Below are 94,702 nucleotides of genomic sequence, written 5' to 3'. Positions count from 1 at the left end.
TTCAACCAACTACCGGAGACCTCGCCACATCACCAACTTCTCAACCCGGACAACGGGTTCCATCCCACACCATCGGGCTTATGAAACGCGGCCTAACTTGAGAGGCGTTCAGCCGCTGGTTCCTCGCGTGCACCTTCTGCCCGCGATCATCGCCCGGATCCATGCCGGAGAGAACGTCGACATCGACTCGGGGCTACCGGGCCTCGACTTCGGCGACGACGAGATCGGGCAGGTCGCAAACGCTTTCGAGACCGCACAGCGAACCGCCGTAGCAGCCGCGGTGACCGAGCCAAGACCAGGGATGCGGTCAACGCGGTATTCCTCAACCTCGCTCACCGCAGTCAGCTGATGGCGCATCGGCAACTCGAAGTGCTGGACGCCGCGGAATCCCGCGAAGAGAATCCAGCGTTGCTGAACTTGCTGTTCAAACTCGACCACCTCGCGACCCGCGAGCGGCGCAATGCGGAAAAACTCATCATCCTAAGCGGCGAGCGACCCGGTCGACAATGGCGCAATCCGGTGCCGCTTCGTGACATCGTTCGCAGTGCCATCGCCGAAACCGAGGACTATGCCCGGGTCCGGGCAGCGCGATTGCCCGATGTCCGGATCAAGAGTGTCGTCGTCGCCGACATCATCCACCTGCTCGCCGAACTGATCGACAACTCGCTGTCCTACTCGCCGCCTGCTTCCCGGGTCGAGGTCTCCGGCAATCCGGTCGGAAAGGGAGCGGTGGTCGAGATCATCGACCAAGGGCTGGGGATGCCCGCCGATGAACTGGCGCGGGTCAACACCCTCTTGGCCGACAGCCCCGACTTCGGCGTGCTGCAGCTCTCCAGCGATTCCCGCCTGTGTCGGTGGCCGAGGTCTCCGCGCAACTGCGACTTCCGTTGATCGTCACCAAAATCCTCATCTGCGATCTGATCGACGCCGGCTACCTCACCTACCGGGCATCCGCCCCGGCCGACTCTCCCCGAGACCCACTCCTTCTCCAGGCGGTACTGAACGGGATCCGGAACCTCTGAGGAACAACTGCACCGATTCTGGATCTCCACCCTCGGCGCTGCGGATGGTGGCCGAGCAGGCGGGTGCGAACGTCGAGGACTCCTCGGTCGGTGCGCGGGTCGGCATCGGGGCGCTCGACGGCGGCGCTTTCGGGCTCGAGGTCACCCTGGAGGTGACGTTGCCGCATCTGGACCACGCCACGGCGCAGAGCCTGGCCGACAAAACCCACCAGGTGTGCCCGTACTCGAACGCCACCCGCGGCAATATCGAGGTCACGATCACCGTCTCCGACGACTGATCCCCCCTGCTTGTGAGGTCTCCGGCAACTCGGCCGACTCCCGGTCGCCGAACCGCCGGAGACCTCGTCGCGTCCCGGCGTCCTCCGTACACACCCGCCCCGCCTATAGCCCCCTGGACCGCCCCGACGGCCGGCTGCACCACACCTGGAACCGAACACTTCCACCACCACCGCGGATCGGCACGAATCCCGGCGGGATTACCGGGCGCCGTGGCGGTCCGCCCGGCCCGGGTCCAGGAAGAGGCGTTCGTTCGGCAGCCGCGGCACCCGGTCCGGGCCGCTCTCCGCCACCCGGACCTCGTCTGCTAGGCGATGCCTGCGCAGGTCGCGGACGAAGACCCGCGCCGCGGTGCCCGCCGACCATGAGCGTGAGCCAGCGGTCGGGTTCCCCCGGGTGCGGTGATTCGGGCAGTTCGACGGCGGACGTCGGCACGGTGGACATCATGTGACCGGCGGGCTCACTCGTCCGAGTCGGATCGTTCGCGACCCAGCGTGAGCAGCAGATCCTCGTGCAACTCCATCCATACGTCGTGGTACGAGCCGGACATCGGCCGGGCGAGCGCGGTGGTCTCGCCGGCCGCGAAGGATTCGAGCGCGGCGTCGAACCGCTGTTCGTAGGTCGTCATCCGGGGCACCGCCTCCACCGCGGTGGTCAGCACGGCGAGCACGCTGCGGTGGACATCGCGGAGGTCGGGCAGGACCACCTCGATGCGTCCGTTCGCCTCGGTCTGCCACCGGGTGGTCAGGGTCTTGAAGGCCCGGTTGGGCTCCAGGAACGCCCGGTAGGCGGTGTCGAGCCGCTCGCTGTCGGCGGGGGCGCGGGCGGCGGTGAGCTCGCCGTGCCGGTCCCGGCCCGCCGAGGTCAGCAGGTAGCCCTGCAGCTGCCCGCCGGTGCGGAGCCTGGCGTGCTCGCGCGCCACCGCGTCGTCGAGCACCTCCTGCGCGAGCGCCGGGTCGATACCCATCGCCGTGGCGATCTCCGCCGGCGCGGTCATTCCCTTGATCCGCAGACCGTGCAGGACCGCGTATTCGTCGTCCGGTGTGTAGCTCATGGTGGTCAACCTCCTTCAGGAGCGGGGGGAGAGCAGGATGCGCAGGGCGGCGCCGCTCTGCTGCGCGGCGACCACCTCGTTGATTCGGCTCAGATCAGCCGTGGAATCGATGAGGTGCTCGATGGGCAAGCGGCCGGTGCGCCACAGCCCGACCAGGATCGGCAGATCCCGGTGCATGCTGATGCCGCCGTGGAAGCTGCCGGTGAGGCGCTTGTCGTCGTGGAACAGCTCGTAGGCGTTGATCTCCACGACCTGGTCCGGCCTGCCCGCGCCCACCACGGTCACGGTGCCGCCGCGGCGGACGGCCTTCCAGGCCCCGGTCACCGTGGCGGGTGCGCCGACGGCATCGATCACGATGTCGAGGTCGCGCAGCTCGGCGAGGTGCTCGGGCGCCGCCGACTCGGTCGCGCCGACGGTCTCGGCCAGCGCGCGCCGCTCGGGCAGCGGATCGATGGCGACGACCCGCGCCGCCCCGGCCACCACCGCGCCCATCACGGCGTTGAGCCCGACGGCGCCGCAGCCGATCACGGCCACGTTGTCGCCGGGGCGGACCCGCGCGCTGCGCAGCGCGGCCCCGACGCCGGTGGGGACGGCGCAGCCCATCATGGCCGCGACCGGGAACGGGACGTCGTCGTCGATGCGGACCACGGCGTTGGCGGGGACGACGGTGCGCTCGGCGAAGGTCGAGGTCGCCATGCCCTGGTGGATGGCGGTGCCGTCGACGCTCAGCGGCGAGGGGCGGGCGGCCTTGCCCGCGCGGGCATCCGCTGAGGAGCGGCGATTGGCGCACAGGTAGTCGTCGCCGCGGCGGCACGGCGCGCACCGGCCGCAGGGCGGAACCCAGACCAGCACGACGTGCTCGCCCACCCCGACCGTGGTCACGCCCGCGCCGACCGCGGCGACGACGCCCGCGCCCTCGTGGCCGAGCACCACCGGCGTCGGCTGCCCGAACGCGGTGGTGAGCGAGAGGTCCGAGGCGCAGACCCCGCAGCTGTGCAGGTCGACCGCCACCTCGCCGGGGCCGGGGGCGGCGATCTCGATCTCCTGGACCTCGAAGGGCTTTCCCGGCCCCCACATCACGGCTGCTCTCATCTGAATCGTCTTCTCCGGTCGTCAGGACTGATAGTGGATGGAGGTGAACTGCAGGTAGGCGTGCAGCCCCTCGGCGGCGAACTCAGTGCCGAGACCGCTGTCCCGGTGACCCCCGAAGGGTGCCGCCGCGTTGGAGCCGTAGTGGTTGATGCCGACATTGCCGGTGGCCAGCCGCTCGGCGACCGCGGTGGCGCGCTGCTCGTCGGCGCCGAAGACCGTCGCCGCCAGGCCGTAGGGCGAGTCGTTGGCGATGGCGATCGCCTCGTCGAGCCCGCGGTAGGGGAGCACCGCGAGCACCGGCCCGAAGATCTCCTCCCTTGCGATCCGCATCTCCGGTGTGACGCGCGCGAAGACGGTGGGCTCCACGTAGTAGCCCCGCCGGAACCGGGTGGCGACGCCGCCACCGGTCAGCGCCTCGGCGCCTGCGGCGTGGCCTGCCGCCAGGTAGCCGGCCACCCGGTCCCGCTGCCGGGCCGAGACCACCGGTCCGAAGAAGGTGGCCGGATCGCGGGGATCGCCCAGCGGCGCCGCCGCTACCACTGCGGCCGCGAGTTCGGCCAGCTCGTCGTGGCGCTCCGCGGGCACCAGCAGCCGGGTGCAGGCCTTGCAGGTCTGGCCGGTGTTGCGCATGGTCACCTTGAGCAGATTCGCGGCCAGCACGGCGGTGTCGACGTCGTCGAGCACGATCGCGGGCGACTTGCCGCCGAGTTCCAGCGTCACCGGCCGGAGCCGTTCGCCGCAGCTGCGTGCGATGGCGCGCCCGACCTCGGTGGAGCCGGTGAAGGAGATCTTGTCCACCCCGGGATGCTCGACCAGCGCGCGCCCGGCGACGGTGCCGCCGGTGACGAGATTGACGACTCCGGCGGGGATTCCGGCCGCCGCGACCGCCGCCATCAGCAGCCGGGTCGCCATCGGCGTCTCGGGCGCCGGCTTGATGACCACGGTGCACCCGGCCAGCAGCGCCGGGCCGAGTTTGACGACGATCAGCCCGAGCGGGAAGTTCCAGGGGGTGATCAGCGCCGCCACCCCGACCGGAACGCGGCGCACGACGGTGTGCCCCGGGGCCATGGGGTTCGGCCGGTCGTCGGGGTCGGAGAGCACCGGCGCGAGCTCGGCGGTGAGCCGCAGATGGGCCGCGCTGTGCTCGGGTGCGGCGCCGCTCTCGGCCACCGGGGTGCCGTTCTCGGCGGTGATGATCGCGCTTGATTCCGCTGCGCGGGCGTCGATCTCGTCGGCGAGCCGGCGCAGCAGCGCGGCCCGGTGCCCGGCGCTCGTCTCCGCCCAGCCGGGCAGGGCGGAGCGCGCCGCGCGGACCGCGTCGTCGATGTCGCGCTCGTCGCCGTCGGGAACTCGGGCCCAGATCTCCTCGGTCGCCGGGTTCACCACCTCGGTGCGGCGGCCGCTGTGGGCGGAGACCCAGCGGCCGCCGATGAATACGTCGTCGTGATCGTGCACGGTGCGCCTCCGGAGGCGGTCAGGCCCGCGCCGGCGCCGTGGCGGCGGTGCGCTGGGCGGCGAGATCCAAAGCGGCGGACCAGGTTCCGCGGCGCGCGATCCGCGCCCGGTACTTCATGATGTCGCCGCGGCGGTTGACGGTGAGCGCCCCGGCGAGCCGCTCGCCGTCGCGGTAGAGCGCGACGAGATCATCACGGTCCCAGCCGCCCGCGACCACGGTCGGCTCTCCGACCGGCTGGCCGGCGAACTGGATCCGCTGGCCGTACCAGTCCGACCAGAAGTAGGGAACGTGCCGGTAGGGGGTCGCGGAGCCGGGCGCGAGCAGGTTCTCCATGGCGTGCGCGGCCTGCTCGCCGGCGTTCGTCCAGTGCTCGAGCCGGATGGTGCGGTCGAACAGGGGGTTGGCCCAGCGGGCGACGTCACCGGCCGCCCACACGTCCGGCGCCGCGCGCAGGTGCTGATCGCAGACCACGCCGTCCTCGAGCCGCAGCCCGGAGCCCTCGAGCCAGCCGGTGGCCGGGGTGGCGCCGATGCCGACGACCACCAGGTCTGCGGGGAGCTCCGAGCCGTCGGCCAGCCGGACCGCCTCGACCCGGCGCTCGCCGACGAGCTCGGTGACGGCCACCCCGCACCGAAGCTCGACGCCGTGGCGTTCGTGCATCCGGGCCAGCCCGGCGCCCGCCGCCGCGCCCACCGCCCGGACGAGCGGGGTCGGGGCGGCCTCGACGACGACCGGCGCCAGCCCGCGGCGCACGGCGGCGGAGGCGACCTCCGCCCCGATGAAGCCCGCGCCGATCACCACGACCCGGGGCCCGGCGTCGAGCGCCGCGCGGATCGCGACGGCATCGTCCAGATCCCGCAGCACCCGCACGCCGGCCAGGTGCTCGGTGCCCGGGAGCCGCCTGGCCCGGACTCCGGTGGTCAGAAGCACTGCGTCGTAGCCGATGTCACCGTGGGTGGTCGTCACGGTGTGGGTGCCGGGGTCGAGCCGCAGCGCGCGGACACCGAGCCGCAGGTCGAGGTCGAGCGCCGCGGCCAGCCCGGCCGCCTCCGGGAACTCGTGAGCCGTGGTCGGCGGCCCCGCGGCCAGGTACTCCTTGGACAGCGGCGGCCGATCGTAGGGGAGGTGCCGCTCCTCGCCGAGGAGGGTGAGGCGCCCGGTGTACCCGACCTCGCGGGCGGCCTGCACCGCCCGCATCCCGGCCAGGGAGGCGCCGACGACCACGACGTGTTCCGGTGCGGTCGAGCCGGTCATGCCGGTGACACCTCCCGCCGGCCCGCCCACTGCTCGATGCGGAGCAGGTGCGGCAGCCGTTCCGCCACGGTGCTCGCGCCGCCGGTCGCGCCGGGGGCTACCGCGCCGACCCAGACCCGGCCGCTGCCGCCGTCGATGGTGATCGTGTCGCCGGCCCAGACGGTGCGGCCGTCCTCGGCGCGCACCTCCTGCCCGTCGATGGTCAGCCGCTCGGCGCCGACCACCGCGGGCACGCCCCAGCCCCGCGCGACCACCGCGGCGTGGCTGGCCAGACCGCCGCGGGTGGTGAGGATGCCGACCGCGGCCGACATGCCCGCGACGTCCTCGGGGCTGGTGCTGGTCCGCACCAGCACCACATCGTCGTCGGCGGTGAGGGCGTCTTCCGCGGTGAGCACCACCCGCCCGCTGACCCGGCCCGGCGAGGCGCCGAGCCCGGTGGCCAGCAGCGCGGCATCGTCGTCGGCGGCCCCGGCCGCGGCGTCGATCTCGGCCCTGGCACGGGCCAGGAGTTCCTCGGGCACCCGGTCGAGCACCTCGGCGGGGGAGAGCGCGATCTCCGGGTCGTCGGCCATCTCGACTGCGATCCGCACGGCGGCCACGGCGCCGCGCTTGCCGATCCGGGTCTGCAGCAGCCAGAGCCTGCCGTCCTCGACGGTGAACTCGACATCGCAGATGTCCCGGTAGTGCAGCTCCAGCCTGCGCAGCGTGGCCGTCAGCTCGGCGTAGGCGCCGGGCAGGTGCTCGGCGAGGTGCGCGATGGGCGTGGTGCGGCTGGTGCCCGCCACCACGTCCTCGCCCTGGGCGCACGGTAGGTAGTCGCCGTAGGGCGCGGCCTCGCCGGTGGCCGGGTCGCGGGTGAAGACGACCCCGGTGCCGGAGTTCGGGCCCCGGTTGCCGAAGACCATCGCCTGGACGTTGCATCCGGTGCCGAGGGTTTCGTCGATCGCCTCGCGGGCGCGGTACGCGCGGGCGCGCCGAGACCCCCACGACCGGAAGACCGCCTCGATCGCCTCGCGAAGCTGGTCGAAGGGGTCGGCCGGGACGGGACGCCCGGCTCGGTCGGCGATGGTCGCGCGCAGGGCGCCGACGTGGGCCCGCAACCCGTCGACCGACGCGTCGTCGGGGAGCGCGTCGATGGCGTGCTCCTCGACGCCCATCACCGTGGTCGCGAACATGACCAGGAACCGGCGGTAGCTGTCCCAGGCGAAGCGCTCGTCGCCGGAGCTGCGGGCCAGGCCGAGCACGGTGTCGTCGTTGAGCCCGAGGTTGAGCACCGTGTCGAGCATCCCCGGCATCGAGACCGGGGCGCCGCTGCGCACCGCGACCAGCAGCGGATCGTCCGGGTCGCCGAGCCTGCGGCCGAGCGCCCGCTCCAGGCGGCCGACGTGCGCGCGGAGTTCGTCGTCGAGCGAACCGGGCCAGCCGGTGCTCAGGTACTCGCGGCAGACCGGCACGGCGATGGTGAACCCGGGCGGCACGGCGAGGCCGAGCGCGCCGGTCATCTCGGCCAGCCCCGCCCCCTTGCCGCCGAGCAGATGCCCCAGCTCCCGGGCGGGCAGGCCGTGGTCGTGGTCGAAGGAATAGACGCCAGTCACTTGTCTTCCCGTCCTTTGGTCAGACCCTTTATCTGTTAGCTGGAATGTACGGGACGGCCGAGGTCGCGGGAACGGAAAGAAGTGACTCGGGGCACACTTCCCCCTTTCGGGGGAGTGCCGGTGACGGGCGCCCTACCTCGAACGAGGGAAATGCGGGCGGGTCCGCCGGGCGACCTTGACGCCGCTGTGACGGCGGTTACATGCTTCCGGCAATGGTCCGACAGTTTGCACGACCACGACATCAGGAGATTCCATGACCGCCGCAGACATCGTGTCCGAGAAGCAGATCGGCACCGGCATCAAAGCCTTCACCTCCGAGACCGGCGCCGTCGGCACGATCCGCTTCCTCGATTCGCCGGACGAGGTGCTCGAGTTCGTCGACGGCCCGGACGTGGCGACGACCATCGTCATCTCGCGCGGCGGTACGACCACCTTCATGTCGCCCGCCCTGATGGCGGGCGTCGCCGGGCTGATCACCCTGCAGGGCGCGCCCGAGAGCCACCTCGGCATCCTCTCCAGAGAGTTCGGAATCCCTTGCGTGATGTCGACCGAGTTCACCGAGGGCATCCAGACCGCCCGCGGCGAGACCATCCCGGCCGACGGCACCACGGTCCGGCTCGACACCTCGGGGGAGCGCGGCCAGGTGTTCCTGGTCGCGGGGGAGTGAACGCGCCATGACCACGACGGAAGACACCACACCGGACGCCGAGGCGTTCGACCCCACCCCCTTCCTCCAGGCCTTCCGCGCCGAGGTGCCCCAGGGCGTCGAGGGCGACCGGCGCATGCGCGAGCGGGTCGAGCTGCCTTTCATGGACACCACCGCCGCGGACGTGCGGCTGGAGATCCTGGAGGACGCCCAGATCGACAGCTGGCTCGACTACGCCGCCTGGAACCTCTGGGACTTCATCCTCGGCCGTGCCTCGGAGGGCGAGTCCGGGCTGATCCCGCGCCAGGAGTACGAGACGATCTCCTTCGTCCAGCAGTGGAACACCTACCCGCGGTTCATCCGGGCGCTCACCGCGGAGATCGGCGTCGACGGTGTGCTCGACCTGGCCGGGACCTCCAGCCGCGAGGTCGGCACCAAGATCAACGTCACCCGTAACTGGGCGGCCTCGGTCTGCCCGATCCTGGGCCGGGGAATCGGGATCGAACTCGGCCAGGACACCCCCGACAGCCGCCGCGAGGATCTGGAGACCCTGATCCAGTTCGGCAGGCGGCTGCAGCACGGCACCTGGGGCGCGGGCCCCGGCTTCGTCTCCGGCCGCGGCTACACCGTTCCGGTGCTGGCCCCGGAGGTGCTGCGACCGCTGGTCGACCAGGTGCGGCCGCTCGACGACCCGGCCGAGCTGCAGGCGTTCCGGCAGTTCAACGCCCGCACCGAGCTCTTCGGCTTCATGCTGCACTACGACTGCCGGGCCGGGATGGCCGACACCGGCCCGTACCCGCTGCCGGGCGGCAAGTTCGCGATCGTGCGGGACCACTTCCTGAACGAGACCGCGTACCCGTGGGCCGGGGTGGCCGAGGGGCTGCCGTACTGCGTCACCGAGGTCATGGTGTTCTCCGCGGACAAGGTGTCGGCGACGGTCAACGAGATCCAGACGACCTTCAGCGAGCCGTCGAACTACCTCGAGTACCTGGAGAGCGGCGTCGTCTTCGCCCGCGACACCATGACCACCCCGATGAGCGAGCTGCGCGTGCTCGACGCCGCGGAGATGCGGCGCATCACCGAGCGCTGCCAGCAGGGCACGATGCAGATGTACCGGACCTTGGCGAAGAAGTCGACCGAGGAGAAGATCCGGGACGGCGTGCTGGTGTACACCCGGGAGTTCCTGCTGCCGCACGCCTCCCGGGTGGGGCTGTGGGACAGGTTCGTCGCCGAGGGCTTCGACACCATGCACGCGAATGCCGAGCGCGCCTGGCCCACCCTGACCAGTTCCCGCGCGGCGGAGATCCTGACCCCGGTGCTGTTGTTCGGCAAGGGATTCCCGCACGTGGCAGCGAGTTGACCGGTGAGGAAGCAATGACTGTGGATCAGCGGTCCATCGATCTGATGGACCTCACGCCGTTCATCGACGGTACGGAGAACGCGGTGCTGGCGCGGCTGCGCGAGCACGAGCCGCTGCACTGGAACGAGGAGGCGGCGGGGCCCGGCTTCTGGTCGGTCACCCGGTACGCGGACGTGCTGCGGGTGGTGAACGACCCGGTGACCTTCGTCAACGGCGAGGGCACGCAGATCCTGAGCCGCAAGGTCGAGGGCGGCACCAGCACGGTGCACAACACCGATCCGCCCCGGCACGGCAAGCTCCGCAGGCTCGCGGCTCCGCACCTGCGGGCGGTGCGGATCAGGGAGTGGCAGGAGGTCATCGATCGGTCGGTGACGGCCATTCTCGACGACATCGAGGCCAGGGGCGAGGTCGAGTTCGTGCACTCGGCCTCGGCGCTGCTGCCCATCCAGGCGCTGGGTCAGGTGCTCGGCGTGCCGCTGGCGGACTGCGGGCTGCTGCTCGACTGGACCAACCGCGTCGTCTCCGACGACCCGGAGTACATGCGCGGGCCGGACGAGAAGGAACGCGCCCGGGCCGAGATGTTCGCCTACTTCCGTGAGCTCAGCGAGCAGCGCCGCCGCGAGCCGCGCAACGACATCGTCTCCAAGCTGGTGCACGCGCAGCTCGACGGCGAGCCGCTGCCGTGGGACGACCTGGCCGCCTACTACTTCGTGCTGGTCGGCGCGGGCAACGAGACGACCAGAAATCTGCTCACCGGCACCGTGCTCGCCTTCGACGAATTCCCCGACCAGTGGCGCAGGCTGACCGAGGACCGCACGCTGCTGAAACCGGCGATCGAGGAGATGCTGCGCTACATCACGCCGATCCGCGCCATGCGGCGCACGGCCACCGCCGACATCGACTGGTACGACCGCACGATCAAGGCCGGCGACAAGGTGGTCTGCTGGTTCCAGGCGGCCAACCGCGATCCCGCGGTGTTCGCCGATCCGGACGCGGTGCGGATCGACCGCGAGGACAACGAGCACGTCGGCTTCGGCTGGGGCATCCACGCCTGCATGGGCTCGCACCTGGCGCGCGCGGAGGCGACGGCGTTCCTCACCCAGGTACTCGACCGCGGTCTGCGCATCCGCCCGCTCGGCGAGCCGGATCGGTTGCACACCAACCAGTTCCACGCCTTCAAGCGGCTGCGGGTGCGGGTCGAGAAGGAGACGGCACGATGAAGATCCAGGTCGACTGGGACCTCTGCGAGGGGCACGGGCAGTGCGAGTACGCCGCCCCCGAGGTGTTCACCATCGACGACGACGGCCAGCTCGAGGTGCTCGACGAGACCCCGGGCGAGGACCAGCGCAAAGCGGTCGAGCTCGCCGTCCGGCGCTGCCCGGTCCGCGCGCTTGCCGTCGAGAACTGACCAGCCCGGCCCCCGGCCGCGCGCCGGGGGCCGGCTCGATCCGGAAGGACCCATGAACAACGACGCGCCGGCCACGATCCGCCGCATCCCGATCCAGGGAACCTCGAATCTTCGTGACGCCGGCGGGTATCCGGCGCGCGACGGCCGGACGGTGGCGACCGGACGGCTGTTCCGCTCCGAGGCACTGGTGGTGCGCGGCGACGAGGCACTGCACTCGATCTACGACGAATCCGCCGGTGCGCGGTACCGCGACCTCGGCGTGCGCACCGTCGTCGACCTGCGGGCCGACCTCGAGACCGAACGGGCGCCGTCGGCCTGGGCGCGGGCCTGCGGCGCGGAGCTGGTGCGGCTCCCCGTTGCCGAGGGCGGCGAGGGCGCGGACACGAACTACCTCCGCATGCTGCTCGACGGTGAGCTGGACAGCTTCGACGTGGCGGACATGGCGACATTCTATGCCGACATGCTGCTCCGCCGGGCCGAGCAGCTCGGCGCCGCCTACCGGATACTTGCCGATCCGCACCGCCTGCCGGTCCTGGTGCACTGCGCCGCGGGCAAGGACCGCACCGGCGTCTTCGTTGCGCTGGTGCTCTCCTCGCTCGGCGTGCCCGACGAGCACATCGTGCGCGACTACGCCATGACCGAGGTGCTGCGGCCGAACCGGATCGACGCCTACGCCGGGCGGTTCGCCGCCGCCGGCCGCGACGTCGAGGCCGCGCGGGCGCTGTTCGGGTCGCCGGCCGCCGCGATGGAGGCGACCCTGCGCTACCTGGACGAGCGATTCGGTGGCGCCGCGGGCTACCTGGCCGAGATGGCCGGAGTGCCCGCCGGCGTCGTCGACGCCGTGCGGGCGAACCTGCTGGTGTCGGTCAGTCCCGGTCGAGGGTGAGTTCGTTGCGCCCGCCGGGCCGCACCCCGTCGGTGCGGTGGTGCGCGATGTACTCCGGTGGCCAGGCGCACTCGAGGTAGGCGACGGCCGGGCGACCGTCGACGGTGGCGTGCATCGACGCTTCGTGCAGCCACAGCCGCGGGCTCACCGGCCACTGCAGGTCGGCACCCCGACGGCAGGTGATCTCGGTGACCCGGCCGCTCTCGTCGGTCACGGTGGCGGTGACGGCGGTGTGCACGAAGCGCTCGTCGAAGGTCATCTCGGCATCCAGCCCGGTGGCGGTGGCGATGATGCCGTCCTTCTGCACGTAGCCGTGCAGCGTCGTCCGGCCGAAGTACTGCAGCTCCATCACATGGATCGCGGTGCCGCCATCGGCCATCACGTTCCACCACTTCCAGTGCGTGGCCCCGCCCCAGTCGCGCATGCCCCAGGAGTGGTCGCGGTGGCCGAAACCGTCGACGCGGTGGTCGGTTCCGTCGATGTGCAGCGTGCCGGTGACCCGCGCGCCCTGCTCGGTCCGGTCCGCCGCCAGCCACTCCGGGCAGCCGTTACGGTTGGCGCGGTAGCCGAACGCGGGGTTCGACCCGGCCCAGTCGAGATCGAGGCGGACGCGCTCGCCGGCGAAGGTGATCCGGGAATCCATCATGTCGTCGGTGAGCGTCATCGTCGCGGGGCCGACCCGCCAGTCGTCGAAGGACAGCGAGTCGGGCACGCCGATGCCGTCGGTGACCTCGAAGACGGTCTCCGCGACGCCGGGGCCGTAGACGATGCCCGCCGCCCCCGCCCTGGCGAGCCCGTCCGGGCCGAGCGCGTGCACCCACGTGTAGAAGATGACGCCGAGGCCGAGCTCGGGCAGGGGCAGCAGGTAGGCGAGCGATTCCCGGACGTCCGGATGGCTCTCTGGATCGTAGAAGATGTGGCGCCGTTCGGCTCCGCGTTCGAGACGGTGGATCACGAGGGGCCTCCAAAGGACTGATCTTTCGAATGGCCTGAAATTATCAGCAGATCCGGGCCCGGGACAGCCGCACGAGTGACCCGGGACACACTTCACCCCTTCGGGGGATGGGCGTTCCGGCGCCGGAGGAGCAGGGTGAAGACCAGGACGCATGGTCTGCGCAATCGAAAGATCATGCCTTTGCGGGAAATTGGAGGCCAGTCATGACCGACGCGATCGACTTCGCCGTCTTCGTCGAGAAATTCCTGGGGGAGGTGCCCCGGGGGATACCCGGTGACGCGGAGATGCGCCGCCGCGATCCGCACCCCTTCGTCGACACCACCGCCGCCGACATCCGGCCCGATCACCTCGACGACGATCAGATCGACAGCTGGTTCTCCTACATGGCGTGGAACCTGTGGGAGCTCATCGCCTCCCGGTCGACCGAGGGCGAATCCGGGCTGATCCCGCGCCAGGAGTACGAGACCCTCTCTTTCGTCCAGCAGTGGGACGTCTACCCGGAGGCGATGCGGACCATCACCGCCGCGGTCGGCGTCGACGGGCTGGTGGAGCTGGGAAAGGTGTCCAAGCGCGAGGTCGGGACGAAGGTCAACCACCTGCGCAACTACGCGTGCGCGCTGATGGCCATTCTCGGGCGCGGGGTCGGGATCAAGCTCGATCTGGTGGACCCGGTGCGCTCGCGCGCCGACGTGCAGACGTGCATTCAGTTCGGCAGGCGGCTGTGGCACGGCACCTGGGGCGACGGGCCGGGGCTCGCCTCCGGGCGCGGCTTCGCCCTGCCGCACCTGGACGCCGACGTGCGCGAGCCGCTGATCGCCGCGGCGGCGCCGCTGACCGACCCGGCCGAGCGGACGCTGTTCCGCCGCTTCAACGCGTCGACCGAGCTGTTCGGCTTCATGGTGCACTACGACAATCGGCTCGGCATGGGCGACACCGGGCCCTACCCGCTGCCCGGCGGCGGGTTCGCGCTGGTGCGCGACCACTTCCTCAACGAACCGTCCTACGGCTGGGCGGCGGAGGTCGGGCAGGGCATGCCGTACGCGGTGACCGAGGTGATGGTCTTCCGCAACCCGGATATCGCGGTCACGATCAACGACATCGGCACCACCTTCACCACGCCGTCGACCTACCTGGACCACCTGGACAGCGTGGTCGTCTTCGCCCGCGACACGATCGACACCCCCATGTCGGAGCTGCGCGTGCTCGGCGCCGACGAGATGCGGGCGATCTCGGCGAAGGCCGAGAAGGGCGTCCTCGATCTGTACCGGCTCTACGCCAGGATGAGCGTGGACGACAAGATCTGGGACGGCATCACCGTCTACTCCCACGACTTCATGCGGCCGCTCGCTCAGCGCGCCGGCGTCTGGGACGAAGTGCGCCAGGGCGGCTTCGACGCTCCGACGGAGCTGACCGAGCGCGCGTGGCCCACCCTGGCCAGTGGCCGCGCCGGGGAGATCCTCGCCCCGGTCTTCCTGCTCGGCGACGGCTTCCCCACGGTCCGCCCGCAGCGGTGACCCCGGCCCGATCGCAGATCGACAGAACGGAGAACGATGTGAACCCGGCAACCGCACTGACCCCCGCCGACGACCGCAGGCACCGCCTCGCGGGGAGTCCGCTCGACCGCGAGAGCTTGATCTTCCTGACGTTCCTGCCCGAGGAGGACCTCGGCGTGATCGCCTACACCTGGGTGAACGGCGCGCACGAGGCAGGCGCGATGGGGCTGGTCTTCGGCCGGGACAACGAGCGCCACGGCCAGTTCCACGTGGAGGGGCAGCCGGTCTCCCCGGACGCCGACTTCGACGACTGGACGGTGGGGCCGATGACGGTCAGGCACGGTGAGCCGCACCGGGACGCGCATGTGACCTTCGAATCCGGCGGCATCGCGCTCGACTACCGCTTCGAGGCGACGACACCGGCCTTCACTTACCACGACAACCGGGGCGGGTGCCCGGCGTGGCTGGCGGACAACCGGCTCGAGCAGAGCGGCCTGGTGCGCGGCACGCTGACGATCGGCGACCGGGTGGTGCCGTTCGACACCACCGGCCACCGCGATCACTCCTGGGGGCGCAGGGACTGGACCGCCATCCACCAGTACCGTTGGGTGAACGTCCAGTCCGGCCCGGACATCGCGATCAACTTCATGCACGGGTCCGCGCTGGACCAGAACCTCGTGCTCGGGTACGTCGACCGGGACGGCGAGCAGTCCCCGGTGGTGTCGGTGAGCGTGGACATCTCCCGGGACCGGGAGCACTTCTCCTACACCGCGGCGCGTTTCGTGCTCGTCGACGAACTCGGCCGCCGGACCGAGATCACCGCGGACGGCCGCTCGGCGCTGGCGGTGTGGCCGGCCGGCGGACTGGAATCGCACGATGCGGGCGGGCCGTGCACAGTCGCGGGGCGGCCCGGGCTCATCCACATCGAGGAGGGCTGGCACCCGGAGTTCGTGAACCGCAGGCGCGCCATGATGGCCGAGAGTTTCGGCACCGCGGAGGAGCGCGCGGTGCTGGCCGTCAACCGCGACGTGGGCTCGGTGGGGGCGACGGTCTGAAACTTCCGGTCCGGTGGGCCCGCGCCCGCCGGACCGGGCTCAGGACTCGATCGCCTGTGCGCCCGCAGCGCGGTGGTAGAGCGCGGCGGCCTGCGCCCGGTTGGCGACCCCGAGCTTGCGCATCAGCTTCTTCACGTGGGTCTTCACCGTCTCCTCGCTGAGGAACAGCCGCGCGGCGATCCCGGCATTGGGCAGCCCGTCGCTCAGCAGTTCCAGCACCTCGCGTTCCCTGGCGGTCAGTGCGTCGGCCCACTCGCTCACCGGGCCGCCGGGGGTGTCGCGGCGGGTGGCCAGCAGGCGGTCGAGCACGACACCGAGGCTGTCGCAGAAGTAGCTCAGCAGATCGCGGTCGAATTCGTCGTTCGCGCCGGTGCTGACGCTGCGGTCGAGATGCACGAACGCGGCGACGTGGTTGCGCGCGACGACGGGGGCCGCGACGTAGGTCGTGGAGCGGGAGACGGGGGTGATCGTCGGATGCACCCGGGGGTTGCGGTCGGCGTCGAGCACCAGGATCGCCCGGCGCCTGCGCACCACGTCGACCTCGAGCAGGTCGCGCACGTGGCGGTAGGGCCCGGCGCCGGCGGCGAGGATCGCCCGCGCCTCCTGCGGGCCGCTCAGGGTGTGCATGGCGCGCGGCACCCAGCGCTCCCGGTCGACCCAGGAGAACATGGCCCGCTCGTAGCCGAGCGAGGTGACCTGGATCGGCACCGCCTCGACCAGATCGTCCACCGTCGTCGCGGTGCGCATACCGGCCAGCGCCTTCGCCAGCAGGTCGAGCATCGAGCGCTGCCGCCCGAGTTCGTAGGCCAGCAGCTCCGCGCGGGCCGCCCTGAGCTCGAGCACGGCCCCCGGGGCCTGCTCCGGCGCTTTCGCCAGCACTCGTTCGAGAGCGTCGAGCGCGGCGAGCGCCGTGCCGGTGTCGCGGATTCCGTGGGTCGCGCTGCGGACCGGAACGCCGAACCGCGCGGCGGCATCGGCGATCGTGCGCACCGCGTCGTGCACCGCCGAGTCCATGTCGTTGCCCTCCTCGGGGAAGCCGGATGGGACGGGATGTCATCCAGAGCAGCCGGTCGATTGTGACATCGGTTACATTCTACGTCAATGGTTCGACCTTTTTCGGACTCGGAGAGGTCGGCTCCTGCCCCGCTGCTCGTATTGACCAGTCCTGTTCATTGGTCGTACCATTTATGCAACCGCAAACAGGAGGCGAGGCGACGTGGCCGGAGTGTGGTTCGACGAACTGAGCGTCGGGCAGAAATTCGAGCATCCGATCAGGCGCACGGTCACCGAGACCGACAATGTGCTGTTCACCGCCATGACGCACAACCCGGCGCTGCTCCACCTGGACGAGGAGTACATGAAGGGCACCGAATTCGGGCAGCGGGTGGTCAACAGCGCGTTCACTCTCGGGCTCATGGTCGGCATCTCGGTGGGCGACACCACCCTCGGGACGGCGGTGGCGAATCTCGGCTGGGACGAGGTGCGCTTCCCCAAACCGCTCTTCCACGGCGACACCATCCACGTCGAGACCGAGGTGCTGGAGCTGCGCGAGTCCAAGTCGCGCCCCGAGCAGGGCGTGGTGGTGTTCGCGCACCGCGCCTTCAACCAGCACGGTGACCTGGTCGCCTCCTGCAAGCGCGCGGGGCTGCAGCGGAAGAAGCCGCGGTGACCGCGGTACTGCGCTCGCTGCTGTTCGTGCCGGGGGACAGCGAGAAGAAGCTGGGCAAGGTCGCCGCCTCGCCCGCGGACGCGGTCATCCTCGACCTCGAGGACGCCGTGGGGGAGGCCCGCAAGCCGGTGGCGCGCGAGCTGGTGGCGGAGTTCGTCGCCGCGCACCGGGCCGCGAGCGGGCCGCAGCTGTGGGTGCGGATCAACCCGCTCGGCACCGAACACGCCCTGACGGACCTGGCCGCCGTTGTCGCCTCGGGGCCGGCCGGGATCGTGCTCCCGAAGATCGACGGCCCCGCCGATGTGCTGCGCGTGCACCACTACCTCGAGGTGCTCGAGGCCGCGCACGGTCTCGAACCGGGCGGCGTGCGGTTGCTGCCGGTGGCCACCGAGACCCCGCTCGCCCCCTTCCGGCTCGGTGACTTCGCGGGCGCGGACATCGCCCGGCTCTACGGGCTGACCTGGGGCGCGGAGGATCTCAGCGCCGCGCTGGGGGCATCGGGCAATACCGGCCCGGACGGCGGCTGGGCGATGACGTATCAGCTGGTCCGCTCGCTGACCCTGCTCGGCGCGCGCGCCGCGGGGGTCGAGGCGGTGGAGACGCTGTACGTCGACATCCGGGACGACGCGGGGTTGGCCGAATCCTCGCGCCGCGCCCGCGCGGAAGGGTTCAGCGGCCGGATCGCAGTCCATCCGGGGCAGGTCGAGACGATCAATGCCGCCTTCACCCCCTCGGCCGACGAGGTCGAGTTCGCCGAGCGGGTGGTCGCGGCGTTCGCCCACGACGCCGGAACCGTCGCCCTCGACGGCCGGATGCTCGACCTGCCGCACCTGCGGCAGGCGCAGCGGGTGCTCGCCCTTGCCGGGCGCTGACGGGCCGGGCTACTCCTCGGAGAGTCGAAGGGGCTCGGTGAGCATCGGCGAGGATCGCAGCCACTCCGGCAGCAGCTTCTCGAAGGTCAGGGACAGGGCGCCGGCGGAGCAATCCGGCTGGTGCAGCCACTCGACCAGCAGTGCCATCAACCCGCCGACCAGGAATTTCGAAGTCTTCGATACATCGATGGGAATGGTGGCTTCGGCGGAGGCCAGCGCGCCGGCGAAGTGCTCGACGAGGATCGCGTGCAGTTCCGAGTAGGCGGGGTGCCGATCTCCGGTGACCGTGAGCAGGGCTGCACACAGAGCGCGGTGTGCGGCCAGATGCTCGAAGAGTTCGACCAGGCTCGCGGTGGACGGCTCGCTCGCCGCGGGTCGGAATTCGTCCCGCGGGCCGTGGAAATCGTTCAGGATCTCGCGCATGGCGGCGACGCCGACCTCCTCGATGGAGGTGAAGTGCGAATAGAACGAACTGCGGCTGACTCCCGCGGCGCGCACCAGGCTCGCGACAGTGCAGTTGGCCCGACCGGCCGCCAATTCGGCCTCGAAGGTCGCCAGCAGCAGACCGCGCGTGCGGCGTGCGCGCGGGTCGTCCGCATTGCCGCCGCGCATGAACACGGCCGGGGGGACTCCGGTGAGGGCCATGAGCGTGATAGTAGAGCGCGACGCCGTCCGTCCGCGCAACTAATGGACACCTGTCCGTTAAGTTGCTACGGTGTGGCTGTGACCGGCCGCACGCACTGCTCGGATTGCGGTAGGGGTCACACTCGTTCCCCGCTCGACCGTCCCCCGTGGACCGTGACGTCGAAGGATTCCCATGCCGATCGCTTACGACCCCGAGATCGCCGCAGTGCTCGTCGCCGCCGCGCAGAGCCCTCAGCCGATTCCGCCGACGCCGCGGGGGGACGCGGAGGCACTCCGTGCGGTCACTACGGCCACGATGACAGGCATCTACGGAGCCATCGCCCACAGTGACTCGGTCACGAGCCGGGACGTCGAGCTCGAGGCCGATGACGGTGCGACGGTCGCGGCGCGCCGGTACACCCCCGCCGAACCCGGATCGGGCTCGGCGGTCGTGTACGCCCACGGCGGCGGCATGATCTGTGGATCGGTGGAGATCTACGACTCGATGGTCCGCTACTACGTGGAGCACACCGGAGTTCCGTTCCTGTCCGTGGACTACCGGCTGGCACCCGAACATACCGGCGAGCGTCTCGCGCGAGACGTCTTCGCCGGGCTGCGATGGCTGCACAGCCATACGGGCGACCTCGGTCTCGACCCGAACCGGATCGCCCTGATGGGTGACAGCGGAGGCGGCGGTGTGGCGGCAGGCGCGGCGATTCTCGCCCGGGACCACGCGGTGGCGGTGAGTCGTCAGATTCTGATCTACCCGATGCTCGATGATCGCAACGTCGAGTCCGATCCGCGGCTCGCGGACACCGCCACCTGGACCTACGACAACAACTACACCGGATGGCACGCCCTGCTCGGAGAACGATGCGGCGCGGATACGGTCTCACCGGTCGCTGCGCCGGCGCGGCTGACCGATCCGGCGGGCCTGGCTCCCGCCTATCTCGAGGTGGGTGATCTCGACATCTTCCGGGATGAGACCATCGCCTACGGCTCCGCCCTCCTGCGTGCGGGTGTCTCCTGTGAACTGCACGTCGTGCCCGGTGCTCCGCACGCTTACGAATGGCTCGCTCCCGACGCGACCGTCTCCGAGCGAGCGATGCGAACGCGACTGGAGTCGATCTCGGCCGGATAGCCCGCACGTCCCGACCGTTCGCGACGAGCGGGACGACACTCGGCCCCGCGATCGAACGGATCGCGGGGCCGATTGTCGTGCCGGTGATTCAGCTCGCGGTGTCGAACACGAGCACCGGCTTGACCACCTCGCCGGCGTGCTGGGCGGCGACGGCGTCGTTGATCCGCTCGAACTCGAAGGTCGTCACCAGCTTCTCCAGCGGCAGCTTGCCCTCGCGGTAGAGCCCGACCAGCTCCGGGATGAACTCGTCCGGCACGCTGTCGCCCTCGATGATGCCGGTGACGGTCAGCCCGAGGGTCAGCGTGGCGATGATGTTGAGCCGCACCGCGGCGGCGGGGTCGCCGGGGACGCCGATCAGCCCCACGCTGCCGCGCACCCGCACCGCGCCGATCAGCGCCTCGACCACGGCCGGGATGCCGGTGGTGTCCAGGACGTGGTCGACGCCCTCTGGCACGATCGCGCGGACTTGCTCGGTGAGGTCACCGGCGGCGGGGTCGACCACATGGGAAGCGCCGAGTTCGAGGGCCAGCTCGCGGCGGGCGGGGGTGGGCTCCACCACGACGATGGTGCCGCAGCCCGCGATCACCGCGCCGATCGCCGCCGACAGCCCCACCGACCCGCCACCGGCGATGACGATCGCGGAGCCCTTCTCGGCCCGCAGCGAGCGGGTCACCGCGCCGACGCCGGTCTGCACCCCGCAGCCGAGCGGCGCGAGCAGCGCGAAGGGGATGTCGTCGTCGATCCGGACCACATTGCGTTCGTTGGCGAGCGCGACCCGGGCGAAGGAGGACTGCCCGAAGAACATGCCGCCGATCGGACTGCCGTCCCGGCTGAGCGGCTTGCTGCCGTCGCGGCGGGTGCCGCCGTAGTTGAACTCGGTGAAGTTCTCCCAGTAGGACTGCCGCCCGGTGGTGCAGGTCGCGCACTCGCCGCAGCTGTTGAAGGTGATGCCGACCTTGTCGCCCGCCGCCACCTTCGTCACTCCGGCGCCGACGGCGAGCACGGTGCCCGCGCCCTCGTGCCCGGCCACCCCGGGGAATTCCAGCGGCAGCACACCGTCGCGGGCCGCGAGATCGGTGTGGCAGATGCCGACCGCTTCGATCCGGACGAGCACCTCGCCGGGGTGCGGATCGTCGACGTCGATCTCGGCGAGGGTGAAATCGCTGCCCGCTTCGGTGAGCAGCGCGGCCTGTGCTTGCATGGTTTCTCCGTAAGTTGTTAGGCGGCCCAGGAGGGCCGGATGTGGCTGATGGTTTCTTGCCTCGAGTGGCTCCGCAGGAGTGGCCGTCCGACCCTCCGGGGCGCCCTGGCTGCTGATTGAGATATGCGCGCGAGACGTGCACCCGCAAGCCGAGGTCATCGAGTCGATGCCTGGGATCGGTCCGATTCTGGGGGCGGATTTGGTTGTCGCCGCGGGTGATCTGGCGTCTTACGCTGATGCCGGGCACCTGGCGTCGGCGGCGGGGTTGGTGCCGGTCCCGCGTGATTCGGGTCGACGGACCGGGAACCTGCATCGCCCGAAACGGTATAGCCGGCGGTTGCGTCGGGTGTTCTATCTGTCGGCGCAGACCAGCATCATCCGTGATGGGCCGAACCGGGACTTCTACCTGAAGAAGCGGAGTGAGGGATGCAAACACGTGCAAGCGGTGATCGCGTTGGCTCGGCGGCGGGTCGGGGTGTTGTGGGCGTTGCTGCGCGACGATCGGGTATTCACCCCCGTCCCGCCGGTCGCGCTCGCGGCTTGACAACTTCATTGAGACTCCTGGGGGTCTTCGGGTGGATCTAGACGCCGGCGGCGGTGGCCGCGACATCGCGCAGCGAGACCGCCGGATCGGCGAGCCGGACCGGGTCGACGGGGGTGCGGTCGCCGACGAACTTCTTTCCCGCGACGAAATCGCCAGGAGCATTGGCGGTTTCGACCGCTGCCACGGTGTTGCCGTCGGTGAGGTGGAACAGGGCGTAGGAGCCGGGCTTGCGGCCCTCGCGGGCGACGACCCGGTGGCCGGGCCCGACCAGCCCGGCGATCTTGAGCTTCAGATCGAACTGGTCGGACCAGAACCAGGGCACCTCGGGCGCCGGGTGCGTGGCGCCGAGCAGTGCCGCGGTGACCTGCCTGGCCTGCTCGGTGACGTTCGGGATCGATTCCAGTCGCACCAGGCCGTCCGTGCCGGGGAGCGGGCGTCGGGCCACGTCCCCGATCGCGAACACCGCGGGGTCGCTGGTGCGGCCCTGCTCGTCCACCAGAACCCCGCCGTCGCAGGCCAATCCGGAACGGTGCGCCAGCCCGTCGTCGGGAGCGGCACCGATGCCGACGAGCACGGTGTCGGCGGCGACGAAGGTGCCGTCGGCCAGCTCGATGCCGCGAGCTCGGCCGTCGCCGGTGCGGATCGCGCGAACCTGTGCGCCGGCGCGGATCTCGGTGCCCTGCAACCGGTGCGCGGCGGTGAGCCGCCGGGACAGCTCGGCGCTCGCCACCCGGGCCAGCACCCGTTGCTCGCGTTCGACGACGGTGACCGCGATACCGCAGGACCGGGCGACCGCGGCCACCTCCATCCCGACGTAACCGCCGCCGACGATGGCCAGCCGATCGCCGCGGTCGAGCGCGGCGCCCAGCGCGCGGGCATCGTCGAGGGTGCGCAGGGTGAGCACCCCGGCTGCGTCGGCGCCGGGCACCGGCAGCGGGCGCGGGGTGGAGCCGGTGGCCAGCACCAGGGCGCGGTAGCCGAGTTCGGTGCCGTCGGCGAGCCGCAGCCGCATCGCTGCCCGGTCGATCGCTGTCACCGCGGTCCCGAGCCGGAGCCGGATGTCGTTGTCGGCGTAGAACTCCGCCGGGCGCAGCAGCTGGTGCGCGCCGGGCCCGGAGAACTTCTTCGACAGCGGCGGACGGTGGTAGGGAAGGTGTACTTCGCTGCCGACCAGGACGATGCCGCCGGTGTGCCCGGACTGGCGCAGCAGCGCCGCCAGCGTCGCCCCGCCGTGCCCGGCGCCGACGATGACGATCGGGTCGCCGGTGCCGGTCATCGTCCGGTGAACTCCAGCTCGACCGGCATGTTCTTCAGCCCGCCGACGAAGTTGGTCTGGATGAACTTCGTCTCCCCGGCCAGGTGCACCGCCTTCAGCCGCGGCAGCAAAGTCTCGAACATGATCTTCAGCTCGAGCTTGGCCAGGTGCTGGCCGATGCACATGTGCGGGCCGTAGCCGAAAGCGATGTGCTTGTTCGGGCGGCGGTCGATGTCGAACTCGTCCGGACGGTCGAAGACGTCGGTGTCGCGGTTGCCGGACTGGTAGAGCAGCATGAACCGGTCGCCGGGCGCGATCTCGCGGCCGCGCAGCTCGTAGGGGCGCAGCGCGGTGCGCATGAAGTGCTTGACCGGGGAGGCCCAGCGCAGCGCTTCGTTGACCAGGTTCGGCACCAGCGACAGGTCGCCCTGTAGCCGCTCGAGCAGCCCTGGGTTCTGGGCGAGGGCGTGCACGGCGCCCGCCATGGTCGAGGAGGTGGTGTCGTGTCCGGCGGTGGCGATGGCGATGAAATAGCCGTAGGCCACTTCCTTGGCGAAGTACTCGCCCTGCTCGGTCCTGGCGTTCGCGATGATGGAGGCGAGGTCGCCGGTCGGGTTCGCGCGGCGGTCCATGAGCAGATTGTCGAAGTAGGCGTAGAAGTCCTGGATCGTCGCCACCCACTGCTTGGCGGCGGCGTCGGGGGTGAGCGGCTCGACGTCGGCGCGGGCGGCATCCGGATCGGCGGTGCCGAAGAACTCCTGGGTCAGGGTCATCATCCGGGGTTCGTCGGATTCCGGCACGCCGAACAGGCTCATGATGACGTGCAGCGGGTACTGCAGCGCGAAATCCTTGACGAAGTCGATCTTCCCGTCGGTGGCGAGCAGCCGGTCCACCGACTCCTGCGCCAGGGTGCGGATCGTGTCCTCCCAGCGCTTGAGGTTGTTCGGCCGGAACCAGTCGGCGGCGATGTCCTTGACGACCGTGTGCTCGGGCGGATCGAGGTAGGTCAGCGTCTCCAGAATGCGCAGGCTGCCGTTGTTGATCGATTTGGTGAAGGCGTCGCCGGCCTGGTTGGCGAGAATCGGGTTGAAGCGGCCCTTGTCCTCCCCGCCCGCGCTGGTGAAGATGTCGGGCTGCCGCTCGATCTCCATGATGTCGGCGTGCTTGCTCACCAGGTAGATCGGGTCGTACCCGTCCACCTCCGCCAGGCCGAGCGGATTGTGCTCACGCAGCCACCGGTATGCCTCGAACAGCCGCGCGTCGTCGCGATGTCCTTCGGGCAGGACGATCTGCTGGGCCACATCATCGGGGATTCGCAGGTCGCTGGGGGAATGCGTCGTCGACGTCATGGAGTGTCCTATCGCTCAGGGCTGGAACTCTCCCAGTCTGTGCCGTGGGTCACGTGACTCTCATCACCCCGAGGAGGTAATCACGGACTCCGGAGAGGGAATTGTGATCCAGCTCCCTCCGGCGGCTCGCCGAATAGGTCCCCGTGGTGATGATCCGGGCGCCCTCCCGGATTCACGATGAATGCCGAGGCGATGTCGCCTCGACGAATCGGACGAGGAGAAGCAATGGCGCGAGTCGTTTACCATCTGCCCGACGGCACCGTGCAGACCGTCGATGTTCCCGCGGGCCAGAGTGTGATGGACGGTTCGGTCCGGAACAATCTTCCGGGCATCGTCGCCGAGTGTGGCGGCAGCTGCTCCTGCGCGACCTGCCACGTCTACCTGCCCGGCTCCTCGGCCGAGCTGTTCGATCCGCCGACCGACGAGGAATCCGAACTCGTGGAATTCCTCGAGGGCGCGCAGCCGAATTCCCGGTTGTCGTGTCAGCTGATCATCGGCGCGCAGGCCGAGGTGCACGTCGAGGTGGTCGATTCCTCGCTTTAGGGGTCGGGTCAGCCGGACCGGGCGATGAGTTCGGCCCGGTTGGCCGCACCCATTTTGCGGAGGATGTGTTTGACGTGTGTTTTCACCGTCTCGATCGAGAGGGTGTGTATATCGGCGATCACCGCATTGGACGCGCCCTGCAGAATGTTCTCCAGAATGTCGCGCTCGCGCTCGGTGAGTCCCGACGCCGCGACGGCGAATTCGGCGGCGGCATCGGTTGCCGGGAAGGCCGGGGTGGATTCCAGAGTGCGGATCTCCGTGCTCAGCGTGCGCAGCCGGGTCTGCTGCACCCGCAGCTGTTCGGCGCTGTGGAGCCGGCCCGCGGTGGCGACGGCGAGCTCGACGAGCAACTGCACGGCCTCGCGCTCCGGCTCGGCGAGGCGGCCGTCGACGAGCAGCACCGTGCCGGAGTGGCCGACCTCGAAAGCGGTGACGGCGCGGCCGTCGGCCGTGGCTGCGGGGGAGGTGGCGTCGGTGGCGCTCAGCCGTGCGGTCGGCGCGTCCCGGTCGAAGCGCACGAGTTCGCGCGCGGTGCCGCCGTCGACGGTGGCGAGCAGCGCCGACGCGGACCCGGCGACCCCGGCGGCGGCCGCGCACAGCGCACCGGCCAGAGTGGCGCGGTCGGTGGCCTCCGTGACAGCGGCAAGGGCCTCGTCCAGCCGGGCGTGCCCGGCGTTCACGGCAGGGTGGCCGCGCCCGCGCCGCCCTGCCGGAAGCGGGCGGCGGCCTGGGCCCGCGAGTCCACGTCGAGCTTGCGGAAGATCCGGCGCACGTGTGCCTTGACCGTGCCGTCGGAGATGAACAGCCGCGCTGCGATCTCCCGATTGCTCGCGCCCGCGGCCAGCAGCCGCAGCACCTCGTCCTCGCGTTCGCTCAGCACCGGGGGCGCGGCCGCGAGGGCGGGCGGCGGGGCCGCGGCCGGATCCGGGCCGAAGAGCGGCGTGGCCGCGCCCACCTCGGCGCCCACGACCCGCTGCACCATGGCGTGCAGCGCGCTGCGCTGCCGGGCCAGCTGGTCGCCGTTCTCCCGCGTGGCCGCGACCAGGCCGGTGATGCGGGCTGCCATCAGCAGCAGCCGCATGTCCTGCTCACTGACGGTGTCGCGGTTGCGGTCCACATGCAGGATCGCCACGGTGCGGCCGTTGGCGACGATCGGGGCGGCGGCGTACGCGGCCGGGTCGGACAGATCGATGAGCGGCCGGTAGGCCTCCCGATGGTAGGCGCGCCTGCCCAGCAGGTACGGACGCCGCAGCCGCACGAGATCGGCTTCGCGCGGCGCCCGCAGCAGCGGCACCGCGGTGCCGTCCACGGCGCGCCGGAGCTCCCCGAAAGTGTCCTCGAGTTCCGAGGACACGTGGACGTACTCGGGGGCCCACGACGCGCCGCCGACCCGGGAGAACATGGACTTGGCGAAGCCGAGTGATTCGCACGCCTCCCGCGCCACGGCCGCACCGAAGGCGTCGTCACCGGCGACCTGCAGCCGGTCGAGGAATCGCCGCAGCCCGCGGACGGGGAAGTCCGGGGCCGTCCGTTCGATCACCGCCATCGCTCCGACCCTCGACTTACGTGATGTGTAACACAAAGCTACCAGCTGGTCCTGTTGTCGTGGATCAGCTCGCTGGCGGCAGGTAAACGGTGCGGGTGTGCTGAAAGGCATGCAGCCCCTCCGGCCCGAGCTCGCGGCCCATGCCGCTGCTCTTGATCCCGCCGAACGGCGCGACCGGGTCGTTCGTGTAGTGGTTGACCCCGATGGTGCCGGACTGCACCCGGGCGGCCACCCCGGCCGCGCGCTCGACATCGGCCGACCACACCGACCCGCCCAGGCCGTACTCGCTGTCGTTGGCGATGGCCAGCGCCTCGTCCTCGTCGGCGAACGGGAGCACGCTGAGCACCGGGCCGAAGATCTCCTCGCGGGCGACGGTGGCGGTGTTGTCCAGGTCGGCGAAGACCGTCGGCTCGACGAAGTAGCCGGTGTCCAGCCCCTCGGGGCGGCGGCCGCCGGTGGTCAGCCGCGCGCCCTCGGCGCGGCCGGTGGCGATGTAGCCCTCCACGCGCTCGCGCTGCCTGGCCGAGACCAGCGGCCCGATCCTGGTCGCGGGGTCGAGCGGATCGCCGATGGTCAGGGAGCGTGCCAGCTCGGTGAGCGCGTCGACCACCTCGTCGTAGCGCGACCGCGGGGCGAGCACGCGGGTGTTCAGCCAGCAGATCTGGCCGTTGTTGAGGAAGGTGACCCCGAACAGCGACTCCAGCGAGGCATTCAGATCGACATCGTCGAGCAGGATGGCCGCGGACTTGCCGCCGAGCTCCAGCGTCACCGGGCGCAGCAGTCGGCCGCACACCTCCGCGATCGTGCGGCCCGCCGCGGTCGAGCCGGTGAACGACACCTTGTCCACGCCGGGGTGCTGCACCAGGTAGGCGCCGATATCGCGGCCGCCGGGCACCACGTTGAGCACACCGGGGGGAAGGCCGGCGGCCGCGGCGGCCTCGGCCATGAGGAAGGCGTCGAGCACGGTCTCCTCGGCCGGTTTGAGCACGACGGTGCACCCGGCGGCCAGCGCGGGGGCCAGCTTCAGGAACGAGATGGCCTGCGGCACGTTCCACGGCACCACCGCGCCGACCACGCCCACCGGGTGCCTGGTGACGCGGGCGGTGCCGCCCAGCATCCCCGCGCGCTCGTCCACCTCGGGGGCATCCACCATGAGCTGGGCGAAGTACCGCAGCAGTACCGCGGGGAACCCGCCTTCGAACTGCTCGGCCAGCCAGATCGGCATGCCGTTCTGCTGCGAGACCCGGCGCGCGGTCTCGCCCGCGCGGGACTCGAGCTCGATCGCGAAGCGCTCGAGCACCGCCTCGCGCTCCTTGGGGTGCCAGGTGGACCAGCCCTGCGGGTCGTCGAAGGCGCGCCGGGCGGCGGCGACGGCGCGGTCGATGTCCGCGGTCGCGGCGGCGGGCACGCTGCCGATGACCTGCTCGGTGGTCGGCGAGTGCACGGTGAGGGTGCCGCTGGTGGCCGGGCTCTGCCAGCCCCCATCGATGTAGAACTCGCGGTAGTCGATGGACGTCATCTCGCTCCTCGCTGTGTGAACGGCGTCACTCCAGTGTGGCTATCGCTCGCCGAGTGTCAATGGTTTGTTTGGTACGACCAAAAATATCACTCCGTCGAACCGCGGCATCCCCCATTCGGGTGACTTCCGGACGAATGCCCCGCTCGGGCGGGGTGCCCGGGCGTTCACTGGACTCGGGAGTTGTTGCGCTATTCGGTCCAACCATTCTAATGTTTAGACAGAGCGCGCGACGGAGCAACGGAGGACGGCACCATGACCAGCGAGCGAAACCTCGGCCGCTACACCCCGGCTCAGATCGATGAGTTCTACGCGAGCGGCCAGTGGACCGACGAGAACTTCACCGACCTGCTGCGCTCGCGTGCCGCCGCGAACCCGGACAAGGTCTTCGTCACCGACGGCACCTACGCCCTGACCTTCGCCGAGCTCTACGAGTCCGCGCAGCGGCTGGCGCTCGGGCTGCACCGGCGCGGGCTGCGCCCCGGGGATCGGGTTGCCGTGCAGTTGCCGAACTGGGCCGCCTTCGTGCTGGTCGCCGCGGCGCTCTCCCGGCTCGGCGCGGTCACCGTGCCGATCATGCCGATCTACCGCAGGGACGAGGTGTCGCACGTGGTGGCCGACGCGGCGGTGCGGATGGCCGTCGCACCGGTCGAGTTCAAGGGCTTCGACTATGCGGCCATGTACGAGGAGATCCGCCGCGACGCCCCCACCCTGGAGACGGTCGTGGCGGTGCGCGCGCCCGCGGAGGCGCGGGAACCACTGGCACAGCGCGGGATCGACGTCCTCGAGGAGCTGATCGTCGCCGACGTCACCCCGGAGCAGGTCGACGCCGAGCTCGGCTTCCGGGTGCATCCGGACGACCCGTTCGTCATCGTCTACACCTCGGGCACCACCTCGCGGCCCAAGGGCTGCGTGCACACCTTCAACACCTACGCCTCCGGCGCGCGGGCGCTGACCGTGGCGTTCGGCCACACCGAGAACGACGTGCAGTTCGGCCCCTCCCCGATCACGCACACCACCGGCCTGGTCACCAGCGTGCTGATTCCGCTGCTGGCCGGTGCCGCCACCCACATCATGGCGGAGTGGCAGCCCGCGCAGGCGCTGGTCGAGATCCAGCGCTACGGCTGCACCGCCGCGGTGACCGCGACGACCTTCCTGCAGACGCTGCTCGCCGCCGCCGAGGAGCAGCCCGGTGCGGACCTGTCCTCGCTGCGGGTCTGGACCTGCGCGGGCTCGCCGATCCCGGCGTCCGTGGTCGAGCATGCCAAGGCCGCGCTGCCCACCACCAGCGTGCTCTCGCTCTACGGGCGCAGCGAGAACCTCTCCACCACCACCTGCACGCTCGCCGACGACCCGCGCCGCGCGATCACCTCCGACGGCGCCGCGCTGCCCGGCGCCGAGGTGCGGGTGGTCGGCGACGACGGCGCCGAGCTGCCCCGCGGGGCGGAGGGCGACATCGCCTACCGCGGTCCCTCGCACATGATCGAGTACCTGAACCGCCCCGCCGACACCGACGAGCTGTTCACCCCGGACGGGTTCTCCCGCTCCGGTGATCTCGGGGTGATGGACGCCGACGGGTTCGTGCGGGTCACCGGCCGCACCAAGGACATCGTCATCCGCGGTGGCATGAACATCAGCGTGCGCGAGGTCGAGGACAAACTCGCCGACCACCCGGACCTGGTGGCGCTGGCCGTGGTCGGCATGCCCGACGAGCGGCTCGGCGAGAAGGTCTGCTGCTACGTCGTGGCCAAGCCCGGCCACGCCGCCCCCACGGTGGAAGAACTGCGCGGCTATCTCGTCGATCGCGGGGTGGCGATCCAGAAAACCCCGGAACGGGTGGTCGCCGTGCGCGAGCTGCCGATGACCGCGACCGGCAAGATCCAGAAGCACATCCTGCGCAAGCGCATCGCCGAGGAGCTGGACGCACCCGCCGCGGCGGGCGCGCGCTGAGCGGCATGCCGACCTCGACCCCGCAACTCGTCCTCGGCGGCGCGGAGGCGCTGGTGCGCGTCGGCCCCGTCACTGTGACGCCGACGGGCGCGCAGCTCACCGTGGAGTCCGGTCCTTGGCTGCGCGATCCGGTCACCGGATGCAGCCGGGGCGCGCTCGGGGTGCCGCTCGACGACGTCACCGGCTTCCTGGTCGCCGCGGCGGCGCCGCCGGGCCGGTGGCCGGTGAGCCTCGGCATCCGGCTCGATCTGCTCGCGGACCCGCCGCTGGACGGCTCGCCCCTGACGGTGCGCGGGGAGCTGGCCGGACTCGACGAGCGCGGCGGCACCACCCGCGGCACCGTCACCGACGCCCGCGGCGGCCTGCTCGCACTGGTGGTGCAGCGCTCGCACTTGGTGACGGTGGACGAGGCGCCGTCCGGCGCAACCCCGGCCCCGCCGCCGCCCGACGCGGGGATTCCGCTGCGGGAGGCGCTCGGCTTCCGCGCCGCCGAACCCGGCGTGCTGGAGCTGCCGCCCTCGGTGTTCACTGCCAACGGCATGGGCAATGTACACGGCGGGATCCTGATCTGCGGCACCGAGTTCGCCGCCGCGAGCGCGCTCGACGCCGCTGGCGAGCTGCGCACCACCAGCATCGACATCACCTATGTCCGGCCCGCGGACGCGCACGGCGCCACCACCTTCCGCAGCCGGGTGCTGCACCGGGGGCGGTCCCTCGCGGTCGTCCAGGTCACGGCGCTGAACTCCGCGAACAAGCCGTGCGCCATCGCGACGGCGTTGCTGCAGGACCGGATGCGATGAGGGCGATCGCGCTGGACGCCTTCGGGGCCGCCGAGAATCTGGTGCCGCGCACCGTCGCCGATCCGGCGGAGCGCTGCGGCTGGGTCACCGTCGAGCTGCGCGCGAGCGCGCTCAACTGGCACGACGTGCTGGTGCGACAGGGGAGGTATGGCTCTCCGCTGCCGCACGTGCCCGGCGCGGACGGGGCCGGGGTCCGCACCGACACCGGCGCGGAGGTGGTGATCCTGCCCTCGCTGTTCTGGGGTGACCGGGTCGAGGCGCCGGGGCCCGGCTTCGAGATCCTCGGCGACCGCGTCCCCGGCACCTACGCGCAGTACGTCTCGGTGCCGGGGGAGTGCCTGGCACCGAAGCCGGCGCACTACTCCTGGGCGCAGGCCGCGGCGCTCCCGCTCGTCGGCGTCACCACCTATCGCGCGCTGGTGACCAGGGCCGGGCTGCGCGCGGGGGAGTCGCTGCTGATCATCGGCGCGGGCGGGGGCATCGCGACCACCGCGCTCGCGCTCGGAAACGCCCTGGACGCCGAGGTCTTCGTCACCGGCTCGACCCCGGAGAAGCTGGAACGGGCGCGGGCGGCGGGCGCGGCGGGCGGGGTGGTGCACACCGGCGACGACTGGCCCGACCGGATCGCCCGGCTCGCTCCCGGCGGCGCCGGCTTCGACGTCGTGCTCGACCCGGTGGGGGTGTGGGACCGGTCGGTGCGGGCGCTGCGCCCCGGCGGCAGGCTGGTCGTGCTCGGCGCCAATGTCGCCGAGCAGGTGCGGATGGACGTGCGCGCCTTCTTCTTCGGCCAGTACACCCTGCTCGGCACCACCATGGGCGGCCCGGCGGACCTCCGCGGGCTGCTCGAACTCGTCGCCGTCGGCGGCGTCGCGCCGCCCGCCATCGCTGAGGTCTTCCCGCTCGACGAGGCCGCGGCGGCGCATCGGCTGTTGGAGGCCGGTACCGCGTTCGGGAAGATCGTCCTGCGGCCGTGAGGGTTCGCGGTGCCGGCCCGCCCGGCCGGCACCGCGCAGTCACCGCTCGGCGGCGACCCGCACCCGGGCGGTGGCCGTGATCACGACCCGGTCCCCGACCCGGGCGGTGAGCGCGGCCTCGGCGACGTCGCCGCGCACCGCCTCGACCTGCCCGGACAGCTCCAGCGTTTCGCCGAGCGCGAGCGGCGAGGCGAACCGCACCGTGTAGCCGAGCAGATGCTCGACGTGCACCAGGTCGGTGAGCCAGGCGGCGAGCAGCCCCGCCTGCAGCTGCCCCATCGCGATGACATCGGGCAACCCGGCCTGCCTGGCATAGCCGGAGTCGTGGTGCAGTGGGTTGAAATCGCCACCGGCACCGGCGAATCGAACGATATTCGTCTGCGTGATCGGGCCGATGGTCCGGCTGCCGAGCTGCTGTCCCGCGGTGAGCGGGAGCGGCGGGCGTGCCATCACCGGCCCCGCTCGATCAGCACCTCGCGCTGCACCACCGCGGTCACGCCGGTGGCGTCGGCCCAGGTCGTCTCCAGGGTCACCAGCCGCATGCTGCCCCCGCGCCTGCCCTCCTTGACGGTGTCGGAGACCACGCGGCGGGTGCCGGTGAGCGCGTCCCCGGCGAGCAGGGGCCTGCGGTACTCCCACTCGACCGAGCCGACCACCACCCGCTCGATCGTCAGCCCGAGATCGCGCACGAAGCGCTGCTGGTCGCGGTGGTGCCCGGCGACGACCACGTGGGTCGCGGTGGCCGGAACGGCGGCCAGCCCCGCCGCCGCGGCGGCTACCGGGTCGGTGTGCACCGGATCGGCGGCGTGGGTGGCGCGGGCGAACTCCCGGATCTTGCCCGCCTCCACCTCGAAGGACACCGCATCCAGGACCGTCGAGGTTTCCATTCATCCTCCTAGTCATTTGGTCTGACCTATTGTAACGTTGGTCCGCAACGAGTGGGAGGTGCTGATGGAGCTGAGCGATTCGCCGCAGGAGGCGGAGTTCCGGGCGCGGGTGCGCGCCTGGCTGGCGGAGGCCATGCCGACGCTGCCCGGGTCGGAACCGGCCCGCCTCGAGGACCGGCGCACCTGGTGGTCGCAGTGGCAGCGCAGGCTCTTCGAGGCCGGGTTCGCCGGGCTCTCCTGGCCCGCCGAGTACGGCGGCGCGGGCGCCGACGCCAAGACCAAGGCGATCTTCACCGAGGAGCTCGACCGCGCCGGAGCGCCGGAGCGGCTGAACATCATCGGCGAGGACTTCGCCGGCCCGACCATCGTGGCCTTCGGCAGCGACGAGCAGAAGCAGCGCTACCTGCGGCCCATCCTGGACGGCACCGAGATCTGGTGCCAGCTGTTCTCCGAACCGGAGTCCGGCTCCGACCTCGCCTCGCTGCGCACCAAGGCGACCAAGGCCGAGGGCGGGTGGCGGATCCAGGGTCAGAAGATCTGGACCTCGCGCGCGCAGATCGCCGACAACGCCATCCTGCTGGCCCGCACCGGCGGCGGCGAGCGGCACCGCGGCATCACCTACTTCCTGCTGCCGATGTCGGCGCCGGGGGTCTCGGTGCGGCCGCTGGCCCACATGCTCGGCGAGGCCGAGTTCAACGAGGTCTTCCTCGACGACGTCTTCGTACCGGATTCGGCGGTGGTCGGGGAGGTGGACGGCGGCTGGCGGGTCGCCATGGGCACGCTGGCCTTCGAGCGGGTCGGCATCGCGACCGGCCGGGTCAACACCACCCGCGCCGTGCGCGACCTCGTCGCGCAGATCGAGCGCGGCGCCGACGACGAGGGGCACCCCCTCGCGGCGAAACCCGAGGTGCGGCAGCGGATCGCCGATCTCTACGGCCGTGCGCTCACGCACTACCTGATCGGGCAGCGGGTGATCACCGGCGCCGCTTCGGGTGAGCCGCCGGGCCCGGTCACCTCGATCGGCAAGCTGTACTTCTGCCCGCTGGTGGAGGACATCGCCGATTTCGGGCTGGCGTTGAGCGAGCTCGGCGGTCAGTTCGGCCTCGCGGCCGAGGGCGAGCCCGCCGACGCCGACCAGCAGCGCTGGCTGCGCCTGGCCTACCAGGCCCGCGGCACCGCCATCGCGGGCGGCTCGACCTTCATCCAACGCAATATCGCAGCCGAGCGGGTGCTCGGCATGCCACGGAACTGAGAGGCGGCGCGATGAGCAGCTATGTGTGGAATCCGACCCCGGAGCGGATCGCGGCGGCCAACGTCACCCGCCTGGCCCGGAAGCACGGCATCGAGTCGATCGCGGAGCTGCGGCGCCGCTCGACCGCCGATGTCGCCTGGTACTGGGACGCCGCCGTGCAGGATCTCGGCATCCCGTTCGCGACCCCGTACGAGCAGGTGCTCGACCTCGCCGCGGGCATCCAGTTCCCGGAGTGGTTCACCGGGGGCACCTTCAACGCCGTCGACGCCTGCCTGACCCGCTGGCTCGCCACCGACGCCGACCGGCCCGCGATCGTGCACGAGGCCGAGGACGGCGCGGTCCGCACCCTGAGCTACGGCGAGCTGGCCGCGCAGGTGGGCCGGGTCGCGGCCGGGCTGGTCGAGCTCGGCATCGGCGCGGGCGACGCGGTCGCGATCTACCTGCCGATGATCCCGGAGGCGGTGGTGGCCTGCTACGCCGCGGCCGGCATCGGCGCGATCCTGGTGCCGCTCTTCTCCGGGTTCGCCGCCCCCGCCATCGCCGCCCGGCTCGCCGACGCGGAGGTGCAGGCGGTGGTGGTCGCCGACGGCACGATCCGGCGCGGCCGCGCGGTGCCGATGGCCGCCGAGCTGGCCGCGGCGCTGCCGCACTGCCCCTCGGTCCGCGCGGTGATAACCGTCGAGAACATCGGCGGCGGAGCCGAACTCGGCGACACCGAGGCCACTGTGACCACCTGGGACGCGCTCGCGGACCCGGGCCGGGAGCCGTACGCGTTCCGGCCGTTCCCGGCCATGCAGACGCTCATGCTCGGCTACACCTCCGGTACCACCGGCAAGCCCAAGGGGGCGGTGCACACGCACGCCGGATTCACCGTCAAGGTTGCCACCGAGGTGGCGTACTCGTTCGACATCTCCCGCGGTGACGTCTTCTGCTGGATCACCGACATGGGCTGGGTGATGGGGCCGCTCTCGGCCTTCGGCGCGCACGCCAACGGCGCCACCCTGCTGCTCTACGAGGGCTCGCCGGATGTGCCCGACGGCGCCCGGCTGTGGGAGCTGGTGCAACGGCACCGGATCACCATGCTCGGCGTCTCGCCGACCCTGATCCGCGCGCTCGCCGCCACCCCGGTCGCCGAGATCACCGCCCGCGACCTGTCCTCGGTCCTGGTGCTCGGCTCCACCGGCGAGCCGTGGGATCCGCACCACTACGACTGGCTGGCCCGCGACGTCTTCGGCGGCCGGGTGCCGGTGATCAACTTCTCCGGCGGCACCGAGGTCGGCGGCTCCTTCCTGGCGCCCTACCCGGTGGAGCCGATCCCGAGCTGCTCGCTCGGCGGCCCCTCGCTCGGCATGGATGTCGACGTCGTCGACGACACCGGGGCGCCGCTGCGCGGCGCGATCGGCGAGCTGGTCTGCCGCCAACCGTGGCCCGCTATGACCCGCGGGGTGTGGCGCGACCGCGAGCGCTACCTGGAGTCCTACTGGTCCACCTTCGACGGGGTCTGGTGCCACGGCGATTTCGCGCTCGTCGACGAGGACGGGCAGTGGTACATCCTCGGCCGCTCCGACGACGTCATGAACATCGCGGGCAAGCGGCTCGCCCCGGCCGAGGTGGAGTCGGTGCTCACCACCCACCCGGCGGTCGCCGAGGCGGCCGCGGTGGGGGTGCCCGACCCGAAGAAGGGCGAGTCGGTGTGGGTGTTCTGGGTGCCCCGCCCCGGCGCCGACACCGCGGGCGTCTCCGACGAGCTGCGTCGGCTGGTGGCCGCCGGGGTGGGCAAGCCGTTCGCGCCCGCCGCGGTGTGGCCGGTGCGCGCGCTGCCCAAGACCCGGTCGGCCAAGATCCTGCGGCGCGCGGTGCGGGCCGCGGCGCTCGGCACCGACCCGGGTGACCTGTCGAGTGCGGAGAACCCCGACGCCGTCGAGGCCATTCGCGATGTCGTGCACGGCACGGCGGTGAGCTGAGGAGCCGGAAATGCACTGGGAGCTGTCCGAGGAACAGGAGCTGTTCGCCGTTTCGCTGCGGGAGTGGATCGCGGCGAAATTCCCGGTCGAGACCGTCCGGGAACTGCACGCCGCGGGGGAGGGCGGCGCCTTCACCGCCGCGCTAGTCGGCGAGGGTTGGTGGGGCGTCGGCTATCCGGAGGAGGTCGGCGGCCAGGGCGGCGGTGTGCTCGAACTCGCCTTGGCCGCGCGGGAATTCGGGCGGGCCGCGGTGCCCGACTCCGGTTGGCTGGCCGCCGCGCTCGCCGCTCCGCTGCTGACCGCGGAGGAACTCGCCGCGCAGCTGTCCGGGGAACGGCGCTTCGCCGTCGCGGTGCGCGCCGATCGGATTCCCGGTTCGGCGCCGCTGCCGACCGATGGCGCGGGGCTGAGCGGCACCGTCGCGCACGTGCTCGGCGCGGCCGGAGCCGACGTGCTGCTCGTCCCGGTCACCGGCCCCGACGGCCTCGGCGTGGCCAGAGTGCCCGCCGCGGCCGCGGTGCGCACCCCGGAGAACCTGCTCGACCGCTCTCGGGCCGTGGCCTCTGTCGAGTTCGCCGCGGCCCCGATCACCGGGATCGAGGCCGCCGACGCGCTGCCGCGGATCGCCGACCTGGCCGCGGTGCTCGTCGCCGCCGATGCGCTCGGCAGCGCCGAGCGCATGCTCGAGCTGGCCGTCGGCTACAGCAGGCAGCGCAAGCAGTTCGGGCAGTTCATCGGCGCCTTCCAGGCGGTCAAGCACGCGGCGGCGCAGATGCTGGTCACCGTGGAGGCCGCGTACTCCACCGCGCTCTACGCGGCCGCGGCGCTGGAGGCCGGGCAGGACGACGCGGCAACGGTCGCGGCGGTGGCCAAGGCGCAGGTGACCGGGCCGGTGGCCGGGCTCGCCGATAGCGCGCTCACCGTGCACGGCGCCATCGGCTACACGTGGGAGCACGACCTGCAGCTGTTCTACAAGCGCGCCAAGCTCGACCGGGTGCTCTTCGGCGCACCGGCCGGGTGGAACGAGCGCATCGCGGCCGCGCTGCTCACCGTCCCGGCGGCGGCGGGCTGACCCCTTTCCTATTTGGTCAGTCCATTGATATAGTTATCGCACCGAAGGGATGGAGACCAGCAGTGGATTTCGAACTGACAGAGGATCAGATCACGATCCGGGACGCGGTCGCCGAGCTGGCGGCGAAGTTCGACGATCGGTACTGGGCGCAGAAGGACGCCGCGCACGAGTTCCCGACCGAGTTCTACGACGCCTTCGCCGCAGGCGGCTGGCTCGGCATCACGACGCCCGAGGAGTACGGCGGCCACGGCTACGGCATCACCGAGGCATCGCTGCTGCTCGAGCAGGTGGCCGCCTCCGGCGCGGGGATGAACGGCGCCAGCTCCATGCACCTGTCGATCTTCGGCATGCACCCGGTGATCGTGCACGGCAGCGAGGAGCTCAAGCAGCGCACACTGCCCCGCATCGTCAACGGTGACCTGCACGTCTGCTTCGGGGTGACCGAGCCGGGCGCCGGGCTGGACACCACCCGGATCACCACCTTCGCCCGCCGCGAGGGCGATCGCTACATCGTCAACGGACGCAAGGTGTGGATCTCCAAGGCGATGGAGTCGGAGAAGATCCTGCTGCTGACCCGGACCCAGAAGTTCGACGAGTCGCCGCGCAAGACCGACGGCATGACCCTGTTCCTGACCGACCTGGATCGCACCCGGGTGGAGATCCGGCCCATCGACAAAATGGGCCGCAACGCGGTGACCTCGAACGAGTTGTTCATCGACAACCTCGAGATCCCGGTCGAGGACCGGGTCGGCGAAGAGGGCAAGGGCTTCACCTACATCCTGGACGGGCTCAACCCCGAGCGGATGCTGGTGGCCGCCGAGGCGCTCGGCATCGGCCGCGCCGCGCTGCGCGCCGGGGTGAAGTACGGCAACGACCGTGAGGTGTTCGGCCGCCCGATCGGCAAGAACCAGGGCATCCAGTTCCCGCTCGCGGACTCCCTGGCCCGCCTCGACGCCGCCGAGCTCGTGCTGCGCAAGGCCACCTGGCTCTACGACAACGGCCTGCCCTGCGCGCGCGAGGCCAATACCGCCAAGTACCTGTGCGCCGACGCCGGCTTCGACGCCGCCGACCGCGCCCTGCAGACCCACGGCGGCATGGGCTACTCCGAGGAGTACAACGTCGCCCGCTACTTCCGCGAGGCCCGGCTCACCCGGATCGCGCCGATCAGCCAGGAGATGGTGCTGAACTACCTCGGCTCCCACGTCCTCGGCCTGCCCAGGAGCTACTGATGACCGACCACACCCCGGCACCGGGCATCCGGGCCTTCTCCCTCGACGGCCGCACCGCGCTGGTGACCGGCGCGGGCGGCGGGGTCGGCGCCGCCGTCGCCGCGGCCTTCGCCGCCGCGGGCGCCGCGGTCCTGGTGACCGATATCGACAAGGACGCCGCTGCCGAGGTGGCCGCGCGCATCACCGCGGCGGGCGGCACCGCCGAGCCCTTCGCGCTCGACGTCTGCGACGCGGGCAACGCGCGCGACGCCGCGGCCGCGGCCGCCGCGCTCGGCGGCGGCACGCTGCACATCGTGGTGAACAACGCCGGGGTGATCGCGCCCGCGATGTTCCCGCAGCTGGACGAGGCGAAGTTCCGCCGGGTGCTGGACACCCACCTGATGGGCAGCTACCACTGCAGCCAGGCCGCGCTGGAGTACCTGCCCGACGACGGCACCGGCCGCATCATCAACGTCACCTCGGCCGCCGGGCTGACCGGCACCATCGGGCAGGCCAACTACGGCGCCGCCAAGGCCGCCATCGTCGGGCTGACCAAGTCGCTGGCCAGGGAGCTGGCCCGCCGGGCGATCACGGTCAACGCCATCGCCCCGCTCGCCGCGACCGCCATGACCGCGAACATCCGCGGCAACGAGAAGCTGGCCGCCAAGACCCTGGCCCGGATTCCGCTCGGCCGCTGGGCGAGTCCGGCGGAGATCGCGCCCTCGTTCGTCTTCCTCGCCTCCGGCGCCGCGGCCTACATCACCGGCCAGGTGCTCCCCGTCGACGGCGGGACGGTGATCTGAGATGGGCGCGAAGGTCTCCGGCCCGTTCGTCTCCGCCGGTCGCGAGGTCGTGATCGCCGAGGCGGTGCGCACCCCGATCGGCAGGTCCCACCCGGAGAAGGGGTGGTTCCGCGACACCCATCCGAACGCCCTGCTCGCCGCCTGCTATCAGGATCTGATCGCGCGCACCGGCCTGGATCCGGCCGCGGTCGAGGACCTCGTCATCGGCTGCACCGCGCCCTTCGGCGAGCAGTCCCGCAATATCGGCCGCAATGCCTGGCTGCAGGCCGGGTACCCGGCCGAGGTGCCCGCCACCACGCTGGACCGCCGCTGCGGCTCGGCGCAGACCGCGGTGAACTTCGCGGCCGCGCTGATCGCCTCCGGTGTGCACGACATCGTGATCGCGGGCGGCGTCGAGCACATGGGGCACGTCCCGATGAACTCGCCCGCGAAGATCAGCGAGCTCTACGGCGAGCCGTGGCCCGCCGAGCTGCGCGCCCGCTACGACTTCGTCACCCAGGGCGAGAGCGCCGAGCTCATCGCCGACCGCTGGGACATCTCCCGCACCGAGATGGACGAATTCGCGGTGCGCTCGCACCGCCTCGCCGCCGCGGCGGTCGCCGCGGGCCGGTTCGACGCCGAGATGGTGCGCATGGAGCTCGACGGCGAGGACCGGCTCGGCGACCAGACCATCCGGCCCGGCACCACCCTGGAGACCCTGGGCAGCCTGAAGCCGGTCTTCCGCCCGGAGAACGGACGGATCACCGCGGGCACCTCGAGCCCGATCTGCGACAGCGCCGCCGCGGTCGTGCTCTGCACCAGGGAGGCCGCCGAGCGGCACGGGCTGCGGGTGCGCGCCCGCATCGCCGACCAGACCACGGTCGGCGTCGACCCGATCATCATGCTCACCGGTCCCATCCCCGCAACCCGGAAACTGTTGGAGCGCACCGGCCTCACCGTCGACGACATCGACCTGTTCGAGGTCAACGAGGCGTTCTCCTCGGTGGTGCTGGCCTGGCAGCGCGAGCTGAAGGCCGACGAGGAGCGGGTGAACGTCAACGGCGGCGCCATCGCGCTCGGCCACGCCGTCGGCGCCACCGGCGCCCGGCTGATCGCCACCGTGCTGAACGAGATGGAGCGCAGGGACAGCGCGCTCGGCCTGGTCACCATGTGCTGCGGCGGCGGGCTCGGCACCGGCACCCTGCTGGAACGGGTCGACCGGTGATCGACTTCGGTGCGCTGCTGCGGCCGGGGTCGGGGGTCTGGTGGAGCCAGGCCGCCGCCGAGCCCCGGCCCCTGGTGGACGCGCTGCTCGCCCAGGCGGGCGCGCTCGGTCCGCTGCGGCTGTTCACCGGGCTCAGCTGGAACGATCAACTGGCGCAGTCGATCTCGCCGGCCGACATCATGGTGTCCTACGGCGGGCTCGGCGCGCTGCGCGAGCTGGGCGCCACCGACCAGCTCGACGTGGTGCCCTGCCACTACTCGGCGCTGCCCCGGATGTTCGCCGAGCACCGGCTGCCCTGTGACGCCGGGCTGCTCCAGGTCGCGCCGCCGGACCGGGACGGCATGTGCTCGCTCGGCATCGGCGTCGACTACATGGCCGACGCACTCGAGCACACCGGTGTGCTGGTCGCGGAGGTCAACGCGCAGATGCCCGCGGTCCCCGGCTCGCCGCGGATTCCGCTGCGCCGCTTCACCGCCACCGTGCACACCGACCGGCCGCTGCAGGAGGAGGAGCGCAGACCCGCCTCCGCGGCCGACCGGCGGATCGCCACCCACATCGCCGGGCTGATCGACGACGGCGACACCGTCCAGGTCGGCATCGGGGCGATGGGCGGCGCGGTCTTCGACGCGCTGGCCGGGCACCGCGACCTGGGGGTGCACACCGGCATGATCACCGACGGCGTGCGGACGCTGATCGACAAGGGCGTGATCACCGGCGCCCGCAAGCAGATCGACACCGGGCTCGCGGTGGCAGGCACCGCGCTCGGCTCCGCGGAGCTCTACGCCCGGGTCGGGGAGCTGCCGCTGCTGTTCCGCCCCACCAGCTACACCCACGCCCCGCAGACGCTGTCCCGGCTCTCCTCGCTGGTCGCGGTGAACTTCGCGATCGAGGTCGACCTCACCGGCCAGGTGGGCGCGGAGCTGAGCCGGGGCACCTACCTGGGCGCGGTCGGCGGCCAGGTCGACTTCGCCCGTGCCGCGGCGCTGACCGGACGGCGCTCGATCGTCGCGCTGCGCTCGACGGTGCGCGGCCGCTCCTCGATCAAGTTCGCCCTCGACGAGGGCGTGGTCACCACCGCCCGCGCCGACGTGGACTGCGTGGTCACCGAACACGGGGTCGCGCACCTGCGCGGTGAGCCGCTGGCCGAGCGCAGGCGCAGGCTGATCGCGGTCGCCGCCCCGGAATTCCGCGACGACCTGGCTCGCGCCGTGCACACCGCATCCTGACCCCACCGAAAGGGAACTACACCATGAGCAACCGAATCGCACTCGTCACCGGCGGCGCCCAAGGCATCGGCGAGGGCATCTCGCGCCGGCTGGCCGCGGCCGGCTTCCGGGTCGCCGTCGCCGACCTGAACGTCGAGGTCGCCCAGCAGACCGCCAAGGAGATCGTGGCCGCCGGGGGAGAGGCCGTCGCCGTCCCGATCGACGTCACCGACACCACCGCGGTGCGCGCCGCGGTCGAGCGCACCGCCGCCGAGCTCGGCCCGATCGAGGTCGTGGTGAACAACGCCGGCTGGGACGACTTCATGACCTTCCTGGAGACCGACGAGGCGTTCTGGGACAAGATCCTGGATATCAACTTCAAGGGCGCGCTGCGGGTGAACCACGCGGTGGTGCCCGGCATGATCGAGCGCGGCTTCGGCCGGGTGATCAATATCGGCTCCGACGCGGGCCGGGTCGGCTCCTCGCTGGAGGCGGTCTACTCCGGGGCCAAGGGCGGCATCATCGCCTTCACCAAGACCCTCGCCCGCGAGGTCGCCACCAAGGGCGTCACGGTCAACACCGTGTGCCCCGGCCCCACCGACACCCCGGCGCTGCGCAAGTTCGCGAACAACTCCGGCCAGGACGCCGACAAGGTGATCGGCGGCATGACCCGCTCGGTCCCGATGAAGCGGCTCGCCTCGCCCGCGGACGTCGCCGCCGCGGTCGCCTTCTTCGCCTCCGACGAGGCCGGCTACGTCACCGGGCAGACGTTGTCGGTCAGCGGCGGCCTGACGATGGCGTGAGCGCCCCCGTGGTGGAGTGGACGACAGTGCGCCGCTACGACGACGTCGACTACTCCCGCACCGAGGACGGCATCGCCCGGATCATGATCTGCCGCCCGGAGGTGCACAATGCCTTCCGCCCGCAGACCCTGGTCGAGATCTCCGACGCGCTCACCCACGCCCGCGAGGACCCCGGCATCGGGGTGATCGTGCTGACCGGCGAGGGCGAGCGGGCATTCTGCTCCGGCGGCGATCAGCGGGTGCGCGGCGACACCGGCTACCTCACCGACCCGGACCGCCCGGACGCGGTCGGCCGGTTCCACGTGACCGATCTGCAGGTGCAGATCCGCAGGCTGCCCAAGCCGGTGGTGGCGATGGTGGCCGGGTACGCGATCGGCGGCGGGCACGTGCTGCAGATCGTCTGCGACCTGACCATCGCCGCCGACAACGCCCGCCTCGGCCAGGTCGGCCCCCGGGTCGGCTCGTTCGACGGCGGGTTCGGCGCCGGGCTGCTCGCCCAGCTGGTCGGGGTGCGCAAGGCCAAGGAGATCTGGTTTCTGTGCAGGCAGTACGGCGCGGCCGAGGCCCTGGAGATGGGGCTGGTCAACACCGTCGTGCCGCTGGCCGAGCTGGAGGCCGAGACGGTGGCCTGGTGCCGCCGGATGATGGAGCTCTCGCCGATGGCGCTGCGGCTGATGAAGGCCGGCTTCCACGCCGCCGAAGACGGGCTGGCCGGCATCCAGCAACTCGCGCACGACGCCAACCTGCTCTTCTACGCCACCGAGGAGGCCAAGGAGGGCCGCGAGGCGTTCAAGGCCAAGCGCCCGCCCCGCTTCGACCGTTTCCCGCGCCGGGCCTGAGCACGGAGAGAGAGTTCGATGACGACATTCGGGATCAACGCCTTCGGCACCGGCCGCGGCAGGGCGCGGTTCGAGTCCATGGCCGCCCTGGCGCGCGAGGCCGAGGCGATCGGCTGCGCGGCGGTGTGGACCAGCGAGCTCTACAACCGCTCGGCGACCGTTCCGCTGGCCGCGCTCGCGGCGGGCACGAACACCGTCGCGATCGGCAGCAATATCGCCTACGGGGTGGGGCGCAGCCCGCTGATCTGGGCGGCCGAGGCCCGCGATCTGGACGAATTGTCCGGCGGCAGGCTGATTCTCGGGCTCGGCAACGGCACCCCCACCATGATGGAGGCCTGGCACGGGGTCAGCGGCGAGGCGCCCGCTGCGCGCATGGCCGAGCTGCTGACGGTGCTGAACGCGCTGTGGCGGCTGCACGAGGGGCCGGTGCACCACGACGGGCGCTTCTACCGGGTGCACCTCACCCCGACCTCCGAGGTGCCCGAACCGGTGCGGCCGCGGATCCCGATCTGGATCGCCGGGGTGAACCCGCTGATGCTGCGCACCGCGGGGCAGCACGCCGACGGGCTGGTCGGACACCCCATGTTCACCGCCGAGTACGTGCGCGGCCCGGTGGCCGCGGCGCTCGCGGAGGGCGCGGCGCGCGCCGACCGTGATCCGGGCGCGGTCACCGTCATGGGAATCCGCATGTGCGCGATCGACGACGACCTCGAGATCGCCCGCAGTCAGGCGGCTTTCGCGATCGGGCAGTACGCGGCCTCGCGGGTCTACGACCGGCTGTTCGCCCTGCACGGCTGGAGCGGTGCGCAGCAGCGCATCCGGCAGGCGGCCCGCGAGCGGGACCGCGCGGCGCTGATCCGCGCGGTGAGCGACGAGATGATCGACGCCATCACCATCGCGTGCACGCCGGGCGAGTTCGCCGCGGCGCTGGCCCGGCTGCCCGCGGGCTTCGATCACCTCGACCTCATCGCGCCGCCGTGGGGGCTCTCCGAGGAGCAGACCGCGGCGACGAACGCCGCGATCCTGGCCGGGCTGCGCACGCACCTGGCCGCGCCCGCGGCGGTGTGAGGCCGCGGGCCGCGGTTCAGGAGTCGCCGAGCTCGATCTGGGTGCGCTGCTCGACCTGGACCACGGCCTCGGCGTAGCCGTGTACGTGCTTGCCCATCCGCCGGGTGGCGGCGGCAGAATCGCCGGCCCGGATGGCGTCGGTGATCGTCTTGTGCGCCCGGTAGGTGGTCAGGCGCACCTCCTCGTCGACGAAGGCCTGGTTCTCGGTCGAGCTGTAGATCGCCTTGGAGAGCGCGGACATGAAGCCGGTGAGCAGCTCGTTGTGGCTGGCGGTCGCCACCGCGAGGTGCCATTCCACATTGGCCTGCAGGAACGACTCCAGCGGCTGCTCCGGATCGCCGACGGCCACATTGGCGGCGTCGAGCGCGGCCAGATCCTGCTCGGTGCGGTACTTGGCGGCCAGCCCGGCGCACGCGGGCTCGATCGCCTCGCGGGTCTCCAGCAGCGCGGTCAGCCGCAGCTGCTGGCCACGGATGAGCAGGCTCACCGAGGTCGCCACCGCCTCCCCGCCCGGCTGCTGGACGAAGGCGCCGCCGGAGCGGCCGGTCTTGATCACGACGAAGCCCTGCACCTCGAGGATGCGCAGCGCTTCGCGCACGGTGGTGCGGCTCATCTGGGTCTGGGCGACCAGTTCGCGCTCCGGCGGCAGCGCGGTGCCGGAGGGGAAATCGCCGCGCAGGATGCGCTCCCGCAGATCGTTGGCGAGCACATCGGAGGCCTTCGGGACCTGCATCGGCTGCAACCGGACCGGCCGGCGCGCAACCGTACCCGTGGCGGGCGATTCGGTCATTGCCACCTGCTTTCTGTGCATTTGGTCGTACCTAAATCTAACAGGGAAGGGTACCGAAGGGCGATTTCAGCAGGTACATTTGTATTTGGTACGACCAAAATAATGGTTGACTTGAAGTTGGTTCGAGTCTAGTTTCCGAAGGAGAACTGTGCCGGTGACGAGGCGAAACGAGGGTGCGATGACGGACCGTGCTGCGGACGTGGTCACGTGGGAATCGGTGCGACCGGGGATCACCGTGGTCCGGCTGGCGCGCCCGCCGGCCAACGCGCTCGGGGTGCCGCTGCTCGAGGGGCTGCACGCGGCCATGGACGCCGCCGAGAAGGCCGGTGACGTCAAGGTCATGGTGATCGCCTCGGCGCTGCCGAAGTTCTTCGCCGCCGGCGCCGACATCAAGCACCTGTCGGCGATCGATGCCCCGTCGTTCACCGCCTACGGCGACCTCATGCGCGCGGTGAACGACCGGCTCGAGGCCGCGCCGTGGATCTCGATCGCCGCGGTCGACGGGATCGCGCTCGGCGGCGGGCTGGAGCTCGCCCTTGCCTGCACCCTGCGGGTTACCGGGCCGAACGGCCGGTTCGGGCTGCCCGAGGTCAAGCTCGGCCTCATCCCGGGCGCAGGCGGCACCCAGCGGCTGCCGCGCCTGGTAGGGCGGGGCCGCGCACTGGACATCATGCTCACCGCCCGCCAGGCCGATGCCGAGGAGGCGCACCGGATCGGGCTCGCGGACCGGTGCACCGACGGCGACGCGCTCGCCGCCGCACTGGAGCTCGCCGCGGAGCTGCTCGGCCCCTCACTGCCCGCGCAGCTCGCCGTGGTGCGCACCGTGGACGCCGCCCACGATCTGCCGCTCGCCGACGGCGCCCGCGTGGAGGTCGAGCAGATCCAGTCGCTGTTCGAGGCGGGGGAGGCGGCCGAGGGCATCGCCGCCTTCGTCGGCAAGCGCGCACCGAATTTCCGCTGACCCGAGGAGTTCCGCGATGAAGACCCTGGATGAACGATTCGAGACCCTGCGCACCGAGGAGGTGCGGCCGGGCATCGTGGTCGCCACCCTGAACCGGCCGGACCGCTACAACGCCATGACCAACACCATGTTCGTCGAGCTGGAGCGGCTGGCCTGGGGGCTGGAGACCGAGGAGAGCGCCCGCGTGCTCGTACTCACCGGCGCGGGCCGCGCGTTCTGCTCCGGCTACGACCTGGCCGACGCCGACGACCTGCCCGGTCTCGGCGCGCTCGGCATGCTCGACCAGCAGGAGCGCGCCGCCCGCGCGCTCACCGCGATCCGCTCGCTGCGGGTGCCGGTGATCGCCGCGGTCAACGGCCCGGCCGCCGGCGGCGGGCTGGCGCTGGCGCTGGCCGCCGACATCCGGCTGGCGAGCCCGGCCGCCAAATTCAACGCCGCGTTCGTCCGGATCGGGCTCTCCGCAGGCGATCTGGGCACCTCCTGGCTGCTCACCCGGCTCATCGGCCCGGCCAAGACCAGCGAGATCTGCTTCACCGGCCGAGTCGTGGACGCCACCGAGGCCGCGGAGCTCGGCATCGTCAACTCCGTCCGCGCGGACGGCGAGGTCGTCGCCGCGGCGATCGCGCTGGCCGAGCGGATCGTCACCAACTCCCCGGGCGGCGTGCAGCTGTCCAAGCGCGCGCTGCAGGCCAACCTCGAGGTCGGCTCCTACGCCGCCGCGCTGGAGCTGGAGAACCGGGGCCAGGCGCTGCTCACCCGCAGCCCGGACATGGCCGAGGCGCTGAGCGCGTTCAAGGAGAAGCGCGCGCCGCACTTCCAGGGCACCTAGACCGATCCCGCACACCAGCAGACAGGCCGCGACATGACCATCGACTTCCCCGCGCTCGAGACGCTGACCTTCGAGGAGCCGGAGCCCGGCATCGGGATCCTGCGGATGAACCGCCCGGACCGGATGAACTCCCAGACGGTACGGATGTTCCACGAGTACCTGGCCGCCGGCCGGGCGCTACGCGACAGCCGGCTGCGCGCGCTGATCGTCACCGGCACCGGCGAGCGCGCGTTCTGCGCCGGTTTCGACCTCGACGAGATCGACGTGCTCACCGAGATGGGGGTGCGGGAGTTCCTGCGCTTCCAGGAGACCGCCACCGGCGGCATCCAGTCCCTGCGCCATCTGCCCTTCCCGGTCATCGCCGCCATCCACGGCCCGGCCACCGGCGGCGGGCTGGCACTGGCGCTCGCCTGCGACATCCGGCTGGCGGCGCCCACCCTGAAGATGAGCGCCGCGTTCGTCAAGGTCGGGCTCTCCATCGGCGAGCTGGGCACCTCGTTCACCCTCACCCGCCTGATCGGGCCCGCCCATGCGGCCGAGATCGCCTACACCGCCCGGATCGTCGAGGCCGAGGAGGCGCTGCGGATCGGCCTGGTGAACCAGGTCGTGCCTACAGCCGAGCTGCTCGACGCGGCGCTGGCGATGGCGCGGCAGATCGCGCAGAACTCGCCGGGCGGGGTGCGGATGTCCAAACGGGCCATCCAGCGCAATGCCGAGATCGGTTCCTACGAGGCCGCGCTGGAGCTGGAGAACCGCGGTCAGGCGCTGCTCACCCGCACCGACGACATGCCGGAGGCGCTGGCGGCCTTCAAAGCCAAGCGCACCCCCGAGTTCACCGGCCGGTGACCGCGATGGCCTGGGACTGGACCCCCGACACCACCGAGGCGCTGCGGCGGTTCCTCGCCGGGCACGGCATCGTGTCCGGCCCGATCACCACCCGCCCGGTGGGCGACGGCCACTCGAACCTGACCTTCCTGGTGAGCGACGGCGCCACCCGGGTGATCGTGCGCCGCCCGCCGCCGCCCCCGATCCCGCCCGGCGCCAACGACATGCTCCGGGAAGCCCGGCTGCTCACCGCGCTGCACCCGACCGCCGTCCCGGTGCCGCGGGTGCTCGCCGTCGCCCAGCGGGACGAGGTGCTCGACGTCCCGTTCTACGTCATGAGCTACGCCCCCGGCCCGGTCGTCACCGCGCGCACCCCCGCCCCGCTGGACACCCCGCCGCAGCGCCGCGCGATCGGCGAAAGCCTGGTCGACACCCTCGCCGAGCTGCACGAGGTCGATTGGCGCGCAGCCGGTCTGGAGCGCCTCGGCAGGCCGGAGGGGTTCAACCGGCGGCACCTGCAGCGGATGCGCCGACTGATCGCCGACGACAGCGGCGCGCCACCGGCGGAGTTCGCCGAGATCGACGCCTGGCTCGAGCAGCACACCCCGCCGGAATCGGGGGCGGCGCTGATCCACTGCGACTTCCGCATCGGCAACCTGGTGCTGGCCCCGGAGGCGCCGGGCCGGGTGGCGGCGGTGCTGGACTGGGAGCTGGCCACCCTGGGCGACCCGCTGCTCGATATCGGCTACCTGCTCGCGACCGTCCCGGAGCCGGGGCGCGCGCCGAACCCAACCGCCGAACTCGGCGCCGCCATGCTGGAGGACGGTTACCCGAGCAGAACCGAACTCGCCGAACGCTATTCGGTCCGCACCGGCCGCGACGTCGGCGCGCTGTCCTGGTACACCACGCTGGCGCTGTGGAAGCTCGCCGTGCTCTACGAGTACAGCCGCCGCCGCGTGCTCGACGGCATCGGCGACCCCTACTACGCCGACCCGGCGCTGGTCGGTCGCTTCCTCGACGACGCCCGCCGCAGCGCCGGGCTCACCCCGGCCGCGGCCCGCCGCCGAGCCCCGACCCCACAAGGAGCACCATGACCAGCACTCAGCAGGCCGACTTCCACGACCCGCTGGTGGAGCCGGGCGTGCCCGACCTGCCCGACGGCTTCTTCGACCGGCTCATGTTCAACCTGCACCCCGCCGACGCCACGTCCCCCTCGGTGATCGTGGGGTACGGGATCTACCCGACCCGCGACACCGCCGACGGCTTCGTGGTGCTGACCACCGGAGCCGAACAGCGCAACCTGCGGTTCTCCACCGTGCTCGGCGGCACCGAACGGGACGGCGCCGGGCCGCTGCGCGTGCGGGTGGTCGAGCCCAACGCGCAGTGGCGGCTCACCCTCGCGCCGAACGAGATCGGCGCCGAGTTCGACCTCACCTGGCGGGCCCGCACCCCCGCCTGGTGGGGCACGATCGAGGTCGGCAACAGCTCCGCCGCGCGCACCTCCTTCGACCACCTCTTCCAGTCCGGCCGCTACGCGGGCACGCTCACCGTGGACGGCGAGACCGTCCCGGTCGACGGCTGGTACGGCCAGCGCGACCGCTCCCGCGGGCTCCGCACCATGTCCGGTGGGCAGGGGCTGCACATCTGGTATCAGGCCCAGTTCCCGGAGTTCGCCATCGGCTTCCTGCTGGTCGAGACCCGCACCGGCGGCCGGCTGCTGCTCGAGGGCGCCGTGATGGGCGCGGACGGCACGCTGGACCCGATCACCGACGTCCGGCACGCCCTGGACTTCACCGACGGCCTCGACCTGGTCGGCGGCGTGGTGCGGGTCGGCACCGCGTCGGGGCGCGGCTACCGCGTGCACGCCGACGCCCGCGCGGGCGGCGGCTTCATGGCGGGGGCGGGGTACGGCGGCCACCACGGCGTCGCGCACGGCCCGGACCACGTCGAGTCCGACCGCTACCCGCTGGACGGCTCGGTGTCCCCGCGCACCCTCGACTCCGCCCTGACCGACCGGCTGTGCCGCTTCGACCTGGACGGGGTCGCCGGCTCGGGCATCTTCGAGTTCGCGCTCACCCGCAGCAGCTCCTACCGGTACCGGCCCACGCTGGACTGAACCGCACGAGCAAGGGGCGGCATCCGGATCGGATGCCGCCCCTTTCGTGTCGGTTCTCAGACGCTGCGCTGCGCCTTGCTGGACGCCGACGCCGACATGCTGGTCTCCTTGATCTGCTGCCAATCGCTGTCGGTCAGCCCGGTGAGCCCGGCGAAGGTGCCCGGCCCGGCCAGCATCTGGCCGCCGTCCATCGCGATGGTCTGCCCGGTCAGGTAGTCGCAGGCGTCGGAGAGCAGGAACATGGTCAGGTTGGCCAGCTCCTCGACGGTGCCGGTGCGCCCGGCCGGGATCTGGTCGGCCTGGGTGGCGCCGACCGAGCTCTTGTCGGTGGGGTTCAGCATCTCCCAGGCGTAGTCGGTGGGGATCGGGCCGGGCGCGACCGCGTTGAGCCGGATGCCGTACTTGGCCCACTCCACCGCCAGCGACATGGTCATCGAGTGCACCGCGGCTTTGGCCATCGCCGACGGCACCACGTAGGCCGAGCCGGTCCACACCCAGGTGGTGAGGGTGGAGAGCACGCTGCCGCGCAGGCCCTCGGCGATCCAGCGCTTGCCCGCGGCGTGCGTGGTGTGGAACGAGCCGTTCATCACCGTGCTGGTGATCGCGGCATAGGCGCGCGGGCTCAGATCCTGGGTGCGCGCTATGAAATTGGCCGCGGCATTGTTCAGCACGCCGGTGAGCGGGCCGTGCTCGGCCCAGATCCGGCCCATCGTCTCGTCGACATTGTCGTAGTCGCGCACGTCGACGGTGTGGAAGTGCACCGCGCCCGGCCGCGCCGCCGATGCCTCCGCCGCGGCCTCGGCCAACACCGCCTCGCGGCGGCCCCACAGGTGCACCTCGGCGCCGTGGTCGACCAGGTGCCTGGCCACGCCGCGGCCGAGCCCGGTGCCGCCACCGGTGATCAGGATGCGCTTGCCCGCGAGCAGTCGCGGGGAGAAGGTCGAGTCGGTCATCGTGTTACCTCACAGGCCGATGTGCTTGGCGATGATCTCGCGCTGGATTTCGTTGGTGCCGCCGTAGATCGGCGGGGCGAGGGCGCGCCGGACCTGGCCCTCCATGCCGGATTCGCGGGCGTAGCCGTAGCCGCCCATCAGCTGCATCGCCTCCAGGGTCACGCTCTTGGCGACCTCGGTGCAACGCATCTTGGCCATGGCGCTCTCCCCGGCCAGATCGTCCTCCAACCCGGCGTCGATTTTGCCCGCGACGTCGTAGAGGAAGACCCGGGCCAGCTCGACATCGGTGGCCAGATCGGCGATGCGGTGCCGCAGCGCCTGGTTCGCGGCCAGCGGCCGCCCGAACTGCTCGCGCTCGCGGGTATAGGCGATCGCGTCGTCCAGGGCGCGCCGCGCCGCGCCGACGCTCATGGCCGCGATGATGAGCCGCTCGATGCTCAGCCCGCGCATCAGCTGCTTCCAGGCGTTGCGCGGCTCGCCGACCACCGCGGCGACCGGCACCTCGACATCGGTGAAGAAGACGTCGTTGCAGGTGTGCGCCTCCATGGTCGCGATGGCGCGGATCTCCAGCCCCGGCGCGGAGGTCGGGACCATGAGCAGGGTGAGGCCCCGGTGCTTGCCGCCCGCGGAATCCTCGCGGGCGAGCACGAGCAGGTGCTCGGCCACGTGCGCCGCGGAGATCCAGGTCTTCTGCCCGTTGATCAGGTAGCGATCGCCGTCGCGGCGGGCGCTCACCCGCAGCCCGGCCAGATCCGAGCCCGCGCCGGGCTCGCTGAGGGCGATGGCCTCCAGCCTGCCCGCGGTGAGGTTGGCAACCACGGTCTTCTTCTGGTCCTCCGTTCCCCACCGGAGGTAGGTCTGGGCGGCGGTGAGCCCGGTGGAGTAGCCGGTGATCGGCGCGAGCCCGCGCGCGGATTCCTCCAGGAACAGGCACTCGTCGACGAACCCCGCGCCGCCACCGCCGTACTCCTCGGGCAGCGACACCCCCAGCCACCCGTTGGCGGCCATATCCGCCAGCACCCGCGGGCTGTTGGACAGGGTGCCGCCCTCGGTTACGGCGTCGCGCTGGGCCACGGTCGCCAGTTCGCGGCGGCAGTAGTCACCCACCGCCGCCGCGAACTCCCGCTGCTCGGCGGAGAACCGCACCGTCACTTGCCCCGGTAGGGGGAGAAGTCCGGCTTGCGCTTCTCGTTGAAGGCGGTGATGCCCTCGCGGGCCTCGGGAGTCTCGCCGAAGATCTCCAGCGTCGAGTAGGCCATGGTGCCGATGCTGACGAAGTGCTCGGTGTCGGTGTTCATCGACTGCTTGAGCACCTTGAGTGCGGTGGGGGAGAAGTCCAGCATCTGATCGGCCCAGGCGCGGACCTCGGCCTTCAGCTCGGCGGCCGGGACGACCTTGTTCACCAGCCCCCAGTCGAGGGCCTCCTCGGCGGAGAGCCGGCGCAGCATGAACCAGATCTCGCGGGCACGCTTCTCGCCGACCACGCGCGCCAGGTAGCCCGAGCCGAGCCCGGCGTCGAAGGAGCCGACGCGCGGCCCGTTCTGGCCGAACTGCGCGGTGTCGGCCGCGATGGTGAGGTCGCACAGCACATGCAGCACGTGACCGCCGCCGATGGCGAGGCCGTTCACCGCCGCGATCACCGGCTTGGGGGTGTCGCGGATGACCCGGTGCAGCGCCTCGACCTCGAACAGCCCGGTGGCCGACGGCCCGTAGTCCCCGGTCTCCATCCGCTGCTTCTGGTCGCCGCCCGCGCAGAAGGCCTTGTCGCCGGCGCCGGTCAGCGCGACCACGCCGACGTCGCTGCTGGCCCAGGCGCGCTTGAACGCGAACACCAGTTCGTCGACGGTCTGCGCGCGGAAGGCGTTGTAGCGCTCGGGGCGGTTGATGGTGATCCAGGCCAGCCCGTTGTCGACCTCGTAGGTGATGTCGGTGAATTCGGCCATCAGACTTCGGTGTCCTCTCCTGTGCTGAACCCGCACGTCCTTCGGTGTGGTCATTCGGACTGACCATTTGCATAACAGTAGCGTTTCCGGCGAAATCGCACAACGGCGCGTGCCGTACGCCGGACGGATCGGCTAGAAGATCTGATATTTACATTTGGACTAACCATATGCTGTTATCGGTGTGACGCCGGGCACTCGAGCCGGCGGGGGCGGCGTTCGTGACGGATCTCCCAGCAGAAGGACGGGCACATGGCAGTGGTGACTGCGGCGGCGTCGGGCCGGAACCCCAACAGATGGTGGTATGCCGCGACCGGCTTCCTGACCCTCCTCTTCGGCTCCAGCACGGTGAACGTCCTGTTCAACGTGCTGGGCAAGCCGATATCGGAGGAGTTCGGCTGGAGCCGCAGCGTCATCGCCAACGGATTCTCGATCGAGACCGTGATGGTGGGCGTGAGCATCGTGGCGCTTGGCGTGTTGGTCGACCGGTACGGCCCGCGTACCCCCTCGCTCCCGATGACGCTCGGCTTCGGCGGCGGGCTCATGCTGATGGCGGCGGTGCCGGACAACCGGTTCGTCTTCTACATTCTGTGCGCGTTGATCGGCGCCTGCGCGGGTGCGTTGAACCCGGTCGCGCACGCCACCGTGGTCAGCGCGTGGTTCGCCGACCGGCGCGGGCTCGCGCTCGGCCTGCTCATGGCGGGCATGGGCGCCTGCGGCGTGCTCATGCCGTACCTGGCCAACTGGACGCTCGGCTTCGCGAGCTGGCGCGGCACCTTCCTGATCGTCGGCGCGCTGTGCACGGTGATCCCGACCGCGGTGTACGCCTTCGTCACCAAGATGCCGCCCACGCACGAGCGGGAACGGCTTCGGGCCCGCGAGGCCGGGCGGGTGGCCGGGGAACCGCTGTGGACGATCGCCCGCCGCTACCGCCAGTTCTGGCTGCTGAGCCTGGCGATCTTCCTGGTCTCCACCGCCACCTTCGGGCTCATGTCCCAGGTCGTGCCGATGACCACGGACAAGGGCATCGACCGCGGCGTGGCCGTGGTGGTGCTGTCGGTGCTCAGCCTCTCCTCGGTCGGCGCCAGGCTCGTCGTCGGCTACCTGCTCGACCGAGTCTTCGCCCCGTTCATCGGCTCGATCGTCTTCGCGCTGTGCGGGGTGGGGGTGGCGCTGCTGATCTCCTCGACCGGCACCGGAATGCTGCTGATCGGCGCGGTCCTGGTCGGGCTCGCGCTCGGCGCCGAGGGCGATATCGCCGCCTACATGACGAGCCGCTACTTCCCCGAGCACTCCTACGGCCGGGTGCTCGGCTTCGTCTACTTCCTGTTCGCGATGGGGTCGGCGTCCGGTGTTTTCCTGCTCGGCCAGATCTACGCCGCCACGAACTCCTACACCGCCGGGATCGTGCCGATCGTCGCGATGGTCGCCATCGCCATCGCCTGCCTGCTCGGCATGGGCTCCTACCGGTACGCGCTCGACCACCGCGAGCTGAACGCGCCCGCGGCCGACGTTCCCACGCCCGAAGCCGCCCGCTCCTGAACACCCACCACCGATGAGGAAACAACCAGTGATCAACGCTCGCAGATCCGTCGTCGCGCTCGCGCTCGCTCTCACCGCAACCACCGTCGGTGCCGGTGCCGCGCAGGCCGCCCCCGATCTCTCCGTCGACGTCGCCCCGGCGTGCACTACCGCGCCTACCACGACGGCACCGCCGCGGTGATCAGCATCGACTCCGGCTCGCTCATCGTGGAGAACGGCAACTTCCAGATCCGCGCCGCCTCCGGCGAGATCCTGGCCGGGGTCCCGCTGGAATTCACCTACGACAGCATCGCCTTCCCCATCGAGGCCACCGTCGAAGGCAACACCGCCCGCCTCACCCCGGTCGTGTCAGTGGACCGCGCCCGCTACAACCCGGTCGCGCTGCCCTTCGAGGACAGCGCCCCCTGGAAGACCCCTACGACCGCGAGGTCGCGGCCTGGACCCGGATGACCTCTACCATCTCTATGGCCTCCACCATCAGCGCCGTCGACGGCGGAGTCGGTTCCGGCCTGGTCGGCTGCCTGCTCCTCGGCGGGATCGCGGGCACCGCGCTCACCGGCCCGCTGGCCACCCTGTTCGGCGCGGGCCCGATCGCGGGCTGCCTGATCGGCGGCGCCGCGCTGGCCCCGATCGGCGCGCTGGTCGGCTCGATCGCCATCGGCGCCCCCGTCGCCATCGCCGCGTTCATCCAGTACCAGAACACGATCAACGCGCCGTTCCCGGCCAAGTGAGTCCCGGAGCCCGCTGTCCCGCCGGGGGCAGCGGGTTTTCCGCGCTCAGGCCCAGGCGAGCGTGACCAGCACCGCGGCGAACACCGTGCACCACCCGAAGAACAGATATCTCAGCTGCGGCGGCGCGGTCCGCAGCTCCATGAACCAGTAGCCGATGGCGCCGACCTTCCCGAAGGCGGAGAGCAGCACCACCGCGATCCAGAGCTCGCGGCCGAGCAGCGCGGTGGCCTGGTGCGAGTCGATCACCACCACACCGAAGACCGTCAGCGCGGTCAGGACGAGGAGCACCAGTGCGCTGGTGCGAAACGCGGACACGACGGGGGACTTCTGTGATCGTCAGGTGGCCGGAACCAGATAGAGCACCATCCACAGCGCGTCGACCATGTGCCAGTACGCGCCGGCGCCCTCCGGGAAGCGGGATGCGGCGAACCCCGGCCGCCCGCAGCCCACGCAGGCACGCCACGATCAGGGCAAGCCCGATCACCATGTGCGTCAGATGGATTCCGGTGAGCGCGGAGTCGTAGGTGAAGTACAGATCGGTGGCCGGTGTGCGGCCGAGTGCGGTCAGGTGCCGGTACTCGGCCACCTTGACGACGGCGAAGGCGATGCCGAGCGCGGCGGTAAGTCCGAAGAAGCGGCGCGCGCTGCCGGTGCCCGCGCGCACCGCGGTCAGCCCGCCGACCACGCAGAACGAACTCGCCAGCAGGAGCGTCGTATTCAGCAGCCCGGACCACCGGTCGAGCGCGCCCGCGCCCGCCGCGAAGAGTGCGAGCTCGCGACCGAGCTCGGCGATGTAGGCGACGAAGAACACGCCGAACAGGGTCATGTCGCCGAGGATGAAGAACCAGAGTCCCGGCTCTCCGGGGGTTCGGCTGTCCGTGGTCAGCGGCGGCGCGGACGGCGCCGGAGCCCGCGGCGGCGGCGGGGCGTCGCCGCGGAGGAACCGAGGCCGCTCCGCCCGCTGTGGCGCGTGGTTCACGCCGCGCTCCCGGCGGCCGCGTACTCCTCGAGCAGGGCCTTGCGCAGCGCGAAACCCATGATGAAAGCCCACGCGGCGTACGAGCTCAGCGCGAGCCAGAACGAGAACAGCCCCTGCCACGCGAACGGGCCGCTCTTGAAGAAGTACGACAGCACCCCGGGCAGGAAGAGGAACGCGACCCATAGATTGGCGTACGCCACCCACCGGGGCAGGATCGGCCGCTCGGCGCGATCCCGCAGGACGACCAGGGCGATGGCGATGTTCTGGACGACGAAGGGCGCCACCCGGGGGCACGAACAGCAGCCAGGCCAGGTCGTTCAGCAGCACGGTCAGCTCGGGTGAGCGCTCGGGCCGGAAGGCCGCGATGTTCATGATCACCAGCGGCACCACGAGCAGGACCCAGGTGACCGTGCCCGCGATGAGCTGGGTGAAGCACAGCACCGGCGAGCGCCCCTCGGCGTCGAGCAGCCGGACGGTGATCGCTCCGGCGAGCACTCCCATCCCGGACCGGCCAGCGCGACGACGATCGCGACCGGCCCGGCCAGCGCGCACCACAGCTGCGGCCGCAGCGCGCGCATCCGGTCCTCCGCGAGAGGTGTAGTCACTGCCTGCTCCGCTCAGTTGTACAGCTTGGTGAAGTGGTGCAGGTCGAGGAAATCGGTGCTGGTCCCGTAGGCGGTCAGGTCGCCCATCCGCCACTTCGGTAGCACCATGAAGGCCATCGAGCCGGGCCAGAACTGACACGGGAACTGCGTCTGCGCTTCTCCGGTGAGCTCCCACACCCGGCCCTGGGCGTCGGTCAGGTGCAGATCGATCGTCTCCGCGTACATCCCGCAGCGGTGGATGGTCGCCGTTCCCTCCGCGAGACCGATTCCTTTGCCGTGATCCATCACGTAGCCGTGTGTGATGTCGGCGACGACTTCCCGATCCGGTCCGATCGTGGGGTCGAACGCGAACATCGAGTGGATGGCCAGATCATGGCTGAAATGCGCCTGCAGCCAAGTCATCGTCCCGAGCTGGCGTTCCTCCCGCACGCCCCAGCTGTGGTCCATGGTCGACATGGAATCGACCCGGTGCCGCACCCCGTTCAGCACGACCTCACCGGTGACCTTGCCGGTCATGTCGAAGTGGCCGGCGTAGGCGGCGCTGGCCGAGAGATCGCCCTTCGTGTTCTTCGCGCGCGGGTCCATTGCCGGGTCGTGGATGTCGAAGCCCTCCATCAGGGCCTCGTAGCGGACATCGATCCGCAGCGATTCGCCGTTGTCGAAGCGGAGGTCCCACACCCGATCGGGGTCGACGCAGGTGACCGTTAGGCCGTTGGCGAGCTGGTAATCGAGCAGACTGCCCGATTCGGGCATCGGGAGGTAGGCGCGGCTGTCCCAGAAATCGATTTCCCACGCCGAGGTCACCCGGCGGGAGTTGACGAAGATCGCGGAGTTCACCACCCCGAGGTTCGGACGGAACAGGGCGTACAGCCCCACGTGCAACGGCACCTCGGGAATCTCGAACCCGAAATAGTTGGTCTCCGTCCACATTCGGGCGTCGGTGGTCGGCGGGTGGAATTCGGCGTCCTCGGGCTTGATCATGCGCCATTATCGGCAAAGAGCCGGGCCCCGGGACAACGGAAACGTCGTGCTATCCCTCGTTGGAGAGAGAGCGCCGCCCACCCGGCCTCCCTCGAAGGGGATAAGAGTGAACTGTGGGCTTCACCACACCGGGCGGAGCGGCCTAGACCTGACGGTGTGGCGCCCGAGCCGGGCCGGCCACTTCACCAGCTCTGATCCGAGGAGAACTGCCATGAGCGTGGCGTGGCCCTGCGACGACGCACCCAGCGATCGCTTCCCGATCTTCACGCGGGCGAACACCGGCGAGGTGTTCACCGACGCGGCGACGCCGCTGACCTGGAGCGCCTTCGGCCGCGGCGTCTACGATGCGGCCTACCGCGACGCGCTGTACCAGATCGGCGTCTTCACCCCCGCGGACTTCCGCCCGGAGGGGGAGTGCGAGGTCGTCGGATGTTTCGGCGGCTACGTCTACATCAACGTCTCGATCTCCCGGGTGCTCGCCGTGCGGACCCCGGGGATGACCGCCGAGGCGATCGACCGCTCGCTCTTCGGCGAGCACCCCGACGTGCGCCCGTACGCCCCGCACCCCGACGACGAGAACGCCGCGTGCACCGAGCGGATGGTCGCGTGGATGGGGTCGCTGTTCAGCGCGACCGACGTGCCCGAACTCGACGAGCATCGGCGCCGGATCGACGAGGTGGTGGCCGCGCGGCCACGGCTGAGCGAGCTCACCGACGCCGAGCTGGCCGCCCGCTACCGCTCGATGGTGCCGGAGATGCGCCCGGTCTTCGCGACCCACATGGTGCACCTCTACGCGACGAACATCCTCACCGGGCTGATCGCCCAGGTGGGCGAGGCGGTCGGCGACGGCGACCTGGTCGCGAAGGTGACCTCGGGGCTCGGTGAGGTCGACTCGGCGCAGCAGTCGTTCGATCTGTGGCGGTTGTCCCGGCAGGTGCGGAACTCGGCGGCGCTGACCGGCGCGTTCGCGGAGGGGATCGGTGGAGTCGTGGAGCGGATCGCCGCACTGGACTCCGCCGAGGCGCGCGAGTTCCTGGCGGGGTGGGACGCCTTCCTCGACGCTTGGGGATTCCTCGGCCCGAGCGTGTGGGAGGGCCGCTCGCCCACCTACCGCTCCGCGCCGGAGATCCCACTGCGCATGCTCGATCACGCGCGCCGGGTGCCGGACGAGCAGTCGCCGGAGCGGCGCACGGCCCACCTGGCGGCGGAGCGGGCCGAGGCGGTGGCGACCATCGCCGGCAAGCTCGACGAGGAGACCCGCGCGCAGTTCCTGGCGGCGGCCAACGGGGCAACCATCTTCCTGCCCGCTCGCGAGGCGACCAAGGTGCAGTGCACCCGGCTCTGCGAGGAGGCGCGGATGACGATGCGCGAGCTGGGCGGCCGGCTCGTCGCGCGCGGCGTGCTCGACCGCTGGGAGGACGTCCTGCTGCTCATGGACGACGAATTCGATGCCTTCCTGGCCGAACCGGAGGCGTACGCCGCCGTCGTCGCGGAGCGGAAGCAGACGCTGGAGGTGCTGGAGGGCAAGTGGCCGCCGTTCATCCTGGAGGGTGCCCCGCCCGCCATCGAGTCGTTCGCCGACCGCGACACCTCGATCGTCGATCCGGTGGCGAGCGGTGAAGTGCTGGCCGGCCTCGGCGTTGCACCGGGGGTGCACACCGGCCCGGCGCGGGTGGTCCGCTCCCTGATCGACGACGTCGACCTGGAGCCGGGCGACGTCCTGATCGCGATGACCACGGACTCCTCGTGGGGGCCGCTGTTCCTGTCGGCGGGCGCCGTGGTGTGCCAGACCGGTGCGGCGATCTCGCACGCGGCCATCGTGGCCAGGGAACTCGGCATCCCGGCGGCGGTCTCGGTCCAGGACTGCACGACCCGGATCATCGACGGCACGATCCTCACCGTCGACGGCAGCAGCGGCAAGGTGACCGTCGGCTGATCGGCCGGTGCGCGAAACGGCTCCGCCCCCAGTCCGGCATCCCGGACCGGGGGCGGTCGCGCTTCAGACCGCGGTCAGCCGATGGTCGTGGATCCAGACGGCGACGGCCTCGGCCCGGTTGGCCGCACCGGTCTTCCGCAGGATGCGCTTGACATGCGATTTCACCGTGCCCTCGGTAATGGTCAGGCGCCGCCCGATCTGGGCGTTCGTCAGCCCCTCGGCCATGAGCCGCACGACGTCGATCTCGCGCAGGGACAGCTGTCCGTCCGCGTCCCCCGCCTCGACGGCGGGGCGGGCGAGCCGCTCTGCCCGCTTCGGCGGCGCAGCATCGGATTCCGGGTGCGCGGCGGCGCCGGTCGCGCGGCGAGCAAGCGTGAGCGGGAGCTGCCTGCAGAAGTACTCGAGGGCGTCGACCTCCGTCCTGCTCGCCGGCCGCTCGCGGAACCGGCAGTCGGCATGGATCATGCCGACCAGCCGGAAGTCGTGGACGATCGGCACCATCCAGAAGGTCTTCGACCTGGACCGCCGCCAGAGCTCGAACCCCGAATTGCGCTCGCTCCGGCCGAGCATGGTGGTCTCGTCGACGTGGGCGCTGCGTTTGCCCACCGCCGCGGCGGGCAGCGTCAGCGCGATCTCCCGCTGCTCGCCGAGGTAGCCGTCGGCCCAGCCGCAGTCCTGGCGGGAATGGATCGAGCGCGGCCGCCAGGTGCCGCCGGAGACCAGCGAGAAGAGCGCGCGATCGTAGCCGAGCCGCACGACCTCCCGGGGGATCGCCGAGATCAGCTCATCGGCGCCCGCGCACCGGCTCAACCGCATCAGTGCCTCGCCGACGCGCTCGTGCAGCGCGATCACGGCGTTCCTGCGGTGTGCGGAGACCATGGCCTCGAGCCGACGCAGCAGGGTCAGCGCGTCCAGCAGATCGCGGGCATTGCCGGCATCGCGGCACAGGAGCGCCGAGATCGCCTCCCAGGCCCGGCCGATGGCGAGTGCGACGCCGTCCTCGTCGCGCAGGTTGTGCAGTTCGGCCATCGCGACCCGTCTGCGCACCGCGCGAAAGGTGTCGAGTGCCTGCACGACCAGGTCGGGCGGCAGTGGCTCCGGACCGTAGCGGTCCGCCCGGGGGGCAAGCACCGCCGGCTCTTCGAGAGATTGGAGCGAGCGAACCATGGCAATCCGTTCTGCCTGGTGCCGGTTTGACGACACGGTCATGCAGGTGAGCTGTATCACACTAAATATCGACCATAATATGGTGTGACCATTTGCGCAAGGGGGCCCGCTCACGCGTGCTTGCGCTGCGGCTCCTCCGGAGCGTCCGCCTCGTCCTCGGCGGGCTCGATCATCGGCGGCGTCCGGGTGTGTTGCGTCATGAGGCGGAACGCCTCGGCGGCATCGCGCGCGGTGATGGCGTCGGTGACGGCGCGGTGGGCGTCCAGCGACCGCCGCATCGCGGCGGGACCGCGATGCGCTTCGTTATCGGTCTGGCGCAGGATGGCTCGGGAGACCGCCTCCATGAAGGTGGAGAGCAGGTCGTTGTGGCTCGCGGTGGCCAGCGCGATGTGCCACCGGACCTTGCACTCGATGAAGGTCTCCAGCTCGGCCGTCGCGGCGGCGGCGCGCTTCTCGATCGAGCGCAGGGTGCGCAGGTCGGTGTCGGTGCGCCGCTCGGCCGCGAAGTACGCGCACCACGGCTCGATGACCTGCCGGGATTCGAACAGCATCTGGGTGCCCGGCGCCCAGCCCTGCAACTGCAGATCCACCGAGCTCATGAACATCGAAGCATCGGGCCGCGACACGATTGAACCGCCGCCGCGCCCCGGCTTGGTGGTGATCAGCCCCTGCTGCTGCAGTCGCTGCAGCGCCTCGCGCACGGCCGCGCGGGTGAGCCTGCTCTCCTCCACCAGGATCCGCTCGGGCGGCAGCTGGGTTCCGATCGTCAGCTCACCGCTCAGGATCTTCTCGCGGATCAGGTCGGCGTAGACCTCGGCGGGCCGCGGAACGTGCACGGCACCGATGTCGAGCCGGGCTCGCCTCGGGCCCACAGCGACCTCCTTCGCGGGTACGTCTGTCGCGCTGGCATCACCTTAAAGCCCCGGCACTGCGTTCCCGGCGTCCCCGAATGCCGATTGCCCCTTTCGGGAGAGCACCCGTGCCCCGGGCCACGCTCAGCCGTGCCGCTCCACGACGGCTCGCCAATGCCGCACCGCGGGTGCGTGCCAGGCCCGCCGCAACGCCAGCAATCGTGCCGCGGCGGCCCGGCCGGGCCAGGCAGGGATCAGCGCGCTGGGGATGTGCGGGTCGGTGACGAGGAGGTGCTGGAGCTCCTGGTCCAGGTGCAGGAGCGCGACGAAGTGCTCCGCGTCGTTCGCCGGGCGTACGGCGTGGAAGCGGTCGACGAGCCCGGCGTAGAGCTCGGCCAGCCCGGCCAGATCCCAGCCGCGCCGCACGATCTCCGCGACATCGAGGCCGATGCCGTCGGCCACGCCGACGAACGACAGGGTGGAGTCGGCGAGCCCCAGCTCGTCCAGGACCGCGCGGGAGCGCCGATGCCGCTGGGGGTGCGGCGAAACCCACACGGAGGGAAGGGGATTGCCGAAACCGTCCCAGCGCAGGGCGCGGTACACCCGGTCGCGGACCGCCCGCTGCTCGTTCGAGATGGTGATGATGGCGATCCGCCAGCGGCCGTCCCACCCGGCGTGCGGATCGGCCAGGTTCTCGACGCCTGCGATGCCCTCCTGGACGAGCGCGGTGCCCCGCGCGGTCAGGCGCCACCGGGTCGAGCGGCCATGCCGCTCCCGGTCGATCCAGCCGGACGAGGCGCAGCGGGCGATCGCCTGGCGCACGGCGGGCTCGGAGAAGCCGAGCCCGCCCATCGCGTCGAGGAAGGCCGCCGTCGGCGTGGCCGCCCCGGCCGGGAAGACGATGTCGCCCAGAATGTTCAGCAGCGTGGCCTGCGCGGTACGCGGCGCGGGGGACGGCGCGCGCGCCGCGCTCTCCGCGACGGCGTTCGGGGCGGACGGCACGCGGGCCATTCTGTCACGGAGGGCAGCCGTGCCGTGCCCGGTCACCTGCCGACGAAGGCCGGGGGGCGGCGCTCGAGGAAGGCGGCCCTGCCCTCGCGCCAGTCCGCGGTCGCGATCAGCCGCTGCTGCAGGGACGCCTCCAGCTCCAGCTGGTTCGCCAGCTGCGCGCGCGACCATGCGCGCACGGCCTGCTTGGTGGTCCCGTAGGCAGCGGTCGGCCCCTCGGCGAGCCGCCCGGCCAGCTCGGCGGTGTCCCCGGCGAGGTCGTCGCTGACCCGGCTGACCAGGTTCAGCTCGGCCGCGCGCGCGGCGTCGATGCGCTCGGCGAGCAGGAAGATCTCGACGGCCTTCGCCGGGCCGACGATCGAGGTCAGCAGCGCGGTGGCCCCGACGTCCGGTATCAGCCCGATGGCGCTGAACCGGAACTGCAGGAAGGCCGCGTCGCGGTCCGCGATCGCGATGTCGGCGGCGAGCGCGAGGCAGGCGCCCGCCCCGATGGCCGGGCCGTTGATCGCGGCGATGACCGGCTTCGGGGTATCGAGCAGGGCCAGGAACCCGGGGTGGAACCGGCGGCGCAGCGTGCCGGTCAGGTCGTCGTGCCCGGACGGGAGGGTGGGGAATCCGGTCGCGAGATCGGCGCCGGAGCAGAAGGCGCTGCCCGCGCCGGTCAGGACCACACAGCGCACCTCGTCATCGACCGAGACGGCCGTGAACGCGCGTTCCAGGCCGGCGCCGAGCGAGTCGTCCCAGGCGTTGCGGCGGTCCGGGCGGTCGAGGCAGACGGTCGCGATCTGATTCTTTACTGAAACAGTGACCGAATCATTGTATGTGTATAATGTCATGCGCACACTGTAACGCAGGTCACGCTCTGCGCACCACCGCGGCCGATCGGCCGACCGAGTGAAGGTCGTCATGGATCCACGAATTCGTCTCCCCGAGTCGTTGCTCGCTGCGCTGCCCGCCGCTCCGTCCGCGGCGGGGGCGGGCCCCGTGGCAGCCGCCTCGGTGGTATTGCTGCGCGAGGCCGCCGGAGAACCGGAGGTGTACCTGCAGCGAAGAGCCGCCGGAATGGCCTTCGCCGGCGGCAAACCGGTATTTCCCGGCGGCCGGGTCGACGCCGCGGACCACGTACCGGTGCCGCACTGGACCGGCCCCTCCGCGGAGCGCTGGGCGGCGTGGCTCGGCACGAGCGCGGCCACGGCGCGCGCGATCGTCGGCGCGGCGGTGCCGCGAGACCTTCGAGGAGACCGGGTACCTGCTCGCAACCCCCGTGCACGGTGACCATTCGGCGGCGCTGGACACCGCCGACTGGCGGGCCGACCGGGACCTGCTCGCCCGGCATGGGATCGGCCTCGCCGAGCTGTTCGAACGGCGCGGGCTCACCCTGCGCTCGGACTGGCTCGCCCCGTGGTCGGTGTGGATCACGCCGGAGTTCGAACCGCGCCGCTTCCACACCTGGTTCCTGCTCGCGCGCTGCCCCGTCGAGCAGCGGGTACTCGGCATCTCCGGCGAGTCGACGGCCGCGCGGTGGATCCGCCCCGACGACGCGCTCCGGCAGGCCGACCGCGACGAGCTGCCGCTGCTGCCGCCGCAGTACTGCACCTTCCTGGAACTGCACGGATTCCGTGCGCTCGACCAGCTCTTCGCGGCGCGGCGGGCGGCTCCGGTGGTCGCACCGGCGCTCGCCGTCGACGGCCGCGGCCCCTACCTCGCCCTCCCGGACGACTTGGTCGAGCTGGGCGTGCGGATCGGACACCGGATGTACGACACGACAGAGGAATTGCGATGACCGACGAGGCCACGACCGCCCTGCGCGGCTTCCGGCAGCACGCCCGCCGGAGCCCGGACGCGGTGCAGCTGATCTACTTCGACACCGTCCTTAACGCTGGCGAGGTCGACGACCTGTCCGACGCGCTGGCCGCAGCGCCGGAGCGCGACGGCGTCGGGCCCGGTGACCGGGTCGCCGTCTTCCTGCAGAACATGCCGCACCTGGTGCTCACCCTGCTCGCGTGCTGGAAGCTCGGGGCGGTGCTGGTGCCGATCAATCCGATGCTGCGCGGGCCCGAACTGCGGCATCACCTCGACGACTGCGGCGCGGTCGTGCTGGTGGCACTGGACGGGCTCTGGCAGCAGGTGGCCCGCGAGGTGGTCCCCGATACGGCGGTCCGGCGCTCGCTCGTCGTCTCCGGCCGCAGCATGCAGGGCCGCGACGACGCGCGGGTTGTCACCGCCGTGCCGATCGAGCCGGAGCCCGGCGTGCTCGACTTCGACGCGCTGCTCGCCGAGTTCGCCGGCGCCCGCCCGAGCCCACACGATCCGGAACCGGACGGGCTGGCGTTCCTGTGCTACACCTCCGGGACGACCGGCGCCCCGAAGGGCGCCATGTGCAGTCACCGCAATGTCATCGCGGTGACGGAGGCGACCTGCGCGGTCACCGGGATCGGCGCGGCGAGCCGGGTGCTCGCGCTGGCGCCGCTGTTCCACATCACCGGGCTGATGGTGCAGCTGATCCCGGCACTGGTGGCGGGCTGCCCGCTGATCCTGAGCTTCCGCTTCCACCCCGGCGTGATGCTCGACAGCATCCGCGAACACCGCCCGAGCTTCGCGGTGGGGCCGGTGACCGCCTACATCGGGCTGCTGCAGGACCAGACCTTTCGCTCGGCAAACTTCGCGAGCTTCGACCGGGTGTACAGCGGCGGGGCGCCCATCTCGCCCGCGACGGCGCGGTCGTTCGAGGAGCGGACCGGCAAGCAGCTGCTCGGTGCCTACGGCATGACGGAGGCGACCGCGGCGACCCACCTGACCCCCAAGGGCAGTCGCGTGCCGGTCGACCCGGGTACCGGCGCGCTCGCCGTCGGGATGCCGATCCCGGGCGTCTCGGTGCGGATCGTGGACGACGAGGGCCGCGAAGTCCCGCCGGGCAGCGCCGGTGAGGTGGTGCTCGCCGGCCCCGGCGTGGTCGGCGGCTACTGGAACCGGCCCGACGCTACCGCGGCCACCATCCGCGACGGACAGCTGTACTCCGGCGACATCGGGGTGACCGACGAGGCAGGCTGGCTGTTCCTCGTGGACCGCAAGAAGGACCTGATCAACTGCTCCGGCTTCAAGGTGTGGCCACGGGAGGTGGAGGACGCGCTCTACGAGCACCCAGGCGTTCTGGAGGCCGCGGTGGTCGGCGTTCCCGATCCGTACCGGGGCGAGACCGTCAAGGCCTACGTCTCGCTCCGCAGCCCGGGCTCGACCGAGCCCGCCGAGCTCGCCGCGTTCGTGCGCGAGCGGCTGGCGGCGTACAAGCGGCCCGACGCGATCGAGATCCTCGGCGAGCTGCCGAAGACGCCGAGCGGGAAGATCCTGCGCCGCGCGCTGCGCTCCGGCGCGCCGCACCCGCTGCCCGGCGCCACCCTCCGCTGACGATCCGAAAGGCTTGCCGCATCATGGATTTCGCATTCTCCGACGAGCAGGAGATGTTCCGCAGGGAGATCGGGAAGTTCGCCGAGAAGCAACTCGCCCCGCACTACCAGCGCGACGACGCCACCGGGCGGATGACCGCCTCCATCTTCACCGACATGGCCGCGGCCGGGCTCTTCGGCCTCCGCGTGCCCGAGCGCCTCGGCGGTGCCGGGGCGGACGCGGTGACCGTCGGGATCGCGGCCGAGGAGATCGCGCGGTCCAACGTCAACGCCGGCTACGCGCTGCTGTCCACCGCGCTGATCTGCGACATCTTCCTCGCAGCCGCCACCGCCGAGCAGCAGGCCCGGTGGCTGCCGCCGATCGCCGACGGCACCGTGATCCCGTCGCTGGCGCTGACCGAGCCCGGCCACGGCTCCGACGCCGCCGCCATCGAACTCCGCGCGGACCGGACGCCGGACGGCTGGACGCTCACCGGGGAGAAGACCTCGATCTCGCTCACCGAGGACGCCGACCACGTCGTGGTGTTCGCTCGGACCGGTGAGCTCGGCGCGCGCGGGGTGACGGCCTTCTACGTCGGGCTCGACCACCCCGCGGTGTCCCGGACCCGGCTCGACGACGTTGCGAACCGGGCCGCCGGACGCTGCTCGCTGTTCTTCGACGGGCTGCCTGTCACCGACGACGAGATGGTCGGCGCCGAGGGCTCCGGTTTCGTCTCGGTGATGCGGGGCTTCGATACTCGCGCGCGATCATCGGCCTGCTCGCCCTGGGGACGGCGAGCGCCGCGCTCGACGACGCCGTCGACTACGCCAGGAATCGCAGCACCTTCGGCGCCCCGATCAGCACCCGGCAGGGAGTGGCGTTCCCCCTGGTCGAGCACCTCACCTACATCGCGGGCGCCCGGCATCTGTGCTACGAGGCGCTGTGGCGCAAGGACCGGGGCCTGGAGCACACCACCGTGGCCAGCATGGTGAAGTGGTGGGCGCCCAAGGCGGCGGTGGAGGCCATCCACCAGGCCCTGCTCACCTACGGCCACGCCGCCTGGTCGGCCGAGAACCCGCAGGCGCAGCGGATGCGCGACGCCATGGGATTCGAGATCGCCGACGGCACCGCCCAGATCGCCAAACTCGTGGTCGCACGGTCGATCTTCGGCAGGCAGTACGCACCGTGACCGACCTGCCCCGACCGAGGAGACGACCATGACCACCTCCCTCACCGGCCGCTCCTACCGCCCGGCCAGCACCGAGACCCCGCTGCTGCCCGGCACCGTCGGCGATCTGCTGCACGCCGCGGCCGCCGCGGCGCCCGACCGCCTCGCGGTGATCGACGGTGCGCCCGGCGCCGCGCGATCGTGGAGCTATCGGCAGTTCCTCGACATCGCGCGGCGCTGCGCCGCCGCGCTGTCCGAACGCTACGGCCCCCGTGCGCGGGTGGCGGTGTGGGCGGCCAACAGCCCCGAGTGGCTCATCGCGCAGCAGGCGGCGGCGCTGGCCGGCGCCGAACTCGTCGCGATCAACCCGGCCTACACCGCGAGCGAGCTGGACTACGTCCTGCGCGATTCCAGAGCCGTCGTCCTCCTCCACAGTGACCGGCATCGGGGCGTGGATCTGGGCGCGGTCGCCGAGCGCGCGGTCGCCGAGATCGAGCCGCTCACGGCCGCCTTCGGGCTCGCCGGGTGGATCGAGCGCACCGCGGCGGAGGAGGCGGACCCGGCGGAGCTGCCCGCGGTCTCGGAGCGGGATGTCGCGGTCGTCCAGTACACCTCGGGCACCACCGGCGCGCCCAAGGGCGTGCTCATCTCCCACCACGCCATGGTCAATTCGGCGAACCTGGTGGCGCGCCGCGCCGGTATCGAGCCCGGCTGCGTCTACGTCAACCCGATGCCGACCTTCCACATCGGGTCCTGCGGCACGGTCACCCTCGGCACGATCAGCAGCGCGGGCATACAGGTGATCCTGCCCGGCTTCGACCCCGCGGCGGTGCTCGACGCGGTGGAGCGGCACCGGGCCACGGCACTGCTCGCGGTGCCGACCATGCTGATCGCGATGCTCGAGCAGCCCGGCCTCGGGCAGCGGGAGCTGTCCTTGCTGCGGGTGGTGTGCACCGGCGGCTCGACCGCCTCCGCCGATCTCGTCCGGCCGCCCGGCTACCCGGCGTGATGATGCGCGCTCTGGCCGACCTCGCCGAAACCCACCCGTGGCAGGAGACCCGGCCGGGCTTTTACGGCACCGGCATCCTGGTGCGCAGTAACCCCGTCGGCGTCGTGGGGGCGGTCACGCCCTGGAACATGCCGATGCTCATGGTCGTCGCGAAATTGATTCCCGCCCTGCTCGCGGGCTGCACCATCGTGCTCAAACCGTCACCCGAGACACCGCTGGACGCCTACCTCATGGCCGAACTACTCGCACAGAGCGAGGTGCCGCCCGGCGTCGTATCGATCCTGCCGGGCGACCGTGCGGCCGGGGAGTACCTCGTCGCCCACCCCGGAATCGACAAGGTCTCCTTCACCGGATCCACCGCCGCCGGTCGAAAGGTCGCGGCCGCGTGCGGCGCCGCGCTCAAACGCGTCGGGCTGGAGCTCGGCGGCAAATCGGCGGCCGTGGTCCTCGACGACGCCGACCCGGCAGCAGTCGCGGCCGGTGTGCAAGTGGCGGGACTGATGAACAGCGGCCAGGCCTGCGTGGCGCAGACGAGGATCCTGGTGCCGCGCCACCGCGCGCCGGAATTCGTGGACGCGTTGGCCGCCATGGTCGACGGGCTGGCGGTGGGAGACCCGTTCGACGAGGCCACGCGCATCGGCCCGATGGTCTCCGCCCGGCAGCGCGAGCGGGTGCGCGGATACATCGAACAGGGGATCGGCGAGGGGGCACGTGTAGTGGCCGGCGGAGCAGGCACGCCGGAAGGCATGGACAGGGGCTGGTATGTGCGGCCGACTCTGTTCTCCGATGTCGACTCCGCCATGAGTATCGCCCAGGAGCAAATTTTCGGTCCGGTACTGGCCGTGCTGCAGTACGTCGATATCGACGACGCGGTGCGACTCGCCGACGACACAGCCTACGGGCTGTCGGGCTCGGTGTGGACGCCGGATACCGACCGCGGACTCGCGGTCGCCGGCCGGATCCGTGCCGGCACCTTCGGTATCAATCAGGCCTACAGTATGGATCCGCACGCCCCCTTCGGCGGGGTCAAGGCCAGTGGAATCGGACAGGAATTCGGTCGCGAAGGGCTGGCGCAGTACCTGGAAACCCAATCGATCTCCGGACTCGGACCGTGAGGCAGTCGGCTGCCATATCGACTTCACCGCGACCCACATCTGCGTAGACGTGCACCTGGTACCACGAGTTCGCGGATCGTTATCGCCTCCGGCCCGGTTCGATGGGGAGTGTCTAATTCTGAGTGAGGCGGGCGATGTCCAGTGCCGGGCCGCCCCCATCACTCGACAGCATCGGTCGACTGGTGCCCCGACTGTGACGAGGCTGTCTATCGCCGGGTAGAACCGCCTGTGGGCCAGCCGTGTCGACCGGATGGCGCTACTACGAATCGCAAGGCGATCAGTCCGGGCGCCGCAAGTCCCCGATGACGGATCACCAGGCGGCTTGGATATGTTCGCCGGCCACGAGTGTGGCACCGAGGAGGGCATGGGGCGACGGGCAGCCACGCGGTCCGCCGCCGCGAGCTCTCGTCCTCGGATGTGCTCGCGTCGGCTCCGGTCAACGGCCCGCTCACCGAGCTGATGCTGCCCGCCGGCTCCACCGGGGTGATCGCGGTGGTGCTCGGCTCGCCCGCCCGCCCGCCCGGCCCACCCGAGCCGTGCCGACCGGCTGGGGACAGGGCGGAGGTGACACCACCGCCGCCACCCCGCACTGCACGCTCCCGTGCTCGACGCTGCCACCGACCCGTGCCTACGCTCGTGCACAACTAAATTGTGGTCAACTCAAATGTGCGCTACTTTGTCGGGGTGAACGAACTCGCCCTCGATCAGCAGCTCTGCTTCGCGCTGTACAAGGCGTCGCGGGCGGTGACTTCCGCTTACCGGCCCGCGCTCGCCGAGCTCGGCATCACCTATCCGCAGTACCTGGTCATGCTGGCGCTGTGGGAGCGGGACGGGCGCGGTGTGCGCGACCTCGGTGACGAACTGGAGCTCGATACTGGGACGCTCTCGCCGCTGCTGCGGCGCCTCGAGGGCAGGCATCTGGTGCGCCGCGAACGTCTGGCTGCCGACGAGCGGCGGGTCACGGTGCACCTCACCGAGGCCGGGGTGGCGCTGCGGGAGCGCGCGATCGCGGTGCCGCTGCTGCTCGCGTCGTGCTCCGGGCTTTCCGGGGAGGCCGTGGCGGAGCTCCGCTCGACCCTCGACCGGCTGACCCGCACCGTGCGCGAGGCGGCGTGACACCTCGATTCGACGACATTCGACGACAGGAGAAGAGATGAAAGCCATCTATACCGCCGAGGCGATCGCGAGTGGCGACGGACGTAACGGCACCGGACGCACCTCGGACGGCAAGCTCGAGGTGGCCCTGGCCGTGCCGCCCGAGATGGGTGGTTCGGGCCAGGGGACGAACCCCGAGCAGCTGTTCGCCGTCGGATACGCGGCCTGCTACCACTCCGCCCTGCGCCTGGTGGCCAAGCAGGAAGGCGCGAACGTCGACGACTCGTCCGTCGGCGCACGGGTCGGCATCGGACCGCTCGACGGTGGCGCCTTCGGGCTCGAGGTCACCCTGGAGGTGACGCTGCCGCATCTGGATCACGGCACGGCGCAGAGCCTGGCCGATAAGGCCCACCAGGTGTGCCCGTACTCGAACGCCACGCGCGGCAACATCGACGTCACGATCACCGTCACCGACGACTGATCCCGGTGCGCGGACGGCGCCCGGGGCATGGATCCCGCGACTGCCGGCCCCGCTGCGAGGTCTCCGGTAACTCGGCCGATTCCGGTCGACGAACCGCCGGAGACCTCGTTGCGTTCCGGGGTGCCCGGGGTGTTCTCAACTGTGCCGCTGCGCGTGACACGGTGCAGGTGGCCCGGACGCCGTGCCCGTTCCCGCGGCTGCGGTGTGTGCTGCCGGGTCAGCGCGTCGTAGGTGGCGGGCAGGCGGGTGAGTAGTACGTCGTCCACCCGCGGGATGATCGACTTCTGACGGGCCAGCGCAAGGTTCAGGAGACCAGGGAACAGGGCGCCGTGCCGGGGGGCGGGGGAGCGGCGACATCTACCTCCCGCCAGGGCGGGACGCCTCTCATCAGGGTTGGTCGCAATCCCCGGTCCGCGGTGCTCGCGCGGTGCGGTCCGGTGGCGCTCCGCGTGGTCAACCGGCGGAACAGACGGACGTAGCGGGTTCGGCCGGTGCACCGGGTGCCGGTTCGAGCCGGGCTCGTTCGCGGGTCAGTGCGATGCGCACATACCGCTTCCCCTCCAGAACATGTGAGTTCACGAGCGCGATCGCCAGCGGCAAGGCCTCGTCGCGGACCGCGCGCAGGATATCGGCGTGTTGGGAACAGGTTCGCCCGACCCGGTCCAAGCCACCGAATTCGCGCATCCGCGCGCTGTGCAAGTCCGATCGACGGCCTGCAGCATGGGCAGTAGTACCGATCCGCCGGCTGCGGCCGCGAGGCTCTCGTCTGGGTAGAAGTCCGCGGCGGCGTACCTGTCGAGAAATACGAACCGGGCCGAGTTCGGCCGGTCGTCCGCGAGCGCTGGTGCCAGCAGGGCATGGGAGCCGGTTGGTTGCCACGACCATCTCTACAGGTAGCGCCCGATTATGGGCGGTCGGTCGCGGGGTGTATCTCTGGGGACATCGATTCTTGGCCTGTCGCGTTCGAAATGTAATTCAGGCATTTGTACAGTCGCTTTTTCGCCTCGGAATGGGTGATACTCTGAGGTGGGCTTTCGGGCAGAATCAGTGTATGGGTGAAATCGACTTGTTCAGTACCCAACGCCATGTGGTCGCCGAGGTCACGGCCGAATTGGCGGAAGCTGGATTCTCCGATGCCCACGAGATCGGGCGTGGCGGGTTCGGTGTGGTCTACCGATGTACTCAGGCCGGATTGGATCGGATCGTCGCGGTCAAAATTCTCACCGCCGGCCTCGATCAGGAGAATCGGGAGCGGTTCGTCCGGGAGCAGCGGGCGATGGCCCAGCTGACCGGGCATCCGAATATTGTCGAAGTGCTGCAGGTGGGCACCACCGCGTCCGGATTTCCTTATCTGGTGATGCCCTACTATCCGCAAGGCTCTGTCCACGGCCGGATACGCAGCGGCGGTCCCCTGTCGATGGAGGAGACCCTGCGGTTGGGTATCAAAATCGCGGGTGCGATCGAGACCGCGCATCGTCTGGGGATTCTGCATCGCGATATCAAACCGGGCAATATTCTGATCACCGATTATGGCGAGCCGGCACTGACGGATTTCGGTATCGCCCGTCTCGCCGGGAGCTTCCGCACCGCTGCCGGCGCAGTGGCGGGTTCACCGGCCTTCACGGCCCCGGAGGTACTGGCGGGGGAGGAGGCTACCCCCGCGGGGGACGTTTACGGGCTCGGTGCGACGTTGTTCGCCGTGTTGACCGGGCATGCGGCGTTCGAGCGGCACAGCGGCGAACAAGTAGTGGCCCAGTTCCTCCGGATCACCACGCAGCCGGTACCGAACCTGCGCGACGACGGTGTCGCCGAGGATCTCGCACAATGTGTGGAGCGTGCTATGGCCCGTGCCCCGGACCAGCGGCCCAGCGCGGCGACCTTGGGTGGGGAACTGCAGCAGCTACAGACGGTGTATGGGTGGCCGGTCGACGAAATGGCGCTACGGGTCGAAGTAGGTACTCGGCCGCAGGGAGAATCCCCAGTGCCGGTGATCGGGCCGTCGACCGGCCGACTGCGGACTCGGCGTCCGGTCGCGTCCAGATCATTGGGCGGTGCAAAGGGAACGTTACCCCTCGACCTGACGAGCTTCGTCGGCCGTAGAACGGAATTGACCGAGACGAAGAATCTGCTGAGGAATTCCCGGCTGGTAACCGTGACCGGAATCGGCGGGGTGGGGAAGACACGTCTGGCGTTACGCGCGGCGAGTGGTGTGCGACAAGATTTCGCCGACGGTGTGTGGCTGGTGGAGCTCGGAGATCTTCGCGACGGTGTACTGGTTCCAGCGGTGATCGCCGCCGCGGTGGGATTACGTCCATCCGGGCAACCGCTGCTGGAAGTCTTGGTCGAATACCTGGCGTCACGACAACTACTGCTCGTGCTCGACAACTGCGAACACCTCGTGGACGACACCGCGAAAACCGCCGAACATCTACTTCTGACCTGCCCGGACCTGCGGATCCTGGCCACCAGCCGCGAGGCCTTGAGCGTAGCCGGGGAAGTGGTCGAACGGGTACCCTCGCTATCTGTTCCGGACCAGAACCGGCAACCGTCGTTGGTGGCCGCGCCGCGCTACGACGCGCTCGCCCTGTTCGCCGACAGGGCGTCCGCGGCAGTGCCCGGCTTCGCGCTCACCGAGGACAATGTCACCACAGTCGCCGAGATCTGCCGCCAACTTGACGGGCTGCCGCTACTCATCGAGTTGGCGGCGGCCCGGCTGCGGGCATTGTCCCCCGAGCAGATCCTGCAACGGTTGACCGATCGGTTCGCGCTACTGACCAGCCGCGACCGCAGCGCACCCAGTCGCCACCGGACCGTGCGATGGTGCGTCGACTGGAGTTATTCCCTGTGTAACCCGGCGGAACAAACGATCTGGGCTCAGGCCTCGGTTTTCGCCGGCAGCTTCGAGCTCGATGCCGCGGAACAGGTATTTCGGTCCGAACCTGGGACGGATGACCTTCTCGACATCTTGGCGGGCCTAGTCGACAAGTCCATCCTGATCCGCGAAGAAACGGATTCCGTGGTGCGATTCCGGCTACTCGAGACAATGCGCGACTACGGTCGCGAGAAGCTCCGAGAAGTCGGTGAGTACACCGAACTGCGGTGCCGGCATCGGGACTGGTGCTTGCGGCTGGCCGAGAATGCCCAGGCCAATTGGATCGGACCGGCCCAACTCGGCTGGATCGCTCGCCTCGACCGTGAAATACCTAATCTACGAGCAGCATTGGACTTCTGCCTGGCAGACGACGGCTCGGAGTCCGGTGCCGCGTTGTCGCTGGCGTCGGCGCTGCGGCTGTTCTGGGTAGCGCACGGACAGGTGGACGAGGCGCGCTACTGGCTCGGGCGCGCCCTCGCGCACAGCTCCGTGGATGCACCGGCTCTCCGTGCCAAGGCGTTGCACGCAGCTTGTGTATCGGCAGAAATCCAGGGCGACTCCACCGCCGCGGCCGCGCTGATTCTCGAGGCGACAGCCCTCGCTGATCGGACCGAAGACCCTCTCGTAGAGGCGTACGCGTATCTCGCCCGAGGTATGCACGCCATTTTCGGCGACGAACCGCAGCAGGCGCACACACCGCTGCATGCCGCCCTCGAGAGATTCGAAGACCAGGGGGAGGCCTACGGGCAGATCATTGCCCTCCTTTCACTCGGATTGGCGCACGAACTGCAGCACGACAGCGCAGCCGCCCTTCCGTACCACGAAAGAGCTCTGGCAGTGATCGAGTCGCATCACGACGACGTCTACCGGGCAGCCGCCCTGTGGGCCACGGCGTTGTCCGCATGGCGCCAGGGCGACCTGGACCGCCCGTCGAGGCTGCTGCGGCAGGCGCTGCGGTTGACCAGACAACTCGACGATCCCCTCATGGCCGCGACAATCGTGGAAACGCTGGCCTGGGTCGTGCGCGCCGGGGGCGATGCGCGCAAAGCCGCGGTCTTCATGGGCGCCGCGGAGAAACTCACTCAGGCCACCGGCAGCACAGCAGCGTTGTTACCGAAGCTGAGAGTCGACCATGAGGACTGCGAGCAGGCAACTCGACGCACCTTGGGCGGGAAAGGATATGCCGCCGCCTACCGCAAAGGCCACTCCATGGACTTCGACGCCATTGCCGACTACGTGCTGGAGGAACATTCACAGGCTGCGGGCACTGGATCCTCGTCGGAGTTGACCAAACGCGAGCGCGAGGTGGCCCAGCTCGTCGCAAAGGGGCTGACGAACAAGGCGATCGCCGCCCGCCTGGTCATCTCACAGCGCACAGCGCAAGGGCACGTCGAACACATCCTGACGAAACTCGGATTCGCTTCGCGTGCCCAGATCGCCGCATGGGTCGTCGAGCAGAGCCCTTCACCGAGCAGTTGATGTTCATGAGAACGTCTGCTCGGTCGTACGTGAAGTCGGCCGACGTGTTCTCCACAACACCTTGTCCAGGCATCACCTGGACCCCTGCGAGGCGACGTCCTGATTCTCGGGTGTTCAAAGCCCTTAAACTCCATGATTTTAGGAGCTCCCCGCACTCAGCGCCTCGCCCAGCGGATGTAGGAAGCGCCGTCATGTGCGCCGGAAATTCAGGAGTTGCTCCTCGGGAGCGGCACCACCGAACACGGCCCATCGAATCGCGAAGACGATTGGTGAGAGGAACCTCGCAAGGGTTCACCATGGGTGGGACGCGCCGTGCGCCCATTGCCGCCACCGTGCAATCACACCCATTGGCCCACGGTGAGGGATGGCCGACCTCGATAAGAACGGGGCAGGAATCTCAGGGGGCTGAAACGTGTACTGTGGTGGCATGCACACCAAATGTGTGCACACCTGTTGCGAAAACAGTGTTCTGATCCCCCTCCGGACACATATCTCCCTCTTTCTACCTGCTGTTATGTGGTGTGAGCATCAATTGCGCGGACTGTATGCGCAGGTCAGCAGCGTGGGGGTTCGAGTCGGGTTCAGCTGAGACAGTCCTTAAATCAACTCGCACACGTGTCCTTTCGCGGCGACCAACCCCCCTTCGGGGCCTGTCGAATGCCGGAAACCTGAATCCGTCCCGTGCGCGGGGACGAGGTGCGAGCGTCCTCGCCCGCCGTGGGCTACACCGTCGCAAGGCCGGATGAGCGGCAGCATGTAGCGCGTGACCAGTGTGGGCGGGCGGGTGGCGCGACGATCGAACCGGCGCGGCATCGTCGGGACCGGGGAGCCGATTCCCGACTGCGAATCCGTGGAGCTTGCGAGCTGGGTACTCGATTCGGGCGCCGTCAACGGAAACGTCATATCGACTGGCGTGCTGAGCTGGTGTGCCGGATTCTCCGGCGGCCCACCCTTTGTGGCGTCCAACCTGATTGTGGTCCGAAATATGTTGAGCCACAGCGGTTATTCCGCAACTTGTCGGATTGGGCCGATAATGTGGAGGTATCACCTGTAGCAGGGAGGGGTGATCCTGATGCTCGTCATCGCCAATAAGAGAGATCAGTTCAGAGTGAGTTCTGAGAACGCGTTGCGCTGCACCGCAGCGTATTTGACAATCTCTTCGTGGGTGATGCGGTGGTGACCGACAAGCTGTGGGCCAGGTTGGAGTCGTTCTGTGGGTGGCCGCATGACCCAAGCGGCCCAGTGTGACGCGGAGCAGTTGCTTGCGTCGCCCGCTCTTGCTGCCTGGAGTTTGTGCCCAGCTCGAGCGGGTATGCGACGGCGGTGGACGCGAACGAGCGCTGGAGAGCCGGTGAGGCTGGTGAGCGGGTCTCGGTGTTGTTGATCGCGGATCCGGGCAAGCCCGCCGCTGTCGCGGAACGCCTCGCGGAGTGCCTGCCGGGACGCCTGCGAGGCCGTGGCAGGGTCGAGCGCCAGTGGTCGACGTGTGTGCGTCTCGAGCCCTATCACCTCGCCGAGGGAGCGGATTTCGCCGAGGTGATCGACGCGGTTGATCCGTCCGCGGAATCCGAGGACCTCGTCGTGTACCTCACCGATCTGCCGCGCCGTGAGGACACGCTGCCGGTGGTGGCCGATGTCAGTGCGGACCACCGATTCGCGCTCATCTCTGTGCCCGGGGTGGGCGGCATCGCGATCGAGCGACGCGTCCGCACTGTCACCGAACTCGCGATCACTCACATGCTCGGTGACCCGGAACTCACGTCTGCCCGGGCGGCGCGACGGTTTCCGTCTGTGCAGATCGCGAGCGGCATCCGGTACTTCGCACCGCCGGGACTGCGGCGATTGCGCCTGCTGTTGGGGATGGTGCGGGCCAACCGGCCGTGGCGACTGGTCACCGGACTCTCGAAGGTACTCGTCGGTGCGTTCGCGACCGGAGCGATCGCGCTGGCCACCGACACGATCTGGATGTTCGCCGACACGATGGGTTCATGGAGTATGAGCGCGGCGACGGTCCTGTCGGTCGTGGCGATGATTCTGTGGCTGATCCTCGACCACGAACTCTGGGAGCGACCGCGGTCGACAGTCGAACGCGATCGCTCGGTGCTGTACAACCTGGCGACCGTGATCACTCTGGTCGTCGGCGTCGGCGTCCTGTATGTGGCCCTGTTCTGCCTGCTGCTGTTTACCGCGTGCCTGACTCTTTCTCCGGAACTGCTGTCCCCCGTCCTGGGTCATGGGGTGAACTTCTCCGATTACCTCACCCTTGCTTGGCTGCTGGCGTCTATCGCGACCATCGGTGGAGCACTCGGGTCCGGTCTCGAGGACGACACTGCGGTCAAGGAGGCGGCCTACGGGGCCCGCCAGCGCCAGCGCATCGACGAACAACGGAGTGGCTCGGACCATGCGTGATGGGCATGGCGAATGCGGCCGCTGCGGGCCCGCGACGCTCTGTTCTGACCGCGCGGCGCTGGTCTGCGGTTACGGTGTGGCGGTGTCGGCCGGGGTGGTTGCTGCCGTGCCTGCTGGGTGGGTGGTGAGGAAGTTGTCGACGAGTCGGGCGCAGTCGTCGTGGTCGATGGTGCGCAGTCCGGTGAGGCGGGCGAATACGATCGGGCCGAGGAGTTGGATGAGGGCGAAGGTGGTGTCGAGCTCGCCGACCACGGCGCGGGCGTCGGGGCTGGTGAGGATGTGGTCGAAGGGTTGGCGGTACTGCTCGATGACGCGGGCGCGTAGCGAGGTGACAGCGGCCGGATCGGGGTGGCGGCGGTCGGGGTCGGGATGGTCGTCGCCGAGGGATCCCATAGCCAGCCAGGCCAGGGTGGTCATCTGTACCGGGGCCTGTTCGATGAGGTCGGCCTGGGTGGTGAGCAGCGCGATGAGCCGCTCGCGCACGGGTCCGGTGTCGGTGGGGGTGTCGACGTGGGGGAGTAGCCGTTCGAAGGTCGCCGCGAGCAGGTGGTTGGTGCTGCCGAAGTGCCGGTAGAGGGTGGCGCGGGCGACCTTCGACACGCGGGTGACCGCTTCGACGGTGACCGCTTCGACACCGCCCGTGGACAGCAGATGGGTGGCCGCGTCGAGCAACCGGTTGCGTGAGCGTGCCAGCCGCGGGTCGGCCTGCTCGTCGGTCGCGGTGAGCGGGTCGGTCGCGGCGGGTTCCGGGTCGGTCATGGACGCGCGCTCCTCCGATTCGTGTCGTTCAACCCTGAGTGTATGTGGACACTATCCCACACTCCGACCACTATGATACTAATGGTCTCGCACAGAGACCATTGGTCTTCAATGTCGGGAGGTGCCGGTGAACACACCGGGGACGGACACTGTCGAGATCGCCAGGTGGACCAGGGGCCAGTGGTGGATGCTGACCGTGTCGTGCCTGGCGGTGGCGCTGGTGGTCGCGGCCATGGCGGCGTTGTATTCGGCGTTGCCGCAGATCGCGGTAGCGACCGGGGCGACGCAGGCCCAGCTGACCTGGATCGTCGATGGCTACACGCTGGTGCTGGCGTGTCTGGTGCTGCCCGCCGGAGCCGTCGGTGACCGTTACGGGCGCCGCGGAGTGCTGGTGGCGGGGCTGGCGGTGTTCGCGGTCGCGTCGGCGCTGCCGCTGCTGCTCGCCGACCCGGTGTGGCTGATCGCGGCGCGTGCGCTGGCCGGGGCGGGCGCGGCGCTGGTGATGCCCTCGACGCTGTCGATCCTGACCGCGGGCTTCGCCGCTGCTCATCGCGGCCGGGCGGTGGGGATGTGGGCCGGGGTCGCCGGGTCCGGGGCGGTGCTGGGCATCGTCGGTGCCGGGGTGCTGCTCGACCGGTGGTCGTGGCCCTCGGTGTTCGTCGGGTTGACCGTGGCCGGGCTGGTGCTGGCGGGGTTGTCGTGCACCATCGAAGAGTCCCGCCAGCGGGAGCATCCACCGGTGGACTGGGTGGGCGCGGCGGCGGTGGCCGTCGCGGTCGCGGCGATCGTGTTCGCCGCGATCGAGGTCCCCGCGCGCGGCTGGGCCGACCCGCTCGTCGCCGCAACCGCCGGGGTCGGCGTCCTGGCGACGGTGGCGTTCGTGGTCGTCGAGCTGCGATCGGCGGCGCCGCTGCTGGATGTGCGGTTGTTCGCCCGCCGCGGTTTCGGTGCCGGCTCGCTGTCGGTGACCATCCAGTTCCTGGTCACCTTCGGAGTGTTCCTGCTGCTGGTGCAGTACCTGCAGCTGATCCTCGGCTACGGGCCACTGGCCTCGGCGGCGGCGTTGGCGCCGATGGTAGCGCCGATGGTCGTGATCTCGGTAATCGCACCGGGGCTGTCGAGCCTTGTCGGGCTGCGGGCGATGACCGTTGCCGGCCTGCTCACCATCGCCGCCGGACTGGTGCTGGTGAGCAGGTTGACCGTCGCCGCGCACTACCTCGATCTGCTGTGGCCGCTGCTGATCATGAGCGCGGGCCTGGGATTGTGCACCGCCCCCGCGACCTACGCGATCGTCGCCGACACCCCCGAAGCCAAACAAGGGGTCGCCGCCGCGGTCAACGACGCCGCCCGCGAGATCGGCGCCGCGATCGGAATCGCCGTGGCCGGCAGCGTGCTTGCCGCCGGCTACACCCACCGCATCCAGCCCGCGCTGCCCCGGCTGCCCGAGCCCGCCCGCGGCCCGGTCGCCGATTCCTTGGCCGCCGCCCTGCAGATCGCCGACCAAGCAGGCCCTGCGGCCCGGCCGTTGGCCGAGTTCGCCAAGGCCGCATTCGTGCACGGCAGCAGCCAGGCCGCGCTTGCGCTGGCCGCCCTCACCGCCGGTGGGGCGATCGTGCTGGCGGTCCTCGCTCCCGGCCCAACCACCCGCTGGGCCCGCACACGACGTCCGCTCGCGTCCACGAAGTCCCGCTGAGGCACTCCCGTCTCGTGAAAGACGGCTGTCATGACGGGCTATCGCACGACCATCGTCGACATCGACCAGTTCCTGAACCCACGACGCACCACCCCCACATACACCGATAACGCCCCAGCCGCGACCGCGACGACGCTCACCGCACACCAAGACCGACAACGCCCGCAGATGGACAGACCCTGACGTGTTCCGCAAGTTTCCAATTCAGAGCTTGTTGGCGAGTACGTCGAGCTTGCTGATTTCGGGCGGCGCAGCGAAGAGTTCGTCGGCGCGCTCGCCGAGAGCTTTGCCGACCGGCCCATTGAGATGTGTTTCGCGGGCCGCCCGGTCCGGGAATGCGTCAATAATTCCGAACGTCGAGGGGCCGAACCAGACCGCGAACCAGGGCTTCGTGCCGGGCTCCTGCTCGACGAGTGGCAGCGCCGATCGGAGGAATTCCTCGACCGCGTCTTCCTTACCGGGTTTGGCCTCGAGTCGGACCAGCAGCGCCTTGGTGGCCCTGTCGGATCTCCTGTTCGAAGTGGCGGACATGGTCCAGCATCACACCATCGACCGGTGAAGGAAGGAGCCGCCCGAGCCCACAAATCAATGAAACCGATCCCACCTCTGGCGATCGCGGAGCCGAAAGAGGAGACTCCAAGATGGAGCGAATGCGACGCCTGGAGTGCGCCCGCTGTTGGTCGCCCGTAACGCGAAACAGTTGGTCACTTTGGTGTCGGCTTCAGGTTCTGTGCGGTGTCGCGTTCTATGCGGTGTCGCGTCGTCTGCCCCAGCAGACGGATTCATTCGGTCGGTCGCTCACGTGTAACCGCCTGTGGTGGCTTGGCCGGGCATCATCCGGAAACGCCGCATGTCAGGGAGTGTCGAGATGAAAGCGCTTGTGTACGACGGGCCACGTGAGGTTCACGTGAAGGATGTGCCCGATGCGAGGATCGAGCAGCCGACCGATGTGCTGGTAAAGATCACCAGCACCAACATTTGCGGGTCGGATCTACACATGTACGAGGGCCGCACCGATCTGGAGCCCGGGATGGTCCTCGGTCACGAGAATTTGGGGATCGTCGCAGAGGTGGGCGATGCGGTGGTCAAGGTCAGCACCGGGGACCGGGTGTGTCTACCGTTCAACATCGGTTGCGGTTTCTGCCGCAACTGCGAGGAAGGGTTGACCGCGTTCTGCCTGACAGTGCACCCGGATCCGAAGATGGCCGGTGCCGCGTTCGGTTTCGCCGGGATGGGGCCGTTCTGGGGCGGGCAGGCGGAGTATCTGCGAGTGCCGTTCGGTGACTTCAATTGCCTGCGACTGCCCGAGGACGCCCAGGACAAGGAAGCCGACTATGTGATGCTTTCCGATATCTTCCCCACCGGTTGGCACTGCACCCGCCTGGCCGATATGCAGCCCGGGGATTCGATGGTGGTCTACGGGGCCGGGCCGGTCGGTCTGATGGCGGCGTACTCGGCGATGATCCAGGGCGCGAGCCAGGTGATGATCGTCGATCGTCATCCCGACCGGTTGCGGCTCGCCGAGCAGATCGGGGTCACACCCATCGACGACTCCATCGGTGACCCGGTCGAGCAGGTCCTCGATATGACCGGCGGGCGCGGCGCCGATAAGGGCTGTGAGTGCGTCGGGTACCAGGCGCACGACCCGCAAGGTCACGAGGACGCCGCGATGACGATGAATCGGCTCGTCGACTCGGTGCGTTTCACCGGACATATCGGCGTGGTCGGTATTTTCCTGCCTCAGGACCGCAACGCCCCTGACGAACTCGAACGAGACGGCAAGATTGCCTTCGACATGGGGAAATTCTGGTTCAAGGGGCAGAAGGCCGGCACCGGGCAGGCCAATGTCAAGCATTACAACCGGCAGCTGCGTGACCTGATCCACCAGGGCCGGGCCACACCGTCCTGGATCATCTCTCATGAGCTCCCGCTGGCCGAGGCCGAGGTCGGCTACCAGCATTTCGATGCCCGCGACGACGGATGGACCAAAGTCGTACTGCATCCGTGAGGCGGCCCTGACCGAGAGGAGCACAACAATGACAACAGCACTGCAGGGCACGCCGATCGCGGCACTGGTTACTGGCATGATCGAAGGCGTCGAATTCGGGCGACCCCCGGTGGGACAAGCCGGTGGGTATATAGAGTTGCTGTCTTCGCAGCCGGGCGAAATCCGTACACCCGATAACGATCCGGGCAGCGCCGGGGCCGATGGCGTCGGCGGAGAAATCGTGATCGACGGCAACCTGATCTCGGGCCGGCCGTTCGACGACCTCCCCACGTTCTGCCAGGCAGTCGTCGAGCAGTTCGCGAAGACCGGGGCGGGTGCGTCATGACAGTGAACCAGGGGTCGGTGTCCCTCGACGATGCGCAGCGAGTGATTGCCGCCGGCCGGGCCAAAGCCGCCGAGATCGAGTCGCCGTCGAATATTGCGGTGGTCGATGCCGGCGGCAACCTCGTAGCCCATGTGCGGATGGACGGCGCCTGGATCGCCAGCATCGACATTTCGATAAACAAGGCATTCACTGCGCGAGCGCTGGACATCTCGACCGAAGAGCTTGCGGCCGATGCGGGTCCGGGTGAGCAGTTCTACGGGATACACGCCTCCAACGGTGGGCGCATCATGATCTTCGCCGGCGGTGTGCCGCTGCGGCACAACGGCCAGGTCGTCGGGGCGGTCGGCGTCAGCGGCGGCACCGGGGAGCAGGACAAGACAGTCGCCGCGGCGGCCGTGGCGGCGATGTGAACCGTGAACTGTGTCGACAAGGCGATGTCGCGGAGGTCACCCGTGGGCGCCGGCGAACCGGGCGTGTTCTCGGGTAGCTCGATGCTGCGGCGGAGTAGCAACGGCTCGGCGAACGAATGTGCTGCGGCGGTCGACACATGATGCGTCGGCTGCGATAATTTCGTGTATCGGGAGTTCTGCTCGCGAAAGCACGATGTAGCGGCTGATGCGCTGAGCGCGTGGATACGAGCCGCTCGAGTGGCCGGCCTGGAGCCGTGCCGGTAGTGCAGTCCGGCCGTCACCGTCTCCCGTTTTCGTCGTATGCCCAAAGGCGGATGAAGAACGTTATGCGGTTGAGCCGTGCGTGAGTTCAACCCCGTTGACCGACCGGAGCCGAACCTGTACACGTGCGGCTCGGTAAACCTCGAATCATCGCCGCCGAGGGGGCGTGATGGCAGAGTCCAGTGGCGGAGCCTCCGCGGTGAATCCGAGCCGGCCGGCACGTCGGGTAGTGGCAACGTTCGACTCTTACACTGACGCCGAAAGCGCTGTCGACTATCTCTCCGACCAGCATTTCGCGGTGAACAAAATAGCCATCGTCGGACGTGATCTCGAGCTGATCGAACAGGTCGTCGGCCGGTTCCACGCTGGCTGGGCAGCTCTGCGAGGCGGCGCCGCGGGCGGGCTGACAGGGGCACTGTTCGGCTGGATCTTCGGGTTGTTCGACTGGGTCCAGCCGCTGCTCACGAGCCTCACGCTTGCCTTCTACGGGCTGGTGTTCGGTGTTGTTGTCGGCGCTCTGCTCGGCCTGCTCATGTATGCGCTGCAGGGCGGCCGGCGCGACTTCACCTCGATCCAGTCATTGCAACCACGTCACTACGAGGTCCTCGCCGACGTCGACGCCGCGGACGAGGCCGTCCGCCTGCTCACCGGCCGGACCGATCGAAGGGAATAAGTCATGGCAACTGCAGTAGGTATCGATCTGGGCACCACCAACTCGGTCATCGCGAGCTGGCAAGGCGGCGAGGCGGTGGTGATCTCCAATGTCGAAGGAGCACGGACGACGCCGTCGGTAGTGGCGTTCACCGAGAGCGGCGAGCGACTGGTGGGTCAGCTCGCCCGGCGGCAGGCGATCTTGAATCCGAAGGGCACGATCTACTCGGCGAAACGCTTCATCGGACGTCATTTCGACGAGATCTCCGAGGAGGCCAAGGCGGTGAGTTTCGACGTCGTGCCGGGGGACAACGGTGAGGCGCGATTCGATGTGCGGGGTAAGAAATACGCGCCGGAGGAGATCAGTGCCCTGGTGCTGCGCAAGCTCGTCGACGACGCGAGTAAGTTCCTCGGTGAGAAGGTCAAGGAAGTGGTCATCACCGTTCCCGCCTATTTCAACGACGCGCAGCGCAATGCCACCAAGGATGCCGGCCGTATCGCCGGTCTCGAAGTCCTGCGGATCATCAATGAGCCGACCGCCGCGGCACTGGCTTACGGCATGGACAAGCAGACCCATGAGACCGTACTGGTTTTCGACCTCGGTGGCGGCACGTTCGATGTGAGCCTGCTCGATGTCGGGGAGGGCGTGGTCGAGGTGCGTTCCACGGCCGGTGACTCCCACCTCGGCGGCGACGATTTCGATCGACGTCTGGTGGACTACCTCGCCGATGAATTCCAGAGTGCGGAGAAAATCGATCTGCGCAAGGACCCGCAGGCGTTGCAGCGCCTGTTCGAGGCCGCGGAGAAGGCCAAGGTCGAGTTGTCCTCGGTGAGTCAGGCCCAGGTCAATTTGCCTTTCGTGACCGCTGACGCGAACGGTCCCAAGCATCTCACCACGACGATCATGCGTTCCAAGTTCGAGGATCTGACGGCCGATCTGGTGGAACGCTGCCTCGAGCCGGTGAAGCAGGCGATGAGTGACGCCAAGGTCACCGCCAACGATATCGACGAGGTGATCCTGGTCGGGGGTTCGACACGTATTCCGGCGGTGCAGGCGCTGGTGCGCCGGCTCACCGGCGGCAAGGACCCCAATATGAGCGTCAACCCCGACGAGGTCGTGGCGCTCGGTGCCGCGGTCCAGGCGGGCGTGCTCAAGGGCGAGGTCTCCGATGTGCTGCTGCTCGATGTCACTCCGTTGTCCCTCGGCGTCGAAACCCAGGGTGGGGTGATGACCAAGATCATCGAGCGCAACACGACGATCCCGGCCCGGCGCAGTGAAGTGTTCTCCACCGCGGAGGACAACCAGTCGGCAGTGGATGTCGTGGTGCTGCAGGGTGAACGTGAACGAGCCGCTGACAATCGGGTGCTGGGCCGGTTCCGGCTGGAAGACATCCGCCCCGCGCCACGGGGCGAGGCCCAGGTCGAAGTCACTTTCGATATCGACGCCAACGGCATCCTCAACGTCACCGCCCGCGACAAGGACACCGGCAAGGAACAGAGCATCACGATCAGTGAGCAGGGCAATCTGGGTCAGGGTGAGGTCGAGCGCATGCTGGCCGAGGCCGAACGGAACCGGAGTGAGGACGAGGCGCTGCGGAAGGCGGTGGATGCGCGCAACGCGCTCGATTCGGTGGCCTATCAGGTGGAACGGCGACTCGCCGAACTCGGTGACAGTGCTCCACCGCACGACAAGGCGCGCGCCGAGATGCTGATCGCCGACGCCAGGAAGGCTGTGAACGATGGTGCTTCACCGGCGGAGGTGGCGCCACTCACCTCGGAGTTGCAGCAGTTGCTGTACGGGCTCGCACCGGTCCAGGCAGGCGGCGACGGACACCGGGCAGACAGCGCAGACACCGCGTCGTCGGAGGACGACGACGTGGTCGACGCCGAATTCGACCGGAGCTGAGGCCCGCGATGGAAAGGTCTGCAGATCGTTCGACGACCGAGCCGGCGACCGACGGTACCGACCGGGACCAGGCCGAGACGCCGCCTGATCACACCGGTACGGAGGCCGAGTCGGCTCAACTCGAGGACCGCTGGCGCAGGGCCCTCGCGGATCTGGACAACCTGCGCAAACGCTATGCCAAGGATCTGGGCCGTGAACGCGCCACCGAGGTGGCGAAGGTTTCCGCGGCGTGGCTGCCGGTTCTGGACAATTTGGAGCTCGCGCTGGCCCATGCCGGTAGTGATCCTCAGGCTGTCGTCGAAGGTGTGAAGGCGATCCGGGATCAGGCGGTGCAGGTGCTGTCACAGTTCGGCTTCGAACGCCACGACGAGGTCGGTGTGCCGTTCTCCCCGGAGCTCCACGAAGTGGTCGGTGTGGTGGACCGGCCCGACCTCGCTTCCGGGACAGTGGTCGAGGTGGTGCGCCCGGGCTACGGCGAGGACGGGCGGCAGTTGCGTCCCGCCGCGGTGGTCGTCAGCCGACCCGAGGGGTGAGCGGCGATGGCGCGCGATTACTACGAAGTCCTCGGAGTCCCGCGTGGCGCCGGCGCCGACGAAATCCAGCAGGCGTACCGAAAGCTGGCTCGCAAGTATCACCCCGATGTGAACAAGGACCCCACGGCGGAGGACATGTTCAAAGAGGTGAACGAGGCCTACCAGGTGTTGTCCGACCCGGACACCCGCACACGCTACGACCGATTCGGCGACGACTTCCGGCGGGTGCCCGAGGATTACGACGAACGGGTCCGGGCAAGCGCCGGTGGGTACGGGGGTGGGGGCAGGAGAGTGCACTTCGGTCAAGGATTCGGTGGCCAGGGCCCGGTCGACTTCGAGGATCTCTTCGGGCAGATGTTCACCGGCGCCGGCGGGTATGGGCCGATTCCCGGGGCGGATCAGGAAGCGGAACTGGAACTGACGCTGGAAGAGGCGTATCGGGGCGGCAAACGCACTCTCGGACTGGACGGACGGCAGTACGACGTCGACATTCCGGCCGGTGTCCTGAACGGGCAGCGAATCCGGCTGGCCGGGCAGGGCGGCCGGGGCGGTGGTAGTGCGCCGCCCGGGGATCTGTACCTCGTGGTGCGGATCAGGCCGCATCCCCGGTTCCGGGTGCAGGGTCGAGACATCTATGTCGACCTGCCCGTATCACCCTGGGAGGCGGTCCTCGGCGCGACCGTCGTCGTGCCCACCCCGGGCGGCGAGGCGAAAGTCAAAGTGGTGCCGGGCTCGTCGACGGGTAGGAAGCTGCGGCTACGCGGAGAAGGAATGCCAAACCCGCGGGGCGCCGCCGGCAACCTCTACGCCGAGATCAAAGTGATGGTGCCGTCGAAACCGACAGCACGCGAACGGGACCTGTTCGAGCAACTGGCCGCCGAATCGAACTTCGATCCGAGGAAAGTGAAATGAGCACACCACTGCCGGGCGCCCGGTACGTCTTGGTTCGCCGTATCGGATTGTCGCCGGATGCCTTCGCCGAGCGAACCGGGCTACACCCCGACCTGGCCCGAAAACTGGTCGCTCTCGGACTGCTCGACGCCCACCGCGACGCCGGCGGCGAGATGTCGTTCGAACCATCCGCAGTCGCTCACGCCGCCCGCATCCAACGGCTGCGAACCGGTCTGGGCCTGAACTACTCGGCAATCGGGCTCGTGCTCGATCTGCTGGCTCGAATCGAGGAACTCGAAGCCGCTTCCCGCAGAAGGAGGACGCCCCCATGGACACCGGCAGCCTGACCGAGAAGTCACGAGAAGCCCTGCAGGAAGCCCAGAACGTAGCGACAAGAATGGGTCACACCGAGGTCGACGGTGAGCACCTGCTGCTCGCGCTGGTCGATCAGCAAGGAGGACTGGTCCCCAGACTGCTCGAGCAGGCCGGCGCGAACGTCGATGCGCTGCGATCCGATCTGGAGCGTGAACTGTCGCGCCGGCCGAAGGTCAGCGGACCCGGCGCGACGCCCGGCCAGGTGATGATCACCCAGCGCCTGGCCAAGCTGCTCGATGCCGCGGAACGGGAGGCGAAGCGACTCAAGGATTCCTATGTCTCGGTGGAACATCTCGTGATGGCACTCTCCGAGGAGGGGTCGGCCAGTGCGGCCGGACGGGTCCTCGCCGGTCATGGGATCACGCGAGAGTCCTTCCTCACCGCCTTGACCGCAGTGCGTGGCAATCAGCGCGTCACCTCGGCGACCCCGGAAGGTGCGTACGAGGCCTTGGAGAAGTATGGACGCGACCTCGTCTCCGAAGGACGGGCAGGCAAACTCGATCCGGTCATCGGCCGAGATGCCGAGATCCGCAGGGTGACGCAGATCCTGAGCCGGAAGACGAAGAACAATCCGGTACTGATCGGCGACCCCGGCGTCGGTAAGACCGCGATTGTCGAGGGCCTCGCCCAGCGGATCGTCCGCGGCGACGTGCCCGAGGGCCTGCGCGACAAGACGATCTTCTCGCTCGATATGGGTTCCCTGGTAGCCGGTGCGAAATACCGCGGCGAGTTCGAAGAGCGACTGCAAGCGGTGCTGTCCGAGGTCAAGGCGGCAGAGGGCCGCATCCTGTTGTTCGTCGACGAGCTGCATACCGTTGTCGGCGCGGGATCGGTCGGCGGCGAGGGGTCACTCGACGCCGGCAATATGCTCAAACCGATGCTCGCCCGCGGCGAACTGCACATGATCGGTGCCACCACACTCGACGAGTATCGCAAGCACATCGAATCCGACGCGGCCCTGGAGCGCCGCTTCCAGACTGTTCTGGTCGACGAACCCACCATCGAGGATGCGATCTCGATTCTGCGCGGTCTCCGGGAACGCCTCGAGGTGTTCCACGGCGTGAAGATCCAGGACGGCGCACTGGTGGCCGCTGTGACCCTCTCGCACCGGTACATCACCGACCGCTTCCTCCCGGACAAAGCGATCGACCTGGTGGATGAGGCCTGCGCGCGGCTGCGCACCGAAATAGATTCGATGCCCGCCGAACTCGACGAACTCACCCGTAAAGTCACCCGCCTGGAGATCGAAGGGGCCGCGCTGTCCAAGGAAGCGGACGCGGCCAGCAAGGCGCGCCTCGAAGAGCTGCGTAAGGAACTGGCCGACCTGCGCGCCGAAGCCGACGCCCGGCACGCTCAGTGGGAGGCGGAGCGGCAGGCGATCCGGCGGGTGCAGGAACTGCGCGGAGAGCTGGAACGACTGCGCTACGAAGCCGAGGAAGCGGAGCGCAACTACGACCTCAATCGGGCCGCCGAGCTGCGATACGGCGAGATCACCGAGCTGGAACGTAGGCTCGAGGCGGCAGAGGAGCAACTGGCCACCAGGCAAGGCGGGAATCCGTTGCTGCGCGAGGTTGTCACCGAAGACGAAATCGCGGAGATCGTGGCCGCATGGACGGGTATCCCCGTCGCCCGGCTGCAGGAAGGCGAGCGGGAGAAGCTGCTGAAGCTCGACGAGATTCTGCACGAAAGGGTCGTCGGCCAGGACGAGGCGGTGCAACTGGTCGCAGACGCGGTGATCCGGGCCAGGTCCGGTATCCGCGACCCGCGCCGGCCCATCGGCTCGTTCATCTTCCTGGGCCCGACGGGCGTGGGAAAGACCGAGCTCGCAAAGACACTGGCCGGCGCCCTCTTCGACAGCGAAGACAATATGGTGCGCCTGGATATGAGCGAGTACCAGGAGCGGCACACGGTGAGCAGGCTCATCGGTGCGCCGCCCGGGTACGTCGGATACGACGAGGGCGGCCAGCTCACCGAGGCGGTGCGCCGCAAGCCGTACTCCGTCGTGCTCTTCGACGAGATCGAGAAGGCCCACGCCGACGTCTTCAATACCCTGCTGCAGGTGCTCGATGACGGCCGGATCACCGATTCCCAGGGCAGGCAGGTCGATTTCCGCAACACCGTGATCATCATGACCTCCAATATCGGATCCCATCACCTCCTCGACGGCGTCACAGCCAACGGCGAGATCAAGCCGGACGCGCGCGAGCGGGTGCTGGCGGAACTGCGCGGTCACTTCCGTCCCGAGTTCCTCAACCGGGTCGACGACATCGTGTTGTTCACACCGCTCACCCTGCCCCAGATCGAGCACATCGTGGAGCTACAACTCATCGACCTTCGGAACAGGCTAATACAGAGGCAAATACACCTGGATATCACCGCAGAAGCACGCCGGCTCATCGCCGAACACGGTTTCGACCCGGTCTACGGTGCGCGGCCGCTGCGGCGATACATCGCCCACGAGGTCGAGACCAAGATAGGTCGCGCGCTGTTGCGTGGCGAGATCGAACCGGAAGGCGTCATCCGTGTCACGGTGGACGGCGGTGAGCTCGCCGTCGCCTATACCGAACCCGCTGTCGCGGCGGCGTAAGGAGGGGCCCGTCATGGGATCCGAAACGGTGAAATGCCCGAACTGCGGCAAGATGAACAGGGTCCCCGCAGCAGGAGCAGGCACACCGCGCTGCGGTAACTGCCACGAACCGCTGCCCTGGATCGCCTCGGCAGCAGATGACGACTTCGCGGAGATCGCCGAGACTTCCTCGGTTCCTGTGCTCGTCGATCTCTGGGCGAGCTGGTGCGGCCCGTGCCGCATGGTCAGCCCGGCGCTCGAGCAACTCGCCAGGGAACGCGCGGGTCAGATCAAGCTGGTGAAGACCGACGTGGATGCTGCGCCCGAGACCGCCGAACGGTTCACCGTCCGCGCCGTACCGACTCTGCTCGTGATGGACCGGGGCGAGGTCCTGGCACGTCAGGCGGGCGCTGCTCCTGTACCACAACTGCGCGCCTGGCTCGATCAGGCGCTCTCGGAAAATGCGGGCAAGGAGACGAAGCCATGACTTCTGTACCTGTGGACCCACACGTGACCGCCATCCGGCCCGTCGTGCCCCGGACCCCGCAGGGCTGCGAGGAATGTCTTCGCCTCGGCACACCGTGGGTACATCTGAGGCTTTGCCTGACGTGCGGACACGTCGGGTGCTGCGATTCCTCACCGGGCAAGCACGCGAGCGCGCACGCTCGCGTCATCGGCCATCCGATCGTCCAGTCGATGGAGCCAGGTGAAGATTGGCGCTGGTGTTATGTCGACCAGAACATCGTCTGAGGATCCCACTCCCGTCCGTGACATCCCGCAGGTCGATGACGAGACTCCCGATGAGCTGGGAGCATTCCCGCGGCTGACGGATGACCAGGTCGCGACACTCGAAGTCGGTGGCGCGCGTCGACCGGTTCGCGCCGGCGAGGTGCTGATCCGAGAGGGCGAACCCAGCAACGATTTCTTCGTGATCCTCTCGGGCACGGTCGCGATCATCGACGAGGGCGACGGAGACAGCGGACGCCGGATACTGCGTGTGCACGGTCCCGGACGATTCCTGGGCGAGCTCGGGCTGCTGGAAGGCCAGGTGGCCTTCTTCACCGCCGAAGCGATCGAGGACGGCGAGATACTCGTCGTCCCGGCCGAGCGGGTGCGTGAACTGGTGGCTCACGATCTCGTGCTCAGCGATCTGATCCTGCGCGCCTACCTGGTGCGTCGACACCTGCTGATCGGGCTCGGTTCGGGGTTCCGGATAATCGGCTCCTGCTATTCACCGGACACGCTGCGGCTTCGCGAGTTCGCCATGCGAAACCGGCTGCCCCACAAGTGGATCGATGTGGAACAGGACGAAAGGGCCGAGCAGCTGCTGCGCAGCCTGGACGTCGCTCCCGAGGACACACCCGTCGTGATCTGGCACGGCGAAAAGGTGCTTCGCAATCCGCCGAACGCCGAACTCGCCCGTATCGTCGGGCTTCCGGCTCCGGACCCGGTCCGGGACGCAACCCAGGACGTGTGCGACCTCGTCGTGGTGGGGGCGGGACCCGCCGGTCTGGCCGCCTCCGTGTACGGCGCCTCGGACGGGCTGAACACGGTGACACTGGAGTCGATCGCCGCGGGTGGGCAGGCCAGTACCTCCTCGCGGATCGAGAACTACCTCGGGTTCCCCGCCGGTATCTCCGGCGCCGAGCTGGCGGAGCGGGCTGTGATCCAGGCCGGGAAGTTCGGGGCCCGGCTGCTGGTGTCAGCGGAGGTGACCGGTTTGGTGCCCGAGGACGGGCATCACGCGCTCCCGCTCGCGGACGGCGGTGTGGTTCGCGGCCGGGCTGTCGTGCTCGCCACCGGGGCGCAATACCGGCAGCTGACGGTCCCGGGGATCGAGGCGCTGGAGGGAACGAGCGTGTACTACGCCGCGACCCATCAGGAAGCGCGGATGTGCGGCACCGACCCGGTGGCCATCGTCGGCGGCGGAAACTCCGCCGGACAGGCCACCGTGTTTCTCGCGGGCAGTGCCTCCCGTGTTCACCTGCTCATCCGCAGCGGTGACCTCGGAAAGAGTATGTCCCGGTATCTGGTCGACCAGATCGAGCGCCATCCGCGGGTGACGGTGCACCGGAATACCGAGGTTCGTACGGTCCACGGGGAGAAGTACCTCGAAGAGATTGTGGTCGAGAACAATCACACAGGGGAGCAGGACACTCTCCGGGTGCGCGCCCTGTTCGTCTTCATCGGGGCGATGCCATACACCGGGTGGCTGGCCGACACGATCGCACTCGACGACCACGGCTTCGTCCTCACGGGCATGGACCCGGTCCTCGCCCGAGGCGACGGCACACAGCGGACCGGTGCCCGGTCGCCGAGGACGCTCGAAACCAGCCGGCCCGGCCTGTTCGCCGCGGGCGACGTCCGTAGCGGCTCCGTGAAGCGGGTCGCATCCGCTGTCGGCGAAGGCGCGATGGCGGTCCGCCAAATCCATGAATACTTCGACAGGAGCTGACGACATGCCAGTAATGGGTACCGTGAAATTCCAGCAATTCTTCCGGGCAGCGGCCGGCCTGCACGTCGACCGGAACGATCTGAAGCGCTATACGGATTTCGTCGACGACAAGATCTATGACCTGGTCCTCATCGGCAAGGCGTCGGCAAAGGCAAATCTGAGGGACGTGATCGAACCGTGGGATCTGCCGATCACCAAGGGACTGCAGGAGAGCATCCACCGGTTCGAGAAATTGGACCAGGAGATCGAGCTACAGTCCGTGCTCGATCAACTCACGGCCCGGCCGCCGTTGGACATGACCCTCTCCGAGGCGACCGAGCAGCGACTGCCTCTGATCGCCGGAGGCTTGAGCGTGGCACTGGCGCACACATTCGTTACGATCGAGCCGGACCGAAAGAACTTCGGGACCGCCGAGTGGAAGGTCGCCTTCGACATCTTCCATCTCCTGCTCTGACCACCCGCCCGCAGCCCGTCGAGCCAGCAGATCGCCGCTTGGCGCGACGCCGAGACCAGTTCCTCCGCACCTGACACGGCCGAGCGGTTGGTGTGGGGCACCGGCTGCTCGACGGGCTGGGGGAGTTGACACGCACAGCCTGCCACGACCAAAGACCGGTGCGTCCGGTGCCGACTGGCGAAGGCCGCTGTGTCCGATGAACCGATACCCTGGGCGCACCGACATGCGGCTTGCCTGCTAGAGCGTTGGGGCAGACCCGGAGCTACGCTTGGTTGATAACCAGGAGTTTTCGGTGGTTGAGCGCGTGGGCGTAGTGGTCGATTCCCCCTCCGGACACTTTTTGCGGTATTTGTGCCCCAGAAACCGTGTCCGTGCATCGCCTGGACACCCATTTTCCCGTCACCGCCGTGACCTGCGGTTTCACCCCGGCTGGGGGTGAAAATTGTGACCGATGACACACTGGCGCCGCTACTTCCTTCCTTCATCGACCGACGCGGAATCGGCGACCCGTCCGTCTTCGCGTCAGGTCCCGCCCTGCCGATGGCGACCCTCGAGGAACCCGTGCGATCGAGGGCCATACACAGCATCCGGCCCGTCGACACCAACGGCCGCGTCGTCGACAAAGCCATCGTCGGAGCCCTCAACTGGCATCCCGGAGATCTGCTGTCGTGGCGGGTCACCGGGGGACTGGTGTTGATCACTCGTCCTGGCCACGGCCGCCGTGGCGTCACCAAGTACGGGCACCTCTCCCTGCCCGCCGCCGTCCGGCATTCCGCGGGCATCCGCATCCATGACCGTGTGCTGCTGGCCGCCGACCCCGACCAGGCCCTGCTGGTCGTCTATCCCGCCGACGTTCTCGACGACATCCTCGCTCGCCGCTTCGCCGAAGGAGCATCCTGATGACCACCGGTACCCAGGCCGATATTGCCGCCGTGCAGATGATGATGGAACGCTTCGGGCTCACTGCCGCCGACCTCGGCACCGCAGCGCCGGCCGAGACCGCTCGTCTCGCACCGACCTTCGCCGAGTTCATCCCGGTCGCGATCGACCGCATGCCTGCCGGCCGTACCCTCGACCACTACTGCACCTACTGGAACAAGATCCTCGCCCAACCCGGCTGGGGTGAACGGCGACTCGACGAACCCACCACCGCGGACCTGCAGGTGCTCTGTGAACAGATCCGCGCCAGCCGGGTCATCCGCCGCTCCGATCGCGGCGGCAGCGAAGTTGTACGCCACGTCATCGACGCGCTGCACAAGCTGTATCGGCAGGCCGAAGACAGCCGACTCATCGACCCGCGCGACAACCCCGCCGCACGCCTGACCAAACCCAAACGCACCCGCTCCAACCGCCGCGCCCTGCCCGCCGACCTGCTGGCACAGCTCGTCCACGTTGCCGCTACAACCGGCAACGACCCTGAACTGGACAGCCTGATCCTGCGCCTGCACACCGAAACTGCTTGCCGACGTGCCGGGGCACTATCCCTGCGGCCTCAGGACTTGGATCCGGTGCAATCGGTGATCTTGCTGCGCGAAAAGGGTGGCACGCAGTTGTGGCAACCGATCTCACCGACCCTCATGCAAGCCTTGTGCCGCCACGCCGAACAACGCGGTGCGCCCGCGTCCGGTCCGCTGTTGCGCGCGCGCGGCGGCAACCCGGTCACACGCCGCCGCTACAACCACCTGTTCGAACGCCTCGGCAAACACCTCCCATGGGTGCACACCCACGGCATCTCCATCCACTGGCTACGCCACACCACCATCACCTGGGTCGAACGCCACTACGGCACCGCCGTCGCGCGGGAATTTGCCCGCCACAGCCAGACGGGTGGGGGAGTGACCGGCATCTACACCACCGCCACCATCAGCGAAGTCGCCCTTGCCGTTGCGCACCTCACCGGTGAACCCCACCCACTGGCCGTCGAGGTTTCCGATTACCGGGGGCCGTCACAGAGTCCAGCCCGGCACGAGTAAAAGATTCGCGCCGGATCGTCGCCGTAACGGCCGGGGTGAGTTCGGCATCAAGATGTCGGTTTCCGCAACCTTGGCGTCCCCTCCAGCTCGGCTGGCGGGGACGCCTGGGCCCTTACGATCGACTGACAAGCTCGACTCCTTCGCCTGAGCGCAAAAGGGCGGTGCGCGTGTTCATGAACAACTCGCGTTCGGTACACGATTTCTGAACACTGGGGGAGGGGCAGCGACCGGGCAGTATCGGTCCGGAGCTACACCACCTCAGAGTGTTCAAAAGAGGATCAATTGATGAACAGTCTCGACTATGCCCCCGTCGATCTCACGCCTCCTGCAGGAGGTGGGGGCAGCAATCCTGGTGTGGCCGCGGTTTCGGAAGGA

The 94,702-nt window shown here is 69.9% G+C and carries 91 protein-coding genes and 4 pseudogenes; 65 read left to right on the top strand and 30 right to left on the bottom strand.

Features of this window, described 5'->3' with window-relative positions:
- The 4 genes and pseudogenes from AB0H42_RS27595 to AB0H42_RS27580 all read left to right on the top strand — a co-directional run.
- Positions 1-349: hypothetical protein (locus AB0H42_RS27595; RefSeq protein ID WP_357061124.1), on the top strand; the 349-nt coding region annotated here is incomplete at its 5' end.
- Entirely contained in the window at positions 349-891 is a 543-nt protein-coding gene (locus tag AB0H42_RS27590) for an ATP-binding protein (RefSeq protein WP_357061122.1), read from the top strand. The genes AB0H42_RS27595 and AB0H42_RS27590, both read left to right, overlap by 1 nt.
- Positions 849-1,022, top strand: coding sequence for a DUF742 domain-containing protein (locus AB0H42_RS27585; protein ID WP_357061119.1), 174 nt, complete (start codon positions 849-851; stop codon positions 1,020-1,022). Before AB0H42_RS27590 ends, AB0H42_RS27585 begins: the two co-directional genes overlap by 43 nt.
- Positions 1,023-1,054: 32 nt before the next feature.
- Positions 1,055-1,300: pseudogene (locus AB0H42_RS27580) on the top strand (OsmC family protein); the annotation flags it as partial.
- A 458-nt stretch (positions 1,301-1,758) separates the two neighbouring features.
- Here AB0H42_RS27580 and AB0H42_RS27575 read toward each other — a convergent pair.
- Genes AB0H42_RS27575 through AB0H42_RS27555 form a run of 5 tightly spaced genes read right to left on the bottom strand, consistent with a single transcriptional unit; the run spans position 1,759 to position 7,749 of the window.
- Positions 1,759-2,352 carry a MarR family transcriptional regulator gene (locus AB0H42_RS27575; protein WP_357061116.1) on the bottom strand — a complete coding sequence of 198 codons (594 nt, stop codon included), beginning with the start codon at positions 2,350-2,352 and terminating at the stop codon, positions 1,759-1,761.
- Positions 2,353-2,367: 15 nt separating this feature from the next.
- Positions 2,368-3,444, bottom strand: coding sequence for an alcohol dehydrogenase catalytic domain-containing protein (locus AB0H42_RS27570; RefSeq protein ID WP_357061114.1), 1,077 nt, complete (start codon positions 3,442-3,444; stop codon positions 2,368-2,370).
- Between the two features lie 21 nt (positions 3,445-3,465).
- On the bottom strand, positions 3,466-4,899 hold the full coding sequence (locus tag AB0H42_RS27565) for an aldehyde dehydrogenase family protein (RefSeq protein ID WP_357061111.1): 1,434 nt from the start codon (positions 4,897-4,899) through the stop codon (positions 3,466-3,468).
- Positions 4,900-4,918: 19 nt separating this feature from the next.
- Positions 4,919-6,154 (bottom strand): FAD-dependent oxidoreductase, encoded by a 1,236-nt coding sequence (locus tag AB0H42_RS27560; protein WP_357061108.1) that lies wholly within the window; start codon positions 6,152-6,154, stop codon positions 4,919-4,921.
- On the bottom strand, positions 6,151-7,749 hold the full coding sequence (locus tag AB0H42_RS27555; protein WP_357061106.1) for a pyruvate, phosphate dikinase: 1,599 nt from the start codon (positions 7,747-7,749) through the stop codon (positions 6,151-6,153). Before AB0H42_RS27555 ends, AB0H42_RS27560 begins: the two co-directional genes overlap by 4 nt.
- 253 nt (positions 7,750-8,002) lie before the next feature.
- On the opposite strand from AB0H42_RS27555, the gene AB0H42_RS27550 reads away from it, so the two are divergent.
- Genes AB0H42_RS27550 through AB0H42_RS27530 form a run of 5 tightly spaced genes read left to right on the top strand, consistent with a single transcriptional unit; the run spans position 8,003 to position 12,049 of the window.
- Positions 8,003-8,416: a PEP-utilizing enzyme gene (locus tag AB0H42_RS27550; protein WP_357061103.1), complete on the top strand. Its 414-nt coding sequence runs from the start codon at positions 8,003-8,005 to the stop codon at positions 8,414-8,416.
- 7 nt (positions 8,417-8,423) lie between these two features.
- The gene (locus tag AB0H42_RS27545) at positions 8,424-9,755 is read left to right on the top strand and encodes a hypothetical protein (RefSeq protein WP_357061100.1); all 1,332 of its coding nucleotides are present in this window, start codon (positions 8,424-8,426) and stop codon (positions 9,753-9,755) included.
- Positions 9,756-9,769: 14 nt separating this feature from the next.
- Positions 9,770-10,975, top strand: a complete 1,206-nt coding sequence (locus AB0H42_RS27540) for a cytochrome P450 (RefSeq protein WP_357061097.1) — start codon at positions 9,770-9,772, stop codon at positions 10,973-10,975.
- Complete coding sequence (locus AB0H42_RS27535) at positions 10,972-11,163, top strand: ferredoxin (RefSeq protein WP_357061095.1); 192 nt, start codon at positions 10,972-10,974, stop codon at positions 11,161-11,163. Before AB0H42_RS27540 ends, AB0H42_RS27535 begins: the two co-directional genes overlap by 4 nt.
- 52 nt (positions 11,164-11,215) lie before the next feature.
- Positions 11,216-12,049 carry a tyrosine-protein phosphatase gene (locus AB0H42_RS27530; RefSeq protein ID WP_357061092.1) on the top strand — a complete coding sequence of 278 codons (834 nt, stop codon included), beginning with the start codon at positions 11,216-11,218 and terminating at the stop codon, positions 12,047-12,049.
- Here the strand turns inward: AB0H42_RS27530 and AB0H42_RS27525 are convergent.
- On the bottom strand, positions 12,030-13,004 hold the full coding sequence (locus AB0H42_RS27525) for a hypothetical protein (protein ID WP_357061089.1): 975 nt from the start codon (positions 13,002-13,004) through the stop codon (positions 12,030-12,032). The genes AB0H42_RS27530 and AB0H42_RS27525 overlap by 20 nt on opposite strands.
- 107 nt (positions 13,005-13,111) lie before the next feature.
- Between AB0H42_RS27525 and AB0H42_RS27520 the strand changes: the two genes are divergently transcribed.
- Positions 13,112-14,518, top strand: a complete 1,407-nt coding sequence (locus AB0H42_RS27520; RefSeq protein WP_357061086.1) for a hypothetical protein — start codon at positions 13,112-13,114, stop codon at positions 14,516-14,518.
- Positions 14,519-14,556: 38 nt separating this feature from the next.
- Positions 14,557-15,552, top strand: a complete 996-nt coding sequence (locus tag AB0H42_RS27515) for a hypothetical protein (protein WP_357061084.1) — start codon at positions 14,557-14,559, stop codon at positions 15,550-15,552.
- A 39-nt stretch (positions 15,553-15,591) separates the two neighbouring features.
- Here AB0H42_RS27515 and AB0H42_RS27510 read toward each other — a convergent pair whose 3' ends face one another.
- Complete coding sequence (locus AB0H42_RS27510) at positions 15,592-16,566, bottom strand: helix-turn-helix transcriptional regulator (RefSeq protein ID WP_357061082.1); 975 nt, start codon at positions 16,564-16,566, stop codon at positions 15,592-15,594.
- A gap of 169 nt (positions 16,567-16,735) precedes the next feature.
- Here AB0H42_RS27510 and AB0H42_RS27505 point away from each other — a divergent pair, with 169 nt between their 5' ends.
- Both AB0H42_RS27505 and AB0H42_RS27500 read left to right on the top strand, forming a co-directional pair.
- Positions 16,736-17,221 (top strand): MaoC family dehydratase, encoded by a 486-nt coding sequence (locus tag AB0H42_RS27505; RefSeq protein WP_357061138.1) that lies wholly within the window; start codon positions 16,736-16,738, stop codon positions 17,219-17,221.
- A complete protein-coding gene (locus AB0H42_RS27500; RefSeq protein ID WP_357061081.1) occupies positions 17,218-18,093 on the top strand; it encodes a CoA ester lyase in 876 nt (291 codons plus the stop codon). Before AB0H42_RS27505 ends, AB0H42_RS27500 begins: the two co-directional genes overlap by 4 nt.
- 9 nt (positions 18,094-18,102) lie before the next feature.
- Here AB0H42_RS27500 and AB0H42_RS27495 read toward each other — a convergent pair whose 3' ends face one another.
- A complete protein-coding gene (locus AB0H42_RS27495) occupies positions 18,103-18,738 on the bottom strand; it encodes a TetR/AcrR family transcriptional regulator (RefSeq protein WP_357061078.1) in 636 nt (211 codons plus the stop codon).
- A 172-nt stretch (positions 18,739-18,910) separates the two neighbouring features.
- Between AB0H42_RS27495 and AB0H42_RS27490 the strand changes: the two genes are divergently transcribed.
- Positions 18,911-19,858, top strand: coding sequence for an alpha/beta hydrolase fold domain-containing protein (locus AB0H42_RS27490; RefSeq protein ID WP_357061075.1), 948 nt, complete (start codon positions 18,911-18,913; stop codon positions 19,856-19,858).
- A gap of 88 nt (positions 19,859-19,946) precedes the next feature.
- Here the strand turns inward: AB0H42_RS27490 and AB0H42_RS27485 are convergent, their stop codons facing one another.
- Entirely contained in the window at positions 19,947-21,059 is a 1,113-nt protein-coding gene (locus tag AB0H42_RS27485; protein WP_357061073.1) for an NAD(P)-dependent alcohol dehydrogenase, read from the bottom strand.
- A gap of 139 nt (positions 21,060-21,198) precedes the next feature.
- On the opposite strand from AB0H42_RS27485, the pseudogene AB0H42_RS27480 reads away from it, so the two are divergent.
- Positions 21,199-21,603 (top strand): annotated as a pseudogene (locus AB0H42_RS27480) (transposase); the annotation flags it as partial.
- Positions 21,604-21,640: 37 nt separating this feature from the next.
- Here AB0H42_RS27480 and AB0H42_RS27475 read toward each other — a convergent pair.
- Positions 21,641-22,879, bottom strand: coding sequence for an FAD-dependent oxidoreductase (locus AB0H42_RS27475; protein ID WP_357061070.1), 1,239 nt, complete (start codon positions 22,877-22,879; stop codon positions 21,641-21,643).
- On the bottom strand, positions 22,876-24,207 hold the full coding sequence (locus AB0H42_RS27470) for a cytochrome P450 (RefSeq protein ID WP_357061067.1): 1,332 nt from the start codon (positions 24,205-24,207) through the stop codon (positions 22,876-22,878). Before AB0H42_RS27470 ends, AB0H42_RS27475 begins: the two co-directional genes overlap by 4 nt.
- A gap of 225 nt (positions 24,208-24,432) precedes the next feature.
- Between AB0H42_RS27470 and AB0H42_RS27465 the strand changes: the two genes are divergently transcribed.
- On the top strand, positions 24,433-24,750 hold the full coding sequence (locus tag AB0H42_RS27465; protein WP_357061064.1) for a 2Fe-2S iron-sulfur cluster-binding protein: 318 nt from the start codon (positions 24,433-24,435) through the stop codon (positions 24,748-24,750).
- An 8-nt stretch (positions 24,751-24,758) separates the two neighbouring features.
- Here the strand turns inward: AB0H42_RS27465 and AB0H42_RS27460 are convergent, their stop codons facing one another.
- The 3 genes from AB0H42_RS27460 to AB0H42_RS27450 form a co-directional block, all read right to left on the bottom strand.
- A complete protein-coding gene (locus AB0H42_RS27460; RefSeq protein WP_357061061.1) occupies positions 24,759-25,430 on the bottom strand; it encodes a LuxR C-terminal-related transcriptional regulator in 672 nt (223 codons plus the stop codon).
- Positions 25,427-26,296 carry a response regulator transcription factor gene (locus tag AB0H42_RS27455; RefSeq protein WP_357061059.1) on the bottom strand — a complete coding sequence of 290 codons (870 nt, stop codon included), beginning with the start codon at positions 26,294-26,296 and terminating at the stop codon, positions 25,427-25,429. The genes AB0H42_RS27460 and AB0H42_RS27455 overlap by 4 nt, the downstream gene beginning before the upstream one ends.
- A gap of 64 nt (positions 26,297-26,360) precedes the next feature.
- Positions 26,361-27,815: an aldehyde dehydrogenase gene (locus AB0H42_RS27450; RefSeq protein ID WP_357061056.1), complete on the bottom strand. Its 1,455-nt coding sequence runs from the start codon at positions 27,813-27,815 to the stop codon at positions 26,361-26,363.
- Positions 27,816-28,067: 252 nt separating this feature from the next.
- Here AB0H42_RS27450 and AB0H42_RS27445 point away from each other — a divergent pair, with 252 nt between their 5' ends.
- From AB0H42_RS27445 to AB0H42_RS27435, 3 genes are read left to right on the top strand one after another with little or no spacing between them, the layout of a single operon-like run.
- Positions 28,068-29,762 (top strand): AMP-binding protein, encoded by a 1,695-nt coding sequence (locus tag AB0H42_RS27445; protein ID WP_357061053.1) that lies wholly within the window; start codon positions 28,068-28,070, stop codon positions 29,760-29,762.
- A 5-nt stretch (positions 29,763-29,767) separates the two neighbouring features.
- On the top strand, positions 29,768-30,562 hold the full coding sequence (locus AB0H42_RS27440) for an acyl-CoA thioesterase domain-containing protein (protein WP_357061050.1): 795 nt from the start codon (positions 29,768-29,770) through the stop codon (positions 30,560-30,562).
- Complete coding sequence (locus tag AB0H42_RS27435) at positions 30,559-31,536, top strand: zinc-binding dehydrogenase (RefSeq protein ID WP_357061048.1); 978 nt, start codon at positions 30,559-30,561, stop codon at positions 31,534-31,536. Before AB0H42_RS27440 ends, AB0H42_RS27435 begins: the two co-directional genes overlap by 4 nt.
- 39 nt (positions 31,537-31,575) lie before the next feature.
- Here AB0H42_RS27435 and AB0H42_RS27430 read toward each other — a convergent pair whose 3' ends face one another.
- Together AB0H42_RS27430 and AB0H42_RS27425 are read right to left on the bottom strand one after the other, a co-directional pair.
- Positions 31,576-31,986: a MaoC/PaaZ C-terminal domain-containing protein gene (locus AB0H42_RS27430; protein WP_357061045.1), complete on the bottom strand. Its 411-nt coding sequence runs from the start codon at positions 31,984-31,986 to the stop codon at positions 31,576-31,578.
- Positions 31,986-32,423: a MaoC family dehydratase N-terminal domain-containing protein gene (locus AB0H42_RS27425; protein ID WP_357061042.1), complete on the bottom strand. Its 438-nt coding sequence runs from the start codon at positions 32,421-32,423 to the stop codon at positions 31,986-31,988. The genes AB0H42_RS27430 and AB0H42_RS27425 overlap by 1 nt, the downstream gene beginning before the upstream one ends.
- A 64-nt stretch (positions 32,424-32,487) precedes the next feature.
- Here AB0H42_RS27425 and AB0H42_RS27420 point away from each other — a divergent pair, with 64 nt between their 5' ends.
- The 10 genes from AB0H42_RS27420 (at position 32,488) to AB0H42_RS27375 (ending at position 43,841) form a co-directional block, all read left to right on the top strand.
- Complete coding sequence (locus tag AB0H42_RS27420; protein WP_357061136.1) at positions 32,488-33,675, top strand: acyl-CoA dehydrogenase family protein; 1,188 nt, start codon at positions 32,488-32,490, stop codon at positions 33,673-33,675.
- 11 nt (positions 33,676-33,686) lie between these two features.
- The gene (locus AB0H42_RS27415) at positions 33,687-35,639 is read left to right on the top strand and encodes an AMP-binding protein (protein WP_357061039.1); all 1,953 of its coding nucleotides are present in this window, start codon (positions 33,687-33,689) and stop codon (positions 35,637-35,639) included.
- Positions 35,640-35,649: 10 nt separating this feature from the next.
- Positions 35,650-36,711, top strand: coding sequence for an acyl-CoA dehydrogenase (locus tag AB0H42_RS27410; protein WP_357061036.1), 1,062 nt, complete (start codon positions 35,650-35,652; stop codon positions 36,709-36,711).
- A gap of 62 nt (positions 36,712-36,773) precedes the next feature.
- Positions 36,774-37,940 (top strand): acyl-CoA dehydrogenase family protein, encoded by a 1,167-nt coding sequence (locus AB0H42_RS27405; protein ID WP_357061033.1) that lies wholly within the window; start codon positions 36,774-36,776, stop codon positions 37,938-37,940.
- Positions 37,940-38,722, top strand: coding sequence for an SDR family NAD(P)-dependent oxidoreductase (locus AB0H42_RS27400; RefSeq protein WP_357061030.1), 783 nt, complete (start codon positions 37,940-37,942; stop codon positions 38,720-38,722). Before AB0H42_RS27405 ends, AB0H42_RS27400 begins: the two co-directional genes overlap by 1 nt.
- Before the next feature lies 1 nt (position 38,723).
- Positions 38,724-39,926, top strand: a complete 1,203-nt coding sequence (locus AB0H42_RS27395; RefSeq protein ID WP_357061027.1) for a thiolase family protein — start codon at positions 38,724-38,726, stop codon at positions 39,924-39,926.
- Entirely contained in the window at positions 39,923-41,152 is a 1,230-nt protein-coding gene (locus AB0H42_RS27390; protein WP_357061025.1) for an acetyl-CoA hydrolase/transferase C-terminal domain-containing protein, read from the top strand. The genes AB0H42_RS27395 and AB0H42_RS27390 overlap by 4 nt, the downstream gene beginning before the upstream one ends.
- 23 nt (positions 41,153-41,175) lie before the next feature.
- Positions 41,176-41,934 carry an SDR family NAD(P)-dependent oxidoreductase gene (locus AB0H42_RS27385; RefSeq protein WP_357061022.1) on the top strand — a complete coding sequence of 253 codons (759 nt, stop codon included), beginning with the start codon at positions 41,176-41,178 and terminating at the stop codon, positions 41,932-41,934.
- Positions 41,935-41,942: 8 nt separating this feature from the next.
- Positions 41,943-42,773: a 1,4-dihydroxy-2-naphthoyl-CoA synthase gene (gene menB, locus AB0H42_RS27380; RefSeq protein WP_357061133.1), complete on the top strand. Its 831-nt coding sequence runs from the start codon at positions 41,943-41,945 to the stop codon at positions 42,771-42,773.
- A gap of 18 nt (positions 42,774-42,791) precedes the next feature.
- Positions 42,792-43,841, top strand: coding sequence for an LLM class flavin-dependent oxidoreductase (locus AB0H42_RS27375; protein WP_357061020.1), 1,050 nt, complete (start codon positions 42,792-42,794; stop codon positions 43,839-43,841).
- A gap of 16 nt (positions 43,842-43,857) precedes the next feature.
- Here AB0H42_RS27375 and AB0H42_RS27370 read toward each other — a convergent pair whose 3' ends face one another.
- Entirely contained in the window at positions 43,858-44,631 is a 774-nt protein-coding gene (locus AB0H42_RS27370; protein ID WP_357061017.1) for a FadR/GntR family transcriptional regulator, read from the bottom strand.
- Positions 44,632-44,809: 178 nt separating this feature from the next.
- Between AB0H42_RS27370 and AB0H42_RS27365 the strand changes: the two genes are divergently transcribed.
- The 5 genes from AB0H42_RS27365 to AB0H42_RS27345 are packed head-to-tail and all read left to right on the top strand — an operon-like array spanning position 44,810 to position 49,362.
- On the top strand, positions 44,810-45,592 hold the full coding sequence (locus AB0H42_RS27365) for an enoyl-CoA hydratase-related protein (RefSeq protein WP_357061014.1): 783 nt from the start codon (positions 44,810-44,812) through the stop codon (positions 45,590-45,592).
- A gap of 16 nt (positions 45,593-45,608) precedes the next feature.
- Positions 45,609-46,421 carry an enoyl-CoA hydratase-related protein gene (locus tag AB0H42_RS27360; protein WP_357061012.1) on the top strand — a complete coding sequence of 271 codons (813 nt, stop codon included), beginning with the start codon at positions 45,609-45,611 and terminating at the stop codon, positions 46,419-46,421.
- A gap of 33 nt (positions 46,422-46,454) precedes the next feature.
- Positions 46,455-47,267 (top strand): enoyl-CoA hydratase-related protein, encoded by an 813-nt coding sequence (locus AB0H42_RS27355; protein WP_357061009.1) that lies wholly within the window; start codon positions 46,455-46,457, stop codon positions 47,265-47,267.
- Between the two features lie 5 nt (positions 47,268-47,272).
- Positions 47,273-48,340 (top strand): phosphotransferase family protein, encoded by a 1,068-nt coding sequence (locus AB0H42_RS27350; RefSeq protein WP_357061007.1) that lies wholly within the window; start codon positions 47,273-47,275, stop codon positions 48,338-48,340.
- Positions 48,337-49,362, top strand: coding sequence for a hypothetical protein (locus AB0H42_RS27345; RefSeq protein ID WP_357061004.1), 1,026 nt, complete (start codon positions 48,337-48,339; stop codon positions 49,360-49,362). Before AB0H42_RS27350 ends, AB0H42_RS27345 begins: the two co-directional genes overlap by 4 nt.
- Before the next feature lie 56 nt (positions 49,363-49,418).
- On the opposite strand, the gene AB0H42_RS27340 is transcribed toward AB0H42_RS27345, so the two are convergent.
- From AB0H42_RS27340 to AB0H42_RS27330, 3 genes are read right to left on the bottom strand one after another with little or no spacing between them, the layout of a single operon-like run.
- Positions 49,419-50,315: an SDR family oxidoreductase gene (locus tag AB0H42_RS27340; protein WP_357061002.1), complete on the bottom strand. Its 897-nt coding sequence runs from the start codon at positions 50,313-50,315 to the stop codon at positions 49,419-49,421.
- A gap of 9 nt (positions 50,316-50,324) precedes the next feature.
- Complete coding sequence (locus tag AB0H42_RS27335; RefSeq protein WP_357061131.1) at positions 50,325-51,461, bottom strand: acyl-CoA dehydrogenase family protein; 1,137 nt, start codon at positions 51,459-51,461, stop codon at positions 50,325-50,327.
- 2 nt (positions 51,462-51,463) lie between these two features.
- Positions 51,464-52,258 (bottom strand): enoyl-CoA hydratase-related protein, encoded by a 795-nt coding sequence (locus AB0H42_RS27330; protein WP_357061000.1) that lies wholly within the window; start codon positions 52,256-52,258, stop codon positions 51,464-51,466.
- A 249-nt stretch (positions 52,259-52,507) separates the two neighbouring features.
- On the opposite strand from AB0H42_RS27330, the gene AB0H42_RS27325 reads away from it, so the two are divergent.
- The 3 genes from AB0H42_RS27325 (at position 52,508) to AB0H42_RS27315 (ending at position 54,528) form a co-directional block, all read left to right on the top strand.
- Positions 52,508-53,797, top strand: coding sequence for an MFS transporter (locus AB0H42_RS27325; RefSeq protein WP_357060998.1), 1,290 nt, complete (start codon positions 52,508-52,510; stop codon positions 53,795-53,797).
- Positions 53,798-53,938: 141 nt separating this feature from the next.
- Positions 53,939-54,247: a hypothetical protein gene (locus tag AB0H42_RS27320; RefSeq protein WP_357060996.1), complete on the top strand. Its 309-nt coding sequence runs from the start codon at positions 53,939-53,941 to the stop codon at positions 54,245-54,247.
- Positions 54,244-54,528: a hypothetical protein gene (locus AB0H42_RS27315; RefSeq protein ID WP_357060993.1), complete on the top strand. Its 285-nt coding sequence runs from the start codon at positions 54,244-54,246 to the stop codon at positions 54,526-54,528. Before AB0H42_RS27320 ends, AB0H42_RS27315 begins: the two co-directional genes overlap by 4 nt.
- A gap of 45 nt (positions 54,529-54,573) precedes the next feature.
- Here AB0H42_RS27315 and AB0H42_RS27310 read toward each other — a convergent pair whose 3' ends face one another.
- The 3 genes from AB0H42_RS27310 to AB0H42_RS27300 all read right to left on the bottom strand — a co-directional run bounded on the left by AB0H42_RS27310 (position 54,574) and on the right by AB0H42_RS27300 (position 57,093).
- A complete protein-coding gene (locus AB0H42_RS27310; RefSeq protein ID WP_357060990.1) occupies positions 54,574-54,843 on the bottom strand; it encodes a cytochrome C oxidase subunit IV family protein in 270 nt (89 codons plus the stop codon).
- A gap of 660 nt (positions 54,844-55,503) precedes the next feature.
- Positions 55,504-55,791: a hypothetical protein gene (locus AB0H42_RS27305; protein ID WP_357060988.1), complete on the bottom strand. Its 288-nt coding sequence runs from the start codon at positions 55,789-55,791 to the stop codon at positions 55,504-55,506.
- Positions 55,792-56,124: 333 nt separating this feature from the next.
- A complete protein-coding gene (locus tag AB0H42_RS27300; protein ID WP_357060986.1) occupies positions 56,125-57,093 on the bottom strand; it encodes a hypothetical protein in 969 nt (322 codons plus the stop codon).
- A 211-nt stretch (positions 57,094-57,304) separates the two neighbouring features.
- Here AB0H42_RS27300 and AB0H42_RS27295 point away from each other — a divergent pair, with 211 nt between their 5' ends.
- Positions 57,305-59,029 carry a PEP-utilizing enzyme gene (locus AB0H42_RS27295; protein ID WP_357060983.1) on the top strand — a complete coding sequence of 575 codons (1,725 nt, stop codon included), beginning with the start codon at positions 57,305-57,307 and terminating at the stop codon, positions 59,027-59,029.
- A 63-nt stretch (positions 59,030-59,092) separates the two neighbouring features.
- On the opposite strand, the gene AB0H42_RS27290 is transcribed toward AB0H42_RS27295, so the two are convergent.
- The 4 genes from AB0H42_RS27290 to AB0H42_RS27275 form a co-directional block, all read right to left on the bottom strand.
- Positions 59,093-60,160: a LuxR C-terminal-related transcriptional regulator gene (locus AB0H42_RS27290; protein ID WP_357060980.1), complete on the bottom strand. Its 1,068-nt coding sequence runs from the start codon at positions 60,158-60,160 to the stop codon at positions 59,093-59,095.
- Positions 60,161-60,306: 146 nt separating this feature from the next.
- Positions 60,307-61,068 carry an FCD domain-containing protein gene (locus AB0H42_RS27285; protein ID WP_357060978.1) on the bottom strand — a complete coding sequence of 254 codons (762 nt, stop codon included), beginning with the start codon at positions 61,066-61,068 and terminating at the stop codon, positions 60,307-60,309.
- Positions 61,069-61,191: 123 nt separating this feature from the next.
- Positions 61,192-62,049 (bottom strand): PaaX family transcriptional regulator C-terminal domain-containing protein, encoded by an 858-nt coding sequence (locus AB0H42_RS27280; RefSeq protein ID WP_357060975.1) that lies wholly within the window; start codon positions 62,047-62,049, stop codon positions 61,192-61,194.
- Positions 62,050-62,090: 41 nt separating this feature from the next.
- Entirely contained in the window at positions 62,091-62,891 is an 801-nt protein-coding gene (locus tag AB0H42_RS27275) for an enoyl-CoA hydratase-related protein (protein WP_357060973.1), read from the bottom strand.
- A gap of 70 nt (positions 62,892-62,961) precedes the next feature.
- On the opposite strand from AB0H42_RS27275, the gene AB0H42_RS27270 reads away from it, so the two are divergent.
- The 9 genes and pseudogenes from AB0H42_RS27270 to AB0H42_RS27230 all read left to right on the top strand — a co-directional run bounded on the left by AB0H42_RS27270 (position 62,962) and on the right by AB0H42_RS27230 (position 70,307).
- Complete coding sequence (locus AB0H42_RS27270) at positions 62,962-63,330, top strand: hypothetical protein (protein WP_357060970.1); 369 nt, start codon at positions 62,962-62,964, stop codon at positions 63,328-63,330.
- Positions 63,320-63,838 (top strand): hypothetical protein, encoded by a 519-nt coding sequence (locus AB0H42_RS27265; RefSeq protein ID WP_357060968.1) that lies wholly within the window; start codon positions 63,320-63,322, stop codon positions 63,836-63,838. Before AB0H42_RS27270 ends, AB0H42_RS27265 begins: the two co-directional genes overlap by 11 nt.
- Positions 63,835-65,460 (top strand): AMP-binding protein, encoded by a 1,626-nt coding sequence (locus AB0H42_RS27260; RefSeq protein WP_357060965.1) that lies wholly within the window; start codon positions 63,835-63,837, stop codon positions 65,458-65,460. The genes AB0H42_RS27265 and AB0H42_RS27260 overlap by 4 nt, the downstream gene beginning before the upstream one ends.
- A 23-nt stretch (positions 65,461-65,483) precedes the next feature.
- A pseudogene (locus AB0H42_RS27255) lies at positions 65,484-66,062 on the top strand (acyl-CoA dehydrogenase family protein); the annotation flags it as partial.
- A gap of 38 nt (positions 66,063-66,100) precedes the next feature.
- Positions 66,101-66,628, top strand: a complete 528-nt coding sequence (locus AB0H42_RS27250) for an acyl-CoA dehydrogenase family protein (protein WP_357061130.1) — start codon at positions 66,101-66,103, stop codon at positions 66,626-66,628.
- A gap of 28 nt (positions 66,629-66,656) precedes the next feature.
- Positions 66,657-67,616, top strand: coding sequence for an AMP-binding protein (locus AB0H42_RS27245; protein ID WP_357060963.1), 960 nt, complete (start codon positions 66,657-66,659; stop codon positions 67,614-67,616).
- A pseudogene (locus AB0H42_RS27240) lies at positions 67,604-68,731 on the top strand (aldehyde dehydrogenase family protein); the annotation flags it as partial. The gene AB0H42_RS27245 and the pseudogene AB0H42_RS27240, both read left to right, overlap by 13 nt.
- A gap of 684 nt (positions 68,732-69,415) precedes the next feature.
- A complete protein-coding gene (locus AB0H42_RS27235) occupies positions 69,416-69,847 on the top strand; it encodes a MarR family transcriptional regulator (RefSeq protein WP_357060962.1) in 432 nt (143 codons plus the stop codon).
- Between the two features lie 37 nt (positions 69,848-69,884).
- Positions 69,885-70,307: an organic hydroperoxide resistance protein gene (locus AB0H42_RS27230; RefSeq protein ID WP_357060960.1), complete on the top strand. Its 423-nt coding sequence runs from the start codon at positions 69,885-69,887 to the stop codon at positions 70,305-70,307.
- Between the two features lie 453 nt (positions 70,308-70,760).
- On the opposite strand, the gene AB0H42_RS27225 is transcribed toward AB0H42_RS27230, so the two are convergent.
- The gene (locus AB0H42_RS27225) at positions 70,761-70,991 is read right to left on the bottom strand and encodes a hypothetical protein (protein ID WP_357060958.1); all 231 of its coding nucleotides are present in this window, start codon (positions 70,989-70,991) and stop codon (positions 70,761-70,763) included.
- A 367-nt stretch (positions 70,992-71,358) separates the two neighbouring features.
- Here AB0H42_RS27225 and AB0H42_RS27220 point away from each other — a divergent pair, with 367 nt between their 5' ends.
- Both AB0H42_RS27220 and AB0H42_RS27215 read left to right on the top strand, forming a co-directional pair.
- Positions 71,359-74,658 carry a protein kinase gene (locus AB0H42_RS27220; RefSeq protein ID WP_357060955.1) on the top strand — a complete coding sequence of 1,100 codons (3,300 nt, stop codon included), beginning with the start codon at positions 71,359-71,361 and terminating at the stop codon, positions 74,656-74,658.
- 1,323 nt (positions 74,659-75,981) lie between these two features.
- Positions 75,982-77,067: a hypothetical protein gene (locus tag AB0H42_RS27215; RefSeq protein ID WP_357060952.1), complete on the top strand. Its 1,086-nt coding sequence runs from the start codon at positions 75,982-75,984 to the stop codon at positions 77,065-77,067.
- Between the two features lie 69 nt (positions 77,068-77,136).
- Here AB0H42_RS27215 and AB0H42_RS27210 read toward each other — a convergent pair whose 3' ends face one another.
- Positions 77,137-77,826, bottom strand: coding sequence for a TetR/AcrR family transcriptional regulator (locus AB0H42_RS27210; RefSeq protein ID WP_357060950.1), 690 nt, complete (start codon positions 77,824-77,826; stop codon positions 77,137-77,139).
- Positions 77,827-77,953: 127 nt separating this feature from the next.
- On the opposite strand from AB0H42_RS27210, the gene AB0H42_RS27205 reads away from it, so the two are divergent.
- Positions 77,954-79,519: an MFS transporter gene (locus AB0H42_RS27205; RefSeq protein WP_357060948.1), complete on the top strand. Its 1,566-nt coding sequence runs from the start codon at positions 77,954-77,956 to the stop codon at positions 79,517-79,519.
- 204 nt (positions 79,520-79,723) lie between these two features.
- Here the strand turns inward: AB0H42_RS27205 and AB0H42_RS27200 are convergent, their stop codons facing one another.
- Positions 79,724-80,050: an antibiotic biosynthesis monooxygenase gene (locus AB0H42_RS27200; RefSeq protein ID WP_357060945.1), complete on the bottom strand. Its 327-nt coding sequence runs from the start codon at positions 80,048-80,050 to the stop codon at positions 79,724-79,726.
- A gap of 337 nt (positions 80,051-80,387) precedes the next feature.
- On the opposite strand from AB0H42_RS27200, the gene AB0H42_RS27195 reads away from it, so the two are divergent.
- The 15 genes from AB0H42_RS27195 to AB0H42_RS27125 all read left to right on the top strand — a co-directional run bounded on the left by AB0H42_RS27195 (position 80,388) and on the right by AB0H42_RS27125 (position 94,327).
- The gene (locus AB0H42_RS27195; protein WP_357060942.1) at positions 80,388-81,527 is read left to right on the top strand and encodes a glutathione-independent formaldehyde dehydrogenase; all 1,140 of its coding nucleotides are present in this window, start codon (positions 80,388-80,390) and stop codon (positions 81,525-81,527) included.
- Between the two features lie 28 nt (positions 81,528-81,555).
- Positions 81,556-81,852: a hypothetical protein gene (locus tag AB0H42_RS27190; RefSeq protein WP_357060941.1), complete on the top strand. Its 297-nt coding sequence runs from the start codon at positions 81,556-81,558 to the stop codon at positions 81,850-81,852.
- A complete protein-coding gene (locus AB0H42_RS27185; protein ID WP_357060939.1) occupies positions 81,849-82,262 on the top strand; it encodes a heme-binding protein in 414 nt (137 codons plus the stop codon). Before AB0H42_RS27190 ends, AB0H42_RS27185 begins: the two co-directional genes overlap by 4 nt.
- A gap of 430 nt (positions 82,263-82,692) precedes the next feature.
- A complete protein-coding gene (locus tag AB0H42_RS27180; RefSeq protein ID WP_357061129.1) occupies positions 82,693-83,196 on the top strand; it encodes a general stress protein in 504 nt (167 codons plus the stop codon).
- Positions 83,197-83,199: 3 nt separating this feature from the next.
- Entirely contained in the window at positions 83,200-85,080 is a 1,881-nt protein-coding gene (dnaK, locus tag AB0H42_RS27175) for a molecular chaperone DnaK (protein ID WP_357060936.1), read from the top strand.
- 8 nt (positions 85,081-85,088) lie between these two features.
- Positions 85,089-85,613, top strand: a complete 525-nt coding sequence (locus tag AB0H42_RS27170; protein WP_357060934.1) for a nucleotide exchange factor GrpE — start codon at positions 85,089-85,091, stop codon at positions 85,611-85,613.
- Positions 85,614-85,619: 6 nt separating this feature from the next.
- Positions 85,620-86,525, top strand: coding sequence for a J domain-containing protein (locus AB0H42_RS27165; RefSeq protein ID WP_357060931.1), 906 nt, complete (start codon positions 85,620-85,622; stop codon positions 86,523-86,525).
- Complete coding sequence (locus AB0H42_RS27160) at positions 86,522-86,851, top strand: chaperone modulator CbpM (RefSeq protein ID WP_357060928.1); 330 nt, start codon at positions 86,522-86,524, stop codon at positions 86,849-86,851. Before AB0H42_RS27165 ends, AB0H42_RS27160 begins: the two co-directional genes overlap by 4 nt.
- Complete coding sequence (clpB, locus tag AB0H42_RS27155) at positions 86,833-89,466, top strand: ATP-dependent chaperone ClpB (protein WP_357060925.1); 2,634 nt, start codon at positions 86,833-86,835, stop codon at positions 89,464-89,466. Before AB0H42_RS27160 ends, clpB begins: the two co-directional genes overlap by 19 nt.
- 13 nt (positions 89,467-89,479) lie before the next feature.
- Positions 89,480-89,932 carry a thioredoxin gene (trxA, locus tag AB0H42_RS27150; protein WP_357060922.1) on the top strand — a complete coding sequence of 151 codons (453 nt, stop codon included), beginning with the start codon at positions 89,480-89,482 and terminating at the stop codon, positions 89,930-89,932.
- Positions 89,929-90,195 (top strand): UBP-type zinc finger domain-containing protein, encoded by a 267-nt coding sequence (locus AB0H42_RS27145; protein ID WP_081595826.1) that lies wholly within the window; start codon positions 89,929-89,931, stop codon positions 90,193-90,195. The genes trxA and AB0H42_RS27145 overlap by 4 nt, the downstream gene beginning before the upstream one ends.
- Positions 90,173-91,900: an FAD-dependent oxidoreductase gene (locus AB0H42_RS27140; RefSeq protein ID WP_357060918.1), complete on the top strand. Its 1,728-nt coding sequence runs from the start codon at positions 90,173-90,175 to the stop codon at positions 91,898-91,900. Before AB0H42_RS27145 ends, AB0H42_RS27140 begins: the two co-directional genes overlap by 23 nt.
- A 13-nt stretch (positions 91,901-91,913) precedes the next feature.
- On the top strand, positions 91,914-92,354 hold the full coding sequence (locus AB0H42_RS27135) for a DUF1931 family protein (RefSeq protein WP_357061126.1): 441 nt from the start codon (positions 91,914-91,916) through the stop codon (positions 92,352-92,354).
- Positions 92,355-92,798: 444 nt separating this feature from the next.
- The gene (locus tag AB0H42_RS27130) at positions 92,799-93,254 is read left to right on the top strand and encodes a hypothetical protein (protein WP_357060916.1); all 456 of its coding nucleotides are present in this window, start codon (positions 92,799-92,801) and stop codon (positions 93,252-93,254) included.
- Positions 93,254-94,327: a tyrosine-type recombinase/integrase gene (locus AB0H42_RS27125; RefSeq protein WP_357060914.1), complete on the top strand. Its 1,074-nt coding sequence runs from the start codon at positions 93,254-93,256 to the stop codon at positions 94,325-94,327. The genes AB0H42_RS27130 and AB0H42_RS27125 overlap by 1 nt, the downstream gene beginning before the upstream one ends.
- Positions 94,328-94,702: the final 375 nt, after the last annotated feature.

The organism is Nocardia sp. NPDC050799, assembly GCF_040654015.1.
Lineage (GTDB): Bacteria > Actinomycetota > Actinomycetes > Mycobacteriales > Mycobacteriaceae > Nocardia.
Note: the sequence above shows the minus strand (reverse complement) of the source record. Positions and strands in the feature narration are given on the sequence as shown.

Coding starts and splice junctions, on each gene's coding strand:
- AB0H42_RS27485 (WP_357061073.1), bottom strand. CDS start 21,059: ATGCAAGCACAGGCCGCGCTGCTCACCGAAGCGGGCAGCGATTTCACC.
- AB0H42_RS27355 (WP_357061009.1), top strand. CDS start 46,455: ATGACCATCGACTTCCCCGCGCTCGAGACGCTGACCTTCGAGGAGCCG.
- AB0H42_RS27510 (WP_357061082.1), bottom strand. CDS start 16,566: ATGGACTCGGCGGTGCACGACGCGGTGCGCACGATCGCCGATGCCGCC.
- AB0H42_RS27315 (WP_357060993.1), top strand. CDS start 54,244: ATGACCTCTACCATCTCTATGGCCTCCACCATCAGCGCCGTCGACGGC.
- AB0H42_RS27225 (WP_357060958.1), bottom strand. CDS start 70,991: ATGCGCGAATTCGGTGGCTTGGACCGGGTCGGGCGAACCTGTTCCCAA.
- dnaK (WP_357060936.1), top strand. CDS start 83,200: ATGGCAACTGCAGTAGGTATCGATCTGGGCACCACCAACTCGGTCATC.
- AB0H42_RS27470 (WP_357061067.1), bottom strand. CDS start 24,207: ATGACGTCGACGACGCATTCCCCCAGCGACCTGCGAATCCCCGATGAT.
- clpB (WP_357060925.1), top strand. CDS start 86,833: ATGGACACCGGCAGCCTGACCGAGAAGTCACGAGAAGCCCTGCAGGAA.
- AB0H42_RS27140 (WP_357060918.1), top strand. CDS start 90,173: ATGTCGACCAGAACATCGTCTGAGGATCCCACTCCCGTCCGTGACATC.
- AB0H42_RS27530 (WP_357061092.1), top strand. CDS start 11,216: ATGAACAACGACGCGCCGGCCACGATCCGCCGCATCCCGATCCAGGGA.
- AB0H42_RS27465 (WP_357061064.1), top strand. CDS start 24,433: ATGGCGCGAGTCGTTTACCATCTGCCCGACGGCACCGTGCAGACCGTC.
- AB0H42_RS27125 (WP_357060914.1), top strand. CDS start 93,254: ATGACCACCGGTACCCAGGCCGATATTGCCGCCGTGCAGATGATGATG.
- AB0H42_RS27570 (WP_357061114.1), bottom strand. CDS start 3,444: ATGAGAGCAGCCGTGATGTGGGGGCCGGGAAAGCCCTTCGAGGTCCAG.
- AB0H42_RS27370 (WP_357061017.1), bottom strand. CDS start 44,631: ATGACCGAATCGCCCGCCACGGGTACGGTTGCGCGCCGGCCGGTCCGG.
- AB0H42_RS27445 (WP_357061053.1), top strand. CDS start 28,068: ATGACCAGCGAGCGAAACCTCGGCCGCTACACCCCGGCTCAGATCGAT.
- AB0H42_RS27195 (WP_357060942.1), top strand. CDS start 80,388: ATGAAAGCGCTTGTGTACGACGGGCCACGTGAGGTTCACGTGAAGGAT.
- AB0H42_RS27170 (WP_357060934.1), top strand. CDS start 85,089: ATGGAAAGGTCTGCAGATCGTTCGACGACCGAGCCGGCGACCGACGGT.
- AB0H42_RS27365 (WP_357061014.1), top strand. CDS start 44,810: ATGACGGACCGTGCTGCGGACGTGGTCACGTGGGAATCGGTGCGACCG.
- AB0H42_RS27520 (WP_357061086.1), top strand. CDS start 13,112: ATGGGCGTTCCGGCGCCGGAGGAGCAGGGTGAAGACCAGGACGCATGG.
- AB0H42_RS27440 (WP_357061050.1), top strand. CDS start 29,768: ATGCCGACCTCGACCCCGCAACTCGTCCTCGGCGGCGCGGAGGCGCTG.
- AB0H42_RS27400 (WP_357061030.1), top strand. CDS start 37,940: ATGACCGACCACACCCCGGCACCGGGCATCCGGGCCTTCTCCCTCGAC.
- AB0H42_RS27475 (WP_357061070.1), bottom strand. CDS start 22,879: ATGACCGGCACCGGCGACCCGATCGTCATCGTCGGCGCCGGGCACGGC.
- AB0H42_RS27295 (WP_357060983.1), top strand. CDS start 57,305: ATGAGCGTGGCGTGGCCCTGCGACGACGCACCCAGCGATCGCTTCCCG.
- AB0H42_RS27430 (WP_357061045.1), bottom strand. CDS start 31,986: ATGGCACGCCCGCCGCTCCCGCTCACCGCGGGACAGCAGCTCGGCAGC.
- AB0H42_RS27220 (WP_357060955.1), top strand. CDS start 71,359: ATGGGTGAAATCGACTTGTTCAGTACCCAACGCCATGTGGTCGCCGAG.
- AB0H42_RS27145 (WP_081595826.1), top strand. CDS start 89,929: ATGACTTCTGTACCTGTGGACCCACACGTGACCGCCATCCGGCCCGTC.
- AB0H42_RS27200 (WP_357060945.1), bottom strand. CDS start 80,050: ATGTCCGCCACTTCGAACAGGAGATCCGACAGGGCCACCAAGGCGCTG.
- AB0H42_RS27560 (WP_357061108.1), bottom strand. CDS start 6,154: ATGACCGGCTCGACCGCACCGGAACACGTCGTGGTCGTCGGCGCCTCC.
- AB0H42_RS27450 (WP_357061056.1), bottom strand. CDS start 27,815: ATGACGTCCATCGACTACCGCGAGTTCTACATCGATGGGGGCTGGCAG.
- AB0H42_RS27210 (WP_357060950.1), bottom strand. CDS start 77,826: ATGACCGACCCGGAACCCGCCGCGACCGACCCGCTCACCGCGACCGAC.
- trxA (WP_357060922.1), top strand. CDS start 89,480: ATGGGATCCGAAACGGTGAAATGCCCGAACTGCGGCAAGATGAACAGG.
- AB0H42_RS27330 (WP_357061000.1), bottom strand. CDS start 52,258: ATGGCCGAATTCACCGACATCACCTACGAGGTCGACAACGGGCTGGCC.
- AB0H42_RS27575 (WP_357061116.1), bottom strand. CDS start 2,352: ATGAGCTACACACCGGACGACGAATACGCGGTCCTGCACGGTCTGCGG.
- AB0H42_RS27245 (WP_357060963.1), top strand. CDS start 66,657: ATGACCACCTCCCTCACCGGCCGCTCCTACCGCCCGGCCAGCACCGAG.
- AB0H42_RS27135 (WP_357061126.1), top strand. CDS start 91,914: ATGGGTACCGTGAAATTCCAGCAATTCTTCCGGGCAGCGGCCGGCCTG.
- AB0H42_RS27395 (WP_357061027.1), top strand. CDS start 38,724: ATGGGCGCGAAGGTCTCCGGCCCGTTCGTCTCCGCCGGTCGCGAGGTC.
- AB0H42_RS27275 (WP_357060973.1), bottom strand. CDS start 62,891: ATGACATTATACACATACAATGATTCGGTCACTGTTTCAGTAAAGAAT.
- AB0H42_RS27260 (WP_357060965.1), top strand. CDS start 63,835: ATGACCGACGAGGCCACGACCGCCCTGCGCGGCTTCCGGCAGCACGCC.
- AB0H42_RS27425 (WP_357061042.1), bottom strand. CDS start 32,423: ATGGAAACCTCGACGGTCCTGGATGCGGTGTCCTTCGAGGTGGAGGCG.
- AB0H42_RS27340 (WP_357061002.1), bottom strand. CDS start 50,315: ATGACCGACTCGACCTTCTCCCCGCGACTGCTCGCGGGCAAGCGCATC.
- AB0H42_RS27180 (WP_357061129.1), top strand. CDS start 82,693: ATGGCAGAGTCCAGTGGCGGAGCCTCCGCGGTGAATCCGAGCCGGCCG.
- AB0H42_RS27420 (WP_357061136.1), top strand. CDS start 32,488: ATGGAGCTGAGCGATTCGCCGCAGGAGGCGGAGTTCCGGGCGCGGGTG.
- AB0H42_RS27410 (WP_357061036.1), top strand. CDS start 35,650: ATGCACTGGGAGCTGTCCGAGGAACAGGAGCTGTTCGCCGTTTCGCTG.
- AB0H42_RS27435 (WP_357061048.1), top strand. CDS start 30,559: ATGAGGGCGATCGCGCTGGACGCCTTCGGGGCCGCCGAGAATCTGGTG.
- AB0H42_RS27185 (WP_357060939.1), top strand. CDS start 81,849: ATGACAGTGAACCAGGGGTCGGTGTCCCTCGACGATGCGCAGCGAGTG.
- AB0H42_RS27495 (WP_357061078.1), bottom strand. CDS start 18,738: ATGGCCCTCACCGGAGTCCCCCCGGCCGTGTTCATGCGCGGCGGCAAT.
- AB0H42_RS27160 (WP_357060928.1), top strand. CDS start 86,522: ATGAGCACACCACTGCCGGGCGCCCGGTACGTCTTGGTTCGCCGTATC.
- AB0H42_RS27385 (WP_357061022.1), top strand. CDS start 41,176: ATGAGCAACCGAATCGCACTCGTCACCGGCGGCGCCCAAGGCATCGGC.
- AB0H42_RS27270 (WP_357060970.1), top strand. CDS start 62,962: ATGGATCCACGAATTCGTCTCCCCGAGTCGTTGCTCGCTGCGCTGCCC.
- AB0H42_RS27190 (WP_357060941.1), top strand. CDS start 81,556: ATGACAACAGCACTGCAGGGCACGCCGATCGCGGCACTGGTTACTGGC.
- AB0H42_RS27415 (WP_357061039.1), top strand. CDS start 33,687: ATGAGCAGCTATGTGTGGAATCCGACCCCGGAGCGGATCGCGGCGGCC.
- AB0H42_RS27300 (WP_357060986.1), bottom strand. CDS start 57,093: ATGATCAAGCCCGAGGACGCCGAATTCCACCCGCCGACCACCGACGCC.
- AB0H42_RS27490 (WP_357061075.1), top strand. CDS start 18,911: ATGCCGATCGCTTACGACCCCGAGATCGCCGCAGTGCTCGTCGCCGCC.
- AB0H42_RS27545 (WP_357061100.1), top strand. CDS start 8,424: ATGACCACGACGGAAGACACCACACCGGACGCCGAGGCGTTCGACCCC.
- AB0H42_RS27325 (WP_357060998.1), top strand. CDS start 52,508: ATGGCAGTGGTGACTGCGGCGGCGTCGGGCCGGAACCCCAACAGATGG.
- AB0H42_RS27360 (WP_357061012.1), top strand. CDS start 45,609: ATGAAGACCCTGGATGAACGATTCGAGACCCTGCGCACCGAGGAGGTG.
- AB0H42_RS27350 (WP_357061007.1), top strand. CDS start 47,273: ATGGCCTGGGACTGGACCCCCGACACCACCGAGGCGCTGCGGCGGTTC.
- AB0H42_RS27590 (WP_357061122.1), top strand. CDS start 349: ATGGCGCATCGGCAACTCGAAGTGCTGGACGCCGCGGAATCCCGCGAA.
- AB0H42_RS27455 (WP_357061059.1), bottom strand. CDS start 26,296: ATGGCGGTGATCGAACGGACGGCCCCGGACTTCCCCGTCCGCGGGCTG.
- AB0H42_RS27165 (WP_357060931.1), top strand. CDS start 85,620: ATGGCGCGCGATTACTACGAAGTCCTCGGAGTCCCGCGTGGCGCCGGC.
- AB0H42_RS27550 (WP_357061103.1), top strand. CDS start 8,003: ATGACCGCCGCAGACATCGTGTCCGAGAAGCAGATCGGCACCGGCATC.
- AB0H42_RS27540 (WP_357061097.1), top strand. CDS start 9,770: ATGACTGTGGATCAGCGGTCCATCGATCTGATGGACCTCACGCCGTTC.
- AB0H42_RS27375 (WP_357061020.1), top strand. CDS start 42,792: ATGACGACATTCGGGATCAACGCCTTCGGCACCGGCCGCGGCAGGGCG.
- AB0H42_RS27535 (WP_357061095.1), top strand. CDS start 10,972: ATGAAGATCCAGGTCGACTGGGACCTCTGCGAGGGGCACGGGCAGTGC.
- AB0H42_RS27230 (WP_357060960.1), top strand. CDS start 69,885: ATGAAAGCCATCTATACCGCCGAGGCGATCGCGAGTGGCGACGGACGT.
- AB0H42_RS27345 (WP_357061004.1), top strand. CDS start 48,337: ATGACCAGCACTCAGCAGGCCGACTTCCACGACCCGCTGGTGGAGCCG.